The following is a 115,343-nucleotide window of genomic DNA, read 5'->3' as shown; positions in this document are numbered from 1 at the left end:
GGTCATTCCTTCACCTACTTTCAAGTTCACAGGAAGCGAGGCGTCACCCCATGCCGTTCGAGCGTCTTGACGAGCGGATGGATCGGTAATCCGACGACATTATAAAAATCCCCTTCGATTCCTTCTACGAAGAGACCACCCGACCCTTGGATGCCATACGCGCCAGCCTTATCGTAGGGCTCTGTCGAATCCAAATAATCTTCTAGCCATATTTCAGGAATCTCGGCGAACGTCACATGCGTCGTCGTGACGAATAAATCTTGAGTCGCACCGATGATACTCACACCCGTCAGCACTTCATGGGTCGAACCGGATAATCGTTCAAGCATCCGTTTCGCATCCTCCCGGTCTGTCGGTTTCTCCAAAATGACGCCGTTCAAAACGACGACCGTATCCGCACCGATGACGATGGCATCCCGGTGATGCCTTGCCACATCCATCGCTTTCTCTCGAGCGAGACGAGCTACATAATCATTCGGTGTCTCCCGACCGTCCGTCCCTTCCGTCACGGTTGATGGGATGACCTCATGTTCGATTCCTGCTTTCGTCAATAGCTCGGTGCGTCGTGGTGACATCGACGCGAGAATGACACGCTTCTGTGTTGAATTCATTGTATCGACTCCTTCTCTTATTCTAAAACGGGGTTCCTTTCCGTTTCATTCTTCTCTGTTGATTGTAGGCAACGTGCCTCTTGAACACAATCATCCGTGGCGAAAAAAACGTCCCCTCAATTGAGAAGGGACGTGTCGACTCATGGTGTCGTATAGTCGTATACCGGGATATCCTTTTGTTCGAAAGCTGGTTCCGGAATGTAGCGATCTGGAACGAGCTGATCGAGGTCCGGGCGATAGAAGGCATCGAGCTCGACTGTAAACTCGAGCGACTGCACTTCTTCAATCGTATTCGGTCCCGTCTCAGCGGGTCCGGTGAATTGGACCGTCCGCAACACGTGAATCCGATTCATCGACTCGATTGACTCGAGGAACGAGACGAGCGTTTCATACGTCTCTGCTTGCAGGTTGACCGTCGAACGGACTGTGGAAGCGTTGACCGGGGCAACATCCGTCGGTTCAGCCGGTTCGTTCGTCGCACTCACATCAGCCGGATTGAACGGCTCGACCGTTTCTGGTACTTCTGACTCGGCTACCACGCCATCCGCGAATGCGATGCTCGTCACGTTGACACCCGCAAGAAGACTTGCCTGTGACAACGCTTCGACGACCGTATCGAGGGCAGGCATCGTCGGAACGCGTGTCTGAAGCGTCTGAGAGTCCGCTACGTCAACAGCCTTCCCTTCTTGACGCAACAACTCCAGTTTTGTCTGCTCGAGCGAGAGGTCGCGTTCAAGCGCTTCGACCTCACCTTGTTTGACGTAATACGTATATCCGAAGTAAGCCGGTGCGATGATTGCGACGAGGAGGCAAATCGCAAATAACGCATAGATTGTCGAACGTTTCATTGACTCACCACCTCCTCATTCGTGTCCTCTTCTTCCGTCAATTCTTCCTCTACGTCCTCGAACATGAACGTGAACTCGCCGATGTAGCGTGGGAGCGGATCCTCTTCGAGCGAGTTCGGTTCTTCTACATCTACATCCGCTTTCAACTCCGTCGTCACACCGAGGAGTTTGACGTCGAGGAAGCGCTCGTCGGTCATGAGCGAGCGTTGGAATTCATTTAAATCCTCTAACGTCTCGAACTGAGTCCGTACGCTCATGATGGAACCGTCTGCGTAGTTATACGTCAAGACGTAACCCGTCGGCGGCAATTGTTCGGTCAACGCGCGCAGTGCCGGCACCGCGTCCTTCTCCATGTCGGTCAACGCCGTCACGGTTTGGTCGAGCGAGACCACTTGCTGCGCTTTCGAATTCACCTGTTCGGTTTGATAAATTTGAACGAGCTGTAACTCTTCTTCGATTCGCATCTGTTCTGCTTCCAATTGGTCGACCTCATAGTACAAGTATCCGGCCGCCCCACCTCCGATAAGAAGCGCGACGAGACCCGTCACGATCGGCCAGCGAAGCGTCACATCGGTCGAGTTGATGAAGTTCGTATCCCGATCCCGCTGAAGCGTCGCCATACCAAGGAGTGGAAGCATTTGATGCGATAACGGTGTCGCATGCGCGATGGCGAGCGGTTGCTCGATACGCGTCACTGAGACGAGTGACTCTGACTGAATCATACGGACGAGGTCATCGACTTCCGGGACAGTTCCCGAAACGTATAACTCATCGATGGCCCGTCCATCTGTCCGTAGCGAATAACGATAGAAGTCGAGGAAACGGGCGAGTTCGTTCAGCCAGTCATCCAGTTGATTCGCCTTCATCTCGCCTGTACCATCATATGTATACGTCACGACCCCGTCTTTCGTCCCTACCTGATACGGAAGATCCAATTCAATGGAACGAATGAAACGAATTTGTCCTTCTTCGAGCACAAGCAACTGATGCGAAAATGGCGTGATATGCCAAAGAAGCGTCGACTGGAACGGGTCGATCTCCGACAAGCGCATGACCCCGTTGGCGACCGCGACGGAACGTGGTGTGATCTTCTTCAAGGCGAGACCACGTTTTTTCATATAAGAACGGAGCGACTTCGTCAATTCAATAGAAACGGCATGTAACATGACGTCCGTCTTGACTCCATCTTCTCCTAATACTTCATAGTCGAACGACACGTCATCGAACGGCAAGATGATCGAGCTCCCGATTTCCATGAAGAGATAACCGCGAATCTCGTCCTTCGGAATCGAGGAAGGAATCTCGACTTTCCGTGACAACACCTCGGTCTCGTCTAACGCGACCGCACACGTCATCCCACGACGGACTTTCAACTTACGACAGAGTTCATCGAAAGCGAGCGTAAACGCTGTCTCATCAAGAATCTTACCTTCTCCGTATGCATCTTTTGCTAACTGAACCGAGGCGCTTCGTTTGAACACCCCTTGTTTGATGACGGCCCCGTGGATGCTGAGTGCATCAAACGAAAAATACGCGACCGTCCCTTTCTCTATCCCACGACTCATGATCGTTTCCCCCTACATCAACTCAAAATACCAATCAAAAAAGCTTTCACTAAACCAAAACGTCAACATCGTCCCGAGCGCGATGGATGGCACGAACGGAATCGGCTGTTTTCGTCCAATTTTCTTTGTCATCATCAACCCAATGCCGACGACCGCACCAATCAAGCTCGATAGAAATAAGGCGACGAGCACGTCACGCGGACCGAGCACAAGACCGATCATAGTAAACAATTTGACGTCCCCTGCCCCAAGTCCCCCTTTTGACAAGAAAAACACGGTCGCCAGGAGCGAAAATCCGAGGAGTGCTCCCGCAAGTGGTGTCCACCAGGATGCTCCAGTAATGTATGTCAGGACGAGTAGCACCGGTGCCGTAATGCGCAAGATGACGTTCGGCACGAGCATTGTCGATAAATCAGACATCGCCAGCGCCAGAAGCGTCGACAAGAAGGCGAACGCGAGAAGCGTCGTCACACTGAATCCGTAGAGTGAAAAGCTATAGCCATATCCGATGGCTCCGAGCAGTTCAAAGATTGGATACGTCGGCGCGATCCGTTTGCCACACCCGTGACATCTGCCTCGAAGGGCAACATAGCCGAAAATCGGGATGAGTTCCCACGGTGACAATTCGTGACCGCAAGACGGACAATGTGACCGCGGCGTCACGATCGATTGCTGGCGTGGCACGCGGAGCCCGACGACGTTCGTGAACGACGTGATGACCGCCCCAAGGACGATGCTATATAGGAATCCAATGAATTCAATCAAAAAAGGACCCTCCTTTTGTCAGTATATGCCAAAAATAGAAAACCGGCTAGGCTGAGCGAGTGCCCAGCGCCAGCCGGAAAAGTAGATTTAAGGAGTTGTTACAGCATTTAGATTTGCTTTTTTAACAGCTGATTCATCAGCAGCATCAAGTTTAAACTTAGTGCCAATAACATTTACAGAATAAGTATATTTTCCACTAGCAGGTTTAATTGTTACGTAAGCTGTTGTGTATCCAGCACTATCAGTAAATGGGTCCTTTAAATTATCTACGTACTGAGTTCCATCAACAGATCCTGTAGTTCCTGCAAATTTCATAGTTGTATCTGTACTAACAGGATTCGAAGCAGTATACAACTTCGCCGCACTCACCATTTGCCTCGCATCAGCAACCATCGCATCCTTTTTCGAGTTCTCAATGATTCCACCAATCGCAACGACTGCGATGGCTGCGATAATCCCTAAAATAACGACGACGACGAGTAACTCGACGAGTGTGAGTCCGCGCTCATCTTTTAACTGTTTAGCATCTTGCCAAATCATTTTCAACTTTTCTACCATGATTCATTCTCCCCTTTTGTGTAAAGTACTGTGATTAAACTAGATGAATTACTAAAGACCTAATATAGAAGTAGAACAATTTTACTATACCTTCAAAATATAGTATTGAAAAGGTATATTTTCAAAAGCCTGCATATTCTTTCTACTGATTCTGAATATCCCCATAAATTTGGAACATCGGGACGACAATCGAGATGACGATGACTCCGACGACACTTGCCAATACGACGATGAGAAGAGGCTCGATGATCGACTTCAATCGGTCGGTCGTCGTCTCGACCTCGGTCTCATAAAACTCCGCCACTTCGTTCAACATCGAATCTAAATCCCCACTCTCTTCCCCGACCGCAATCATCTGGGTCATAAGTGCCGGAAAGTTCGAGTTACGCATAAGTGGTTCATGGAGCGGCACTCCTTGCGCCATCATGTCACGAGCCTCCATCAGTCCTTTTCGGATGACGCGGTTTGATACGATGCGCTCGGTGATTTCAATCGCCGTCAAAATCGGCACGGCCGCCTGTAAGAGAACAGCTAAACTTCGTGTCAATAACGCAATCTGAGACTTCATCACGATCGTCCCGAAAATTGGCATCTTTAGTAGCAACCCATCGATAACGAACCGCTCCCGGTCCCGCTTCAACATCCAAGTGAAGGTGAGGACTCCGAGAATCGCGAGTCCGAGCAACAGCCACCAGTAGGCAGCGATGAAGTCAGAGACCGCGACGACGATTTTTGTAATAAGCGGTAGCTCACCACCGAGTTGACCGAAGATACTCGCGAACGTCGGGACGACGTTCACCATTAAAAAGGCGACCACACCGATGGCGACAATCGAGACGACCAACGGATAGGTGAGAGCGGAGATGACTTTCCGCTTTATATCATATTGCTTTTGGAGTTGAAGCCCGATTTGGTCGAGCGCTTCCTCTAAGTTACCGCTCGTCTCCCCGGCGAGTGCCATCGAACTAAAGAAGTTTGAGAAGACGCGCGGATGTTTTTGAATCGCGACGGAATAGGCAATCCCTTCTTTTAAATCATCCTCGATTTGACTAAGTGCTTTCTTCAACACTTTCGATTCAGTCTGTACCCGTAAAATCGAGGTCGCGCGAACGATCGGGACACCTGCCCGGATGAGCGTCGCGAACTGTCGAACGTACATGATCAGGTGTTCAATCTTCACACGTTCCGGAAGTAAATTCACTTCCATATTCAGTCCGGTCGACTCGAGCTCGGATAGATCTGTCACGAGAATCGATTCTTGACGCAATTTATCTTTCGCCTCCCGAAGTGAGACGGCCGTGATGCGCCCTTTCTTGCGTTTCCCGTTCAATAGTTTCCCTTCATACTGGAATATCGCCATCACTCATCACCTCATCTCTTCTGTCGGGACGGCGTTTGGATTGATGATTCCTTGCCGTACCAATTGCTCGATGGCAGCATCCATCGATTGCATCCCGTTTTGGCGACTCGTCTGGATGACGGTCGGCAATTGGAATTCTTTTTCATTTCGAATCAAATTGGCGACAGCCGGATTCCCTAACATGATTTCCATGGCGGCGATACGGCCTTTAGGCACATCGATCCGAGGAAATAACCGCTGACTGACGACCCCGAGAAGGACGTTAGCGAGTTGCGTCCGGATTTGGTCTTGTTGCTCAGCTGGGAACGCATCGATGATTCGGCTCACGGTCGACATCGCACTCGATGTATGGAGCGTCGCCATGACGAGGTGACCCGTCTCTGCCGCCGTCATCGCCGTCGAGATCGTCTCTAAGTCACGCATCTCCCCGAGCAAAATGACGTCCGGATCTTGACGTAAAGCAGCCCGCAACCCGCTCACGAACTTCATGACATCGGAGCCGATCTCCCGTTGGTCGACGATGCTTTGGTCATGGGAATGCAAATATTCGATCGGATCTTCTAACGTGATGATCCGTTTTCGCTGCGTCCGGTTGATCTCATGAATCATCGCTGCAAGCGTCGTTGATTTTCCTGAACCGGTCGGACCCGTCACAAGGATGAGACCGTGCGGCTTTTCAATCAAGCGCTTCAACACCGTCGGAAGGTTCAGCTCATTCAATGTCGGGATTTCCCCGGAAATGGAACGGAATGCGATGGCAATCGTACCCCGTTGATAGTAAGCATTGACTCGAAAACGCGAAACGCGTGGAACACCGAACGAGAAGTCAAGATCCCGGTCACGCTCTAAACGTTCCCGCATGTCCTCCGTCATAATTTCTTTTAGATATCCTTCGAGATGATGAGGCAATACCTTTTCCTCGCCCATCGTGATGAGACTCCCATCTACTCGAATGATCGGAGGTGAGCCCGCCGTCAGATGAATGTCTGAGGCACGTTTCTCGACCGCATTCGTCAAGATGACTTCAATCGATTGATTAATCATAAGCATTCTCCGTAATGACTGTTCGTAATATTTCTTCTGTCGTCGTCAAACCGGCGGCGACTTTTTCTAGCCCATCGGCAAGCAGGAACGTTGCGCCTTGCGACTTGGCGTAATCGACCATCTCGGACTCGGTCGCTTGGTTCATAATCATCCGACGCAAACCCTCATCAATCGGAATGACTTCATGAATGGCAAGGCGACCCCGATAACCCGTGAAGTTACATGAGGTACATCCTTTTCCACGAACGACCTGTTCGATGTGAACCCTTTCCGCTTCAAACAGACTCTGTTCACTTTTCGAGACTGGTTCGGCATGCCCACAGTCACGACAGACGCGCCGAACGAGACGTTGCGCGACGAGTCCGGTCGTCGAAGCGGCGACAAGAAATGGCTCGACGCCCATATCGACGAGACGCGTGATGGAACTGATTGCTGAATTCGTATGTAACGTTGATAAGACGAGGTGACCGGTGAGCGAGGCACGAATGGCAATCTCAGCCGTCTCGGTGTCACGTATCTCCCCGACCATGACGATGTTCGGGTCTTGTCGCAAAATTGAGCGAAGACCTGACGCAAACGTCAACCCGACTTTTGAATTGACCTGGACCTGGTTGATGCCATCAAGTTGGTATTCGACCGGGTCTTCAACCGTGATGATGTTCTTCGTCTCATCATTCAGTTCTTTCAACGATGCGTATAGTGTCGAAGACTTCCCTGAACCGGTCGGACCGGTAATCAGGATAATGCCATTCGGACGTTTCAGCATGTCGCGGTACGACTGTTCGTTTCGTTCGCCGAATCCGAGTTTCGTCAAATCGGTCAGTCCTTGTGATGAATCAAGGACCCGAATCACGATTTTCTCCCCGTACATCGTCGGGAGAGTCGACACCCGGAAGTCATAGGCCCGGTTGCGCAGCGTATACTTGATCCGACCATCTTGCGGCAGACGACTCTCCGTAATGTCAAGGTTACTCATGACTTTGAGACGCGTCAGCATGACGCTTTGGATCTTCTTCGGGTAGACCGTTTCTGTCCGTAAGTCCCCGTCGATCCGAAAACGCACATGAAGTTGTTTCTCGTGCGGATCAAAATGAATATCCGATGCACGTTGGTCAATTGCACTTAAGAACAGTTGGTTCACGAGTCGGATAATCGGGGCATCATCTCGACTGGCCGTGTCTTGACGCTCAATCTCTGGAGCATCCTCTTTCAAAATTTCGATGAGCGAATGGTCCATCTCGTAGTAGCGACTGATCGTCTTACGAATTTGCTCTCTTGTCGCAATCCCAATCTCGATGTTCATGCCGGTCTGTAACCGGACGTCATCGATTGCAATGAGGTCAAGTGGATCAGCTGTCACGACATGAAGCGTATTTCCATTCACCTCAAATGGCATGATGTCATGCTTTTGCGCCAACGCTTTCGGCACGAGTTTCGTGACCGTCACGTTGATATCATAGGAATACAATTCAATAATCGGAACTTGCAACTGTTCATGAACCATTTGAATCAACTGCGTTTCCGTAATATGGTTCAGTCGAATCAGTGCGTCTCCTAGCTTTTCTCCGGGACGCTTTTGTTCGAGTGCCTCGTCGAGCTGACCCGTTGTAATGAGTCCTGCTTCAATTAGCATCTCGCCTAATCTACGTTTCGTTCGTCTCACGTTACTTCACCATCCTTTGAGGAGCCTCCTCTTGCTTGTCTTTGTCTTCACGTTCTTCGATAAAGACACTCACAGCTACCCCTCCAATCAATGCAACAACAAGAATGAGCCATGCCCACCACGTTTGGACGAGCGCTTCTTGTACCATCAAATAGATGCCACCAGACAGGAGGGCCGTCCATAGACTGATGACGAGCTTCGTTTCACGCTTGCGCATCATCGGGACGGACAAGGCGAACAACGTCAGTGTGGCGAGTACCCAAAATCCAAGTAAAATCAAATAGCCAATCATCCGACAGCTTCCTCCTCTGTAGGGACCTCTTCCAATACGGGTGGTTCTGCCTCAAACGGATTTCCGTTCGAATCCTCTGTGAACGGATCTTCTTCATTCTCATCCGGGAATGTCGGAATCACCGGTTCGACCGGGTCAGGTAGCGGGAGTGGAACTGAGCTCTTCGTCACGATTTCCGGTGTCGGGGCATAAAAGTCAAACCCGAGCAATTCCATTTTTTCCCCTTCTTCTGTCACTGTGACACGGTAGAGCTTACCTGATTGTCCATCTTGACCAGACTGCGTGACAGATGAACTGCCAGACGGGAGCGACGATGAGAAACGGACGACTTTTTGATGCGGGACCGTCTTCACTTCCTCCACCCTTGCCTCAAAGGCAGCTTCAAACGGCTGACCTAATAACTGAACTGTCACCGTGCCTCCTTCATTTAAGACTAGGATTGCGTAAGATGAATCCTCACGATTTTGGACTGCAAAGTTCGAACGATCGTCCACTTTCGTGTCATAACCTAGCTCCACACCAGGCGGAAGCGTTTCATGCGGGACCCTTTCAAGAATCGCAAACGGTGTCGCGGCGAACATTCGATAGAGCGAAGAGCCGAGCGTCGTGAGGGCTTCATAGTCTTCCCCGAACGCTTTGAGACTAAAGATATCCCCAGCGGCCATCTCAAATCCGTTCATCCGATCGAGTGCCGACTGCATCGCCGGTGTCGGGCTCACAGTGAATGAGGCGACGACTTCACTTTCAGCCGCGACTTGCTCTAACGTCACAGTTGATTCAAGCATAGATGCAGCTTCCATCAATGTCGGAACAATCATCGTCATCGTGACAGGTTGCCCTTCAAGATAAGGTTCGACCTTTGCTTCGTCAACAGACGTTAAAAGTGGATAAGCGCCCGTGTCCTCGATGGAGTCAAGCGTATTCGATACATCGAACGTCACGATTTCTTTCCCAATCTCCATGATCGTTCCATCCACCAAATTGACCGAAAATGGCAACGTATTAAAATCTTTGATTGCATTGTCGAGACGAACGTTTGCTTCTTCCTTCGTCATCCCTGACACGTCGATGCCTGCGACCGTCGTCTCGATATATGTAGCACTCGACTCAGCAGACGCGTCTAAATAATTGACGAGTCCGATCGTCGGCAATGTCACGAGTACGACGAGTCCAATCAAAATGACTAGATGCATCCCATACCGCTTCATGTAAAATTCCCCCCGTGTCTGATCCGACTTCTATTCTATGTATCCGTTTAGCGTATAACTTTAGTATAATATGTATTGTACAAAAAATAACATTTAATTCAGTATTTCATACGTTATTTACCGAATGTTTTACTTTTTTTGAATAGGAGGTCAATGTCTTGTCGCATTCCGAAAAAGGTTTTACGCTCGTAGAAGTACTCGTCTCCATCGTCGTTCTATCAATTATCTCATTTTCTCTACTTACCATTTTTAGTCAAAGCTTGAAGACGACCCACGATAGTCTCAATCAAACAATTGCGAACCAAGTGGCGCAAAACACACTACATACGTTGAATCGGCGGGCGGCTTCCGTCGATCAACCGCTCGAGCTACGTCAATTATTGAATCGGGACGGCATCAGCCTCACATGCGACTTCTGCGAAGATACGCGGATTCATGGGGATACGTACGTCGCAACGATTCAATCGTTATCCACCGCACCCGGACACACGATCGAGGTCGAAATCTCGGTGACGACCGACCGATTACAAACACCCGTCACCTTGAAAGGAGTCATATCGAATGCGACATTGCGCGAACCGTTCCCTGAAACGGCTGTCCCGACAACTGACTGAGATGAAGAAACGAGAAGACGGCTTCACACTCGTCGAGTTGCTCGTCACCGTCGTCGTCGCTTCGATCTTAAGCGGAGTCATCATTACGGCTTTCATCACGGGCACGCTCGGTTTTCAAATGACGAACGAAACGAGCGAACTCCGCAGTGAGGCGGATTATTTGATCGCCTCGGTCCTCTCCGACGTGAACCGGACCGAATTCGATGCCGTGACGGAAGTGGGCGGCACGTTCCAATTTTATCGGTTATCTGCACCAGGCATCTCAGAGGCCGGAATGATTTACCGGGAGGCGGGATACGTTCCGACCGATTTGGTGCTCTCAGAGGACTCGTTCACCCCATCCAATCCGCAAATCACAGTTGAACGGTTGACGATTCAATTGAAAGATCCGGTATTCGATCCCCGACGCCCCACATATATGACGGGAGGTCTGATTGAAATCGAAATGGATTTGACCCAGACAAACGATTCTGATTCAGTGACCACATTTGAAAGCTCAATCCCATTTTAAGAAAGGAGGCATCCCGATGCAAAAACGTGAAGACGGATACGTCCTCGTGCTCGTCCTCGTGACGATGGCGGCTCTCGCCGTCTTGTCGCTCGCTGCTATGCAAGTGAATTTATCGACGAACAAACTGACAGTCATCCGGACGGAAGATACCCAATTGAATGAAGATGCGAAAAGCGCGCTCCGTCTCATCGCCGACGAGGTCCGGACCCAGTTCCCGCTCCACGGTGAAGCGGAAGTCCCTATCCATATGGAGTCCGAAACTGCATTCAATAACAAGATACAGTCTCTCATTATCAATGACGAACCGTTTACAGCTTTGACGACAGATAGCGAGGTCCGCTACTCGATCGAACTGAAGAAAGATGCGACGGATACCACCATTCAGACGGCGCCGTTCACGACGATTCTTCAAGTGAATGTCACGGCATCGCGTCAAGTGAACCCGGAACAGCCCGTGCTCGCGGTCGAATACACGCAAGATCTGTATTTGACGGCGCTCCCGTCCTTTTTATACTACGTCCTCGGGTCCGACCAACAGTTAAACGTGAATGGTATGCCGACAGTTCAAGGAAATATCTATTCAGGCGGTCCGCTTTCCTTCATGCGTAAGGCTAACTTTCAATTAGATGGCGTGGCCAAGCAAATCGATAATGTGGATACAAGCCGGCTTCATTTAGACGGTCGAATTGATTTGTTGCAGTTGAACGACTGCTTAAGTTGTCAACAAGAAAACTATTTCACGGCAGGTACGGAACAGGCTGGTGAAAAAGCGGACTTTGGGGTGTCCCCAAGTCGCTTCTCCCCGTTCCAATATGACTATTCGATCATTGAATTTTTGAATCGTCGACTCGACACACCCCTCACCTTCACGAACAACGTCAACTCGAAAATCTTTGAAGAAGGGCTGATTGCCTCGACGAATCGAGTATTCGAGCTCGAACGGGTATTGTCGGAAGACGGCTCTTCAATCATCGAACGACCGACTTCATATTTACGGGCGGATGCCTATAACGCTTTAACGGATCCGACCATTTTGACATTGCCTACTACCATTTCTGATCGTGCCATGTATGTCACCGAATCCATTACCGAATCGAACGCCCCGCTCCTATTCGATGGAGATGTCGTGATTGAATCACTTAACAAACTGACGATTGCGCGCCCATTGATCGTGCGGGGAAATTTGACCATTAAAGGCAATGTGTCATTCAGTTCAACTGTCTACACGCTCGGCGACACCTTCATCGACCGTGCCAATATCCTTCCAATCGATGCAGAGAAAGGGAACTCCCTCATCCTCTTGTCAAAAGGAAAGATCTTATTGAACCGAATCAACGAATTCGATGATACACCGACGACGCTTCAGGCGTTCATGTATAGTGATTCGAACGAACCAACTTACGTCTATGCGGTCGGATCAATCCTAGAAGTCAACGGAGGACTTTACAGTAAGGGCCCACTTGAGGTGAACGTCTTCCGCGGAACGTTCGGAGGCGGGAACGGCTTAAGCCCAGCTGAGAACTTCAACCTCCAAGTTCCGGCTCATGCGGCCGATCAGTCCCGCTTAAAACTGACATATAACGATTCCGTGTTTAATCAACTCGAAACATTACCGGTCACGAATCAACTCCAGTTTTTCGTCAGCCATCCTGTTCAATTAAAATAAGCTCAAAAAAATCGGCCTCCTCTCGATATGAGAAGAAGCCGATTTTTTAGTTCTCCATCTTTAAGATGAGGTCTGAGTTGTAGTCTTTGGCCGTCTGTTCCATAGCATTGGTCCACTTCGCACCGTTGTCGAGCAGCAGTCGAGTCAACTCGACCTGGTTATGACGGACCGGCTGCAATAACACCGATTCGTCATCTTGAATCGGATAGCCCTGATCGAGGAGATGTTTGACTGCCTCAAGATTCAACGAGTCGACAGCAATCCCGAGAAGTCGCTCATCCTCGACATAACGTATGGCGAGCTCCCATTGCTCGGGACTGCCGTTTGCGCTGAACAAAGGCGTGATGATCGGCATCCCTTCCACTTCTTCAAACGGGTCGAGCCCTTGCTCGAAATACGCTTCAATCACGTCCATCGGTGCAGTAGTCACCGCCGTCGCAAACTGCTCGGATGTCGGAAGGATTTTTTTATCCTTCAGAATGAGTCGGACGGCCTCCCATTCCTCCCGTGTTTGTAAATCAGTCAACTCTTCTTTTGAAACTGAAGAACGTTGGTTTACTTCTTTTATTAAAGCATCACCAGACAATTGTGAGAGTTCCGGTTGGGATTGGCTCCAATAAAGAAGTCCTCCCAATCCACAAACGAGAAGCAATCCGGTGATTCCAATCATCATTCGCTTGCGATTCATCATTCGCCAACTTTCTGCCATTCACTTAATAACGGTCATCATCCTGTCCTGAGGCATTCGTTTGGATGATGCGTACATAAAAGGTATCTTTCACCGCTTCAAACGGTTTTCCTGCCGGGAGAGTTGTATATACTTCCACTTTGGCCACACCCGGTTTCACTGGAATCAACTCTTTTCCTGACGCACTGACTTGAACAAATTCTTCACCAGACACAATCTCCATCCGATAATCACGCCAAGTCGAGGTCGTCGGCCAGTACTCGAGGAGCGGTGGCCGTGGTGCCATCCCTTCACCGATATTAATCGTCATGTCTTTTGACATCAATTGGTTCGGATATTCGTTGACACGGACGATTGAAATGTTTGAACGAATGTTCCGTAAGGCATTGTCATTAAATGTTGTCTGAATCGGAATGTCCGTAACGATCCCGTTATTTCCATATCCATGTTTGGCACGTAATTGGTATCCGGTCGCACTTTCGGTGACCGTCAAAGCCGACGGGGTGGTCCCGATTCGTTCAAGCGGGATGGTTACACTTGGTGATGAGGTCACTTGAATCGTCGCGACTTCATTCACTCGTTTTTCTTCGTCCACACTATCCCATACCCACAAGTCGAGTTGGCTCGGTGTTTGGCTCAAGGATGGTGCCGTGACATTGATTGTAAAGACAGTACTAGGTGCAGCGATATTTAACCCACTGAAAAAGTCACCGACGTCAACAGACGCCTTGAATTGAGTCATCCCTGGTTTTAACCCAACGATTTTCAAGTTGTTCCCGTCCTGTTCGAAGCGGACACTGTCACCGGATTCAACGACATAACGAACCGACTTGTACTGTGCCGTTTCCGGCATGACTTTTGGTGTCACGGTAGTCGCTTGACCGACGTACAGCTCTTTTGACTGAACGGTAAGCTGTTCAGGCGGGCTGATGACCTTTACGTTCGACTCCGCTACGACACGTGGTTTCCCATCACCTGGATCAATCGTCAAACGTAACGTGGCAGTTCCTGTCTTCAGTCCGGTCACAATCGCATTGTTTCCTTGTGAAACAAGTTTGGCGACACCGTTCGCATCGATGATTTCCCATTTCAAGCTTTTCCATTTCGGGTTTGAATAAGGATCCCCTTTTGCATCGGTGATGGTCGGACTGACAATCTGTTGTGCACCAATTTGCAGTGTGACGTTCGGGATCTTCGCACCGTACGCATACGGTGCCCCAATATTGATCAATAAATCAGGGAACGAAGAGTGAACGATCTGCTCCTTATCCCAGTCGTTGTGCTTATCTAAATTATGACCTTGCTTCTTCGCATACTCAATCAATGTCGTCAACTGGTTATCCGCTTTTTTCAGTTGAATGAGCGAGGAAGAAGACTCGATGGCACGGACAACTACTTCAAACGTCACAGTCCGGTCACCACTCTCGTTCGGGAGAAATACGTTCGAGTTCCCGTGTCGCTCGTAATACAGATTCGGTTTTAACTCTAGATTGATTTCATTTAGATTCGTGACCGGATAGTCTTTTCCATTTCCATCACGAATCGCAACGATTTCAAGTTGTTTTGGCAACTTCTCTGTGAAGGTCGTCGAATCAATCCGCAGGAACTTGTCACCCTTTTGGTCTTTCGATCGATCAAATTGTTCTGGATATTGAACTTGGTATCGAATCGTTCCCGTCTCAAACAAGTTGATGGTCGAAGGATCAATCGAACGGGACACTTGAATCAAGTCCGATACATTCTCTGCACGTTTTACGTTAATCGTGAACGTATCAATCACTTTGGCATTCCGTTGATCGGACGTCTCGATTTTCACTTCAATCGGTCGGTTTGCGACAACGTCCGCTGCAGGAATCGTGAACTCTTTGACTTCATAGTTTCGCAATTCTTCAAATGCTACCGACTTTCCGTTGTATGTGATTGTTGAATTCAAAAATAAGTCTTGGAAGTCATAGTCACTCGGACGCCACATCAACTTGACATCTTTTCCAGCAGTCACTTCAACTACCCCAGCTTCTATGTCGGAAGAAGTGTATGAGTTCGTAGAATCGCTGACTGATTCGATCACATTATAAGGTTTGTGGTTCGCCCCGATAAAAGCGCGATACATCGTGTTGATAAAGATTTTTTTCTCGTCTTGAACTGAAAACTGATTCGTGTGACCCGCGCCCGAATAGGTGAAGTTATTTTTCGTGTATGTGTAGTAATGGTTACTCGCATCTCCATATGACCGTTCCTTACTAGAATTATCCGAAGACAAGTTGTACCAAGGTGTAACTTCAGGGTCATTCAAATCAAGCGTGAAATATTGGTTGTGCGTTTTTGAGATCTTTTTAGGCTCATCATTCAAAGCATATGGATATGAAGTGAAAATTCCATCCTGTACTTTTTCAATCACCTGAGTAACTTGCGGTGCACCATAACCCATATTCGTATAGATTTTTTGTCCTGAAATATTCTTTGTGGAGTCTGAATTGACAAACTGACGTTCCCACTCTGAAGTGGCAGAGTTCCCACCACCGGAACGGAAAATTGTATCATGGGTCAACATGACTCCTTGTCCCGTTTCTGAGAACGTCTTTACTTTGGAAGTAGCCGCAACGTTCATGCTACCTTGTGTGTTATAAGAATCCTGAAAACCAAAAATCAACATATCATACGTATTATTATTCAAACCTTGATCGAACTTACCTAGTTGAAAATCACTGGTTGTTCCATTATTTAACGTGAATTGATATTGACCGTTACTGTCTGTCAGCATATTTGACAAGTAGTCAGAAATTTTTCCTTTACTCGCTGTTCCTGCAGTTAGTTGCAAGATGTTTGCTTCTACTTTTTGATCGATATAGAGGAACGTCCCCTTTTTATAATCTTTACGCCCGGTCACTGTATCTTTAGCAACAATCATCCAATTCTTCGGACCGGTATACGTAGGTCGAGATAATAGAAACTCGAGTTGATTCGTTGAATTTGCGACTACTTCTCTCACCTTATCTTCAGCATCAAAGCGATCGTTGTGATTAAAATCAATGTATAATTCTACAATCGTGCTTGAAGTTGGCGGGTTTACAAATTGATAGTTGAACTGAAACGGCTTTCGATCATTGTTTTTGATTTGTACCGTTTGATTCACAAGCGGTTGTTGATTATACGTCACGTCAACATTCGACAACAAGGGACGAATGCTCGATTGATTGACTAATTGATTGATCAGCGCCCCGTCCGTATCAAACTGTTTGACGTTGGCATATTCTTTGAATGCGGCTATTTTTTTTACATTTTCTCCACCGAGCAACAAATCTTTATGAAGGTATACCGGTAACCCTGTTTTTACGTAAAATTCTGTAATCTCATCGAACTTTAAATCTGTTAAATCATTTAAAATCGTCGTCGTATTATGTTCAGTATTACGATTCGATGTACTTTTTATTTTATTCACTTTATTAAGTGCTTCTTGATACTTTTCATTTTCACCAAGTGGGCTACTTGCCAATACAATCGCATCGTAAGCTCCATCCATCGGGAAACGAGTCGCATTGAATTGTTTAACCGTTAAAAAATCGATCTCTAACTTATTCAATGTATTCAAATCGTTTACTAATGTCTTTTTATACGAGTCAATCGCCGTTTCTAAAGCATCTTGAGTCAATACATTGCTTGCTGTATACGCATCTCTTAAATATAGTACTTTATATTTCGGTAATTCCTGCGCCTCTACAAACTTGCTTTGAGGGACGAACGAAAGTAGTAAAATGAAGATTATGGCAACATGCATGAGTTTACGCAATGTATAGTCCTCCCTATTTTTAGTCTTCACTACTAATTATCCCACCCACTTGAAAAAATATACATCTATTTCTTTGACATCAGGTAAATGTTTTCGCTTAAGAAGCGTCTCACTTCGCTGATGAAATAAAGGGACCCGGTCACAATCAGCGTCTCGCTTGTCGGCGTCTCGATCCAATCGTGAAGCCATTGTTGCCATTCGATAAAGTACGCCCCATCTTTCTCTAGTTGCGCTTTCGTTCTAGCACGCGGAAAGTCGAACGTCGTCTCATACACATCCCCGATTTGCTGGAGGGAACGAACCATCGTGTCGCGGTCTTTATCCTCTAAAATGGCGGTCAGCACGGTCACGTCTGTCTCTTGATTAGCTTGTAAAACTAATGCCTCGATGCCTTCCTGATTATGTGCCCCATCTAAAATAATACGCGGTCGTTTTGATACGAGCTCATATCGTCCCGGGTGTTGCGTTCGCTCGAGACCCGATTGAATGGCTTCTTCCTTCCAACCGAGGTGACGTGCCACCGCCACGGCGCATGCCCCGTTATAGGCCTGATGATGCCCTGTCAATCCGAGCACGACAGGTGGCATGGCTTGATATGTCACGACTGTCTCTGCCCCGTCTTCAATCTTAGTCACGAGCGCACGTGCGTCATGAATTTGTGCATCCAAGGCCTCACCTTTTTTTTGCAACAACTCAATCAACTGGTCCTTCTCGACACTATGGAACATCGGCACACCGCGTTTCATGATGCCATACTTCTCCATCGCAATCTCTTCAAGCGTATCGCCGAGAATGCCTTGATGATCATGTCCGATCGACGTCACGACGGTCGCAAGTGGATGTGTCAACACATTGGTCGAATCGAGTCGTCCCCCAAGACCGACTTCCCAAATGATCAGGGCAGGACGTGTGTCATCAAAATAGCACCATGCCATCATCGTCAATAGCTCGAATTCCGTCAACGTCTCCGGCGCCTCGTCCGCACAAACTTTGACACGGTTCGCCACATCGACGAGCGCATCTTCAGGAATCGGTTCCCCGTTTAACATGATCCGCTCCTCGAACTGAATGATATAAGGTGAGGTGAACGTGCCGACGGATAAGCCGTTCTCCATCGCCATCGCCCGTAAAAACGCGACGGTCGACCCTTTTCCGTTCGTCCCAGCGACATGAACGGCCGGCCGTTCTTCCAATCCTAATCGCTCAATCATCCAGTTCATCCGTTCAAGACCTGGTTTGATCCCGAAGCGAAGCTGTCCACTCAACCAATCGAATACGTCTTGTCTCGTCTCCATCTTTCACACTCCTACTATTTACACTTCTGTTTCATCTTATCAAAATTCACGACAGCCGTTATGGAAAACAGTCTGTGCTATACTCGAAGCGAAGAAGGAGGCATGCGCCATGACAACTGACTGGAACTTCGAGGCGACGTACCTCGAACTACGTGACATCTTTTACGACCGTGGTCCCATCCATCCGGTCGACAACCCAACACTCGTCTTGTTTAACGATCCATTAGCCGCTTCACTCGGGCTTGATGCGCATACAGTCAAACAAGACATCGACTTACTTGCCGGCAACCGTCAAACCGAGACGTCGTTCTCTCAAGCATACGCCGGACACCAGTTCGGGAACTTGACGATGCTCGGGGACGGAAGGGCCCTCATGCTCGGCGAACACGTGACTCCGAACGGGAAGCGTGTCGATGTGCAATTGAAGGGCTCAGGACCGACGGAGTACTCTAGAGGTGGCGACGGACGGGCCGCACTCGGTCCAATGGTACGAGAGTTCATCATCAGCGAGGCGATGCATGCGCTTGGCATCCCGACGAACCGGGCGCTCGCCGTCGTTCAGACAGGAGAAGCCCTCATGCGACAAGGTCCAAAACACGGAGCCATCCTGACCCGGGTCGCTTCAAGCCATCTTCGTGTCGGGACGTTCCAATTCGCGGCAGGCGCCGGTTCAATCGATGATGTCACCGCGCTCGCGGATGTTGCGATTCAGCGTCACGACCCTGATTTGATCGACCTACCGGATCGTTACGAACAGTTCCTCGGTCGCGTCGTCGAAAGACAGGCGAGACTGATCGCCAACTGGCAACTCGTCGGGTTCATTCATGGGGTGATGAATACGGACAATATGTTCATCAGTGGTGAAGGTCTCGATTACGGACCTTGCGCGTTCATGGACACATATCATCCGGAGACCGTCTTCAGCTCGATTGACCGCGAGGGACGATACGCCTATGCGAACCAACCGTATATCGGGTCTTGGAACCTCGCCCGACTCGCAGAGACATTGCTGCCGCTCCTTGGAGAGACGAAAGAAGATGCGGTCGATGTGGCGAACAAACAGCTCACCCGCTATACCGAGCTATATAAAGAAGCGTATTTCACTGGACTCGCGCATAAAATTGGCCTATTCGTCCGAAAAGACGGTGACGATGCGCTCACCGATGAACTACTTCGGTTGATGGTAGAGACAGAGGCGGACTATACAAATACGTTCCGCGCGTTGACGCTCGGTGAGATTGAATCTCTCTCATTCGCAACTCGGGAAGACGGGAAGGCGTGGCTTGGCGCTTGGCGAAAACGTCTGAGTGAGCAAGGTCTCCCGGACGAGGACGTCAGTCGAATCATGCGCCAATATAATCCGGCCATCATTCCCCGAAATCATCATGTTGAAAAAGCGATTCAAGCAGCAGAACGAGGCGACTTCGGACCGACCGAGGCGCTACTCAACATTTTGCGTGACCCCTATAACTACGATCAATCGTCTGAATACGTATCGGCAGGTCCACCGCGAACGTATCCGTATCAAACGTTTTGTGGCACGTGAACCATTTCGCATTCGCGAGATGGTTTTTTTGAAACCTATCTCATCGATTTATCGTAATAGAAAGTAGTTCATAAAATATTCGAGTGAATTGGAATGGAGTGTCACAAAATGAAAAAACTGATTCCGTTGATGATCCTCATCACCGCTTCCGCCTCTTATGTAGTGTATAGTCTGTATCTAACATTAGTCGACCAACCGATTCAGGCACATTTGACCGGTGTGGCAATCGGTACACTCTTCACGTCTTCCTATTATATTTCAATAGGTCGTTTGCCGTTTTGGAGTGAGGAAGAAGAGGTATGAAACTCTCCTATATCGCACTTTTATCAGTGGTTGGAGTTCTATATTCCATATATGTCGTTCATTTGTTTCGAATCGGTTTTACAATTCCACTCTACACTCAAATCCCAATGCTATTAACGATTGGAGTCATCGTCTGGTGGCTTTTCAACAAACAACCCGAACGTCGCTCTTGACGCTCGGGTCTTAATATTATTCTGAATCCCGAAAAGGAAACGACACAGATGAAGGCTCCGGTAGCGAGTCAGCGAGTGCCAGTAAATCTTCTTCCGAGACATTTCCTGTTACGAGAATTAGTTTGTCTTGACTGATGTAGTAGATTCCATTCCCACTCGACTGATTCAATCGATAGCGTTCCATTTTATCCGCATGACGATTAATTCGCTCACCGTCGCCCACGCTGAATGCATTGGTCATCAAAATGGTGACTAGTTGCGACTCATCATATAACGTCCACAGTTTTACCGGTCGTTCTACGTCATCGATTTCACTATCGATCGCATACATCGAATCTTCTGGGAGTGCCAAGCCGTGGCTTCTTTTTTCGGAAGTGTCAGTGATTCCAAAGTGCTTCATCCCATGCATGACCCATTCCCCGTCCCGTGAATAGTGATAGACGCCGAAGGAAGGCATTTGGTTTGGGTGAGCCATCGCAATCAATCCAATGTCGCCAACTGTCGTCTCATAGATGACATCCTTTGTGGAAAGGTGGCCTTCCGATCCATCTTGATATTGAAGCGTGATTTGATGAACTACCGCATCTGTCAACGATTCGGTCCCTTTTGGTACGTCTTCAATGAGCGTGCCCACCCATTCACTCGTGGGTGCTTGGGATCCTTCACTCGTTTCAATTTTCTCTATATCTGTTTCAACCGACTTCGCCTTTTCCGGGGTCGAACACCCTGTCAAACATAATAATAGAACACCTATTATCCCGATTCGTCTCATCTCATATCCCCTTTTCTACGTCCATCTCTCCAAATTCTACCAAAACATAAAAAAACCTTCTATGGAGAATCAATCTCCAGAGAAGGTTCATGTCTTACTTACGCAACTCTTCCAAACGGGCGCGGACCGCGTCACGCTTGTCGAGGTAGTCTTTTTCTTTTGCTTTCTCTTCGTCGATGACGTGAGCCGGTGCCTTGGCGATGAAGCCTTGGTTTCCGAGTTTCTTCTGCACGCGCTCGACTTCTTTCTCATACTTCGCCACTTCTTTTTCAAGACGGGCGATTTCTTCTTCGAAGTTGATCAAGTCTGCGAGCGGGATGAAGAGTTCCGCACCTGTCATAATCGCGGACATCGACTTGTCCGGAGCCGTGAGGCCACGTCCGATTTCAAGCTCTGTCGCGTTCGTGAACTTGCCGATCGTCATTTCGTTCGCGCTCAAGTAACCTTGTGTCGTATCGTCGCTCGTCGAGATGAAGAGCTGGATCGTTTTCGACATCGGTGCGTTCACTTCGGCACGGATGTTACGAACCGAGCGGATGACGTTCATCACCGCTTCAAATGCTGGAACCGAATCTGCGAAGTGAAGGTCGTCACGACGCGTCGGGTAGCTCGCACGAACGATTGAATCGCCTTCGTGCGGCAAGTGCTGCCAAATTTCCTCTGTGAGGAATGGCATGAACGGATGCATGAGACGCATGATCGAATCGAGCGTATGCGCGAGGACCGAACGGGTCGTGTGCTTCGCTGCTTCGTCCTCACCGTAAAGCGTCAGTTTCGCCATCTCGATGTACCAGTTACAGAACTCTTCCCAGATGAAGTTGTACAAGTAACGACCGGCTTCACCGAACTCGTACTTGTCGACGAGGCGTGTCACTTGGTCGATCGTGTCGTTCAAACGAGTCAAAATCCACTTGTCGGCAAGCGTCTTCTCACCCGTGAGGTCAATCTCTTCGACTTTGAGTCCGTCCATGTTCATGAGGGCGAAACGGCTCGCGTTCCAAATCTTGTTCGAGAAGTTCCACGTCGACTCGATCTTCTCCCAATAGAAACGAAGGTCGTTCCCTGGTGTCGATCCTGTGAGGAGGAACCAGCGAAGTGAATCCGCTCCGTATTGGTCGATGACTTCCATCGGGTCAACGCCGTTACCGAGTGATTTCGACATCTTGCGACCTTCCGAGTCACGGATGAGACCGTGGATGAGCACATCGTTGAACGGTTGCTTCCCTGTGAACTCGAGTGATTGGAAGATCATGCGTGATACCCAGAAGAAGATGATGTCGTATCCTGTGACGAGTGCGCTCGTCGGGAAGTAACGGTTGAAGTCCGGTGCGTCCGTATCCGGCCAACCCATCGTTGAGAATGGCCAGAGTGCTGACGAGAACCATGTGTCGAGGACGTCCTCGTCTTGTGTCCAGTTCTCACTGTCCGCTGGCGCTTCTTTCCCTACATACACTTCTCCTGTCTCGTTATGGTACCAAGCCGGGATGCGGTGGCCCCACCAAAGTTGACGGCTGATACACCAGTCGCGGATGTTCTCCATCCAACGAAGGTATGTGCCTTCGAAGCGTTCTGGGACGAAGTTGACTTTCGTATCGTCGTTTCCTTGTGCTTCGAGTGCTGCTTTTGAGAGTGGCTCCATATCAACGAACCATTGTTTCGAAAGGTATGGCTCGATGACTGCGCCAGAACGCTCTGAGTGACCGACCGAGTGCGTGTGTGGCTCAATCTTCACGAGTGTGCCGTCTGCCTCTAGGTCTTTGACGAGTTGCTTACGGCATTCGAAGCGGTCGAGCCCTTCGTAAATGCCTGCGTTCTCGTTCATCTTCCCGCCTTCGTCCATGACGAGGATGCGTGGAAGTTCATGTCGATTCCCGATTTCAAAGTCGTTCGGGTCGTGGGCTGGTGTGATTTTCACGCAACCTGTACCGAACTCCATGTCGACGTAGTCGTCCGCAACGATTGGAATCTCACGGTTCATGACGGGAAGCATGATCGTCTTGCCGATGAGGTGTGTGTAACGCTCATCTTTCGGGTTGACGGCAACCGCTGTATCACCGAGCATCGTCTCAGGACGTGTCGTCGCGATTTCGATGTGACCTGAACCGTCAGCGAGCGGATACTTCATGTGATAGAACGCACCCTCGACTTCTTGGTAGATAACCTCGATATCTGAAACGGCCGTCTTTTGAGCCGGGTCCCAGTTGACGATATATTCGCCACGGTAGATCAAACCTTTTTCGTACAAGCGAACGAATACTTCTTGAACGGCCTTTGAGAGCCCTTCGTCGAGTGTGAAACGTTCACGTGAGTAGTCGAGGCCGAGTCCAAGTTTTGACCATTGGTCGCGAATCGTCTTCGCGTACTCGTCTTTCCACTCCCACGTCTTCTCGAGGAATTTTTCACGTCCGAGGTCGTAACGCATGACGCCTTCTTCACGGAGCTTTTGCTCGACTTTCGCTTGTGTGGCGATCCCGGCATGATCCATCCCTGGGAGCCAGAGCACGTCATAACCTTGCATACGCTTGAGGCGTGTCAACAAGTCTTGAAGCGTCGTGTCCCAAGCGTGACCGAGGTGAAGTTTCCCCGTAACGTTCGGTGGCGGGATGACGATCGTGTACGGTTGTTTCGAATCGTCCTCGTCTGCTTTAAATACATCGTTCTCTAACCAGTAGTCGTACCATTTCGATTCCGTCGCACTTGGGTCGTACTTCGTCGGCATGGTGATTTCATTTGTCTCATGGGCCATGTGTAGCGCCTCCTCTATCTTATTAGTGAACACAAAAAACGGCTTCTCTCGTCCTATACGCTAAGGACGAAAGAAGCCGAATCTTCCGCGGTACCACCTTAGTTCGCCAACAAAGTGGCGCACTCAAAATCGAATAACGGTCGATGGACCGAACTTTCCTACTCCATTCAGAAAGTCAGCTCCGAGGCGACTTCCGCGTCCATCCCTCGCAACCTTTCACCAAGCGGTCACGTCTCTAAAAGGAATGAATGATGCGTACTACTCCTCATCAAAGCAATTCATCGTATCTGTTAAATAATTGTAGCGACAGAAACGTCAGCAGTCAAGATTAGAGTGAAAACTCTTCTTGAAGCTCCTTGAATGTCGCTTCGACCGCTGCGATCGTCTTCTCGATATCCTCATCCGTATGAGCAGTCGAGAGGAATAAGCCCTCGAACTGTGACGGTGGCAAGAATACGCCGCGTGCTGCCATCTTCTGATAGTACGAGCGGAACATCTCAAGGTTCGCCGATTTCGCTTTTTCGAAGTTCGTCACTTTCTCGTTCGTGAAGAAGAAACCAAACATCGAGCCGGCACGGTTCGTATCGTGCGGGATGTTGTATGTTTCACCAGCCTGCGTGAATCCTTCGGCGAGACGGTCTGCCTTACGCTCGAACTCGGCGTAATGCTCAGGTTTCAGTTGCGAGAGTGTCGTATAACCGGCAATCATCGCGAGTGGGTTACCCGAGAGCGTACCCGCTTGATAGATCGGACCTTGCGGTGCAATCTGTTCCATGATTTCACGTTTTCCACCGTATGCACCGACCGGAAGTCCGCCGCCGATGACCTTACCGAGACATGTGAGGTCCGGTGTGACGCCAAAGTAGCCTTGGGCACAATTATATCCGACTCGGAAGCCTGTCATGACCTCGTCAAAGATGAGGAGCGCGCCGTTTTGTTCCGTGATTTCACGGAGTCCTTCGAGGAACCCTGGTTGTGGTGGCACGAAGCCCATGTTCCCTGCTGCGGGTTCAACGATGACACCGGCGAGATCGTCACCGTACTTCTCAAAGACGACGCGGACTGCGTCCAAATCATTGTAAGGAACGGTGAGCGTATGGCTTGCGAGTTCTTTCGGTACACCCGGTGAGTCCGGGAGACCAAGTGTCGCGACACCAGACCCTGCTTTAATGAGAAGTGAATCACCGTGTCCGTGGTAGCATCCTTCGAACTTCAAAATCTTTGTCTTTCCTGTATAGCCGCGTGCGAGACGAAGCGCCGCCATCGTCGCTTCCGTACCCGAGTTGACCATGCGGACCATCTCGATTGATGGGACGCGGTCGATGACGAGTTCTGCCATCTTCGTCTCAAGCTCGGTCGGCGTCCCGAACGTCCAGCCTTTTTCAGCTTGTTCTTGAATCGCTTTCGTGACGACAGGGTCACGGTGACCGAGGATGAGTGGTCCCCATGAGAGGACGTAATCGATATACTCGTTGCCGTCGATGTCATAGACGCGTGAACCTTCACCGCGTTCAGCGAAAATCGGCGTCATGCCGACCGATTTGTAGGCACGGACCGGACTGTTGACACCGCCTGGCATGAGTGGGCGTGCTTGTTCGAACGCTTCTTGTGAGCGCGTTTGGTTATATGTCATGCGTAGTCTCCTTCCAAATAGCGACAGACGTCTTTTGCGAAATACGTGACGATGAGGTCGGCACCGGCACGTTTGAATCCGACCATCGTCTCCATGACGATGCGTTCTTCGTCGACCCAGTCGTTGAGTGATGCGGCTTTAATCATCGCATACTCTCCGCTCACGTTATACGCCACGATTGGCATATCGAGTGAGTCGCGCATGTCACGGATGATATCCATGAACGCGAGAGCCGGTTTGACGATCATGAAATCGGCACCTTGCTCCACGTCCGATTGCGACTCGCGGAACGCCTCGCGACGGTTCGCCGGGTCCATCTGATATCCTTTACGATCGCCTTCACCTGGAGCCGATTGGGCTGCGTCACGGAACGGTCCGTAATAAGCAGACGCATATTTGACGCCATAGCTCATGATCGGGATATGGCTGAATCCGTTTTGATCGAGACCTTCTCGGATGGCTGCAACGAATCCGTCCATCATCGAACTCGGCGCAATGATATCTGCACCCGCCTGCGCTTGTGTGATTGCTGTCTGGACGTGAAGTGGAAGTGACGCGTCGTTATCGACGTCCCCGTCCTTCACGAGGCCACAGTGACCTGTCGACGTGTACTCACAGAGGCACGTATCGGCGATGACCGTGAGCTGTGGCGCCCACTCTTTCACTTTACGGATTGCTTCTTGGACGATGCCGTGGTCGTGATACGCTTCACTGCCTTCCGGGTCTTTATGTTCTGGTACACCGAACAAGAGCACGGATTGAAGACCGAGGTCGACGATTTCTTTAATTTCTTCTTCGAGTCGGTCAAGTGAATAATTGAAGACGCCAGGCATCGAGCTGACTTCACGTTTAATGTTAGTCCCTTCAATGATGAAGAGCGGGTAAATCAAATCTTCTTTTCGAACATGATTTTCACGTACGAGGGCACGCATCGACTTCGATGAGCGAAGACGACGGTGACGGTCAAACTGGTTCATGAAAAATCCTCCCCTACACACTGTATTAATGCATCCATAGTATAACATTCTGGCACTCGGACCGGTAATGTCGACACTTGTCGTACGGCACGCTCGGTCACTTCGCCAATGGCGTACCATGTCCCGTTAAAGTGGGACAGATGGGGTACGAGTGCATCGACGGCCGACGGGCTCAAAACGAGCAGCGCCTTCACCGTCTCGAGTTGATGTTGTTGCACCGGTTTCAGTTGGACAGGGATTGTCTCGTAGACGACCCAGTCATATACATGATGCAACATTGCCATATGGGACGTATTCGCCAAATTGCCGCGCGCGAACAAAACGATGTCATCCTTTGAGGCGACGTCACGCAACTGCTGAAAGAGTGCCTCACCGGTAAATGTTTCCGGCATGAGCGTGACAGTATAGCCTTCTGCTTCAAGTGCTCGTTTCGTCTTCTCTCCTACAGCGGCGACTTTCACGTCCCGCGTCAAATCTCGAAGTGCGGGTACCGCGTTTTGACTCGTGACGACGAGCCAGTCGAATCGTTCTAAGGGTGGCGGTACATGCGTTTCTCTCGTTTGAATAAGCGGGACATGATGAACGGAAAGACCGCTCGCCTCGAGCAGCGCCCGTTGCGAAGCGGTCATTCGTTTCGTTCCCGTGTACCAGAGGTCACTCATTGACCGAGGCGAGGATTTCGCGTCCGCCACGTTCAAGCAATTCTTCTGCGACGTCCAGTCCGAGTGCAATCCCGTCCGTTGATGTTTTTGTCGTACGAAGCACTTCTTTTCCGTCCACTGACGCGATGAGGCCTGTGAGTGTTACGTCGTCACCGTCGACGGTCGCGTAACCACCGACCGGTACGTGACAACTTCCTTCAATCGCTTTCAAGAAAGTACGTTCCGCTGTCGCAGCTTTCGCCGTCACATCATCATGCAAGAGTTGAAGCACTGCCGTCACTTCTGCATCGTCCTTACGGCTCTCGATGGCAAGCACACCTTGTCCTACTGCAGGTACCATCAAATCTGGGTCGAGCGCTTCAAAGTCGACACGATCCATCCATCCCATCCGTTCAAGCCCTGCTTTCGCGAGCAGGATGGCGTTATAGTTCTCCGAATCCAATTTTTTCAGACGAGTATCGATGTTTCCGCGAATCCATTGAATCTCAAGGTCGGGACGTGCCGCCAAAATCTGTGCCCCACGACGGAGAGAGCTCGTTCCGACGATCGCTCCTTTCGGAAGTGTGTCGAACGTATAGCCATTCTCACAGATGAGAACGTCACGAGCGTCAACACGTTTCGGCATACAGCTGATATAGAGTTCTTCCGGAAGCTCAGCCGGAACATCTTTCATACTGTGTACGGCGAAATCGATGTCCCCATCAATCATCTGTTGTTGAATCTCTTTGACGAACAGACCTTTCCCACCGACTTTCGAAAGTTGGACGTCGACGATTTGGTCTCCTTTCGTCACAATTTCTTTAATTTCAAATTCGTTTTTTGCTCCAGCTTGCTTCAATTGATCGATGACCCATTTCGTTTGGGTCATGGCGAGTTGGGAACGGCGTGAGCCGACAATAATTTTCCGCATGTTGAGTCTCTCCTTCATAGAAAAAGGCGACACATGTCGCCTTTTTGTCTTGTTAGCGCATCAATGCGCGAAGTGGTGCTTTGGCAGAAGTAGCATCTGTTTCTTCCACTTCTTCTATTGATTGCTTTGGTAACTCGACATCGAGGTCGAATGTTTCGACAAACTGTGCGATCCGAACGTTTGCATCCGGCTGTGCCGCAGCGTCTTTAATATAGTCAATCGGGTCACGAAGCATTTGGTTAATGATTGACTTCATATGCTTCCCGATGACTTTTTTGTCTCGCGCAGACAAGTGGTCGAGCTTTCGCTCTAGACTTGTCATCGTGTCTTCTTGAATATCAAGGGCACGAGCACGCAACTCGTTCATGATCGGCACGACTCCAAGTGTGACGAGCCATGTTTGGAACTCTTGAATCGCTTCATCAATTTTCATCTCAATTTTCTCAGCTTCGATGAGACGTGCCTCAAGATTTTTGTTGACGATTCCATTCAAATCATCGACATCAAACAAATGAACACCCGGAAGTGTCGCGACCGCTGGATCGATATCTCGCGGCACAGCGATGTCAATGAGAAGAAGTGGACGTTCACGGCGTAACAGTTGTGCCGCCGCCACATCGTCATATCCAATGACGGCATCTTTCGCTCCGGTCGAACTGATTAAAATATCGGCATCAAGTAATCCACACGCGATTTCACGAATGGAATGAGCACGACCTTTAAATTTGTCTGCGACGGCTTTCGCCTTACTCTCTGTTCGGTTGAAGACGGCGATTTGTTTGGCACCCGCTTCGAACAAGTTGAGTGTCGTGAGTTCACCCGTTTCTCCGGCTCCGACAACGACAACTTGCTTGTCCTCGAGCTGTTGGTACATCTCTTGTGCGAGCGTCACGGCAGCTGAGCTGACCGATACAGACATTTCCCCAATTTGTGTGTCCGTATGGGCGCGCTTGGCGAGTGTGACCGCTTCTTTAAACAATTTGTTGAAGACGGTTCCCGTCGTTCCATACTCTTGGGCACGGAAGAAACTTGTCTTCACCTGACCTAAAATTTGTGTTTCCCCGATGATCATCGAGTCAAGGCCCGATGTGACACGGAACAGGTGACGAATCGCCTCTTCCCCTTCTCGAATCGACAAGTATGGTGTGAACTGCTCCATCTCTAGATTGAACCAGTTCGCCAAGAAACGTTTCGTGTAATAACGTCCCGTATGGAGTTGATCTGTCACGACGTACAACTCCGTCCGGTTACACGTAGACAAAATAACTGACTCGAAAATGCTCTTCTCTTCGCGAAGTGCAATCATCGCATCCACGATTTCTTGCTCCCCAAACGAGAACTGCTCTCGAATCGCGACAGGGGCTGTCTTGTTATTTAGTCCAACGACGACAATATGCATGTATCTCTTCCCCTCATCTAAAATCCACCGACGGTTGTCTCTTCTTTTTCAATCTCTACGGTACATTATAGCAATTTTTATCTAGGAACTATAATCTTCTGTTTGATTTTCCTGAAATAAAATAAGAACTTTTTGTGACAAAAAGAAGTAGAAATGGAGAAACTCCATTTCTACACTCTTTCTTATGAATTTGGCGCGTTTGGCTCCGTAATTATCGTACTTTCCGTCTCTTCACTTTCTAAATATTGTTCGCGTTCCCTTAATTTATAGATGCGAACGATATTCTGAACAACTGTTTTAGCAACCGCATAGAACGGTACAGCAATGAGCATCCCGATAATACCTGCCAAATTCCCGGCCACAAGCAAGACGATGATAATCGTGAGTGGGTGCACTTTCAAGGACTTCCCTTGAATGAGTGGCGAGATGACGTTTGACTCAATTTGCTGAACGATGATAATGACGACGATGACCCAAAGAACTTTAATCGGATCTTGAATGAACGCGACGACGACCGCCGGTGCAGCCCCTAAGAATGGACCGACATACGGGATGATATTCGTCACCATCATGAAAAGCGCAAGCAAGATGGCGTAATCTACGTCGATAATCAAAAGACCGATGAACGAGGTGATCCCGACGAAGAACGCGACGAGTAATTGTGCATTCACATAGTTTCGGACCGTTTCGTGCATATCGTGCAAGATATGGCGTGTTTCTTTTTCATAATTCGACGGGAGCAGTTTGACAATCGCATCGGGCAGACGTTTACCGTCAAGCAACATATAGAGAAGCATGAACGGGATGACGACGATTGTGATGACGGCTGACGTTACAAACCCAATCACTTGACCGAATGACGATGCGATATTTCCGAACAAGTCTCCCAAATATGACGTGATGTTCGTCGTCAAATTGCGGAACACCTCATCGTTTTGCGCCATGAAGCGTGACAGAAACTCATTCTGAAGGAGTGAGTCACGTACGGCGAACGCTTGTTGTTGAAGTTCTTTTGCGATACTCGGCATCGCATTGACGAGCGATGTGATTTGTTCGCCTAAAACCGGTCCGAGAACACTGAAGACAATGGTAAAAATCAGGACGAGACCAATCAGTGTAATCGCAACAGCTAACGTTCTTTTCCCTTTCAAGCGTTTTTCTAAAAAGTCGACGATGCCGACCAAAAAGTAGAAGAAGAGCCCAGAGATAATAAGCGGCACGGTGACGAGTGCCAAAATAACTTGGACCGGCTCAAACACAAATGAAATCTGTGTTCCGACCCAAATAACTAAAAAGATGGTCAGCGTCCAAAAGAGGGCGCGGTACCATTTGCTTTCAAACATGCGTTGCATCTCTCCACCTCATTTGCAATTATGACTATGTACTAACTATGATTATACGATAATTACCCGCTTGGGGGATTAGAAAAACAAAAAGACGAAGGAATCCCTTCGCCCTTTCTCTTATTCACCATCTGTGATGAGTGCATAAATCGCTTTCCACGCCTCGTCTTTTCCTTCCGCCGTTTCAGCTGAAAAGGCGACAAAACGATCTGATGGGTCAAATTGAAGCTTGCGTTTCACTGCCGCTTCGTGTTTTTGACGTTGACCCTTCTTGATTTTATCGAGCTTCGTCGCAACGACGATGACCGGAATCTCATAGTGTTTCAAGAAGTTGTACATCGTCACATCATCACCGGTCGGCTCATGACGGATATCGACGAGTAGGACAACGCCACGAAGCGCCTCTTGGCTCGTCAAATATTGTTCCATCATAACGCCCCACTTCTCTCGCTCCGTCTTTGATACTTTCGCGTATCCGTAACCTGGAACGTCAACGAACATGATTTCATCATTGATGTTGAAGAAGTTGAGTGTTTGTGTCTTTCCTGGTTTTGAAGACGTGCGCGCAAGCGCCTTTCGTTGACAAATCTTATTGATGAACGACGACTTCCCGACGTTCGACCGGCCGGCAAGTGCCACTTCCGGCAGCTCATGGACCGGATAATGGTCTGGCGCGACGGCACTCGTCACAAACTCTGCTTTGTTGATTTTCATTTAATTTCCTCCAAATGCTACATCTAGTACTTCATCGAGTGTCGTCACTGGAACGAACGTCAATTTCTCACGTACCGTCTCTTGAATGTCATCGATGTCTCGCTCATTATCTTTCGGAATGACGATTGTCGTCAATCCGGCCCGATGAGCGGCGAGCGCTTTTTCTTTTAACCCACCAATCGGCAAGACGCGTCCACGGAGCGTGATTTCGCCTGTCATACCGACGTCGCGATGAACTTTTTTACCGGTCAGTGCGGAAATCAGTGCCGTCGCGATTGTAATCCCGGCCGACGGTCCATCTTTCGGCACGGCGCCTTCAGGGACGTGAATGTGGATATCTTGTCGCTCATAGAACGTCGGATCAATCTCGAACCGCTCTGCATTTGCACGGACATAGCTATACGCTGTCTGCGCTGACTCCTGCATGACGTCGCCGAGTTTACCGGTCAACTGGAGCTTACCTTTCCCTGGGGCGAGCGCCACTTCGATGGTGAGCGTGTCTCCACCGAAGGCAGTATACGCAAGACCCGTCACTGCACCGATCGAATCCTCTGTCTCACCTTTTCCGTAACGATACTTTGGTTTTCCGAGATACGTGATGATTGCTTTTTTCGAAATCGTGACGCGTTTTTTCTCACCGATAGCGATTTGTTTCGCCGCTTTTCGGCAGAGTGATCCGATGACGCGTTCCAAGTTACGCACGCCAGCTTCACGTGTGTAGCGGCGCACGGCCTCATAAAGCGCATCTTCTTTAATGGTCAGTTGACTTTTCTTCAACCCATGTTCTTTCAGCTGTTTCGGCACGAGATGGCGTTTCGCAATTTCCACTTTTTCGTGCTCTGTGTAGCCTCCGATTTGGATGAGCTCCATCCGGTCAAGGAGCGGTGCCGGAATTTGTGAAACATCATTCGCCGTCGCGATGAAAAGGACGTTCGATAAGTCAAACGGTTCTTCGATATAATGGTCCGAGAACGAGACGTTCTGTTCCGGGTCGAGCACTTCGAGCATCGCTGACGCCGGGTCGCCTCTAAAGTCAGAAGCCATCTTGTCGATCTCATCAAGCAAGAAGACCGGGTTCTTACTTTCCGCTTGCTTTAACCCACGAATGACCCGCCCTGGCATCGCGCCGATATACGTACGACGATGTCCTCGGATTTCCGCTTCATCGCGTACTCCACCAAGGGAGACGCGAACGAAGTGACGTTCAAGTGCTGATGCAATCGAGCGGGCAAGCGACGTCTTCCCGACTCCCGGAGGCCCCGCGAGACAGAGGATTGGTCCTCGGAGCGAATTCGTCAATTGTCGGACGGCCAAGTACTCGAGGATTCGGTCTTTTACCGACTCCAAGCCATAATGGTCGTCATCGAGAACATCCGCCGCGTGTTTCACGTCAAGCTTATCTTCCGTCTCAATGCCCCACGGTAGTGACACGAACCAGTCGAGATAGTTACGAATGACCGCGTACTCTGGAGATGTTTGCGGTACGACGTTCAATCGTTCCGCTTCACGCATGACATTCTTCCGTGTCGTTTCTGGCAAGTCGAGCGCCTCTAACTTCTCCCGAAGCCGATTCGGCTCAGACTCTTGCGTTTGGTCGCCGAGCTCTTGTTGAATCGTCTTCATTTGTTCTCGTAAGTAATATTCGCGCTGCGCCTGCTCAATCGACTTCTTCGTCCGCTCACGCATCTCTTGCTCAAGTTCGATCACTTCGACTTCATGGGCAATGATTTCAAGTAGTTCGAGTCCGCGCTTGACCGCATCCGCTTCTTCGAGCATCGCCTGGCGAAGTTCGACATCGACATCGAGTTTTGACGTGATATAGTCCGTGAGTGATTCGAGCCGTTCATACATTTCAAAGCGACGACGCTCATCGGGTGACATTCCTTTAATGTTCGCAACTAGTTTTCCGAACTGTTCTTTTAGCAGACGGACAAGTGCCGTTCGTTCGACCTCTTCCCCTTCTGTAAGTTCAACAGGTTCAATGTTGGCAAACCAACCTTCATCCGTCGATTCGATTGAATCGACGCGAACGCGCTCTTTCCCGACGATGCGCACCCGAAGTGTCTCATTCGACAATTCGCTCATCTTCGCGATATGGACACGCGTTCCAATTGCATATAGGTCCTCCGGTTCTGGGGACTCGTTCCCTGTTTCTTTTTGGGTAACGACAATTAAATCTGTCTCATGTTCCTTTGCGGCAAGGAGCGCCCGAAGCGATAACGGGCGTCCAACATCAATGGTCACACCGATGAGCGGATATACGACGACTCCTCGCAAAGGAAGGATTGGTAATTTTTCCATCTACTACGCCTCCTGTGCAAAAAGGCCCAAAACTCGGATATGCCGAGTGTTTGAGCCTTCTTTCTTAAAAGAATTATGCTGTCTCTTTGTTATCCCCTGTCTGTTCGACAGTACCATCACGAAGGACGTATTTCGGACCGGCAAGACCCGTAATTGTTTCATCCGTGATGACGACTTTCTCGATATCGTCACGCGATGGGACGGTAAACATCACATCGAGCATCATTTCTTCGATAATCGAGCGGAGACCGCGAGCACCAGTCTTACGTTTGATCGCAAGTTTGGCAATCTCGATCAACGCCTCGTCTGTGAACGAAAGTTCGACATCGTCAAGTTCTAGCATCTTCACGTACTGACGAACGAGTGCATTTTTCGGTTTCGTCAAGATTTCGACGAGTGCTTCCTCATCGAGTGTCGTGAGCGTAGCCATAACTGGCAGACGACCGATGAACTCTGGAATCAAACCGAATTTTTGAAGGTCTTCAGGGAGTGCGCGGGCGAGCAAGTCTTCTTGCGTTAACTCGCGGTTTTCTTGATCATTCCCAAACCCGATCACTTTTTTCCCGACGCGTCGTTTAACGACCGATTCAATACCGGCGAATGCACCGCCGACGATGAAGAGAATATTCGTTGTATCGATTTGGATGAATTCTTGATGCGGATGCTTACGTCCACCTTGTGGCGGAACGCTTGCTGTCGTACCTTCAAGAATTTTAAGAAGTGCTTGCTGAACCCCTTCTCCGGATACGTCACGCGTAATCGATGGGTTTTCAGACTTACGGGCAATCTTATCAATCTCATCGATATAGATGATTCCTTTTTCGGCTTTCTCGACATCATAGTCAGCTGCTTGAATCAACTTGAGCAAGATGTTCTCGACGTCTTCACCGACGTAACCCGCTTCTGTCAAACTCGTCGCATCCGCGATTGCGAACGGGACGTTCAAGATGCGTGCCATCGTTTGGGCGAGGAGCGTCTTCCCGCTACCTGTTGGTCCAATCATGACGATGTTCGACTTCGCAAGTTCGACGTCATCTGCACGTCCACCTGCATTGATGCGTTTATAGTGGTTATAGACAGCGACGGCGAGTGAACGTTTCGCACGATCTTGTCCAATGACATATTCATCTAGCACATTGCGGATTTCTTGTGGTTTCGGAATGTCTTTGAATTCGACTTCTTCCTCGACACCGAGCTCTTCCTCAACGATTTCATTGCAAAGTTCGATACACTCATCGCAAATGTATACGCCAGGACCGGCGACTAGTTTACGGACTTGTTCTTGCGATTTCCCGCAAAACGAGCACTTGAGTTGCCCCTTTTCCTCGTTAAATTTAAACATTCGATACACCCCTTCTGTGGTGAAAATGGATGTAAGTGCGATAAATCGCGATTTGTATTTTCTGGTGCGATGCACCGCGAAAAAACATTTTACATCTCTGCGTTGAAATAATTGTAGCATGAACATATTCCGACTTCAAAGAATTACACATGCAATGTGTTGTGACAGAAAAAAGGACGACCGCTAGGCAGTCGTCCCTTCGAATATCAACTTACTTTGCTTTACCGTTTTCAACGAGGATGTCAATCGCTTTACGGAATTTGAGGTCACCTTTAAGTGTCTCAAGACCGCCTTGTGGAGCGAGCATCGTACGGAGTTGGTCTGGTGCGATGTTGTAAAGTTTAGACATTTCTTCAAGTTCTTTCTCAGCATCTTCGTCAGATACTTCGATTTCTTCTTTGTCAGCAATTGCTTTCAAGACGAGACGAGCTTTAACACGCTCTTCAGCTTGCTCTTTCATCTCTTCACGCATTGCTTCTTCAGAAGTACCAGTGAGTTCGAAGTACATGTTAAGGTCGATTCCTTGTGAAGATACACGTGAACCGAACTCTTGTACCATGCGGTCTACTTCTTGGTCAACGAGAACTTGTGGTACGTCGATTGTCGCGTTCGCAGTTGCCTGCTCGACGAGTTGATCGCGCATCGTACCTTCAGCTTCTTGTTTCTTGCCAGCTTCTAAACGCTCACGGATGCTTGCTTTCAACTCATCGAGTGTAGAAACAGACTCGTCGATGTCTTTTGCAAACTCGTCGTCGAGTTCAGGAACTTGTTTTGCTTTTACTTCATGAAGTTTGACTTTGAATGTCGCTGGTTTACCCGCTAAGTTTTCAGCGTGGTACTCTTCAGGGAATGTTACTTCAACGTCTTTTTCTTCACCAGCAGTCAAGCCGATCATTTGCTCTTCGAATCCTGGGATGAATTGACCAGAACCGATTTCGAGTGTGTAGTTCTCAGCTGTGCCGCCTTCGAACTGCTCACCGTCAGCGAAACCTGCGAAATCAAAGACAGCTGTATCGCCGTTTTCGATTGCACCTTCTTTAACAGCGAGTTCTGCGCCTTGCTGTTGAAGTGCTTCAAGTTCTGCTGTCACTTCGTCTTCTGTTACTTCTGTAGCAACAGCTTCGTACTCAAGACCTTTGTATTCGCCAAGCTCAGCTTCTGGCTCAACCACGAATGTCACTTTGAACGCGACTGGTTTGCCTTTCTCGAGCGTGCCGTCTACATCGATGTTTTCGAGCGCGATTGGTTCGAAACCAGCTTCTTCAACCGCACCTTGGATTGTATCGCGGTAGAGAATGTCGAGTGCATCTTGATAGAGTGCTTCTTCTCCATACATTTTGTTGAACATTGGGCGTGGCAATTTACCTTTACGGAAGCCAGGCACGTTCAAGTCTTTGACGACTGTTTTAAATGCGGCGTCAACTGCTTTATCAAAAGCTTCTGCAGGAGCTTCGTACGTGAGTACGCCTTGGCTACCTGATGTTTTTTCCCATTTTGCTGTCATGCTAAGTCCCTCCAACAATTCGTTTATACCGTACAAAAATGTACAACAATCCGTATTATAGCATAAATCCTCTATGTGCACACAAGGATTTAGTCTAATAACGCCTGTGTGAAGCGCAGATCCGCCTCTAAAATCGCAGCTGCCAAACCGTCGACCGCCTTGTCATGCAAAATCGCTTGTTTCGCTTGTGCGAGTGACTCTTCGATATCCTCTGTTGGAACCGGCACATACGGATAATGCGTGTACATGTAATTCATCAACAACTGGGTTCCGATCTCATCACCTTCCACTGATTTTTGAAGTGACAATACAATCTTCTCCCACTTCTCAATGTGCGCCGTCGCCTCTACTTGCGACATCTCGTTCATCGATTCTCCATCCGTCCATTTGATGTTCGCAAGCTCGGTAAACGCTTTTTCTAATACAATCAGTTTGATGAGCTTTGGTCGCTCCGACTCGAGCAATTCGTGAAGCACATTGTCGAGCACCGAATCGATATTAAAATGGACATGTTGTAACGCTTCAATTTGCTCCCCTGTACTCCCTCGCGTCAACGTCCGTTTCAACTTGGCAATCGCCGCCGGAAACTCAGTCATCTTTAAAACTTGAAGTACCTGATGCGCCTGTGTGTTGACCGTATCTTTATCTTTTTGCCATTCAAGATACTGGTTAATCCAGTGCGCCGCTTCAAACGGTTGGTCACGCATAATGTAATACTGCGCAATCTGAAGCCCACCAGAGGCCGGTTCCTCTGCTTCCGTCATCTGAATCGCGACAAGTTCCTGTAGTTTTTCGAGTGTTTCCGGATCATCCGGTCGTTCCATCGCACATTGGAAGATTTCCATGAAAATAAATGGGTCACCCGGAATCACCTGATACCAATCCCATAAAATCGGTTCGATCCGCTGTCGTTCCCCAGAAGCATCCGCCTCTTGAATCATCTTATGCAGACGCGACCAATTCCCAGGGAACGGATAGTCTTGGTCCTTTTCCTTCTCCATCTTCCCTCACCCTCTCTTCCATACTCTTTCATCTTCCTTTAGGACGCAATTCCTTGTCAATCGATTTCCCGGAAAATGAAAAAAGAGATGATCTCCGTAGAGACCATCTCTATTTTAAATGGAAGCGTCCCAAGAGGGATTCGAACCCCCGACCGACGGCTTAGCTTACCACCATGACTTTCGTCACCAACATTGCGTTGTTTGTAGTCTGGACTATATCTTCACCATTTCAGGTGCGACACGTGTAGTCTCTACGGAACCTCACGAGCATGATGCCCCTCCATTGATTCTACCTCTACGTTCGTAGCCATTCGAATCAACTCGACCCGATTATACGGGAATGAGTTTCCTCGGTATTACCATCAGCATCATCTGTTAAGGCTTCACCGATATAGTGTCGTCCACTTCATAGGTTTCTGTTTCCCTATAAAGGCTCCTATTTGTCTTGAAGGCCGTTGCTCTATCCTGCTGAGCTATTGGGACATTGACATGAAAACTATAATAGAAAAATGGTTTCCTGTCAATCGATTTCCTATATGAAACTCATAGTTTTCCTACGATGTCCAAATCTTCGACGTGCGAACCGTCCTCCGAGCGATAGAAACGCACTGCAGCTTCCCCTTTTTCTAGGTCAAGTAACGCATACGTTTTGTCCGTTCGTCCCCGCGGCATTCGTATCGAACCCGGGTTGATGTAGACGACACCATCCTCGATCAAAGCACCCGCCACATGCGAGTGACCGAACAAGACGACGTTCGCGCCGACTTCTTCAGCCCGATATCGCAAACGATTCAAATCGAATTTGACGTCGTGATGGTGCCCATGGACGATCAGAATCGTACCTGCATCTGTCGTCTCGATTCGCTCGAGTGGAAGGTCTCCCCCAAAATCACAATTCCCACGGACTGTCCGATACGGTAACAAATGTTCATCGACCAAAGCGAGTTGTGAGTCCCCACAATGAAACGCATCATCGATTTCTGCTTCATGTCGTTCAAAAATCGTTGTCAGTTCTTCGGTCAGACCATGACTATCACTCACTATTAGAAAACGCATAAGCTTCATCCTTTCATGAATGGTGTGATTTCTGCCTCCAACTTCCGTAGTGCTTGTCCACGATGGCTGACGACCGCCTTCTCTTCGCGTTCAAGTTCTGCCGCTGTCTTATGGAGCGATGGGACGATAAAGAGCGGGTCGTATCCGAAACCATTCTCGCCTCGTGGCGAGTAGCCGATTGTCCCTTCAATCGTTCCGCGAACGGTCAACGTTTCTCCAGTCGGTTTCGCCAGACAGAGCGCACAAACAAAACGGGCCGTACGATTCGTTTCCCCGTTCAATTTTTCAAGAAGAAGGGCATTGTTCGCCTCATCCGACTTTTCTGGGCCGGCGAAGCGGCCCGAGTACACACCTGGCGCCCCGTCGAGCGCATCGACTTCAAGACCTGAGTCGTCCGCGAGTACGGCGTGTCCGAAATAAGTAGCCGCCTCTGTCGCTTTTAATGCAGCATTTTCTTCGAATGTCGTACCAGTCTCATCAGTTTCCGGTGCATTCGGATAGTCGAGTAGTGACTCGACCTCGAACCCGAGCGGGGTCAACATCCCTTCGAGTTCCTTCACTTTTCCAGGATTGTGTGTCGCAATAATCAACTTCATAAAGTCTCCTCCGAACGTTCTCCGACGTACCACCACGAAGCACCGAGTGCTTCTTCAGCCGCCTTGAATAATGATTCGATTCCTCGCTCGGCGAGACCGAGCATCTCGTTCATCTCTTGAAGCGTAAACGTCGCCTCTTCTCCAGTACCCTGTACTTCGACGAAACGACCACCCGCCGTCATGACGACGTTCATATCAACTTCTGCCGCGGCGTCTTCCAAATAATTTAAATCGAGCACGAGTTCGTCTGTCCGCCCGACAGAGATCGCGGCTACACCTTCTTTAATTGGTGTGTCCTCGAGTTTCCCTTGACGTATCAACCGATCGACAGCCAAGACGAGCGCACAGAAGCCACCAGTGATGGATGCCGTACGTGTACCGCCATCCGCTTGAATGACATCGCAGTCAATCCAGATTGTTCGTTCTCCAAGCCGTTCTAAATCAACGACCGACCGAAGTGAACGAGCAATCAAACGTTGAATCTCCATCGTTCGTCCCGACTGTTTCCCGCGTACCGATTCCCGGACTGTCCGGTCCCCGGTTGCTCGTGGTAGCATCGCGTACTCGGCATTGATCCAGCCTTGTCGCTTCCCACGTAGGAAGTTTGGGACACGTTCTTCGACAGTCGCTGTACAAATCACTTTCGTATCGCCAATTGAAATAAGGACAGACCCTTCCGCATGTTTATTTACATGAGGCACGATTTCAACCGTGCGCAGTTCGTCGTATCGTCTAGTGTCACGCAATGCCCGTCACCTCCACTTTCTCCGCATGGACCGGACGTCCGAGCCATTCGCTCGCAAGTCGGTCAAACAGTTCAATGTCGCCGGTCGCATAAAAAGCATGCGTCGGGACTGTATCTAATCCATTCTCGAGTTCTTGATAATCAAGGATTGCCGCAACCTCAAGCGCCGTCTCGTCACCAGATGAGATGAGGTGGACGTCCGGTCCGACCACATCTTGAATGACTGGGGCAAGGAGTGGGTAATGCGTGCAACCGAGGATGAGCGTGTCCATCTCGGATGTTTGGAGTGGACGTAGTGTCTCTTCCACTACTTGATAGACACGGTCCCCACACACTTCCCCTGCCTCTACGAGCGGAACAAACGGCGGACAGGCGAGCGAATATACGTCTACCTCACCAGCGACGTGACGGAGCGCCTTCTCATACGAGCCGCTCTCGATTGTCATCTTCGTACCGATGACACCGATATGTTTGTTGCGCGTCCCTTTGACGGCCGCGCGGGCACCCGGGTCGATGACTCCAATGACCGGGATATCAAGACGTTTCCTCGCCTCTTTCAAAACGACGGCCGTCGCCGTGTTACAGGCGATGACAATCATTTTGACATCTCTTTTTAATAAAAACTCAATGAGTTCCCATGTGTATGCTTCAATCTCATCGTGCGGACGCGGCCCGTACGGACAGCGTTCCGTATCCCCGATATAGATGATTTCCTCTTTAGGGAGTTGACGCATCAATTCTTTGACTACTGTCAATCCGCCGACTCCTGAATCGAGGACTCCAATCGCTCGTTTCATTTGTATCACTTCCATTCTCACCTATCTTATCAAAAAACATCGGACGGAAAAAGAAACGTTCCCATGACAAAAAAAGACGAGGTCGCCAATGGCGCCTCGTCCCTTACCCAAATTACTGAGCAAGACCTTCGCTAGTGAGCATGTCAGAAAGCGTTTTGATCGCTTCTCCTGCATCTTCACCTTCAGCAGTGATCTTGATTGTAGAATCTTTTGCGATTCCGAGTGAAAGTACACCCATGATCGATTTCAAGTTAACTGTTTTGCCATTGTACTCGAGGTTGATGTCTGATTGGAACTTAGATGCTGTGTTAACAAGCTGAGTAGCTGGACGAGCGTGAATTCCTGAATCAGCAACGACTGTGAACGTTTTTTCCATGAGATGATGGTCTCCCTTCAAAATTCAATTCTACAGGCGAACCGGCAGAATATTTTTTGTTTGTGAACTCATTATCAAATGATAGCGGATTCGCAAAAATTCTGCAAGCGATTTTTATATTCCGGAGCCCATTCCATAGGACGACCTTCTTTCGACAAATGAACAAGGCTTGTCCGTCCTGCGAATAAAAGTCGGTCTCCGTCATACGCCCCGTAATGAATATCACATGAAGTATTTCCGACCGTCAAGATATTGGCATGCACGGTCAGCTGTTGACGTGGCATGACTTGTCGAACATAGTCACATTGCGCATCGGCGACGACAACAAATCCATCCTTCAAGGAGAAACCTGTCGCCTCTAACAACTCGATTCTCGCATCTTCAAAATAGATGAACGGAATTGTGTTATTCATGTGACCATATGGATCGCATTCAGAAAATCGAACTTTCACATCGAGCGCGATCCCTGCTTTGACACTTGTTTCCCAACCCGGCTCTCGAAAGTACTTGGTCATCGGCTCGCTTACGCCTCGACCGCAGAACCGGTGCGACCTTTGTCACTACCGAAGAACTGTTTGAACGAGTGAAGCGTCGTTTGACGGTTCATCGAAGCAATCGACGTCGTGAGCGGGATGCCTTTTGGACAAACTTCGACACAGTTTTGTGCGTTTCCGCACTGCATGATGCCTCCGTCTTCCATGAGTGCCTCGAGGCGATCTTCCGCGTGGAAGGCACCTGTTGGGTGTGAGTTGAAGAGTCGAACTTGCGAAATAGCCGCTGGACCGATGAAGTCCGATTTGTCGTTCACGTTCGGACATGCTTCAAGACAAACCCCACAAGTCATACATTTCGATAGTTCATACGCCCATTGGCGTTTGTTCTCCGGCATACGCGGTCCTGGACCGAGGTCGTATGTGCCATCGATTGGGACCCATGCCTTCACTTTTTTCAACGCGTCGAACATACGTTGACGGTCGACTTGAAGGTCACGGATGACCGGGAACGTCTTCATCGGTGCAAGACGAATCGGTTGCTCAAGTTTATCGACAAGTGCTGTACACGATTGGCGTGGCTTCCCGTTGATGATCATCGAACAGGCACCACACACTTCCTCGAGACAGTTCATATCCCAGTTGATCGGTGTCGTCTTGTCCCCGTTCGCGTTGACCGGGTTACGGCGGATTTCCATCAATGCCGAGATGACGTTCATGTTCGGACGGTACGGAACCGTGAATTCTTCAGTATACGTCGCTTGGTCCGGTCCATCTTGGCGTTCGATGATGAAACGGATGTCTTTTTGTTCAGATTGCATTGGCGTCGTCATTTCGTCTTCGCCCCTTTCTTCGAGTAATCCCGCTTACGTGGCGGGATTAACGAAACGTCGATTTCTTCATAAGAGATATCGACTTCCCCATCTTTGTAACGTGCCATCGTCGTCTTCATGAACTGCTCATCATTACGTTCCGGGAATTCCGGCTTGTAATGAGCACCACGACTCTCGTCTCGCTTGAGGGCGCCGAGTGTGATGACGCGTGCGAGGTCGAGCATGTGGTCGAGTTGTCGAATGAACGATGCCCCTTGGTTGCTCCAACGTGCCGTATCCGTAGCCGAGATGTTATGGAAACGTTCACGCAATTCTTGGATTTTCTTGTCGGTCGCTTCAAGCTTGTCATTGTAGCGAACGACCGTGACGTTGTCCGTCATGAGTTCACCGAGTTCACGGTGGATTTGATACGCATTCTCTGTACCATCCATCGCGAGGATCTCATTGAAGCGCTCGATTTCTTCACGTTCGTTGAAGTTAAAGAGTGCGTCCGATACGCTTTCTGTCGCTTGATCGAGACCACGCATATAGTTGACCGCCGCAGGACCGGCCTCCATTCCACCATGAACGGCTGAAAGAAGAGAGTTTGCGCCGAGACGGTTCGCTCCGTGCATCGAATAGTCACATTCACCGGCTGCGAAGAGTCCTGGTATATTTGTCATTTGGTCGTAGTCGACCCATAGTCCGCCCATTGAGTAGTGAACGGCAGGGAAAATCTTCATCGGTACTTTACGTGGGTCATCTCCTACGAACTTCTCGTAAATCTCGAGAATCCCACCAAGTTTGATATCGAGTTCCTTTGAATCTTTATGAGACAAGTCTAGATAGACCATGTTCTCGCCGTTGACTCCGAGTTTTTGATTTACACAAACGTCGAAGATTTCACGCGTCGCGATGTCACGCGGTACGAGGTTTCCGTAAGCGGGATATTTTTCTTCGAGGAAGTACCATGGCTTCCCGTCTTTGTATGTCCAGACACGTCCGCCTTCCCCACGAGCCGATTCACTCATGAGACGAAGCTTGTCATCACCAGGAATCGCTGTCGGGTGAATTTGAATAAACTCCCCGTTCGCATAGACCGCGCCTTGGCGGTAAACCGCTGCCGCTGCTTGTCCTGTGTTGATGACCGAATTTGTCGACTTCCCGAAGATGACCCCTGGACCACCTGTCGCCAAGATGACCGCGTCTGATGGGAACGCTTTAATTTCCATCGAACGCAAATCCTGACAGACCGCACCGCGGCAGATTCCTTCTTCATCCACGATTGCACGAAGGAATTCCCAACCTTCATATTTCTCGACAAGACCTTGTGCCTCGTATCGGCGAACCTGCTCATCAAGCGCGTAGAGAAGTTGTTGCCCTGTTGTTGCTCCTGCATAGGCCGTACGGTGGTGAAGTGTTCCTCCGAAACGTCGGAAGTCTAAGAGCCCCTCAGGCGTACGGTTGAACATAACACCCATCCGGTCGAACATGTGAATGATTTTCGGAGCATTGTCCGCCATCTTTTGAACTGGCGGTTGGTTGGCGAGGAAGTCGCCTCCGTAAACCGTGTCGTCAAAATGTTGCCAAGGAGAATCGCCTTCTCCTTTCGTATTGACGGCTCCGTTGATGCCACCTTGGGCACAGACTGAATGTGAACGCTTGACCGGTACAAGCGAGAATAGTTTTACCGGAACACCCATCTCTGCCGACTTGATTGTCGCCATGAGTCCAGCTAGACCGCCTCCGATGACGATCAAACTTTGATTTGCCATGTAAAATTCCCCCTAATTACAAGATGCCTGCAAACGTCAAAATTGAACGGATGCCGACAAAAGATAGCGCCAAGAACACGACACCTGATACGTAGCTCATGAGACGTTGCGAACGAGGTGACTGTGTGATTCCCCATGTGATCGAGAACGACCAAAGACCGTTTGCGAAGTGGAACGTAGCCGAAAGGATTCCGACTATGTAGAAAATGAGCATGAGCGGGTTGTCGACGATGTTTTGCATCATCTCCGCATTGACTTCAACGCCACGTAACTTCGCAAGGCGCGTTTCCCAAACGTGCCATGAGATGAAGATCACGAGGAAGACTCCTGTGAAGCGTTGTAAGATGTACATCCAGTTGCGTGCGTATGAATAGCGGTTCGAGTTGATTGATCCAAGAAACGCATAGTACACGCCGTACACTCCATGGAAAATCATCGGCAATGCGATAATCGTCACTTCAAGGAAGTACAGATACGGTAAGTTCTCCATAAATTTTGCTGCTTTGTTGAATGACTCCACTCCATCGACGATGTAGTAGTTGACCGACAAGTGAACGATCAAAAACAAACCGATTGGAATGACCCCAAGTAGCGAATGGACTTTACGACTAAAATAGTCACGATGCGCTGCCATTCTAGTTCCCCCTTTTCACGAGCATTGGCTCGTTTTGTCAATAAAAGCGTTTTCAAATGCAGATATAGCTTTCTGTCTTTTATTCTACTCTTGTGAAATTTGTATGACAAGACAACCTAGCCGATTTGTGCCACATTCTTTTCAAAAATTCAGGATGACCAAATTCCGATTGGTCGTTATAATAATATAGAGAGATTGGAGTGATGGGATATAATGGAAACGATGAGCCAACCGATTTTCGCGATTGAACTTCTTCGCGACTATGTGTTGACGGACTTGCTAGGTGAAGATTACGCCCAAGTCATCTATTGGTCAGGGAAACGGGTCGCCCGTAAATTCCCGACGATGTCTGACGATGAACTGATTGCTTTCTTCGCAGAGGCAGGTTGGGGCGAGTTAACACTCAAGAAGGAACGAGGGAGTAAATTCACATATGAATTGACCCCACCACCTGCGACTCAAGCTAAAGCGACAGGCTACTATCAACTAGAAGCCGGATTTTTAGCCGAACAGATTGCAGGTCGTTTCCAGTGTGTTGCAGAAGGCTACGCCGATCCCGCTCGAAAAGCCGTCCAAATCACTGTCCAACTAGACCGGAAAGACGATTACAAATAAGAGTCGATGCCCTCCGCATCGACTCTTATTTTTGTTTCTGCTGAAGTTGTCGACGTATATATCGACGAAATTCAGCAAGTTCTTGTGGATGAAACGTCACGACCTCTCCTTCATATCCTTGAGTCGCCTTACGTACGACATCGACGATATTTTCTGGGAAATGTCCGTTCTCTAACAACCAACCGAGCGTTTCACATTTTCAACTCTCTCATTCATCCGTCTCCTCATGTACATATTGAAGCACGGTCTCCGCTAATTTTTCAGGTAGTCCTGCTTCCTTCAATTGTTCAAGCGATGCCAGACGGATTTGCTTCATCGAACCGAAATGTCGGATGAGCTGTTGACGACGTTTCGGACCGACACCCGGAATCTCGTCTAGTATCGATTTCGTCATCTTCTTCGTCCGCAAGCTACGGTGGAAGGTGATGGCGAAACGGTGGACCTCATCTTGCATCCGCTGCAACAGATAAAACGCACTCGACCGTGGATGGAGCTCGACGACAGCACCACTTTCTCCGAACAACAGTTGGCTCGTCCGATGTCGGTCATCCTTTTTGAGCGAGCCGACCGGTAAGTCGAGCCCGAACTCGTTTTGGATGACGTCGAGCGCCGCATTCAATTGCCCGATCCCCCCGTCGATCAACAGAAGATCTGGCAGTCGCTTCTCTTCCGTCAACAAGCGACGGAACCGTCGACGGACGACTTCACGCATCGTCTCGTAGTCATCCGGCCCTTGAACGGTTCGAATCTTATACTTCCGATATTCTTTCTTAAGTGGCTTCCCGTCCTCGAAGACGACGAGCGCTGACACGGCGTCCGCCCCTTGAATGTTCGCGTTATCGATGATATCGACGCGTGACAAGTTGGGGATCCCGATGGCTTCACCGAGTTCTCGCATCGCGAGTAGCGTGCGCTCTTCGTCACGGGCAAGTAACTCGAACTTCTCGTTCAACGCAATCGTCGCATTCTTCGTCGCCAAATCAAGCAACTGTTTCTTCGCCCCACGTTTCGGTTGCATCACTTTCGTACCAAGCGCTTCGTATAGAAGATCGAGCCGAACCGTCTCCGGAACAAGAATCTCTTTCGGGACGACGTTTTGTTCATAAAACTGCACGATGAAACTTTCGAGTTCTTCCGAAGGTTCTCCGTGCATCGGGAAGAGCGAGACGTCTCGCTCAATCATCTTGCCCCCACGCATATAAAACACTTGGACGCACATCCAGCCTCGGTCGAGCGTATAGCCGAAGACGTCACGCGCTGTCGGGTCGGCCGTAATCATATTCTGTTTGTTCATGATCGATTCGACCGCTCGAATCTGGTCGCGCAGTTCAGCTGCCCGTTCGAATTGCATCTCCTCAGCGGCATGTCCCATCTCGACGTTCAGCTTCTTGAGCGTCTCACTCGTCTCGCCGTTCAAGAAGCGCCGGATTTCATTGACGATCTCTTTTTGCGAATCCGTGTCAATCGCTAGTTCACATGGTCCTAGGCATTGGCCGATATGATAATACAGACAGAGTTTCTTTGGCATCGGCTGACACTTCCGGAGCGGATACAGTTTATCGAGGAGACGTTTCGTCTCATTCGCCGCATAGGCGTTCGGATACGGTCCAAAATAATGTCCGCCGTCTTTCTTCAAGTTCCGTGTCGTCAAGAGCCGCGGATACGGTTCATTCGTGATTTTGATATACGGGTACGTTTTATCATCTTTCAAACGGATATTGTACTTCGGGTCGTGCTTTTTGATGAGTGTCATCTCAAGCAGGAGGGCCTCGAGTTCGCTCGCCGTCACGATGTATTCAAAGTCACGAATCTCGGCGACGAGGCGCATCGTCTTGATGTCGTGGGCGCCCGTGAAATAAGAGCGGACCCGATTCTTCAAATTTTTCGCTTTACCGACATAAATGACCTCGCCGTATTCATTTTTATGCAGATAGCATCCCGGTTCATCCGGAAGTAGCGCTAATTTATGTTTTATGTGGTCGCTATGACTCAATTCCATTCACCTCAGTTTAGTTTCCTCCTAGACGGGAAAAAGAGTGTGATATCTCGTCAGAGGAGGATTTTATATTATGAAACGATACGATGTCATTATTATTGGGAGCGGGTCTGCCGCGAGCCAAGCCGCCACGATTTTACGCGATGCCGGTAAAGAGATCGCCATTATTGAAAATTGGACGTTCGGGGGAACGTGTCCTCAACGCGGGTGTGACCCGAAAAAAATGCTTGCCGAAGGAGCCGAACTACTCGCCCGTGCCGAGCGTATGCGCGAACTTGGCGTAGAAGGCAGCCTCTCACTCGATTGGTCATCCTTCAAAAAGCGGATTGATGAATACCGCTTCTCGATTCCTACGTCTAAGACGCAACATTGGAACGAGATGAACATCGATTTATATCAAGGAGAACCTCACTTTATCGATGAAAACTCGATCGTCATCGATGGTCACGAACTTTCTGCCCCTCAATTTTTGATTGCGACAGGTCAAACGCCCCGCCCTCTTGATATCCCAGGGGGTGAACATGCCATCACGAGTGATGATGTGTTCGACCTCGAATCGTTACCAAAATCGATTCACATTGTCGGGGCCGGTTATATCGCCTTTGAATTCGCTCATATTTTCCGACGTTTCGGAAGCGAAGTGACACTCCTCATACGTTCACGTGCATTGAAAGCATTCGACCCGAACGTTGTCCACCGACTCGTCGAGGAATCGAAGCATATCGGCATTACCGTCCGACATGACGTTGAGCCAACTAGAATCGATGGGAACATCTTAACGTTATCAGATGACTCTACCCTTGAAGGAGTGGTCCTTAACGCCACCGGACGAATCCCGAGCATCGAGCGACTCCACCTCGATACGGCCGGAGTCGAAACAGACCACGACGGTGTACATGTGAACGGTTATCTTCAGACGAGCAATCCAAATATTTATGCAGCTGGCGACGTCGCCAGCAGTCCAAACCCGGCGCTCACACCGTTTGCTGGTCAGGAAGGACGAATCGCCGCATTGAACATGCTTCATGGGAATACACGGTCACTCCCGGAACGTCCGGCACCTACAATCGTCTTTACAACGCCACCAATTGCTAAGGTCGGGCTCACCGTGGAGGAAGCGGAAGCCGAGGGCATCGCCTTCGACGTGAAAGAGACGGACATGTCCCACTTTTTGACTTACAAACGAATCAATGACCCGACCGCCTATTCGAAACTATTGATCAGCACAGAAGGTCATGTGATCGGGACACACTTGATCGGTCAGCACGCCCCTGAGCTCATCAACTTATTCTCTTTCATTATACAGAACAAACTGTCGCATCAACACGTGAAGCACTTAGAAGTCGCCTATCCGACGGCTGCCTCAGATATTTCGTATCTCGTTTAATTTAAGTGTCTCCATCGCGTTTTTATCATTTTTTAACAGAACATTTATGGTATGTAATTTAACCATAAAAAACGACTCAGATTGCATTTTTGATCTGAGTCGTCATGTATTGAGAAGAGTTCATATTATAGTTTTGTTATTCTCGTTTACTATTTACGATTGTTAATGATTTCACGTGCTAGCCAAGATGGACCTTTGTGTGCAAAAACAGAGTCATGGATATCAACGTTAGCCATAACATCACGCGAGATGTTCTCAGCTTCTTCTCTAGACATAGGTTTTTGCTGACGATTAGCAAAATATACTAAGAATTCTTCTAAATCTTTTGTAAAACGTTCACGATCTACTGTTACGGTACCCATCAACATCCAACTCCTTCCCGCCATCTACTTCATAGGCTTTTCTTAGACAAAGTTTATCACAAAGTGCTTGAGCATGGATAGAACCGGCTCTTCCGCTCGATGAACGTCGCGACGCACGCCTTCGATTTCCCTCGTCCGGAGACGACGGTGTCGAGCGCCCAATGGCCGAACGTCCGGCGCATCGTGTCGTCGAGCTTCGTCTTGGCGCCGCAGTTGGCCTTCGCTTTCTCGTAGCGCCGCTGGGCACGTCCCGATTCGGAGCCGGGGTTCCGTCTGATCTCCCGCGAGACGGCCGAGGGCTGTCGCCCGAGCCGTCTCGCGATGGACCGGATGGACATCCCGAGCTCCAGATAGGTCTCTATTTTCACGCGTTCCGTTGTGGTAAGATGGCTGTAGCTCATGAGATTTCCTCCGTCTGAATGTGTGTTGTAGTGACTTCATTCTACACGAGGAAAGCATCATGGGCTTTTTTGTGTTCACTTTTGGGTGTTGCACTTAATTTTATAATTCATCAAGTTAAAAAAATTCTGGCGAAAACTAATTCTGAAGTTAAAGCTTATAGATCAGATTTAGTCATTGAGGGAGATAAATTTTCTTTAAAGCAAGAAGAGGAAAATAACGAAGGTTTCCAAACGTATGCTATCGATAAGAGTAAAGATTTTGATATTGATTATACATGGTGGGGAATGAGAATTTATTGGTCTCATGATTTCGTTGAAAAATTAAGAGCTAATTTAGTAGTTTACGGTGGTAGTGTGGCAGCACTAAATGCTACGATTGCATACTTCATGAGCCCTCCAGGTTGGGTTACAAGCTTTGTAGCTGCTGTTGCAGGTATTGGAGTAGGAGCGTTTATTAGTAGGGATAAAGGGTGCGGAGTCTATCTAGACTGCTACGTTTATGTACCAACTGCATGGTATTCTGCTTGCTAAATCATATGAGACAGAGGACTCTTTTTCCAAGTTCCTCTGTCTTATATTAGTTTTTGTATATATAAATAAAGAAAAGTAAGGGAGTGTTTCTATGAAGGGTAAGGCTAATAAACAATTTTATTTTTGGTTAGCGATTGCCATATCGTGCTTTATCGTTTGGTTTATTATTAGATGACCTCTCATTTATAAAGCAGTACACAAGAATAAATCAGTGGTATATAAAAGGATCTCTAAAAATTTATTGAACTGAACCCTGAATGAGCTCTTTTTATCAAGTGTCTATCATTCAGGGTTCAGTTCAGGAAAGCGTCATGGGCTTTTTTGTGTTCACTTTTGGGTGTTGCACTTAATTTTATAATTCATCATCAAGAAATAAGTTAAGGGTCTTTCCAACACAATATGGAAAGACCCTTTTTTTATTCGATTCCCTTCTCTTTATCTTCTTTCAATGCGTCTTGAAGTGACTTTTCCCATAGCGGGACCCCTTTCGCGTGGGCTGCACGCGAAATGAGGTGCCCGCCAACGGGAGCCGTCAAGAGGACGAAGAAGAGACCGAGCAAGAGTCTTGCATCAAACACCCGTTCATCGACATATACATGAAGGACGGCTGCGAAGAGGACGAACATGACACCGAGTGTCGCACTCTTTGAGGCAGCGTGTGTTCTCGAATAAATATCTGGGAGACGGATGAGACCGATCGCGGCGACGACCGTGAAGAAGACGCCGATGATCGTGAAGATACCGGTAATGAGATCAAAGATCATTGTCGCGGTCATGTTGGATTATCTCTCCCCTCTCTAAGAATTTCGAGAACGCCACCGTTCCGATGAAAGCTAGAATACTGAGTAGCAAGATGACTTCAAAATAAAGGGTCGTATCGAGCAGGATCGACAGCAGGGCAACGACCGAGATGAGCGCGATCCCGATTGAGTCGAGCGCGATGACTCGGTCCGCTGTCGTCGGTCCCTTGACGACGCGATACAACATCATCAACATCGCAAGCAAGAGAATGGCGAGCGAGATGTAGATGAGAATGTCTAGTAAATCCATCACTCTGTCGCCTCCTTAATGCTTGATTCAAAGTTATCATAAATGTCTTTTCGTAACGCTTCTTTATCCGGCATATTGAGTGCGTGGATATAGAGCACGGAATTATCTTTTGACACTTGAACGACGAGCGTCCCTGGTGTGAGTGTGATCAGCATCGACAGCAAGCTGATTTTCCATCCCTTGTCGAGTGACGTCTCATAGCGGAAGATTCCTGGTTGAATCTTCAGTTTCGGACTGAGGACGAGACGTAACACCTCGAAGTTCGCAAGGAACAGTTCACGGATGAAAATCAAGAGTAGTTTAAATAACCGCCAAACACGCGCAAAATAGAAACTACCTCCACCCGATTTGAAGAATCGGCGCATCATGAACAAGATGAGTAACCCGAGTATATACCCGATAAAGAATCCGCTCGATGTGAACGATCCCGTGAGGAACATCCAGATGAACGCCAAGAAAAAGTTAATCAATAGTTGATATGCCATCTGTATTTCACTCCTTTATCACGGCATCGATATAGATTTCTGGATTGACGAGCGGCTCGATTGCTTGCGTGATGTACGGATGGATGGCTTCTGCCCCGAATCCGTAACCGACCGCAATGACGAGTAGCAAGAAGGCAGGGACCATTAAACGTTTCGTATATGGGACGAGCGGTCCATCATACTCACGCTTCGCCTCTCCCCAAAATCCGTTCAAGAAGATCTTCATGACCGAATAGAGGACAAAGAGACTCGATAAGAGGACGAGCAACGGACCGAACAACTGCCCTTCATCCATACCACCTGACACAATTAATAGTTTCCCGAAAAATCCACTGAGTGGCGGGATTCCCGCGAGCGAGAGAGCTGCGACGAAGAACGTCCATCCGAACAGCGGGAAACGGGTGATGAGCCCTCCCATATCACGGAGTTGACCAGATTTGGTGATGCCAATCATCATCCCGACGAGCATGAAGAGAACCGCCTTGATGATCATATCGTGAATCAAATAGTAAAGCGACCCTTCAAGAGACGTTTGCGTATTGACCGAGATTCCGTACAAAATGACCCCGACCGCGATCATAATGTTGTAGATGATGATCAACTTCACATCGTTATAGGCGATTGCGCCTGTCATCCCGATGAAGATCGTGAGGACAGCGAGCACCATAAGGAACGTCTGTAAAAACTCACCGTTCCCATCAAAGAGTAACGTATACGTCCGTAAAATCGAGTACACCCCTACTTTCGTCAAGAGTGCCCCGAACATCGCGAGAATCGGGGTCGGTGCGACCACATATGCTCCCGGGAGCCAGTAATGAAGTGGGACGAGTGCCCCTTTCATCCCGAAGACGATGACGAAGAGTACACCGATGACGGTGATGACGTCCGGATTGTCGACGAGCGGGATCTTCATCGCCAAGTCCGCCAAGTTGAGCGTGCCCGTCACGCCATAAAGCAAGGCGACCGACATGACGAAGAGCGCCGAGGCGATGATGTTCACGAGCAAGTACTTGATTGACTCCCGTAACTGGACACCACGTCCACCGAGTACGATCAACACGTATGAAGACATCAAGAAGACTTCAAAGAAGACGAACAAGTTAAAAATATCACCCGTTGTAAAGGCACCGTTCACCCCGACGAGCAAGAACAACATCGCGATGTACAAGTAGTTCCCTTCATACGAATCTGAAAAATAATGGACGGCGAACCATACGACAAATAGTGTGAGTAGTGTCGACGTCGTCACGAGTAGGGCTGACAGCATATCCGATACGAGACTGATCCCGAAAGGTGCTTGCCAGTTCCCGAGGTTGAGGGTTTGAATTCCCTCAACGGAGACCGTGTGTACGAGAAAGAGTGACACGATCGAAGTAATGACTAAAGCTCCAAGAGCCATCCCGCGCTGCAGTTGGACCCGTTTTGGCATGAACATCATAATGATGGCCGCAAGCGCAGGAATGACGATTGGAAAGACCGGTAAGTTAATCATACGATTCTGTTCCTTTCATTTCTTCCATATTGTCCGTGCTGAGCTCCTGGTATGTGCGGTATGCAAGTACGAGGAAGAACGCCGTTACACCGAAACTGATGACAATCGCCGTCAAGACGAGCGCTTGTGGTAACGGATCCGTAAATTCAGTCACGCCGTCCACAAGGACAGGGGCATCCCCTGTCTTCAAACCTGCCGTCGTCAAGACGAGCAAGTGTGCCGCGTGGCTAAATAGTGCCGTGCCGATGATGATGCGCAACAAACTTCTTGAGAGAACAAGATAGACCGCACACATCGTCAGAACACCGATGATGATGCTAACGAAGATTTCCATTATTCACTCTCTCCAATCGTTTGAATGATCGTCATGGTGACACCGATGACAACGAGATAGACCCCTAAATCGAACGCAATCGCCGTATGGAGTGTCTGCTCACCGAGAAGTGGCAAATCAAACTTTCCGTAGGCGTGCGTTAAGAACGGACGATCAAAGAAAATTGAGTGAAGACCTGTCGCGAGCGCAATCAATAACCCCGTCGCTGTCATGAGACGATAGTCGATTGGGAGCACGTTCGCGAGCGTCTTCGAATCAAATGCAAGTAGCAGTAAGACGAGTGCCGCGGATGTCATCAACCCACCGATGAAGCCTCCACCTGGTGAATAGTGACCGGCAAAGAACAAATCGATTGAGAAGATGACGATGATGAAGAAGATGATAATCGCAGCCGTCTGCAAAATGACATCATTGACGGGTTTGCTGTTTTGCTTCATGTGCACCTTCTCCTTTCGTACGTCGTGATGTTCTAAATTTAATCATCGTGTAAATCCCGAGTGCCGCAAGTCCGAGAACGACGATTTCAAACAAGGTATCAAATCCACGGAAGTCGACGAGGACGACGTTAACCATGTTCTTCCCTGCTGCGAGCTCATATACGTTCTCTTTATAAAATTCCGAGATCGACGTGAGCGATTTATTCGTGAGCGCCATGAAACTGAGAAGCGTCACGGTCGTTCCTACAAGAATGGCCACGATGGCATTCCCTACTTTGAAGCGCATGCGTACTTCCTTCTTGCTGATCTCTGGCATGTGATAGAAGACGAGCAAGAACAGTGCCACAGAGACCGTCTCGATGACGAGCTGGGTGAGCGCCAAGTCAGGTGCACCGAAGAAGACGAAGAAAAGGGCTACGCCGTAACCAACGACTCCAAGTAAGATGATGGACGGGAGACGCGACTTCATGAATAGAATCGCGAGCGCACCGAGTATGACAACAACTCCGAGAACATATTCATACGGCGCAATCTCAGCCAAGTTCTCGAATGAGAACTTATACATATCGAACCACCAAATGCTAAAGAGCATCATTCCTGAAAGGAAGACGAAAATATAAATCAAATACGACCGGATGAAACCAGTCATATAGTTGTCTTTAAAGCGATACGCTGCCTTATTCGACCAAACGAGCGTACCATCGTACACTCCGTTAAGCGTCAAACGGTGTGGGATGCGATTGTAAATCCCCATCCATTTGCCCATCTGCCAAAACAGTAAGGAACCGAGGAGGACGACCCCGATAGTCATATATAGTTCAGGCGTGAGTCCGTGCCAGAAGTAGATGTGGACATCGACTTCCTGGCCTTGTGCGACGAGTGTCGGATAAATCGACTCGACGGCTGGCTTAATGAGCGAGTTCGACAACACGTTCGGGAAGAATCCGAGACCGACAACGAGAAGCGCTAAGATGACCGGCGAAATCAACATGCCGATTGGTGCCTCATGCGGTTGTTTCGGTAACTGATCGAACTTCGCTTTGCCCATGAACGTCCGTGCGAACAGCATGATGCTGTAAATGAACGTAAACACACTACCAATGAAGGCAATGACCGGGAGTAAAATCCCGATCGTATCGAGCGCAAAGAAGTCGGCTGAGAAGACTTTCGTCGTCGCCTTCAAGAACATCTCTTTACTCAAGAAACCGTTAAATGGCGGAAGACCTGCCATCGACAACGAACCGATGATGGCAATCGTGAACGTGATCGGCATGACGGTCATCAGACCACCGAGTTTTCGAATATCACGCGTGCCCGTCTCATGGTCGACAATCCCAGCCATCATGAAGAGCGAACCTTTGAACGTCGCGTGGTTAATCAAATGGAAGATAGCGGCGATTGTCGCTACCATAAAGATATTGTCATCCATTCCGTCATAATGAAGGGCAGCTGCCCCGAGACCAAGAAGTGACATGATCAATCCAAGCTGACTGACCGTAGAGAACGCCAAGATCCCCTTCAGGTCGGTCTGCTTCACGGCGTTGAACGAGCCCCAGAACATCGTGAACATCCCGACTCCGGCAATCGTCCATAGCCATACCGATGACTCTTGGAATACCGGGCTCATACGGGCCACGAGGTAGAGACCCGCCTTAACCATCGTTGCCGAGTGGAGATACGCACTGACCGGAGTCGGTGCCTCCATCGCGTCAGGCAACCAGATGTGGAACGGGAACTGCGCAGATTTCGTGAAGGCCCCAAGCAAGATGAGAATCATCGCGACAAGGAAGAACGGACTCTCGGCGATGACACCTGAGTTCGCGACCATGTCACGAATGCTGTACGAGCCGATCATCGACTCGAGTAAGACAATCCCCCCGAGCATCGATAATCCACCGAATACAGTGAGAAGCATTGATTTTTGAGCACCGTAACGAGAACGCTCTTTTTCATACCAGTATCCGATCAACAGAAACGATGAAATCGATGTGAGTTCCCAGAACATATACATGACAATCATGTTGTCCGAAAGAACGACCCCGAGCATGGCGCTCATGAACATCAAGAGATACACATAAAAATGTCCTAACGATTCCTTATCCTTATTCAAATAATAAATTGAATAGAGGACGACGAGCGCCCCGATCCCCGTAATGAGGAGGGCGAATAACAGACTGAGTCCGTCGACGTATGCCGTGAAGTTAATCCCGAGAGACGGCATCCACGAAATCGTCGCTGTCACGACGTCCCCTGCACTCGTAATCGGAATGAATCCGGCGAAGTAGGTGACGAGGACGACCGGAACGATCAGGACGAACCAACCTGTATGAATTTGCTTCATCCCCCGAAACAAAAACGGGATGAACGGTGCCGCGAGGAGCGGCAACAAAATAGCTAAATGTAACACCGACAAGAAAATTCCTCCTTCGAACAGAGTCGTACACTTAATAGAGCCGTAAAGTAAGGTCACTTGACTCCATCATGTCTTCCTCATGAGTATAGCGTAAATTTTCAGTCTGTTTCCATGATAAAAGCTTCCAGTTCAAACGCTTCCTAGTTATTTTTTTCTGTCTGTTAAATATGAAGGAAGCCGACGGAAACCTTATAAAAAAAATTAGAAATCAGACGTTATGTATCGGAAAATGACCCGAGTGATACCCTACGGAATAACTCATTCTATTCCCTACTTGCCTGTTCTTTTCCTTCTTTTACAGTCGACAAAACAAAAAAGCAGCCGATAAACCATCGGCTGCTACGCAATTATTGTGCTGTCGCGATAAACTCTTTCAATGCTTCTTTCGGTTGGAAGCCCATTGTTTTAGAAACAGGCTGACCGTCTTTGAACATCATGAGTGTTGGAATGCTTTGAATTTGGAAAGCACCCGCGACTTCAGGATTTTCGTCTACGTCGAGTTTCACGATTTGGACTTGGTCACTCATTTCTTGATCAAGTTCTTCAAGAACTGGCGCGATCATGCGACATGGTCCACACCAAGTTGCCCAAAAATCAACGAGGACTACGCCCTCTTTAACATCTTGTTCAAACGATTGAGTCGTTGCGTGTTTAATAGCCATTTATAAAAACCTCCCCAATAAGATGAGAGAGTCCTGATTTAGAACTCTCATGCAATTCATGTTCAGAGTATACCACGGAGGGTAACAACCCCAAAACGTTTTGCTTATTAGCTATTGACGAGGTGCTTGCGGAATTCTTCCGTCAACATCGGAACGACATCGAACAAGTCACCGACGATTCCATAATCCGCTACGCTGAAGATGTTCGCTTCTGGGTCTTTGTTGATGGCGACGATCACTTTCGCGTTACTCATCCCTGCCAAGTGTTGAATCGCTCCAGAGATCCCGCATGCGATATAAAGATCCGGTGTGACGACTTTACCCGTCTGTCCGATTTGAAGCGCGTAATCGCAGTAGTCGGCGTCACATGCTCCACGTGAAGCACCGACAGCTCCTCCGAGCAGTTCGGCCAACTCTTCAAGCGGTTTGAATCCATCTTCGCTCTTCACACCACGTCCGCCTGCGACGATGACTTTTGCTTCCGCCAAGTCGACTTTTCCTGTCGCCTTACGAACGACTTCTTTGACGATCATCGCGAGGTCTTTCAATTCAACTGCTGGCGTTTCAACGGAGACGCTTGCGCCTGCTTGACGAGGAAGCGCATCGATGTTGTTTGGGCGGATTGTGAAGAACATGACCGAATCTTTGAACTTCACCTTCTCGAACGCCTTCCCTGAGTAGATTGGGCGAACGAATTCTGCATCGCGGCCTGTTCCTTCAATGGAAACAACGTCACTGATGAGTCCGGCATCGAGACGTGCCGCAAGTTTCGGTGCAATGTCTTTTCCGAGCGCCGTATGGCCGAGGACAATCATTTCCGGTTTTTCTTGCTCGATCAACTGACGGAGCACCTGTCCATAACCGTCTGGCGTATAGTGTTTGAGACGCTCGTCTTCGACGACGAGGACGCGGCTTGCGCCATGTTCTCCGAGTTCTTGGGCGAGTGATTGCACGTGATCCCCAATCACGACTGCCGTCACATCGTCTGTTAATTGTTTCGCCGCAGCGATGGCTTCAAATGATACGTTACGTAACGCGCCTTCACGCGCTTCTGCGAGTACTAAAGCTTTCATCTATGCTCTCCCCCTTAAATGACTTTCGCTTCCGTGCGAAGAAGTTGTACGAGCTCATTCACTTGTGTCGACATATCGCCTTCAAGGATACGCCCGGCTTTCTTCTCCTCTGGTAAGAATCGTTCGATCGTCTCGATTTTCGCCTCAATTTCATCCTCATCGAGTTCGATGTCCATGAGTTCGAGTTCTTCGAGCGACTTTTTCTTCGCCTTCATGATTCCTGGCAAGCTCGGGTAACGTGGCTCGTTCAATCCTTGTTGTGCCGTCACGAGGAGTGGGAGTGCGACTTCGATGACTTCCGTGTCCCCTTCCACATCGCGTGTGACCGTTGCCGTCGTGCCATCGATTTCAAGACCGGTGATCGTCGTCACGTAGTTCATGTCGAGAAGTTCAGCGACACGCGGTGCGACTTGTCCGCTACCACCGTCGATTGCGACATTTCCTGCGAAGATGAGGTCTGCGTCTTGTTCTTTCAAATACGTCGCAATGACTTTTGAAATCGTGACGTGGTCCGCATCCTCGACATCGTCTTCGATTGAGATGCGAACGGCTTTGTCCGCTCCCATCGCGAGCGCTGTACGAAGTTCCTTATCTGCATCTTCTGGTCCTACCGTGATGACCGTGACCTCTCCCCCGAGTGCGTCACGTTTTTGAATCGCTTCTTCGACTGCATATTCGTCATACGGGTTGATGATGAACTCAGCACCGTCTTCTTGAATTTCCCCATTCTCGAGCTGAATCGCTTCCTCTGTATCAAACGTACGTTTCAGCAAAACAAAAATATTCATGGTTGATCCCCCTTTAGTCAATTCTTCCCATCATTCATGAATCAGCATTCATTTTTTGAGCTAGTGATAGGGCTCACTGTTAAGTAAGCCCCTTTTTTAACATATGGTGCACGTTCGGAAGCGTCGACAAAAGATCATACTTGAAACCACTCGCCATCCAGCTCGTCACAACCTCATCGATTGTGCCGAAAATCATTTGACGGGCGAGTCGATAGTCTAAATCGGTGTCGAACTCTCCTGTCTCGATTCCATGTTTGACGACAGAATCAATTAAATTCAAGTACGGTTTGAGCACTTCTCCAATTTTTTGGCGAAGTACCAGGTTCGATTGTCTCAGTTCGATTTGTGTCACGACAGCGAGGTCGTAATCGGCCGACAGTTGCTTTAAATGAGATTCTATCAACTGATATAGCTTATTACTAGCTGTCGCCTCATTCTCGATTTGTTGCTTCGAGTAGTCGATGAACAGCCCCATCTTCGTTTGGAACAACTCGATCAAGAGATGCTCCTTGTTTTTGAAGTACAAGTAGATTGTACCGTCCGCGACACCCGCCTCTTTGGCGATAGCTGTCACCTTTGCACCGTGATAGCCATGATTTGCAATCACTTTGACCGCCGCATCAATGATTCGGTCACTTTTTGAAATGTTATTTGTCATAAACCCCAAGCTCCTTACCGCTGCAGAAAAATGAATGATGGTTCATTCATTTATTATTCTATCATGCATACGCTTGGTGTCAACTGCTTTGTTTCACTTGCTTCGCCTTCTCTTCGTCGACGAGAACGCGACGTAAAATTTTACCGACGAACGTCTTCGGCAACTCATCACGGAACTCATACAACTTCGGTACTTTATAGGCTGCCAGCTTTTCACGACAATGTTTGTCGAACTCTTCTTCCGTCACGTTTGTGTTGTCACGGAGGACGATGAACGCCTTGACGGTCTCACCGCGATACGGGTCAGGGACACCGATACAGACCGCTTCCTTGACGGCTGGGTGTTCATAGAGTACTTCTTCGATTTCACGCGGATAGACGTTGAAACCACCTGCGATAATCATGTCCTTCTTCCGATCGACGATATAGAAGAACCCCTCCTCACCCATATATCCGAGGTCTCCGGTCGCGAGCCAGCCATCCTTCAAAACGGCTGCTGTCTCCTCCGGTTTCTGCCAGTATCCTTTCATGACCTGCGGACCATTCAGCATGATCTCCCCAATCTCACCAATGTCCGCCTCGGTCTCTCCGTCCGCTTTTACTATTTTAGCAGAAGTATCTGATAGCGGGGCACCGATTGAGCCGACGATGCGTTTATCCCATAAGAAGTTCGCATGTGTGACTGGAGACGTCTCAGACAATCCGTATCCTTCAACAATACGACCTCCTGTGATTTTCTCAAACTCTTCTTGCACCTCAATCGGAAGTGGTGCCGAGCCAGAGATACATGCTTCGATCGAAGACAAGTCGTACTTCTTCAATTTCGGGTCGTTCAGGATCCCAACATACATCGTCGGCGCACCTGGGAAGAAGTGTGGTTTCTTTTTCTGAATCGTCTTCAGGACATCCGTTACTTCAAAACGCGGCACGAGCACGAGCTCATAGCCGTTCGTGACACCGAAGTTTAGACAACACGACATCCCGTAGACGTGGAAGAAAGGTACGACACAAAGAACGCGCTTCTCATCCCCACGATTATACTTATAGAATAAGTTCGTGATTTGATCCGCGTTCGCCGTCAAATTGAAGTGGGTCAACATGACGCCTTTCGGAAGACCGGTCGTTCCGCCTGTATATTGAAGAACAGCGACATCTTCTTTCGGATCGATTTCGAGCGGTGTGATTGGGTTAAAGTCCTTATAATCTTTGAACGGCGTCGATCCGGTCGTATCGATGACGATATTGTTCTCACGTTTCACTTTGATCGGATACAGTTTGTTTTTCGGGAAAGGTAGGTAGTCAGCGATACTCGTTGTAATTACGGTTTGAATCTCCGTCTTCTCACTGACACGAAGCGTTTTCGGATATAACAGGTCGAGGGTGATGACGATTTTGACGCCCGCATCTGTGACGAGGTTATCGAGCTCACGTTCCGTGTAGAGCGGATTCGTCTGAACGACCGTCCCACCTGCATAGAGCACGGCATAGAACGAGATCACATATTGAGGACAGTTCGGGAGCATGAGGCTGACACGGTCCCCTTTTTCCAAACCTTTCGCTTGGAGCATCGTGCCAAGTCGACGTGCGGCGTCATCAATCTCAGCGAACGTCCACTCTTTCCCGATAAAGGAAACGGCCGTACGATCCGGATAATCCTTTGCTGCGCGAGACAATGCCTCATAGAGTGGCTTTACCTCGTAATCAATCGACTGGGGCATACCTTCTGGATAATCTTGTAACCACGGTTTGTTCATCGCTGTTCCTCCTTGGAAATGAATACTCATTCAGTCAACTCCATTATAATGCTAAGAAAACGCTTTCATCTACCCTTTACCCGATAATTTTCAGAATATATCAAAAAAGCGATCGGATTTATCATCCAATCGCTGTCATACCCGCCTGAAATAGGAATCTGTCGCATCCAGTTTTTCAAGCTTTTGATTCATCACTTTATTCAACTCTCCTTCATGATGAATGTTCGAAAAATCTGTTCCGAACCAAGCCTCCATCTCTGGTCGGGAAAAGGCATACGTCCGGTTCGGGAAGGCGAAACGGACGATTTCTGCGTTCGGAATGAGCGTGAAATATGCAGCCGCATTCCGAATCGCCAGACGCTCTTGCTCCGCCCGCTCCATTCCAGGATCTTCATAACGGACGGTCAACCCATAAGGACGCTTCTTCGTCTGCAGTTCGACGGATCGATAACACTCATGTAACGGTAAGCTTCCGGCAATACCGACGACGGCGGCATTGTCTCCGACTTTCGAACCTCTAAATTCAAAGGCGTTCGGTTCCGGATTCGCGCAACCTGATAATGAGATGACGAGTACGAGCAACAGATAGAAGCGTTTCATGGATGTCCCTCCTTACGATTTTAGTTTCAAGTTGAATCGGTAGAGCAGGCGCTTGGCGAGTAAGTGCGCTAGGAAGGCACCAATTAGAAAGCCGACGATGTATAACATACTGTTCGCTTGATATGTGAATGTCGTGAACACGATTCCCGTGAACATCGCGATACATAAAACGATGATAATGTGCACAAGCCACAACCAGTTGTTGAACATGAAGAAGCGACCATTATTTTCTTGAGGTGCGCGATTATACATCCAGACCCCTAACCCATATGACAATAAGATGAACAAAATGGACGACGGGATATTAATCATGACAAAATCGATCCAGTCCTTATCCGATCGAATATATTCATATACATTTAAATTCGTTAAGTTTCCAAGTGGTGAAACGACTTGAATAAACACACTGTTGTACATATTATCCATCCATATACTTAATCCATCTAGACTTGTCAACGCATATGCCGAACCTTGAATCAATGCAATGATTCCTAACGGGAAAATCAAGGCGACAAATGACCACGTCGCTTGAGAAATGGATTCTCCTCCGAATGAACCCATCCATAAAGACAACGAAAATAACGAGATTCCAATCAATGCGATGTACAGGACAATCACAACAGATTTAACAACGGTACCTTCTAATAAGAAGGAGTAACGAGAAGTTGCGATCAAAGTAAACATCGCGATACTTCCTATCAGCGTAGACATTAAAATCCCACTTACCCCCAACACCCATTTTGATATGTACAACTGTGTACGGGTGAACGGGAGCGACATCGAAAAGTCTGACATTTGACTGTTTCGTTCAGCACCAATCAAAGATGTCGCCATGAGTGCACTAAATACAACAAACAAGAATACAACAGGACCGAGAGGAATAACACTTCCGATGTCACCAAAATAGAACGCTAAACTCGATTCAGGGTCGAAGAATGATTCAACCGTCAGTTTACCCCGCTCTTCAAACGGGATACCGTAATCTACAGAATTGGCTCTTGCATCCTTTATTTGTTCATCAAATTGTTCAAACTGTGTCCAAACTGGCACCGTGAAGGCAACGACTCCTAAGAAGACGAGCAAAATCCAAAGAAGCGACACTTGTTTCCAATCTTTCTTCAACAACACTTTAGACGGCATGAGCTTCTCCTCCTAACTGGATACGGAAGACGTCCTCGAGAGACATCGGGATCTCTTCGATGAGCATCGGATTGTATGAATCGACGAACGCCTCGAGCTCTTCCGTCCGTTCTTTCGCCATGAACAGCACGACCCGCCCTGTCACGCTGATGATTTCGATATCTTTTCGTTCGAGCAATTCGACCGGGACATGGTCGTTAAAGACGACTTGCCACTTGATACTGAGGGCACGCGCCTCTTCGAGTGACATGATCGCTTTGACACGTCCATTCTCGATCATGATGATACGGTCGGCGATTCGTTCAAGTTCATGTAACTGGTGACTCGAGACGATAATCGAACAGTTCCGTCTCTCGACTTGGGCGATCATCAGTTTCAATACGTCTGACTTGGCGACGACGTCTAAACCGTCCGTCGGTTCGTCCAAAAGATAGTATTTCGCTTGGACGGCGAAGGCGAGCGATAACGTGACGAGCGCCTTCTGTCCTTTTGAAAGTTGGCGAATTTTTTTGTTATCGATGTTGTAACGCGTCAATGTCTCACGGAATGCGGAACGATTGAACGATGGATAGATTGACTCATACAAGTCCGTCGCCTCGTTCACTGTGTAATGTTTAAGCGCATCTGCAGAATCCGGCACGAAAATGACGTCCCGTTTCAATCCCGCGTCTTTGAAGATACTTTTCGTTCCATATAATACGTCTCCCATATCTGGGCGGATGATGCCGACCATCGTCCGGAGAAGCGTCGTCTTACCGGCACCGTTACGCCCGACTAGCGCAATGATCTCCCCTGATTCGACGGTAAAGTCGATGCCGTCAAGTATCGTCTGACGGTCAATTTGTTTACTTAACTGTTCAACTTTCAGCATTGGCTTCCCCTACTTTCTCATATTCGGTCCGCAATACGTCGATGGCTTCGTCTAACGGCACGTTCGCATAATGGCAATCAATCGCAATCTTTTTGATTGATGCGATGACCGGCTCGCGTGCCGCATCATCGTCTACCCAGTCTTCGGAGACGAACGTCCCGCGCCCACGTCGCATCTCGAGTAGTCCGAGTCGCTCTAACTCTTGGTACGCCTTACTGACCGTATTCGGATTGATGACGAGGTCGGTGGCGAGTTCGCGCACGGACATCACCTTGTCTCCCGGTCGTAAAATCCCCCGGATAACGAGTTCTTTCGTTTGATTGACGATTTGTTCGTATAGCGGTTCTGAACTTTTCATATCGATTTTGTATAGCATGGGTCACACCCTCTCCTAGTCAATAGCACTCTTTAAGTGTATTATATGTATTAGTACACGTAATTGCAATAGTATTTCGAGGGCACTTTCAGTTTACAGTGAAATGGAAATGATTTGAATAAGTCTTTAGACCGAGGTCCCACCCCGTCTTATCGGGTATATTGGTGGAGAGGTGACAAAATGATAAAAAAACGAATCGTGGCAGGCATCGTCGGCGGGCTTCTCGCTGGCGGCTTCTTCGTGTATACGACGCTTGAAAAATCCGAGGCACGGGATGCATACAGTGCTTATGTGAAAGAAATGTATCAGGAACAACCCGACATCGAGCTATCTCGCGACTGGCATATGGGAGGGTTTACCGGGGAAATGACTTTGACGAAAGAACCGTTCGCCGGCACCTATTTCCTCGAGACATATAGTGACGGATCCATCCACGACAACGTGCTCGAGACGTATTGGGAACGCGAGGCAGAGCGAACGATTCACGAGAGACTCGTATCGCGCGGGATCTTAAAAGAGGAAGAGACGGTTCGTGCCGAAGTACCGCTCGGTGTGTCCGATGATGCGCAAGCGAACGTCAGCCCGACTCCGACATCCATCTTTGAAACGAATCCGAAGACGTATCTCGACGTATCGATCATGTTTCATGAAGACTGGAACAATACGGACGAACAGAAACAACGGATTCTCGACGTCATGCGAGAAGTGGAATCCGATGTCTATTGGATTCACTTCTCGTTCGACGGGAAGCCTGGAGGAAATGACGATTACACAGAACGGTACATGATGTTCACGCGCAAAGCGTCTGACATCGACCCGTCCTTCCTCGACGTGCGGACGATTGAGGACTTGAATGCCTACGACCGAATGTATGGATTCGACGAGACGACATTCACGACAGAATATCGATTTGATGGCACTCCCATCGAAGAGGAGACGACACGATAAATTTCGGTGTTGTCTTTTTTTGAGCGTTTGACTTTACAGGCAATCCAAAACGTTGTATCGTTTGACAAGTCAACGATTGATAAGTCAATTGAGAAAGGTGGGACGCAATGGACCTACGTGAAATCAGCCGATTACTTTACCAAATCAAGTTGGCGGAACAAAACGTCGCATCGTCGTTCGAACGGGAGACAGGATTCAGCCTGACCCGCTACGAGATGCTGCAAATCGTCAAAGAACGAGGCGTCTGTTCGCAACGCGTGATTAAAGAAGAAATGAAAATCGACAATGCCGCGATCACCCGACATTTAAAGATCCTTGAAGAAAAAGGATATGTCGTCAGAGAGCGGAACGCGGAGAACCATCGCGAGATGTTCGTCCGTGTGACAGAGAAAGCAGAGCAAGACCTCGGGCACTGTGAGCGAGACGAACGGGCCAACCACCTCGTCTTACAAGCCTTGTCCGATGAAGAGATTCACCACTTATCCGGGCTGCTTCAAACATTGAACAGTCACGCCTAAACAGAGAAAGAAGGAATTCACCAATGGCAACTACATTCGAAAACAATACATTCACAGACGTCATGTTCGGTCGTAAATCAATCCGTGTTTATGACGAGAACGTGAAAATCTCACAAGAAGAGATGCTCGAGATGATTCAGGAAGCAACAACGGCTCCATCATCCGTCAACATGCAACCATGGCGCTTCGTCGTCGTTGAGAGCCCAGAAGCGAAAGAGACACTCAAGCCACTCATCCGTTTCAACACACGTCAAAACGACTCGTCTTCTGCAATGCTCCTCATCTTCGGAGACATGGAGTGCTACGAGTACGGTGAACAAATCTACGATCAAGCGGTCGCAGAAGGCAAAATGCCACAAGAAGTGCGTGACCAACAGCTCGGCGCGATCATCCCTTACTACAAAAACCTCTCGAAACAAGAGATGAACGACATCGTGAAAATCGACGCTAGTCTCGCAGCGATGCAATTCATGCTCACAGCTCGTGCACACGGCTATGACACGAACCCAATCGGCGGTTTCGAGAAAGACCAGCTCGCAGAAGCGTTCGGTCTCGACAAAGACCGTTATGTACCTGTCATGATCTTGTCTGTCGGGAAAGCGGCAGAAGAAGGTTACGCATCAGTTCGTCTTGACGCTCAAACAGTCACATCATTCAAATAATTTATTAAACAATCGGAGGAATTAACCATGATCTTAGTAAACGCCACATTCGATATCCAAGCATCACAACGCGAGAACTTCTTGCGTGACATCCAAGTCTTGATCGACTCATCAAAACAAGAAGCGGGTTGTGTCGGATATGACCTATATGAGTCAACGTCTGTCGAGAACCGTTTCGTCATGATCGAGAACTGGGAAGACCAAGCCGCTCTCGAGCAGCACAACCAAAACCCGGTCCTCATCAACTTCGCACAAAACGTCGCGAACTACGTATCAGCGAAACCGGTCGTGCAAGTAGCAGCGATCAACTAATATGTCGACGCTCACCCTTGTGCTCGGAACGCTCGTCGCAATCGAGTTCTTCTATATCTTCTATTTAGAGACGATTGCGACAGCATCTTCCTCGACGTCACGCGTCTTCCGTATGTCGAAAGACGAGCTAACGAGAGACTCGGTGTCGGTTTTGTTCAAAAATCAAGGCGTCTATAACGGATTGATTGGGGTCGGACTCTTGTACGGACTCTACCTCTCCCCCAACCCGGTCGAGGTTGTCACCATGATCCTGACCTATATCATCCTCGTTGCCCTATATGGCAGTATCACGAGTGACAAGAAGATTATCCTGACACAAGGTGGGCTCGCCATCTTGACGTTGATCTCGATGTTTATGTGATGACAGAAAAAGCGTTCGACCTGAGAAAAGGTCGGACGCTTTTTGCTTGTATCCTCTATACTAAATAATGAGGTGATGATGGTGAGATACACATGTCCATGCTGTGGGTATCAGACGTTAGAAGAGGAACCACCAGGCACATACGACATTTGTCGAATCTGCTTTTGGGAGGATGACGGGGTTCAATTCGACAATCCCGATTATGAAGGCGGTGCGAATATAGTGTCGCTTCGACAGGCTCAACAAAATTACATTCAATTTGGTGCGAGTGATCGGCTCTTTTGTGATTCTGTCAGAAAACCAAATGAATGTGATAAAAAAGATTCAGACTGGAGACCACTCCCTAGCAAGTTGACTTAATACAAGGTCACCTTATATACGGGTGACCTTAATCATTCATCTAATTTAATCTAATCCCACAACGCTTCATCGACGACAAAGAACGCTTCATGGGAACATACCGCGAGCACGCACGTATCCCCCGCGTAAAACATCAAGTCTTCTGGAAGTTCTGGATGGATCCAACTGAACAACGAGCCACCATGTTCTTTTAGGAATTGCGTTGTCCTGTAATTGATGTGAAACGAATACTGATACGCCGTATCCCCAGACAGTCGTGTCGTCTCCCATTCACTCACGATGGTCCGTTCCATCAAATCCCAACGAATCTCTTCAGTCAGTACATCCATATACGCCAGACGCTCGTCTTCGATCTCCATTCGTCGCCTGTCTTCCACGAACGCAAAATGAGTACAATGCTTGAACAACACATCAATGAGCGCCTCATAGCGCTTTCCCTTTACATCTTGAGTGATCATCAGCATGCTTCAAGCCTCCTATGGCGAAGATACAAAGATGCCCGTTTCTTCTGTAATCTCGAACGAATCATGATTCCATCTGACTTCAATCGTCCCGATTCGTTCAGGTTCTTTGGCACTTCGATATAATCGCCTTACCTCCATGTCAAAAGTGAAAAAGCCACTGGATTGTTTCATATATCCCTCTTCATTCACATATGTATTCGTCTGATCCCCAATCAACTCGAACGAATCACAGCTGTCATCTTCACATTGTACCGAATACGTTTCCTCGAACCAGCTCACAAAGTCAGTCTCACTGGGTTTAGACGTATATATCGGTGCCACCCAAACTCTAGCTACAATCAACACAATAAAACCGATGAACAACCATTTTTTCATACGCTCTCCCCCACTTTCACTATCCAAAGTCTACCATATCCATTTCATCAAAAAACCGCCCTGACCGAAGTCAGAGCGGAGTCCTGTTACAAAACGAAAATCGCTGCAGATACACCGACGACACCGACGAGCGCCATCGCATATACCGGTACACGTGGCATTTCACCATCGTTGTCGAGTGCTTTCCCGAACATATAGAAGACGATCGGGTGCACGAGGAACGGCATCGAGAAGATGAGCGGGATGAGAAGCGATGCTTCCGTCCCGAACATACCGCCTTGGACCGCCGCGAACAAGCCGAAGTGCGAGATTGCTGACGATTGTGCCATTGTCGTGTAATCAAATGCAATCGTGCTGAACGTCAAGATGACGAGACCACCGAAGACGGCCATCATCTGCCATCCGAACGAGAACTGCATGAGCGCTTTGACTTCTTTAAAGTCTTCCCCGTTCGCCGCACGTAAGTTTTTCAATGCGAGCGCCGTGAGCGCGAGACCAATCAAAACAATGATAGCTGTCGGCCAGATCCAGAGCGCGCCGTTGTCGGCACTGACTGCAAGAATCGAGAAGACGAAGATGTGTCCGAAGAACGGGATGTTGATCATAATTGGCGCACGTTTTGCCGCCACTTGACCGAAGTCCCCGGCTGTACATGCACCTGTGAGACCACTGTGCGAAAGTGACCCCGCCATACCTGGCGCAAGGTTACGGATGTGACCCGTACGAGCGAACCACATGATGAGCGCGATTCCACCGAACATCCAGAACAACTGACCGAAGAAACCGTACACGAGAATCGAGTTCATGCCTTCGATCGCGAACGCGTCACCGATTCGTGACCCACCGACCATGAAGTTGGCAGCCAAGACGACCGGGATCCCTGCGAAGAGAAGCGCGCGGATAGTCGGTCCATACGTCCAGTTTTGGAAGATAGCACCGAGCGCCGACGAGATCAACATCGCAAAGAAGATTTGCGGAAGTGCGATAATCGGCTGAACCGCTGTCGCAATCAAGAACGAGACGAACAAGATGACAAGCAAGAGGACTGTCTCGATGACACCTTTTTGCATGTATACTTTCTTGTCCTGAATCCGTGCTTTATGGTCGATGAGTAAGAACGACACAGCAAGACCGAGGAGTGCGAGGATTGGGTAGTAAAGCGCAATCCCTTCTGCCGTACCTGGCTCGATTGCCATACGGAAGAACCCTTCCAATCCGACGAGCAAGAAGAACGAACGAAGGATGAAGATGAACTGCGTACGTCCTGTCCCAAGGAACATCTCTTCTTTAGAAGGAACGACGATGTCCTCCATGTCGAGCTCTTGTTTGCTTAAGATTTTACGAAGTTCTTGTCCACCGACGAAGAACGAAACGACTAACGCGATGATTGTCGTCCGTGACAAGAAGTCGACGAGCGGGAATTCAGGAAGACCTGGTGTCGCGATACCGAGCTCGACCATACCAAATCCAAGACCGAGACCGAAGATGACGATAACGAGGATCGGCGAGAAGCGCGTCCCAGCCACGACCATACGAGATAAAATGACCATCGGGATGATGAAGGCCATAAGCAACCAGAATTGGTTGATTAGTTGCATTTGAGATAATTGCTGTACAAGTTCCATTGACTAACCCCTAACATAATTTTTAGCACACAATATCGAAGTGTACAGGAATGAACATTGTGTGACAATAGGGTGTGATGTTTTGTAAACATTGAAAGCGGAACCAAGTGAAATTGGTCCCGCTTTCGTTAGTTATTGGATTGTCTGAGACCCCAAATGCCTTTATTTCCTGTGGAATAGAACAAATCCTCTTTCCCGGTGAAGCTCGCCGAGTCACTGGAGTGCGCCCGAATCTGTTTATTGACGTGCCCTTTCCAATCTTTATATCGATCGAGTTCGAGTTGATAGTATGATTTTTCGACATACGCATAAATGTCTTTCAAAGACGCCGTCCCACCATGGTGCTGGAGGGCGAATTGGATTTTGCGTAGTAATAGGCGTTTCACATTACCCCCACCTTTCTACTTTTTCTTTCAATATCACTAAATCAATCAATTTGATGATCGTTGCGCTTTCCGACTGAAGTAGTAATGTAAACGAACTTCTACAATCTGGTTCACCCATTCATAAACAATCGGATTGCGGAGCTCTTCATTGAATTCGATATGTAGGCTTTCACCTTCTACATAAAACGGTCCTTTGGCAATTTTATCGAATGGCATGCGCAATAACAATTTTTCAATTTTTTGTTGATGGAAAGGTTGTTGAAAGTCTTTCGTCTTTCCATCAATCTGTTGACGATAAGGTACGCTCGTCAAGTATTCATAGAACGGATAAGCTGCATCAGATGCTTTCAAAGGATTGTACCACATTTGCGCTCCCCGCTCTAACATGACGGATAATACAACCATCTTATAACTTGTTGTCATTCTTGTATCCTCCACTTCGTACAGAAGAGGATACATATTTTTAAAAATAATTAATTCACTGTCTGTCAATTCACCAATTTTCTTTAAAAAGCCGAAGAAGCCACCAAAGTGCTTCCTTTCGGATTGATAGGCTTCCAACGAATATTCGCCTCTTTGGATCAGTTCCAGATAGGTCGGTCGTCTCCCCAGCTCTTCTTTTACCATAAAATAGTTTCGCTCTAACAATTGGTGTCGTGTCGAAGAACGAGTCATCATTTTCTTCAACAAATCGACAGTCTCTAAATCAAATTCGATTGTACATGAAGTAGGTAAGTTATTTGATGTTGGAACCTTCTTTATTGAATCTGGACCGTCTGTCGTCAATAACGCCAGTTTCTTATCAATATTTTTATAGTTCCCAATCAAATCGATAATCGTACAATGTGTCTTCCCTTTCGATAGACGTAGTCCTCGTCCGATTTGTTGGGTGAATACTGTCAATGATTCAGTCGGACGACAGAACAATAGCGTATCGATTTCAGGAATATCGACACCTTCATTAAATAGATTCACTGCAAAAATGATGTCCAATTGTCCTTGCTTTAATTGGGCAATTACTTCCGTTCGATCATACTCAGCCTGACTATGAAGTGCTACCGCTTGTACTCCTTGCCTCCTGAAATAATCAGCCAAATATTCAGCTTGTATAACAGAAGAACAAAAGCCGAGTGCTCTCGATTGATGATGCTCTGACCAAGCTCTATAAATCTTCTCGGCAACACTTTCTTTTAACTGTTCTGCCAATAACTCTTCTTGATCATAACGACGTCCATTGATCAGACGAATCTGAGAGTAGTCGATTTCATCGTATATTCCTACATAATGAAACGGGGTTAAAAACGATTTTTCAATCGCTTCCGTAAAGTGCATCTGAAAAGCAACGTTATCATCACAAAGTGCATATACGTCTCCTCCGTCTAAACGGTCAGGCGTTGCAGTCAAACCGAGTAAGAACTTCGGTTGAAAATAATCTAGCACCCGACGGTAGGAAGGAGCAGCCGAATGATGGAACTCATCCACGATTATCAAATCGAATTGCTCCGGATTATATCGTTCCATTCTTTGTTTCGAAGCTAACGTTTGAATCGAGGCGAACACGACATCAGCAGTTTCCTGATCTCTTGATTCACCTCCGAGTAATAATCCGGTCTTCCAGTCGGTCGCAACATTGAGGAATGATTTTTCTGCCTGTAACAAAAGTTCTCTTTGATGTGCGACGAAAAGGACACGTTTGAATTGTCGTGCAAAAAATGCACTCAAATACGTCTTGCCTAATCCAGTCGCCAAAACGAGCATCGCCTTTTTTCGACCTTCTCCCATTGTCTCTCGGAGTGCCAACAACGCTTCGTCTTGGACAGATGTCGGTGTAATCGCATCATCTTCTATGTATACGGGAGAGTGTTCAGCGACCTCCAGCTCCTTCATTCGATCCTTTCGAGCTTCATACACTTCCCGATAAGGCTGTAGCGAGACTGGATTCATCATTTGTGCGTATTCACTATAAAACAATTCATGGAACGCAGCGACAGACTCTTCAAACACTTGCTCTGATACACTTGAAGGAATTTCAACATTCCATTCTACACCATGATTTAGCGCGCTATGTGATAAGTTCGACGACCCGACAAAAAATGTACCGCTATTGAACGTGCGGAACAAATATGCCTTTGGATGGAACGACCTCCCATTTGAACGGTATAGCCTGAGTTCGATGTTCGGTATTTTCAAAAGCATGTCCAGCGCATCTGGGTTGGTGAGATATAGATAGTCCCCAACCAAGATTCTAATCTGCGCACCGCGTTCACTCGCTTTTCTTAACGAAGCGGATAATTCTTTCACTCCTGACACTTGAGCAAACGCGACGACCATATAAATTTCAGTCGCCGCGTCTATGTGTTCTTGTAAAGGGATGCCAAGATTGCTCGTATGGAGTCGTAAATCACTCATGATCGAGGACCTCTTCTAAAAATAGACCTTTTTCAAAACCGCCACGTATTTTGCGTTTCTCTTCACGTATGCGGTTCAATTCATCGAAGTCTGCCCCATGCATATTTCCGAGTGTATAGACCAACTCCAAAATGTCAGCTAACTCTTCAAGAGACTCTTCATCAATGTTCGTTTCTTCATACTCTTTGATTTCTTCGTAGAGTTTCAATCGTGATTGCTCGAAGTGTTCGGCTTGAGTAAGTTTCTTCACAATCGGGATTTTTCCTGATTCGTGAATGATTTCAGGGATGCGGTCACGGATGAGTTTGTTGTATTTAGGCATTGTATTTCTCCTTTCACTCTATTTATCAGAAAGCTAACTTCACTAGGAGTGGTGGTCAACAAACTCAGATTACGGTTCATCACCATAGTCTCTTTTCAAAACAAGTTCCATTTTCTTCAAAGTGAAAAAAGCCCATGACGCTCTCCTCGAATAGAATGCAGTCACTACATCATACATTTAGACAGAGGAAATATCATGAGCTATACCCATCTCACCACAATGAAACGTGTTATAATAGATATTTAGCTAGAGCTAGGGCCCACAGCGAGACGAATCGAGACTTACGAAGAGACGCTACAAGAGGGCGAAGTCCAACTACAGCACCAAGACGAAGCTCGACGATACACCTCGCCGGATAATCATCAAAAAGCTGCAGGCTACTTGATTGCTGGAACAGACTCGCGGTCACCTCTACACAAGCAAAATCGCCATCTCCAACATCTATTGTTGGATTTATTAAAGGACAAATTGAAGTGTCCTCGACTGCGCTGCGCTAGAAGGTGAAACGCCCAGAGGCCGTCAAGACGCGATGGGAATCAACGATTGCCTTCTTCGGACAGGGGCAATGAAAGACATACTTAGCGACGTTCACCGAGGGAAAGAACCATTTCTATCTTACCCTGCCGGACCAAACGAAGGCGACGACTGACCGGCTCAAAGAGTTCAATGGTCACAAGCGCGTCCTAGCGACGCTCAGAGTACCGATGTATTTCGCCAATCCGTACTCATCTGGCAACGAAGAAGAAACGAGAACGCCATTAGATTCCTCCACAAGTTCTTTCCAAAAGGAAAGGACTTCGCATAATACATGATGAAATCACGGACGCGCTCGCCAAGATTAACAAGCGACTGAGAAACCGCATACGAGGTCTTCTACGAGAAAGTGCTGCGCTTAATTCGATAAACCTTTATTTATATTAACTTTCATTACGTTTATCAGCTAATTTTCGGACTGCCGGAGTACACATCACCATCTGTATTGTATGTTAGAGTAAATACCATATCTGATAACCATTTCTTAAAAGAGTCGTTATCATTGTACTGCTTAAACACTTCCATGTTGTCAGACATAAGGTTAATGACAGCTCGATTTAGGGCTTTTTGGCTCTCAATTTTTGCATTTTGCTTATCAGAGTTTTTCATCGCATTCTGATAATCTTTATCTTTTGCGACAATTTCAGGGATAGCAGCAATATGTTTCTTAACCTGGTCTTCGTCCCTCCAAGAAATATTTCCAAAGAGGTCATGGAAGGTTTCGAGAATATTGCTCAGTAAGTCTAACTTTACTTCTGATTTCCCACCCGTTGCCGATGTAGGTACTGGTGCAATCTCATATTCTTCCTTATCCTCTAGTACAATGGACATTTTAGCTTGTGCTTCCGCCCTGTAACTATCTAAGTCAATCGCTTCGAGAATACCAATTGATAGGTCTTCTTCTTTTGGTGCAGGTAGCTTTGGTATCAAGAAGTTTAGGAAGATTGAAAGTTTTTCCCACTCAGGATTTCCATAAGGCAAGATGGATGCCAAGAATCCGTATGTTCGCACAAACGCCTTCGCCTTGCTCTTAAAGTCTATTTGGCCATCTTCATCCAAATCATCTTCATAATGCTTAGCACAAACATCGAGAATGGGGTCTAACTTATCACGTTCTGCCCCATTGAGGTAAAACTCTACCAGGTTATCAATATGTGTATCTGTGAAAACATGATAACGTCTAATGTCACTATCTAAGTCATTAAGTTTATCCGGGTCTGTCTCTTCTGAGAGTACCGTTGTTTTATAATACTTAGAAAAAGCATCTTGTATCGTATTCGTTTCATTTGCAAAGTCTAGTACGAATGTATCATGTTTTTGTGGATGCGCTCTATTCAAACGAGATAATGTTTGAACTGCTTTAATGTCTGTCAATATCTTATCAACATACATGGTATGAAGAAGCGGTTCATCATAACCTGTTTGGAATTTATTTGCCACGACTAGGAGACGATACGGGTCCTTTTTGAGTTTTTTCTCAATTTCACTACTAGGAAACCCGTTAATCGAACTCTCTGTTACTTTCTTTCCACCGTACTCGTGCTCACCTGAAAAGGCAACGATTGGTTTGAACTGACTTTTACGTTTTTCCAAGTAAGCAGATATAGAATAATAGTACTGTATGGCTCGTTCAATGCTGCTAGTTACAACCATAGCACGAGCATGACCGCCAATTTTTCCTTTTGCAATCACTTGGTCATGAAAATGGTCTACCATAATTTCAGACTTTAGTTCGATTGCCTTTTCATTGGACTCAACATACTTTCTCAGCTTTTTTTGTGCCTTCTTTTTGTCAAATTTCGGGTCATCTTCTACTATCTTGGCAATCTTGTAGTAACTCTTAATTGGCGTGTAGTCTTTCAATACGTCCAAAATGAAGCCTTCCTGAATGGCTTGTTTCATCGTATAAACATGGAACGGTCGATGTTTAATCTTTCCGTCCTTTGAATAAGGGACACCAAACATTTCAAGCGTTTTATTCTTCGGGGTTGCTGTAAATGCAAAGTAACTCGCATTGTTAAGCATTTTTCTCCCCTCTAGTATCTTTAAAATCTTATCTTCTGTCGTTTCATTTTCCGCATCTTCATATTGGTCAGAAAGTGCCATATTCATTTTGGCCGACATGTTTCCACTCTGACTAGAATGAGCTTCGTCAATGATGATAGCAAACTTGTTTTTTCGGTGTTCATTTCCAATGTCATCAAGAATGTACGGGAATTTATGAACAATGGTAATGATGATTTTCTTACCATCTTGAAGTAGTTTCCTTAAGTCTCCTGAGCTTTCTGCATGCCCCACCGTGTTCGATACCTGCATAAACCCTTTAATGGTATTCTTAATCTGCTTATCGAGATTAATTCGGTCAGTGACAACAATAACTGAATCAAAAAAATTCTTACTGTCTTTTGACAAAGAAACCAATTGATGAGCAAGCCAAGCAATCGAATTCGATTTTCCACTTCCTGCACTATGTTGGATAAGATATTTTTGACCGATACCCTTCTCACTGACATCAGCTAGGATAGATTTCACACCAGCCAACTGGTGATATCGAGGGAAGATTTGGGTACGCTTTACCTTTTTAGTTTCTTGGTCTTTCTCCTCAACAATTTGTGCATAGTTTTCAATGATATTTGCAAGTTCACTCTTCACAAAAATTTGTTTCCAAAGATAGTCCGTCTTGATTCCATCAGGATTAGGAGGATTCCCAGCTCCATTTTTATATCCTTTGTTAAAAGGTAGGAACCAGGATTTCTTACCGTCAAGTTTCGTACACATGCGGACTTCATTGTCATCAACTGCAAAATGAACCATACATCGTCCAAATTGAAAGAGTAATTCACGAGGGTCCCGGTCTATCTTATACTGATAGACCGCATCCTCAACATTCTGCTTCGTCAGTTGATTCTTAAGTTCACATGTAATGATAGGTAGACCATTAAGAAAGATAACAAAATCAAGTGCAAGTTTCATGTTGTCTCTCGAATACATCAACTGTCTTGTTACGCTAAATTTGTTTTTATTGTACAGTGCTTTTGCTGCATCATTGGCTTCAGAAGGCGTAAGGTAAAACAAATCTAGTGTCACTGGATAGATTTTCAGTCCGTTTCTTAAAACTTCAATTACACCATTTTTCGTGATTTCCCCTTGCAAACGATTCAATAACTTTGCTTTGTTGCTATCACTTTTATAAATACCCAACATCTCCAACTTTTCTTTTTGAGTATCCTCTAAGAATTGAAAGAAACGTGTCTCATCAATTGCATAGTCTTTATTATAGTCACTGTTTTGCCCTTGCTCATATCCATTCTGATTTACAAGATGATTAATAATTAATGTCTCAAGTCCTGATTCTTTTGTGTTAGTTGCCATTAGACCACACCCCTCGTCCTCTTAGACTTCCTCCAATTCCAATATTTCTTCATCTATAATATCTTCCTGCTCTTCATACTGGAAATCACCTATTTCAATATTTCTTACATCTACTTTACCAGTGACAACATCTGAAATAAGCCTACCACGATATTCTTCAAAAAGGTTGATTTCCCTTTGAAGTCTTTCTACTGCATCATCGATTCTTTTAAACTCTTTAGGAATAAACTCTAGTATTTCTTTTTGTTCATCTTCAGGTGGAACAAAAAAAGGTATTTCTTTCATTTTAGCGAGCGATAGGTCCCACTGACCAACTCTAATACCATCAGATGCCTGATAAAAAAAGTTTACATATACTTTACTTCTGATTGCATAATGAAAATAGTCTTTATTCTCAAAGTTTAAATCGAAAATATAATATGCTGGACTAACAATTCCATTATAATGAGAAACTCCGTATGAACCTTGCCAAGCTTTCATTTTATTCATTGCAAATTGACCAGTTCTTACTACCTTATAGCCACTCAAATCGTCTGGAATAAAATTATGATTTTCTTCTTTAGACATACTCGACCTTAAAATAACACCTTTTTCTCTTACAACTGAGAGCAAAGGTAAATCCGGTCTATTTTTAATACTCACTGGCCTTAATAATTGTCTTAATGGTTTTATTCCCCAATGCTCAGGAATATCTCCTAACCACTCAATTCCACTTGGCTTCATTTTCACGTTGGAAGTTAATCCTTTTGTAACTGCTTCATTAATTACTGCCTGTTTTTGTTCTTTCAGAACAATTATAAGTTTTTTCTTGGCTGTAATAAATTTATTAATTATAGCAAGCTTGTAGTCAAGATATTTTACAATTTGGTCTTGTTCTTCCCGTGTTGGTATAGGTAAGTATTGATTTGCAAAAACTTCAAACCTAAAATCAGATGACCTTTCACGTATTCCTCTGTATAGAGACTGAATGAAGCCTGTTTTAGCCATTTCTCTAACTATATAAGCATAATAATGATTATTTAAATCTACTTTAGGTACACAGACACTATATACTGGTGTCGATTTACCATCTGAATCAGACACACCTACAGCTCCTGCAAAGGCATCCATTACATGAATCACCAGGTCACCTTTTTTAATCCCTTGATAACCTACTTCTTTTATGGATTCAGTAAAACCTGTTGTTCTTCTATTTTTTCTTAAAGTTACTACTCCGTCTCTGAAACAGGTTATCACTTCATCTGTATCTTTAACAGGACGATTCACCTTTGAATACAATGCTTTTGCACGCTTAACTTCCCAAGTTTCTGGTAATTTGTCTAACCATGGTAAAGGCACATCCTTGTATTTCTCATAGGGTATAAACTTATGATGCATTATATTAACCTCCTATGATTTCCTGAAGCAAGCCTTCGGTTTGTTCTTCTAGCGCTTTTATATCAGCTGCAATTTCTTCAAGAGTACGTAATTGAACAGGTTTATAAAAATATTTTGTAAAACTAATTTCATAACCAATTTGAGTCTTACTCTCATCAATCCATGCATCTGAAGCAAAAGTAAGTACTTCATCCTTAAAGAACCTTTCAATTCCACCTTCATGCATCAATGGAATTTGTTCTGTGTCTCTTAAATTCCCATCTGGCTCATACTCAACTACATAATCTTTTCCATTAATTGTAACACTATATAAACCCTTTAGAGGATTTGCTTCAGACTTTTCAGGTTTGTGAATTTTCTTAATTACCTTCTCGGCATTTTCATCGACCTGTGCTATATAATTTTTAATTAAGTTAATTCGTTTATTAGGTAATTTTTCATCTAAACTTTTTGCAATTTCACTTAGTTCATTTATGAACTCGTTAAAGTCAAGAATAATCGAATAGTTGAATTTTTCTGCTGCTTTTCCGATAATTTCTGCTAGCATTGCGTCTTTTTGATATTCACATACTTCTAATATCTTCTTCAAGCTCTCACTTGTTAAGTCCACACTTAAACGTAATGGTCGTTCTACTGTTATCTTAAAGTAACCAAACTCTTGGTTATCAAATATCTTCGAGTGTTCTGTATCTTCAAAGTTGATAAGCATGTCAGAAATCTGTTTTCTTAATCCTGGTGTCAACTCACAGTTTTTATTGCCTAGATTTCTACGAAGTGGACTCTTCAGACCTGTTGCATCAATTAGCTGTACTTTTCCACTTCGGTGATTTGCTTTTCTATTTGTAACTATCCAAATAAAGGTAGCTATTCCAGTGTTATAAAACATATTTTCTGGTAGTGCTATGATTGCTTCCAACCAATCATTTTCAATAATATATCTTCTAAGATTACTTTCCCCTTGGCCCGCATCACCTGTGAAGAGAGAAGAACCGTTGTGAACTTCAACTATACGGCTACCTAATTCTGTGTCATGCTTCATTTTACTTAACTTGTTAGCAAGGAAAAGCATCTGACCATCACTTGAACGAGGTATCATTTTATAATTAGGGTCTCCGTTATGATTCACAATAAAGCGTGGGTCTGAAATATCTGCTTTCCCACCTAGTCTCTCTAAATCAGTTTTCCAACTCTTCCCATAAGGGGGATTGGATAACATAAAGTCAAAGTTTAACGTTGGATATCCATCATTTGATAAAGTAGAACCAAAAGCTACATTATCATCCTGGAGAGATTCTCCTTTAATTAATAAATCAGCTTTAGTGATAGCATATGTTTCTGGGTTAATTTCTTGTCCGTAGAGATATGTGTTAATCTCCTTACCATGTTCATTGGCCAACTGGTGTAATCGTTCGTCAGCAATTGTCAACATTCCACCCGTTCCACATGCACCGTCATATACAAGATATGGTGCGTTATTGATTTTATCAGCAATCGGTAAAAAGGTGATGTCTGCCATAAGTTCTACTACATCACGTGGAGTAAAGTGTTCACCAGCTTCTTCATTGTTTTCTTCATTAAAACGACGAATAAGTTCTTCAAAGATGACACCCATAGTATGATTATCAAGTCCAGGAATTTTAATATCGTCATTATCATCTAAGACAGGTTTTGGACTTAGGTTAATAGTCGGACTAACAAATTTCTCAATAACAGCACCCAAGATATCAGCTTCAATCATCGTATCTATCTGATTGCGAAACTTAAACTTTTCAAGGATTTCTTGCACGTTCGGTGAAAAACCATCTAGATAGGCAATAAAGTCAGCCTTCAATTGTTGCTGTTTAGCACGTGATTTCAAGTCTTTAAGAGTGAAAGGTGACGTGTTACAAAACGATTGCCCGGCTACACTACATAGAGCATCTGTTTGATTAATAACACCAGCTTCATCTAGACTTTTTTTCATTTGTAAAACCGCATCTTTTGTTGGTTCTAAAACAGCATCCAAACGACGAATAACGGTCATTGGCAAGATGACATCTCGATATTTTCCACGCACATATACATCTCTAAGGCAATCATCAGCAATGCCCCATATAAAACTAACAATTTGATTATAAGTCTGATTGTTCATTTTAACTTCCTCCAAATAAATGATACTTAGCACAATTCTATCATATAAATTGTTTATATTTTTGAGATTCGTAGTGAAAAAAAGAAAAGTATCCGTCCATTTTTTAACAAATGATGAATTATAAAATTAAGTGCAACACCCAAAAGTGAACACAAAAAAGCCCATGACGCTTTCCTCGTGTAGAATGAAGTCACCACAACACACATTCAAACGGAGGAAATCTCATGAGCTACACCCATCTTACCACAACGGAACGCGTGAAAATAGAGACGTATCTGGAGCTCGGGATGTCCATCCGGTCCATCGCGAGACGGCTCGGGCGACAGCCCTCGACCGTCTCGCGGGAGATCAGACGGAACCCCGACTACGTGGCTGAACGTGCCCAGAAACGCTACGAGAAGGCGAAGACCAATTGTGGTGCCAAGACGAAACTCGACGACACGATGCGCCGGACGATCGTCGAGAAGCTGCGTGCGACCTGGTCCCCGGAAAAAATCGTCGGCCGTCTCTACACAGGGAAAATCGCCTTCTCCACCATCTACCGATGGATCTATGCGGGACGGATCGACGTGCCCCTAACCGTGCTCCGCCAGAAGGGGAAACGTCAAAAGCCGACCGAGACGCGCGGGCGCATCAATATCGGACTCCCCATCTCGCAACGGCCGGCGGAGGTCAGGGGGCGCCGGACGTTCGGGCACTGGGAGCTCGACACCGTCGTCTCCGGACGAGGGAAGTCGAAGGCGTGCGTCGCGACGTTCATCGAGCGGAAGAGCCGGTTCTATCTCGCCCTGCCAATCGCGGACCGCACCGCGGCCTCGATGGAGGGGGCGATTCATGCGGTGCACGGCGCCTTCCCAGACGGCACGTTCGAGACGGCGACGACGGACCGTGGCAAGGAGTTCAGTGGTCACGAGCGCATTCAGGCATCGTTCGGCGTGCCGATGTATTTCGCCGACCCGTACTCATCGTGGCAACGGGCTCCTCCGCGAGTTCTTCCCGAAAGGAACGGACTTCGCGCAGGTGGCGCACGACGAACTCGCGGACGAACTCGCCAAGATCAACGGGCTGCCGAGAAAATGCCTGAACTGGAAAACCGCACACGAGGCCTTCACCGAGGAAGTGTTGCGCTTAATTTGACAAACCGTCAAATACTTTTCAATGATATTTTTATCTTTTCCCATTTAATTTAGCTATATAAGAATTTATACTTTCAATTATTGCATTTATATTCAAACCGATTCCGAAAAAATTAGGTTTCAGTTCGAACCATTTAGCTTTTTCAGCTAACTGAGAGGCTAGTATTAGTTTTCCACCATTATCAAGAATTCGTATATCTTCCAATTTCTCAACTGCATTACCAGTAGTAAAGGAGGGTACATAATGTACTTCTGATTCGTCAGTATCAATGAGTGACATTGTTCCTATTACTTCGAAAGAGAAGCTACCTCTATTTGACCTTAGCTCCATTTCTATCATTTGAGTATCATATTCTTCATCCCAAAACACCGAATACCTAAACTCTCTTTTTTCACTCATAATTTCTGAGGCATTATCGAATGGGTCAACTACCTTTAAATCCCTCAAACGCCGTGGTTATGGCTATCGAAACCTTGAACGGTTCTTTTTAAGGTTGGATGGTCTACACTAAGTTGGACATAAATGTGGAGGGGCGTTAAGGAACATATGCGTATGATCTTTATCGCATTCCAAGGCTATAATTTTGATATTCAGTTCTTCGCATATTTCGGACATCAAACCTTTGAAACGTATTTCTACATCGTTACGAAGGAATATCTTTCTTCTGTATCGAGGACAGAAAACGAAGTGATAATTGATTAGAGAAACAGTAGTATGAGTTCTTCTATAGTTGGTTTCCATATTAATATCGTGTCAGATTAACCAACAAACTTTCACTGCATTCGTCATCAAGACTTCAAACACTTCTGACCCGTTCGCCATGACCTACACCCCAACCTTCTTATGTATCTCGTTCCAAAATCTAGTTTCAGTATATACGGTTCCCCACATGAATTGTAAAATACCTTCCTAATTACCTATATATTTTATATTTAAAGTTCACGAAATCAAAAAGGGAGCATCCAAACGGATCCTCCCACTTTCTTCAATAAAAGATATACCACAGTGCCGCTGCCACTAAGAACAACCCGGCCCCGATAAACAAGATTTTTGCCAATCGTTCGTATACCATGTCTTCACCTCACCAATGCCGCGCCGACGACGAGGGAGACCCCGATCGACAGCAAGAATGCCAACAATCCGACGGCGATATTTCCTTTTTGAATCTCATCGTTCACCTTCAGTGTCGGTGTCAAAAATTCAAACAACCAGTAGGTCGCGAGAAGAAGAGCGAATCCGAACCCACCCCCGACGAAGATGTCAATCGTGCTCTCATAATAGCTCTCGACGACACGGAAGATGTTGGCGAGACCGACAATCTTTCCGCCTGTCGCGAGGGCGACGGCGATATTTCCTTTTTGAATCTCGCGCCAGTTGCTGTACGGCGTCGTCACCTCGAAGATTGCCAGACCGACGATAATCATCAGTCCTGCCATCGAATAGAGACCGAACGATTCCAGCATGACGGCAAACATTAACGTGCCCATTCCCGACTCCCCTTACTTCAGTTCGACGACCGTGACACCGAGTCCACCTTCACCCATTCCACCCGGGCGTTGGCTCTTCACGTGACGATGTCCTTTTAAGAATTCTTGTGTCGCCTGACGCATCGCCCCGGTACCAAGTCCGTGGATGATGCGGACGTTGTCATAGCCCGACACGAGTGCTTCATCGATATACTTATCAAGACGCATGAGTCCCTCTTCGACACGGACGCCACGAAGGTCGAGCTCGGACTTCGTCGAGCTCTGTCGTTTGAGCGAGCTCCCTTTCGACTGAAGCGACTTCTCTTTCGATGGACCGATCTTCTGAAGGTCGTCCGCTTTGACGTTCACTTTCATGATGCCGACTTGGACGTTGTACTCATTGTCATTGATTTGTTTCACGATATAGCCTTTTTGATTGAACGTCGTCACTTTCACTTCTTCGCCCTTACTGAACGTACGTTGTTGCTGGGCTTTTTGTTTCACTTTTTGGATCTTTTTCTCTTGAAGTGTCGGTTTTGCCGACTCGAGTTCTTTCTTCGCTGCGATAATCTCGTGCTCTTTGACGATTCCCTGCTCCCTGAGCTTCTTCAAGCGGTCGATGACTTCGTTCGCCTGACGCTTTGCCTGTTCGACGGCTTTCTCGGCTTTCGCCTCAGCCGCACTGTACAAGTTGTCGCGCTCCTGCTCAAACTCGGTCATCGTCGCCTCGAATGCCGCCTGCTCTTCTTCGAAGTCATGGCGTTTGACGATGAGTTCCTGCTCAAGCTGTTCAGCGCGTTGTTTCGCCGATTCGAGCTCGTTGATCATCGATTCGACCGACTCGGCATCACTGCCGACATGGCTTCGTGCCTTGTCGATGACCTGTTCGGACAGTCCGAGACGACGGCTGATTTCGAAGGCGTTCGAGCGCCCCGGTACGCCAATCAGGAGACGGTATGTCGGGCTGAGCGATTCGATATCAAACTCCATCGAGGCGTTCATGACGCCTTCGCGGTTATACGCGTATGCCTTCAGTTCCGAGTAGTGCGTTGTCGCCGCGACACGTGCCCCGCGCCGTTTCACTTCATCTAGAATCGCGATGGCGAGGGCGGCCCCCTCTTGCGGGTCCGTCCCAGCACCGAGCTCATCGAAGAGGACGAGTGACATGAAGTCGATCTTGTCGAGCATGCCGACGATGTTCGTCATATGCGAACTGAACGTCGAGAGACTTTGTTCAATCGATTGCTCATCCCCGATGTCGGCATAGACGGCGTCAAACACGGAAAGCTCTGTCCCAAACTCTGCCGGGACGTAAAGACCTGACTGTACCATCAACTGAAGAAGTCCAATCGTCTTCAACGTGACGGTCTTCCCGCCGGTGTTTGGTCCGGTGATGACGAGTGACGTGTAGTCTTCTCCGAGCTCGACCGTGATCGGCACGACCTCATCTTTCGGGATGAACGGATGGCGTGCCTGTTTCAATTTGACCTCACGGTTGTCGTTCAACTTCGGCTCGGTCGCTCTCATCTCTTGACCGTAGGCGACTTTTGCAAAGATAAAGTCGAGTTCGGCCAATACGTCGAGGTTCGTCATGACCGCATCATGCACCCCACCGACCTCGTTCGAGAGCGCACTCAAAATCCGATCGATCTCGGCGCGTTCTTTCAGACGAACTTCTTGAATCTCGTTGTTGATGGAGACAATCGCTTGCGGTTCGATGAAGAGCGTCTGACCGGAAGCTGACTGGTCATGGACGATTCCGCCGAACGCCTGGCGATACTCTTGTTTGACCGGCACGACATAACGGTCGTTTCGAATCGTGACGATAGCATCTGAGAGCATCTTCGCGTTATTGCGAAGGATATTGTCGATTCGTGAACGGACGCTCCCTTCATAGCTCCGAAGCTGCGTACGGAGCCCACGGAGTTGTGAGCTCGCCGAATCTTGGACCGTCCCCTGGTCGTCGATCGCATGGCGAATCGATTGTTCGACTTCGATAAGTTTCGTCAATTTGTCCGCATACTCATCAAGGCGCGGGATTCGAATCTCCTCATTGTCCTCATGGAGTTTCTCGAAGAAGTTTTTCACCTGGCGACCGCCGTACATGACGGCAGCAACGGCGAGCAATTCGCTCGTCGAGAGGACCGAGCCGATAGCGGCGCGCTTCACTTCCGCACGGACATCCGTGAGCCCACCGAGCGGCAGACGATCACGGAGACGAACGACCTCGGTCGCCTCTTTTGTCACGTTCAAATTTGAGAGCACCCGGTCGTACGAGTAGTCCGGTTGCATCTTCAGCGCCAAGTCTTTCCCGAGCGAGCTCGCCGCGTGACCGGCAAGCTGTTGGCGTAATTTTTCATATTCTAGTACGCGTAACGCGTGGTCCATCTAGCATGTTCCTTTCTATCGCTTCGCCGCAAAGAACGCCTTGGCGTCCTCGAACGTGAAGCAGTTGATAATATCCGATGGTTCGAGATAGGCTTTCCGTGCGTGTAACACACCGAGTGCCATGTCTTCCATCATATCTGGGTGGTGCGTGTCGGTATTGATCATCACTTTGACTCCCGCAGCCTTCGCCTTCTTAAGCGTCGAGGCCGTCAAGTCGAGGCGGTTCGGGTTGGCGTTCAACTCGAGCGCCGTCCCCGTCTCTTTGGCGAGTGCGATCAACTTCTCCTCGTCAATCGGATAGCCGTCGCGTCGACCGATGAGTCGACCTGTCGGATGGGCGATCACGTTGACGTACGGGGAACGGCAGGCGTTCTCGAGACGTGCCATGATCTCGTCGACGGATTGGTCCATCTTCGAATGGATGGAGGCGACGACGTAGTCGAGCGTCTCTAAAAACTCGGGTCCATAGTCGAGCGTCCCGTCAGGACGGATGTCCATCTCGACGCCTCGCAACACGTTCATGTCGTGCGTCTTCGCGGCTTCCCGGATCTCTTCCCCTTGTGCCTCGAGTCGTTCCTCCGTCAACCCATTGACGAACGTCAAATACTTCCCGTGGTCGGTGATGGCCATCCATTCATAGCCACGCCCTTTCATCGCCACAACAATCTCGTCGACGGTCAACTTCCCGTCCGACCAGACCGTGTGCATGTGCGCATCGGCTTTAATGTCTTCGAGCGTGACGAGTTTCGATAAGTCGTGCTCGAACTCAGCATGCCCCTCCCGAAGTTCAGGCGGGATGAATGGGAGACCGTACCGTTCGAACAGTTCTTCTTCCGTTTTCGGTTGCCACAATCCGTCTACCGTCTCGACTCCATATTCGGAAATGGACTCTCCTTTTGCCTTGGCAAGTTGGCGCATACGGACGTTGTGGTCTTTTGAACCAGTGAAATGGTGAAGCGTCGCGGCGAACGCGCCCGGCTCGACCATGCGGAAGTCGACCGACACCATCTCCTCACGTTCGAGGACGAGCGAGACTTTTGTCTCACCTGCCGCAATCACTTCGTTGATGAACGGCAAAGCGAGCAGTTTCTCACGCAGCGCAATCGGCTCCTCGGTCGCAATGATGAAGTCAAGGTCTTTACACGTCTCTTCGGCACGGCGGAAGCTTCCCCCGACCGAATGACGCAAGACGAGCTCTTCTTTCTTCAACACGTCATTGATCTCTTCAACGATCGGTCGCATGACCGCATACGCTAATCGTTCCGGACGCGACTCAAGGTTTTTCGCTGCGGCGAGCAGCTTCTCGACACTCTTCGCACCGAACCCGGGTAGTGATGCCGCTGTCCCGTCTTCGAGTACACGGATGAGCGACTCCAAGTCGACGACGCCGACCTCTCGAAGTTTCGCGAGTTTCTTCCCGCCGAGGCCTTGAATCTTTAAGAGTTTCATTAATCCGAACGGAATCTCTTCCTGCAGCGCTTCGAGCACTTCACTACGTCCTGTGTCTCGATACTCCTCAAGGACGGCGGCCGTTCCTTTTCCGATTCCTGAGACTGAGGTCAAATCCTCGATGTCCTCGAGTTCAAGGTCCATGTTCTCGAGCGCTGTCGCAGCCTTACGGAACGCATTGATTTTAAACGGGTTCTCCCCTTTGATTTCCATATATTGCGCGATCTTCTCGAGCAACATCATCGCTTCTACTTTATTCATACGGTTCCCCCCTATTCACACAGAAAAGACCGAGACACAAGCACTAGCTTGCATTCCGGCCTGTCGTGTCACAACATCTTATTTGAAAACCAATCCGATAGATATGGTGTGTCTTGAATGATCGTTGTCGCGAGTGACGAATTGTCGACAGCATTTTGAACGCCCGCCATCGGCACGAACGCGATTACCCAAAGGATGAAGAACGTGATAACATACGCCTCAAAGAATCCGAGGACAGCTCCGATCACACCTTTTAATTGGCGTAAAATCGGCAAGTCCGTCAAGAAGTCGAGCATCGCCAAGATGAGATGCAAGACGAGTTTCGTGATGAGGAACAAGACGACGAACCAAAAGACGTTATAAAACGTCATCTCAATCCCTGAAAGGGAGTTGAGGTCCAAGACGCCGCCAGGTAGCGTTCCATCAAGCTGAGACGGATACGGGATCCATAGCTTGAACGCTTCAGCTAAATCTTTATAGTACGTGTTAGCGACAAGGAAACTGATGATGAGCGCGACCCAATGGCCGAGCTGTAAAATCGCACCACGACGAAAGCCATTGACGATTCCGATAAATAAGAAAAACAGTATAAGTAGCGTAACCATGGATTGAATTATTCTCCCATATTTCGTTTAGTTTTGACGTGATCGCTCGCGATTTGAATCGCAGCAAGGACCGCTGCCTGACGAGCATCTAGATGAGGGGATTGATCACGAATCTCGCGGATCTTACTATCGACCAAAAAGCCTACTTCCCTCACATGATCAGCGGGTTCTTCGCTTACGATCGTATAGTCTTGACCCGCAATGTGAATCGTTGTTCGTTGTAACTGCACGCGCACCCCTCCTTTACGTCTGTCAGCATTAATCATAACATCGTTTTTATATTAGGAAAAGGAGAAGCCCCTTCCATTGATATGTACAACATTTTCTATTACCCTTCTTTACAGTTGTCAAACGTCTTTCTTTAGAAAAAATAAAAGGAATGGTGGCAACATGTTGTGAAATGTGCGAAAATATCAACTATTCAAACAAACAGAAAGGATGATTGATTTGAAACTACGCATTGGCCTCTTAGGTCGCATCATCATCGCGATCGCTTTCGGGATTTTGCTCGGGAGCATCGTACCAGAAAGTCAGAACTGGATTGTTCGGACGTTTGTGACGTTCAACACAGTCTTCGGGCAGTTCTTAGGCTTCGCCATCCCATTGATCATTCTTGCGTTCATCATCCCAGGAATCGGGGAACTTGGAAAAGGAGCAGGAAAGTTAGTCGGACTCACAGCACTCATCGCTTATGCATCAACCGTTGTCGCAGGAACGCTCGCCTATTTCGCAACAAGCAACTTGTTCCCGCAAATTTTATCACGTTCTACAGTAGGAGCCGAAAATCCAGAGGAAGCCTTATTGAAAGGATTCATGGAATTTGAGATTCCACCTGTATTCGGTGTCATGACCGCTCTCATTTTAGCTTTCGTCATCGGCATCGGGATTGCCGCAATCGAAAGCAAACGGTCACTTGACCTCGCCATGGATTTCCGCGATATCATCGAGCTCTTAATCAGTAAAGTCATTATTCCATTACTACCAATTCACATCGCCGGAATTTTCATGAACATGACGTACGCGGGTCAGGTCGCTGAGATCCTCTCGGTATTCTCACTCGTCTTCGTCACAATCATCGTCCTACATTTAACGATGCTCATGATTCAATATTCAATCGCAGGTGGTCTCAACAAAGAGAATCCGTTCAAGTTGCTCAAGACGATGATGCCGGCTTACTTCACAGCAATCGGGACGCAATCATCGGCTGCGACGATTCCAGTCACACTTCGCCAAGCGAAGTTGAACAACACGGATGAGGGTGTCGCGAACTTCGTCATCCCGCTCTCGGCAACGATTCACTTGTCAGGTTCGACGATCACACTCACGTCGGTCGGTGTCGCGCTCATGTACTTGAACGGCATGCCGATGTCTTACGCGATCGTCCTCCCATTCATCCTCGCACTAGGTGTAACGATGATTGCAGCACCTGGTGTACCGGGTGGAGCCGTCATGGCATCGCTCGGATTGTTCGGTTCAATCCTCGGATTCGACGCGACGATGCAAAGCTTGGTCATCGCACTCTACTTGGCACAGGATAGCTTCGGGACAGCTACAAACGTCACGGGTGATGGCGCCATCGCGAAGATTGTCCATTACTTCAAGCACAACACGAAACTTCTCGACAACACATCGTCGAAACAAGAAGATATCGCATAAAGCAAAAATCATAAACGGGCAAGCCAACAGGTTTGCCCGTTTTTGTCTACATTGAAAAGGAGCGATACATATGGAATGGATTGAATGGAAAGACCCGAATCACTTCTCGGATCGTGTGATGAACGCACTATTGAAAGAAGAGGCCAAGAATAGCCTCATGATCGGCGTCTTGAATAACGTGATTCAAGGCATCTATGAGACGTTTCATCAGTTCACCGTCGAAGAGGACGGTGAACTGCTCGCCATCCTTCAAGTGACACCGCCACATCCACTCCATTACATCGTCGTGGATTCAGAACGCTCGGACGAACTCCCGTCCTTCATCATCCCGCACCTTCTCGAAAACGAGGTCCCCTTCACCGAGGTCGTCTCAGAACGCGAACAAGCCGAACGGTTCGGTCATGCGTGGCAGGAGTTGACGTCTGGGACGAGTGAGATGTTCATGTCTCAAGGGCTCTATCGACTCGATCATGTGAACGACATCGATATGGCAAGCGGTCATATGCGATGGGCCACGGCAACCGATCAGACGCAGCTCGAGGCCTGGTATAGTGCCTTTGAAGCTGAATCAGGCCTCCGCTCATCTCCACCCGAGAAAGTGACAAAGACCGTCCAGACGATGCTCGAAAATGAGGATGCGGTCTTCTGGGAAGTCGACGGGCAAGTTGTTTCATGTGCGAAACGATCTCGTCCGACCGAGAACGGGATCACCGTCTCGTTCGTCTACACGTCACCTGATGCGCGAGGAAAAGGGTATGCACGAAGTCTCGTCGCAGACCTTAGCCGCCAGTTACTCGAGACGAAAGCGTTCTGTGTCCTTTATACGGACTTGACGAATCCGACATCAAACAAAATCTATCAGGAAGTCGGCTACGAGCAGATTATGCACTCCGCTTGGGTCCGACTCGCTAGATGAAACGCATCGCCTCCCCTATACTAATAGGTGGAGGCGATTTTTTATGGTTAGATTCCGTTTTATTTTACGTGCACTCGGTGTGGCGCTCCTTCTCTATATGTTGATCGTCGGGGGACAGAGCGTTCTCGATAACCCGAACATCGATACGCTCTGGCTCAGTGTCATCGGTGCCGCGCTCCTGACGTTCATTGTGTATCAGACATCAAAAAAGTGATCGACGCGTTCGTCGATCACTATATTTGTGTTTAGAAGAATGATGCTGGGTTGACTGTCCCACCCGCGCTTGATGATGACCAGGAGTAACCGCCACGGTGAATCTCGAAGTGAAGGTGTGAACCTGTCGAGTTCCCTGTGCTACCCATGCCTCCGAGGTTTTGGCCTTGTGACACGCGTTGACCCGCTTTGACTGAGACTGAGCTCATGTGTGCGTAAACTGTCGTCCAAACTTGACCATTGATGACGTGAGTAATCATGACATGATTCCCGTATGCGCCACCCCATCCAGCTCGTGTGACCGTTCCAGTAGCCGCTGCGTAGATTGGTGTACCAACTGACGCTGCGATATCAAGACCGTTGTGGAATGTGTAGCCGTTCACGCCGCTTGCAGGACCCCATCCTTGCGTAAGGCGACCGCTTGCAGGACGTTGGAACATACCGCCGCTTGCCGGTGCAGATGCAACAGGTGTTGTTGTTGCTGCACTAGTAGAACCACTGTTCGAGCTCGAACCTTGCTGCTTTTTAGCAGCGGCAGCTGCCGCTGCGGCTGCACGACGTGCTTCTTCTTCAGCACGACGTTGTGCTTCGATTTCTGATTGAATCGCTTTTTCTTGAGCTTTGAGCGTATCTTCCATCTCTTGCAAGCTCATGAGTTTCGATTCGAATTTCACTTTTTCAGCTTCAAGTTTCTTGATTTTCGCAGCGCGCTCTTTCATTTTTTGATCAAGCTCTTTCTGGCGTTTCTCAAGTTCTTCTTTTTGCTTCACGAGTGAATCACGTTCTGCCTTAAGTTCAGCTTGCGCTTTCGCGAGTTTTTCTTTCGTTGCTTCGTACTCTTCAAAGATCTGTTGGTCATTCTCTTGAATCGTACCAGCTGTGATCATGCGTGTAATCAAATCGCTGAAGTTTTTTGATCCGAAGATGAATTCTGCCCAGTTGACTGACGAGCCACCGTTCTTTTGCATCGTCGCCATACGATCTTTCATAAGTTCTTCTTGTGCTTTCATTTTTGCTTCGTATTTTTTAATTTGCTCTTGAAGTTTTTTGATTTTTTCTTCAGTTGCACGAATCTCAGCTTTTTTCTGAGCGACATCATTGATGACGTCCTGGAGTTCAGCATCTAACTTGTTGATTTCTTGTTGTTCTTTGCTGATGGCTTGCTCACGTGATTGGATCGAAGAATTTGCTTTCGATTGTTCACTGCTATTCTTTTGTTGTTGTTCCTGAACTTTCTTCTGCTTCTCTGTAAGTGAGGCCGCATAAGTCGGTGACGTTCCGCCAATCAAAAGTGCGCCTAAAGTGACCGTCGCTGCAAATTTCTTCAAGTTACCCAATGTGCTTCCCTCCGCTGATTTCCGTGTATTTTTTATCTATTATCATTCAAGTATTTTTTATTAAGATGAGTCGCGATATTTCATTCGCTCTGTGACTCATTATAGCAATCTAAACCAAAAGTTATTTTACACTTATATTTCATTCGTATGACATTGACCTGATTTAGGTTTTATCGCTTAAAAAACGTGGGTATAAACAGTTTTTTATTTGATTTGTTGTCACAAAATAGTTTTAAAAAGAAAAAAAGCACTCAAAGAAAGCGCTTTTCACATAGTAACCTATATCATTTTTTATTTACCTCAATGCCACATATCCAGCACGTTTCCCGTTTCTCCGTTTCAAAAGAAGTAACAAGAACCCACCAATCAGGATAACCCCTGCAGCAGCACCGCTACTATCTAAGAGAACATCTTCTAATAACGCAGTTCTCTCAGGAGTCAAGCTTTGATGATATTCATCAAAGATCGCGACCGAATTGGCAAGCGTCCAAGCGAACAATAAGTTCAGTCCGGCATGCAGGTTCGTTCTCGAGATGGCTTTCACAAATAATGCACCGAGTGCAAAAAATGTAACGACATGTACCGTTTTCCGCATAAAGAATTCAATCAGTCCTGCTGTTCCTAACGTTTCAAGTGAGATTTCCTTTCCGGCGTAGTCGAACTGCACGTTCGCTAGCGTAGGTTCGATCCACTCCCAATTGAATCGCTCTAGCGGCGACACAATGGACTGATCCGAGTAAGGAGTCGCACTTGATAAGAACAAGCCGATTAAGATAAGCGCAATCCATATAAATTCATTTTTTAAAAATCGCATAACACCGTTCCTTTCTACAACGTTTTTCATTATACGGATTCTTCTGTGAGAAAGATGTAACAGCGACATCATGATTTCATAACAATTTGATTGCACATAACGTGTTCAAAGTCGTCACCCCGTTACTCCCTTGATATACTAACGAAAAGGGGGAATCAACATGATTTATGATTTTGAAGCAATGAACATGAAAGGACAGCTACAACCGTTAGCTACATATAAAGGCGATGTCCTACTCATCGTCAACACAGCGAGCAAATGTGGCTTCACGCCGCAGCTCGACGGACTCGAGTCGTTATACAATACGTATAAAGGTCAAGGGTTGCAGATCTTAGGCTTCCCGTGCAATCAGTTCGGACATCAGGACCCAGGTTCAAACGAAGAGATTCAAGAATTCTGTCAACTGAATTACGGGGTATCGTTCCCGATGTTCGCAAAAGTCGATGTGAACGGCAAGGACGCTCATCCGCTCTTCACGTATCTCTCGAAAGAAGCTCCCGGACTCCTCGGGTCGAAGACAATCAAATGGAACTTCACGAAGTTTTTAGTCGACCGCGATGGAAACGTCATCGAGCGCTTCTCGCCACAGACGACACCGGATGAGATTGAAGACGCGATTAAGAAATTGATCTGACAAAAAAAGGATGGCTCCGAAGAGTCATCCTTTCATCGTGGTGTAATGAAGTTGATTGTATAGAATGGACTGCTCTCATCATTATAGGCGAGGCCGACGGCTGCATGCGTGAATCGGGGTTGCAAGATGTTCTCACGGTGACCTTTCGAATTCATGAGTCCCCAATGTGCATGAAATACGCTCATCTGTCCCATCGCCAAATTCTCACCAGCTATCGAGTAGGAAAGTCCTGCCTCATCCATCCGGTCGAACGGATCACGTCCTTTTGGGTCGGTGTGACTAAAGAAATCGTTCTGCGCCATGTTCTGACTGTGGGCCCGAACGACTGGATAAAGGGGTTCGTAGTCAGACAAGGCGTTCAAATCAAACTTCTCCCGGTCCCAATTCATGAGGATACGCATCAACTGCTCATTGGCGACAGTTCCTTCTTTCGATAAATCGCCATAGTATCCCTCACTCGCCTCTTCGACACGACGCTCGACCGATAAAATACCTTTCAACAGGTCATCGTCATGCTGATCGAAAAAGAAGGTGACGTACTGTCCATCAATCGCGAAAACTGAAAAAGCTGGATCATCTGGAATCAAGTATCGATTCAACCCTTTATTATAAGATGTCACATCTTCAAAGCCGATGTCCTCGACTTGGTCACGTGTTGTTTCGTTCAAGACGAGACTGCGATACGTACTGCCTGTCTCGAACTGATAAAACCCTTTCTTCGCACCGTCCTCGTCAATCAATTCAAGTCCGCGATTGCCGCCGCGATCGACCAAATACCAGTCATGCCCGGCATACTGACTTGCAAATTTTGGCGCGTCCGACACGCGTTCGTTCGCCACTTCTGACTGAACTTGAACACTCGTCGGAGCTGATACGTTCGGCATCTCATATTGCCAAGCCATATAGAGTCCGATCGCCATCAATAAGATGATCAATTTTCGAAACATGGCTCCTCCTCCCTTACTGCTCCCGCTGACGCTCTCCAAAATCATGTAATCTACCTTTAATATCAGTGAGCATCTCCATATACGCGACATACGTCGCTTCGTCTATATTCAGCATACCACTTACTTGTAAAGGCACGTTGACTGCCTGCTCACGCAACGCGCTACCGGTTGCTGTCAGACGGACAACAATTTTTCGTTCATCGTACATTGCACGACTCTTTTCGACATATCCGATTTGGATTAATCGTTTGACGAGCGGTGACAAGGTACCTGAGTCTAATGTCAGCCTCTCTCCAAGCTGACGCAAATCGATTCCATCTTCTTCCCATAAAACGAGCATCACCAGGTATTGGCTGTATGTCAGGTTTAGCGGTGCTAAAATCGGGCGATATAGACGGGTAAGCTCTTTTGAAGCGGTATACAACTGAAAACAGATTTGATTTTCTAACTTTAATGATTGTTCCATGCCTAATCCTCCGTACTCTTCTTTAGCCAAGCATATCATTTGCGAAACTTTTTGACTGCTCTATAATTTAAATTGTGCACAACTTAATTGTTAAAAATGAAATGGAGGAATTTAATCATGAAATCACTATTCACAGCATCAGCAACCGCAATCGGTGGCCGCGAAGGTCACGTGAAATCAACAGACGGCGTCATCGACATGAACGTCTCGATGCCTGGCGCGAAACACGTCGACGGTGCGACGAACCCGGAACAGCTTTTCGCAGCTGGCTATGCGGCTTGCTTCGGTAGTGCCCTCAACCTCATCATCGGGAAAGAACGTGTGAAGACAGACGGTTCGAGCGTCACAGGTCACGTCACATTGAACCAAAACGATGAAGGCTTCTTCATTTCAGTCGAGCTTGAAGTCGAAATCAAAGGCGTCGACCAAGCGACAGCGGAACGCCTCGTTGAAGAAGCACACCAAGTGTGCCCTTACTCGAAAGCGACTCGTGGCAACGTCGATGTCAAACTGACAGCAAAAGCAGCATAATCGTTCATCCCGCTCTTCAGGAGCGGGATTTTTTTGCTTCATCCTGCGTGTCAGGGGTAAGATAGAAGCAAGAGGTGAAAGGAGAGGATTCTGATGACAAAACGAAAATCGACTCTTCTTTTTGTTGTGCTCGGTATCTTGTTGTTCACGGCGACCTATAACGCGCTGACCGTTCGGACGTACAACGTGACCTCAGAAAAATTGTCAGTGGATGAATCGCTCCGCATCGTACTCCTTTCTGACCTACATAGCGCCTCTTACGGTCATAAACAATCGATTTTAATCGATCAAGTCCGTGCTCAGGAACCGGACCTCATCGCCTTACCGGGTGACCTGCTCGACCGTTATCGTTCCCCGGAACCCGCTTTCGAACTCATCGAGGGACTTGCGGGCATCGCGCCGATGTATTTCGTTACAGGCAATCATGAAATCGATGACTCTGAAGATTACGTACGCCATAATGTCAAAAACGTCTTCCGTTCTCACGGGGTGACCGTCCTTGAAAACGAATGGGAACCGATTACGATCAATGAAATCGAACTCGTCGTCGGTGGATTAGAGGATCCGTTACGAACGTATACCGAAAACATTTATGGAAGTTGGGAAACGGATGCCGCATCATCCATGCAAAACGTCGACTCGAACGACACGTTCAACGTTCTCCTCTCCCATCGCGCTGAGGAAGTGGACACATATGCCGACTTGCCTTTCGATCTCGTCTTATCTGGACACGCCCATGGTGGACAAGTGAGAATTCCTTATCTATTGAACGGTTTATTCGCTCCTGACCAAGGGTTCTTCCCGAAATATGCAGGAGGTCTTTATGAACATGAGACGTTCACCCATGTGATTGGGCGAGGATTCAACTATAGCTTCAACGTGCCAAGGATCTATAACCCACCAGAGATTGTGGTGATTGATGTGCACGGGAAATAACGGACACTCAAGGGAAGTGTCCGTTGTCTTACCAGATGATCCGTTCCTCACAACATTGTCGCTCTCGTTCGACCTGTACCGTTGAGCGCTCGAACTTTCCGTATTTACGAATCCGCTCCGTCACTTGTCGTAACACGGCTTGATCATCTGCCTCTTCTCCGATTAATACGTGGCATGTCGCGGCATGCTCACTCGATGAGATCGACCAGACGTGCAAGTCGTGCACCTCTTTCACCCCATCAACACTAGCAATCTCTTCTTGCATCGCTCGGACATCGATTTGTGCCGGTGATCCTTCCATCAAAATATGAATTGCCTCACGTGTCACGCGGTAACCGCTAATCAAAATCAAGACAGCTACAAACGCACTCGCGACCGGGTCAGCCCAAGTCCATCCGAACACCATGATGAGGATTGCGGCCGTAATCGCTCCAACCGATCCGAGTAAATCGCCGAACACGTGAAGTAAAGCACTCTTCACGTTCAAATTATCTTTCTCCCCGCGCATTAAAATCCAAGCGGCAAGGATATTGACGATCAGTCCGATGATGGCAACAATCAACATACCACCACTCAAAATTTCCGGTGGAGCACTTATCCGTTGGTATGCCTCTATAAGAATATAGATCGAGATAACGAGTAGCGTCAGCCCATTTATGAATGCCGCTAAAATTTCAAAACGTCGATACCCGAATGTCCGGCTAGGCGTCGCCGCTTTCGCCCCGAATCGTACAGCTAGGAAGCTTAGCCCTAACGCCGCTGCATCTCCGAGCATATGTCCTGCATCCGACAAGAGCGCCAAACTGTTCGTCCATAGACCACCGATGACTTCAACGACCATGAACGTCGCAATCAGGATGAAAGCAAAGAATAGCGCACGCTGGTTCGTGGAATGATGATGGTGATGGTCGTGATGATGTCCCATGACTAATTCCTCCTTCTGTCTCTTATATTATTCCATTTCACCGAAACATTCAAACGTTCATTTGAATGAAAAAAATAAAAAAAAACGGGAGAATGAATCTCCCGCCTCCCATCACTTTTGTTCTAGGCGTACACGCATCACGCCACTGTATGGAAACAGCTTCAACTGAACCGCCTCTCCCTCGAACCAGACGCCAGCGGGTTGTTCGCTCGTCGGTTGGATGTCAGGGGTCGCGATTGCTTGTTTGTCCCAATCGACGGCACGTACTTTTTGGTCTCGTACCATGAGGAAGAACCCATCATAGAAATGATACTCGTTCACTTGATCACGTTGAACGGCAGAAGGATTTCCGAGTTCAGCTCGAACGGTCGCTATGTCTTTGCCAATCCAGTTGAGGACGGTCTCCGAGGCGTTCGGCACGACTTGTTGCCATGCGGCGATCACCTCATCGTCAGACAAGACCGGTGCATCCGTCGTGACACTCTCTTCCGTAACCCAACCCGTCATTCGTTCGTTCAACTGAACTTTCACGAACCCACTTACTGTCTCCAAGCGTTCAAAACGATCGCCGAGATCGGCTTCGTAAACGACTGCAACTCGGTCATCCGCATATACTTTCGTATAAGGTTGTTCGATATAAATCATTTCTGCTAATTCGGTTTCGGCATCCTTTGGTTGTTCGGACTCCGAATCGACCATCTCCGTTGCAATCTCATCTGATTCCGGTAAAGCTGACTTCTGCTTTTGGTCAATCAATGCCGCAAACGCAATGATGCCAACTAAGGCGAGCATCAATGCCACCGCCGTCGTGATTCGGAATACGCGTTTACGCTTTCGGGTCGTCGCGCGCGACAATCTTCCTCCATTCATGTTCTTCACTCCTACTCGATTCGATTCATTCCACTCGTTTCGTCAAATGGTAGGAGGTTTCCTGCCTCATCAAAAAATTTCAAGTCATGTTTTGTCAATTCGTCCATCATTCGGACCATTTGTTCAACATCGACCGGTCCATCGCGCTCATCGTTCTCACGTATGACGATGTGTTCTCCTAATTCAATCGTGCGTGAAGTCAGACGATGGAAATAACGGTCGTGGGAAATCAACAACAGTCCGCCCGGATAGACGGACAAGGCCGCCTCGATTTGTTCGCGTGTTGCCACATCCAAATAGTTCGTCGGTTCGTCGAGTGCTAAGAGATGCGCGTCGGAGAAATAGAGAATGAGAAAGGCAATCCGACACTTCTCACCCATACTCGCCTCGACAATCGGAAGGTTCACTTCATCCCGCCGGAACAAGAAGTGGGCGAGCAGCGTCCGCGCTTCCGTCTCCTCGATGTCACTATGGGCGAGCAACGCCTCGAGTAGCGTTCCCGTTTCCGGCAGACGTTCGAGTGTTTGCGAGAAATACCCGATCTTCAGACGGGGATGTCGCTGGATGACACCCGAAAGTGGAGCTCGTTCACCAATCAGTACGTTCAATAATGTCGTCTTGCCGCTTCCGTTCGGTCCGATGATGGAGATGCGGTCTCCTTTTTGAATCAAGAAGGAGAATGGGTTATAAAACGGCTCGCCGTATCCAAACGTCATATGTTCACACGTCAGCCACGTCTTCGCTTCAAGCTCATCCGCAGCAAAACGGACGGAGATGGTCTTCTCTTCTTTCGGCTTCCGCGGACGATTGTCTTCGAGCTGTCTCAGCTTCTGTTCTCTCGCTTTCATTTTGACGGCGAGATTAGCTGCTCCTTTTTGCGCCCCTGGGCTGCGGACACTAGCCGTTGCTTTCGCCTTCAAGTGCCACCCTTTATATTGGGCAATCATCTCCAAAAGTTCTATCTTCCGGCTCTCGTAGCGGGCGTGGACTCGCTCGTCACGCACACGTTCCTCCTCTTTTTGCCGCTTATACGCCGTATAATTTCCCGGGTAACGGGTAACGTGTCCGTCCGACAGTTCAAGGATTACAGTTGCGACATCATCCATCAATTGACGGTCATGTGAGATGACGAGAACTGTCCCGTTGAATCGGTTCAGCCACTGTGTGAGCCAGTCGATCGACTCGATGTCCAAGTGGTTCGTCGGTTCGTCGAGAAGGACGAGGTCGACCCGCTTCATCGTCAATGTCGAAAGCTGTGCCCGCGTCTTCTCACCCCCGCTCAAGTCGTTGATGTTTCGGTCGAGCTGACCATCTAGCCCGAGTCGAGTCAACGCCCTCTTCGCCTCTTGCTCCAAGTTGTATACATCGAGTGCTAGTGCTCGTTCATAGGAGCGCATGACTCGCGCCTCATCGCCTGAAGACACATCTTCATAGAGGGCATATCGTTCGGGATCGCTCCGCATCACCCACTCAAGGAGCGACATGTCCTCGGATTCAATCGTCTGCCGGACGAGTCCGATTTCACCGTGACATTCAATCGTCCCGGCTTGTGGGGTCAATTCCCCTGTCACGAGTCGGAAGAGCGTTGTCTTTCCACTCCCGTTCAATCCGAACAATACAGCTCGTTCTCCGGCTACGATTTCAAAAGAGACCGCTTCAAATAATGGTTTCCGGTCATAATCAAACCGGACTTGTTTCATAACTAACATCTGTTTCACCTCGCTTATTTTTCCGATACGCGATGAAACAAAAAACACCATCCGCTTCAAAGCGGTGGTGTGAAGGAATCCGTTCAAATGAGGAAAACGAGCGTTTCCCGTACTTGAAAAAATGGACACACTTCACCCGTAACTGTTCAAGCGAACAGTGATGATTCGTCTCATCGATGGAGTGAATGTGTTTTTTTCATGGCACGGTGTACCTCCCTTTCCTAAGTTACTGTCACCTTATCAGATTGAAAGCGCATTCGCAACAACCTGCCCCACAATCTCCCATTTTTTCTACTCCTTTAGGCGGATGCGATTCATTCATCCCCGCGTTATGATGACAGTATATTCGAACAGTGAGGTGATGCATGATGCGTCGACGCATCCTTGTTCCGAGTGCCGTCTTAGCGAGCGTCGGAACGTTTCTCTATACACGATTCAAACAACGGCTCCCCCGCCCGCGATTTAAATGGCCGGAACGTCCAGAACTGACAACCATTGATAAGACGCATGTGCAGGCGACATGGATTGGACATTCGACCGTCCTCATTCATTGGTACGGGCTCAAGATTTTGACGGACCCGGTCTTCTCCAAACGAATCGGTGTCCACTTAGGCCCGCTGACGATTGGCATGAAACGTCACACGGCTCCAGCCCTCTCCATCGAGGAGGTCGGACCGGTCGACGTCATCTTGCTCAGTCACGCCCATATGGACCACTTTGACCACAAAAGTCTAAAGCGACTCATCACACGCGATACAATCGTCGTTTCGGCCCCAGGGACGAGTCGACTGCTCCGAAGGTATCCGAGTATGCAAACACTTGAACTGCATCCGCATGACAAAGTCACGCTTGCGAACGGACTCGATGTCCGAGCCATCCCCGTCAAACATTGGGGCAACCGTTTCCCGTGGGACAAGCACATGGGCTACAACGGCTATTTGCTCAAATACAAAGGAATTCGAATGCTGTTTGCGGGAGACACGGCGTACACCGATTCTTTCAAAGGGCTCGCCGACCGTGAACCGATCGACCTTGCCTTCTTCCCGATTGGTGCCTATCAACCGGATTCATTCCAAGAGGCGCACTGCACACCTGAACAGGCTTGGTTGATGTACAAAGAGAGCGGAGCGAAGCGCTTCTTCCCCATGCATTGGGACACGTTCGTTCTGTCGTACGAGCCAATCGATGAGCCGTATCACCGTCTCGTCGCGGCCGCAAAAATCGATCGTGGTCAAATCGCAATCAAGACGCATGGAGAAAGCATCCGCTTATAGCTTATAGTTTATACTTTCCCTTCACCCAAAAGTTCGGTAACGTTAGAGACGAGAGGGAGGGATTTATTATGGAATGGACGACATTGAATAATACTGTCAACATGCCGATGCTCGGACTCGGTGTGTACAAGGTCGAAGATGGTGCGGTGACGGTCGACACGGTCAAAACTGCGCTCGATGCAGATTACCGATTGATCGATACGGCCGCAATTTATCAGAACGAAGAAAGCGTCGGGCAAGCGCTGCGTGAAGCAGGTGTCCCACGTGAAGAAGTTTTTGTGACGACGAAACTTTGGAATGAGTTCCATGGGTTTGACGAGGCACTTCAAGCGTTTCAGGATAGTCTCGACCGACTCGGTCTCGAGTATGTCGACTTATTCCTCATCCACTGGCCAATGCCGCGTTTTGGTAAGTTTGTCGAAACGTACAAGGCACTCGAGCAATTGTATGAGGAAGGACGAGTCCGTGCCATCGGTGTCTCGAACTTTGAGATCGAGCATTTAGAACAAATTATTCAATCCTGCTCGATTGTTCCTGCGGTGAATCAGGTCGAGATTCATCCATATTTGTCTCAAAAAGACTTGATTGCATTCTGTAAGCGATATGACATTCAAATTCAAGCGTGGAGCCCACTCATGAAAGGACGCGAAGCGCTCGAAGATGACACAATTGTCGAAATCGCGAACCGTCACGCCAAGTCTCCAGCCCAAGTTATCTTACGTTGGCACTTACAAAACGGGGTCGCCGTCATTCCAAAATCGGTTACACCGAGTCGAATCAAAGAGAACATACAGGTATTCGACTTCACGTTGACGAATGAAGAGATGGCGGCCATCGATGCGCTCAACCGTGATGAACGCACCGGCTCCGACCCGAAAGAGATGCACAAAATCCATTATTGAGGAGTGAATGACATGTTCAAAAAACTAGCTTCTGATTTGACCGGCTTCAGCGACATCGGTGAGGTGATTGACCCATCTGACTTCGATAAGGCGGATGCAGATGATTACGTCCTTCATGAGGACAATGAGAAGATATATTTCTTGATCAAGTCAAAATCAGATGAGTATTGTTTCACCAACTTGTCGATGATCCACCTCGATGGAACGAGCGCCATCAGTTCGAAGCGCGTCCTCTATCGTTATCCGTATTCGCATTATCCAATCAAGCACGTCATGTTCGAAACAGCGGGCACCGTCGACCTCGATGTCGAGGTAAAATTCACAATCGGGGATAAACCGTACTCGATTGATATCAACAAGAAGCAAATCGAACACGTGAAAGATTTATATAAGGCACTCCTCGCGATTGAAGAGATTCAACGAGAAGGTCGTCGTATGATGGAATATGCGAACACATCACTCACACACTCGGTCTCCATTTTGAGCGGACTTCGCGAAGGTGACATGAACGTGCCGAACACGTTTAAAGAGTTGAACGAGCAATCGTTCGATTGGCTACAACGTCACTATCGTGAGTCGAATCGAAAAGATTTCGGTTCGGTGTATGAGAAGTACATCAATAACTGAAAAAGAACTCCTCACAGGAAGATTTCCTGACGAGGAGTTCTTTTACGTTTCGTCAATCAACTGCTCGGCCAATCGTTGATACAAGTGGCTCATGTGAACGGCAGACGCGATAGCGAGCGACCGCTGCACACCGCCCTCTTTTTCGAGCGATGCATTCAAAAGCGTGTCTGCTTGAACCTCGAACGCTTCTACATTCTTCATTTTTTGTGCCTGATACGCCTCGTAAAAGTCCTCAAGAGAGAACGTCTCGTCCGACTCATTCAACGGTCGGAGCGTTTCCTTAATATCACTAATCGATAAGAGGCCCTTCATCTCATAGATCAAACTGAGTAACATGAGATGTTCATTCGTATACTTCTTATTTTTGACGGGATGGAACAACTTGCCCTTCGCATAGTTGTTGATCATCGTCTTCGTCAAAATCGTCTCATCCTTATTCCGCTTCATTTTGCCATAATGCTGCTCGAACAATTGGATGACCTGGTCCATGTATAAATCGATTGTTGGTAACACTTCCCGAGGAAGCGTCCCTTCTGTTTCGGCAATTTTTTTTGATTTCATCTGTTTCACCTCACCTCCTTAGTATAAAGAACTCTTCCCGTTGTCGAAAGGTATACCTTGCTGTTTAGTCTCATTCAGTATATCATGTAGTTATCGATACTACATGATGTGATAAGGAGTGTTTTACATGAATTCAATTTTTCGGGAACCAATCAACGCGCTGACGCATCTCGCTGGAGCCTTGCTCGCTTTCGTTGCGCTCATCGCTATGGTCGTCAAAGCCTCACTGCTAGGTTCGCCACTCGCGATTATGGCCGCAATTTTATTTGGCATCAGCCTCGTCTTCCTTTATTTATCGTCTGGTCTTTACCATAGCATCATCGCTTCACCGAACGTCATTGCCTTCTTCCGGAGAATCGATCATGCGATGATTTACGCATTGATTGCGGGTACATATGCGCCACTGACGCTACTCGCGCTCGAAGGCCCGACACGATGGGTCCTCTTCGGCACGGTACACGCACTCGCCTTATTCGGAATCGTCTTCAAACTTGTCTGGTTCCATGCCCCGCGCTTCTTGTCGACCGCGCTCTACATCGGGATGGGCTGGTTGTCGGTCTTCTTCATCGGACCGCTCCATGATGTAATCGGGAACGCCGGCATCTTCTGGCTCGTGCTCGGAGGTGTCATGTATACGATTGGCGGACTCATTTATGGGTTCAAGCCAAAGTTCGTCAACTGGCGGGGATGGGGTTTCCATGAAGTATTCCATTTGTTCATCTTGTTCGGAAGCTTCGCCCACTTCGTCTGTGTCTTCTGGTACGTCTTTTAAGTCCTCCGCGTGGAGGGCTTTTTTTGTGAGCCGTTTCCTGTACTTTGAATTCAAGATTTTCTACACTAAGGACAGGAGGGATTCACTATGAAAATTGAAGTATGGTCAGATTATGTCTGTCCGTTTTGTTATATCGGGAAGCGTCGTTTAGAAGAAGCACTCGAACAGTTCCCACAGGCGGACCAAGTGGAAGTCGAATTCAAGAGTTTCGAGCTCGATCCGAACGCTCCGACAAATGATTCACGTACCATCTATGAAGCGCTCGCGACGAAGTATGGCATGCCAATCGAACAAGCGAAAGGCACTACGGCACAAGTTGCTGCTCAAGCTCGCGAAGTCGGTCTCGACTATGATTTCGAGAACATGGTCGTCACAGGTACGCTCGACTCGCACCGTTTGACGCATTATGCGAAGACGGTCGGGAAAGAGAAAGAATTGTCGGAAGCGTTGCTTCAGGCTTACTTTGTCGATGCCAAACACATCGGGAACCACGATGTCCTATTTGACATCGCGACAAGCGTCGGACTCGACGGTGACGCGGTACGTGATGTCTTGACGACCGACGTATATACGGATGACGTTCGTGCCGAAGAGAAGCGCGCAAGCGACCTCGGCATCACAGGTGTACCTTTCTTCGTATTCGACAATAAATACGGGGTATCCGGTGCTCAACCGACGGAAGCGTTCACGCAAGTACTCGAAAAAGTTTGGTCTGAGAACAACCCGACGATTCAAGTCCTCTCGAACGGTGCGACATGCACGGACGACAACTGTGATATTTGATTCATGAAGAAGCCGAACGTCGGCTTCTTTTTTGTGGTATTCTTCACCCCACTACTTGATAATAGTGATTAGCATATAAGAATCGAGGACTACATCTATGTGGAAAAATCGGAACGTCTGGATCATTCTGACGGGCGAATTTGTCGCCGGTCTCGGTCTATGGCTCGGCATCATCGGGAACTTGGAATTTATGCAAGACCGTGTCCCATCTGACTTTGTGAAGGCGGTCATTCTCGCCATCGGCTTACTCGCCGGGGTCGCCATCGGTCCGCTCGCGGGACGCTTGACCGACCAAGGCTCTAAGAAAAAAATCATGCTCATCTCAAGCGTCGTTCGGGCACTCAGTGTGCTCTTCATGTTCGTTGCCATCGAAACGAATTCGGTCGTGTGGATGGTCGTCTTTTTAATTATCTTACAAGGATCGGCCGCCTTTTACTTCCCTGCCCTGCAGGCAGCGATTCCGCTCATCGTGAAAGAACGGGAACTCCTCGCCTTGAACGGTGTGCACATGAACGTGTCGACGTTGTCGCGTGTCATCGGGACGGCGATTGCTGGTGTGTTGTTGACGCTCATCTCACTTCGGAACGTCTATGCACTCTCGCTCGTCGCCTATCTGTTGCTTGCGGTTGCGACGCTGTTCTTACAGCTAGACGAAACGAAGACACCGTCGGCGAAGAAACTGGATGCGAAAGCGTCGAGCGGTTTCAAGGACGTCTTCCCCATCATCAAATCGATCCCAGTCATCTTCATGACCCTCGTCATGACGCTCATCCCGCTCCTCTTTATCGGAGGGTTCAACTTGCTCGTCATCAACATCAGTGAACTGCAAGACTCGACGGCAATTAAGGGGTGGATTTATACGGCTGAGGGACTCGCCTTTATGACAGGTGCCTTCATGATCAAGCGAATCGGAGAAAAATTCTCGGCGTTCTCGATTTTATTCTCGTTCTCGTTTTTGATTGGCGTCGCGCAACTCATGCTTTATTTCGCTGACATCCCGTTCATGTCGATTGCCGCGTTCGTCCTCTTCGGCTTCTCGGTCGGTTGCTTTTTCCCGACGGCTGTCACGATTTTTCAGACACGGATGCCAAAAGAGTATCACGGTCGCTTCTTCTCGTTCCGTAACATGCTCGATCGGATTGTCTTCCAAGTCGTCCTGCTCGTGACAGGGTTCTTCCTCGATTTGATCGGACTTCAGCTCATGGTCGTCTTGTTCGGAATCAGTTCCATCGCCATGACGGCTGCATTTCTTGTGTATACGCGAAAACATAAATTGCATATCGAGGAAGATTCTACAGAAAAAATGTCTTCATAACAAAAACAAGCGATGACCTCGGTCATCGCTTGTTTGCGTCTTGGAGCTCTCGCCACCACGTCGTCGTATCATTCCGACCGTCGAGCGTGATACGCTCCCCAATCTTCGGAGTGAGGACGACTTCTTTAGGTAATAGCGATGCCATTTGTTCTGCCGGGTCGAACCAATCGTGGAACGACAGTGTGAACGCACCCCAATGGATCGGCATCATTTGGTCGGCACGTAAATCATGAAACGCTTGCGCCGTCTCTTCTGGCTGCATATGGACGTCCGGCCAGCGCACGTCATATTGTCCGCATTCGAGAGCGGCGAAATCAAACGGTCCGTACTGTTCACCAATCTGTTTAAAGTGAGGAGCATAGCCGCTGTCTCCGCTGAAGAAGAGACGATCCGCCTCGCCGAGAACGACCCATGATGCCCAGAGCGTACTGTTTCGGTCCGTCAACGAACGACCGGAGAAGTGACGTGCAGGTGTGCAGACAAACGTCCAATTCCCGAACGTGTAAGACTCGTTCCAATCTCGCTCCACGATTCTCTCTGCACCGACACCCCATCGTTTCAAATGACTTCCTACACCGAGCGGCACGATGAACAAGGCGACCTTGTCTTTGAGGGCAAGGATCGTTCCATAGTCTAGATGGTCGTAATGGTCATGCGTCAATAAGACGACGTCGATCTCAGGCAAATCCTCGAGGTCGAACGGCAAGTCTTCGCTGAAGCGTTCATTTTTCGCGAACGGAAGCGGGGATGGGCTTCGTCCAAACATCGGGTCGACAAGCATCGTCTTCCCATCCATTTGCACCATGAGGGCCGAATGACCGAGCCAGTAGATTCTCGTGAAGCTTGAGCCCGTCTTCTCCTCGAAATCGATGGGCACGATCGGTAAACGTTCAGTCGGCTTGCGCAGTGAGGTCACGTCACGATAGTCGCGCGCCATCGATACCATGTCCTCTGCGGAAAAGTTCATCGGCGTCTCGTATTGATTACGGAACGTTCCGTTGACCCGGTTCGGGGATTGAAGTGATTTCGGTTTTCGTCCGAGTGGTTTGTACTGCGTCAGAATCGTACCAGTGACAGCCGCCATTCCGACCAATGAGAGCAACATCGTCTTTTTCATTTAGATCCTCTTTTCTACAAGTTCGTTGAATTGATTATAGCGTGCATTCCTCATTCTCATCTCGATTAGTATGCATATTCACTTATCTTTCAAAAAAATAGAGTGTTCTTGATTTAAGTCAATGTGAACCCTCGTCCACCCTTTTATGATGGAGATAAGATTAATCGAAAGGAGTTTTTCTCATGACACATTCACCTTTACGTTCACAGCGACGTGCCGCATTCTCGTCCGGGATTGCCCTCGTCCTCATGGCACTCGTCGCCTTTTTCGCTCAAGGATATGTCTACCAATCCCTCATAATCGAAAATGATCCGATGACGACGTATCAAAACTTAATGAGTCATCCGACGTTGTTTCGTTTCGGGATCATCGGCTGGGGCATCATTGTCGGGCTAGACCTGATTGTCGCCTACGGACTATACCGTGTCTTCAAACCGCTGCATGTCACATTCGCCCTACTCATCGGAGCACTTCGATTCGTCTATACACTGATTCTCGCGTTTGCCGTTTTGCGACTCGTCGAAGCCGAACGCCTCCTCGATCCATCCGCTTCAGCTAGACAAATGTATGAGACGGTCACTTCCTTTGAAGGCATTTGGTCATTCGGCTTGATTGTGTTCGGGCTTCACCTTATCGCAATCGGATGGATGGCAGTGCGGACCCGGCTCATTCCGAGAATGATTGGGGTCCTGCTTCTCCTTGCCGGCTTCAGCTATACGCTCGTCCATGTCCTTTATCAATTCCCTGCAGTTGAAGGCATGACGGCAATGCTCGAACTGTTTCTCATGCTCCCAATGTTCTTCGGGGAGTTGGCCTTTGCCGTATGGTTAATTGTGAAAGGAAGAACACTAAGAATGAAGAAGGTCACTCGACAATCCGAAGGTGACGCATCGCCCGCTTCTTGATTCGACTAAGTGATTCCGGGGTGATGCCAAGGTAACTTGCGAGTTGATATTGCGGGACGCGATGAACCAAGTCAGGTCTCTTCTCCATCAATGTCTGATATCTCTCTTCAGGTGAAGAAGACATGAACTCAGCGAACTCATCCCGCATCGTCCCCATGTCCTCTTCAATCATGTCACGTGTCATCGCCTCAAAGATGGGATTCATCTCGTATTGTTGTTGCTCCGTCGCAAGATCACCGACGACGAGACAACATTTCTCCAGACACGATAATGAATACGGTGACCGTCCGTCCGATTGATGTTTCGTCAATATGGTGATGCTCTGTTCTTCCGTGATGAAATCGACGGTATGCTCGTTCCCTTCTTCGTCAACCTTATATTGACGAATGCAGCCACTCAGTACGAAATAGCATTTAGTCGGGACGTCTCCTTGATGTAATAAAATCGTACCTTTCGGAAATGTGGTAATCGGTACATCGGCTGTCAACCGTTCACACTCTTCGTCACTCATATCCGTAAATCGCTTCATATATTGAATCAGGACGTCTTTCACTCAACTCACTCCTTTTCAGGAAAATCGATCTATTCCCTCAAGTATAGCAGGTTTCGCCATTCAAAAAGACCTGCCCACCGCTTTGGTGAGACAGGTCTTTTGTTAAGACTTTTGCAAGATTTTAATGTCGTTGATGATGTCTTCCGTCGGGACGTTTTGGAACCCGGGATAAGCCTTCATAATCTTACCTTCCTGATCGACCAAGTAAAAATATGTGCCATGGTCGACTTGTGTGCCTTCTTCAGGCTTACGTACGAGCGCTTTGAAGTTCTCTTGAGCGAACGTCTCGATTTCGTCTTGTGAGTAGCCTGAGAGGAACTGCCAATCCGCGTTCACAAGGTCGTATCCACTCATAAACTCTTTCATCTTCTGTGGAGTGTCCACTGTCGGGTCGACACTGAACGAGACGAATTGCACATCTTCGACGCCCTCCTCCTCGAGTGCTTCATTCAGCTTCGTCATGTTATACGTCATCGGCGGACAGACTGTCTCACAGCTCGTGAAGACAAAATCCACCATCCATACTTTGCCTTTTAAATCTTCGAGACTGACCATCTCTTCTTCTTGGTTCATGTATTCGAACGATTCGACTTGCCAATTGAGCGGGTCCTCAATCTCTTGTCCACATCCTGCTAGGACGATGAGCATCGTCATTAAACTACCGATCCACCATTTCTTCACGCGTTCCAACTCCTTATCTCTTTTTGACATTCCACATCAAGATTGTGATGAACGTGAAAGCTGTCAACGCGAGGAACGGGATCGTGATGAACCCGAGCCAGTTGATATATTGACCGCTACACGGAACCCCTTGTGCACAAGGTTGAATTTCTGCAAAGCCCGGCACTTTTTGTACCAAGTAATGGTAAAGTGAAACGAAACCACCTATGATAGTAAGCGGTAACACATATTTCCGCACCGTCCGATCGTCCGTGAAGACGGCAATCCCTAGGATGATCGTCAGCGGATACATAAAAATACGTTGAATCCAACATAGCTCACATGGCACGAATTCCCGGATCTCACTGAAGTAGAGACTGCCGAGCGTCGCCGTCAAAGAGACGAGCCAAGCGAGATACAAGCCATATTTTTCGTGAAATGACTTCATTTATAGATCCTGCTCGATCAACTGTTGGATTTGTTCATAATCGAACGGGTCTTCGAGCATCACACCATTGATCATGATTGACGGTGTGAATTGCACACCGTTCTCTTTCACAAGACCATCGTCCTTGCTGACTTTTTCGAGTACGGTCGATTCTTCTCCAAGGTCTTGCTCAAGTTTTGCCAAGTCGACCGATGTCGTCTCGCTCGCGATCTCCTTCAACTTCTCGACGGTCACCCATGCGTTGTCGTGTTGCTGAGAAGCCGGTTGCGCGTCGTAGAGCGCTTTATGGAACTTCCAGAACGATTCAGGGTCTTGCTCGTATACTGATTCGGAAGCGAGTGATGCCAAAATTGATTCTTGTCCATGGAACAAGACGTTAATATAGCTGAAGCTGACGTCTTCCTTGTCAAGATAATCCGCTTTCAGTTGCGGGTAAATTGTGTCGCCCCACTGTTTGCATGATGGGCATTTATAGTCTCCGAACTCGACGATTGAGACTTTCGCTTCTGGGTCCCCAAGCGTCGGTTGCCCTTCGATGGACACATGATCGCCTCGATCGACTGTTGCCGACTCATCTTGATTGAGCAAGACGAACACGATTGCAATCAATGCGACCGCGACGATGGTCATGACGACCAACCATTGATTCTTTTTCATTCTCTTCACCTCTATTTATTTTCGACTCGTCTTTCATTATAGCGGAAGCTCTTACACCTATCATGTGTTCGACTCGTTTTTCATAATTCTCTTCATTTCAAGCTTTAGGAGGTTTTTCTCGCATGATCAAGTCTTTTACGATGCGCCTCGGTCTCATTTTGGCGCTTAGCATTGCCACGCTTGTCTTTTTACTGACGATCGCACTCACATCTCTGATCAGTCACCGGGCGTCTGACTCGCTCGAACAAGAAATCGGGGAAAGACTCTCCACGACCTCGCATCAATTGGCGGACAAACTCGACTTTTATATGTGGTCACGTTATCAAGAAGTTCAACTCTTGCAAGGACTTGATTTAGAGGAGCCAGACGAAACACGACGACTTCTCGATCAAGTCCAATCGAACATCCCGGCATTCTCTTGGATCGGTGTCACGGATGCGGACGGGACCGTCGTCGCTTCCACGAACGGGATTCTTGAAGGAGCCTCGATTGCCGAACGTCCGGTATATCTTGAAGCGCAAGATGCCCCCTTTATCGGAGATGTCCACGAGGCGGTCCTCTTAGCTGAATTATTGCCGAATCCGACGGGAGAACCGCTCCAATTCGTCGATATCAGTGTCCCGTTATTTCAAGACGGCTCGTTTCAAGGGGTGCTTGCCACTCATTTGAGCTGGGCCTGGGGAAAAGAAGTGCTCGGACATTTCAATCGGACGCTCCATGAACAAGTCGATGATACGGATTTATTCGTCGTCAGTGAACGAGACAACGTTGTACTCCTCGGCCCAGACGACATGGTCGGAAAACCACTTCTCGTATCGTTTACAGAAGGAGCCACCGTAAAAAAATGGGAAGATGGTCAGGACTATCTGACGGGTATGTCCATCGGAGAAGGGTATGATGAATATCCTGGACTCGGTTGGCGTGTCGTCGTCCGTCAGCCGGCAGCAGTCGCGTTCGCACCGGTCGAGACGCTAGAAACGAGAATCCTGTGGATCGGTTTGTTCGCATCTCTTGTGACGGCTGTCCTCGGTTGGCTGCTCGCTTCTATCGTGACGAGACCGTTGAAGCGAATCACTGAAACGGCTTCGCTCATGGAACAAGGGAAAGCCAATAAATTTCCACATCAGTCCGGAATCGAAGAAATCGAGTCGCTCGCATTCGCCTTGGAATCACTCGTCACTTCCCTCACCGAATCGGAGTCGGAACGGGTACACTTTGAGAAACTTGCGAATCGCGATGCGTTGACCGGGCTCTCGAACCGCGTCGCTTTACGGGAACAGTTGAATCGACTATATGATTCAGAAGAGACACATGTCTTCTTTTATCTCGATCTCGACGGGTTCAAGGCGGTGAACGATACATATGGCCATGCGGTCGGGGATACGTTGTTAGTCGAAATTTCACAACGACTCCGAACACTTACAATCGATGAGTTATACCCGGTCCGATTGAGCGGAGATGAATTTTTCCTCATGTTCCCGAGACGTGAATGTTCGGTTGAAGAAATTCATCAAATCGGTAAATCGGTCATCGACACGCTCTCACAACCGGTGACGATTGACACTACTTTCATCTCTGTTGGGGCAAGTATTGGTGCATCGATTTGGTCGCCACCTGAACCACCACATGTCGCCATCGAACAAGCGGACGACGCTTTGTATCGGTCAAAAGCGAACGGGAAACAACAGCTTTCGTTCCACGAATTGTTCGAATAATTTTGGGCGCCCATATGAAAAGGAGTTCATGCTGAACTCCTTTTCATTTTTACTCTTCAGTTTCCGTTATCATGTCATCCTGCTGCTCATTTTCCTCTTCTGGCATCGGCTCCAAATCCATCGTATACACGTATTCCTCCCCAAAGTTATTCAAGATGAACAACTCTTCTTCTGCACGTGTCGACAGTCCATTCGAAAATCCGATTGCGGCATACATTTCCTCTAACAAAACGTCCTGTTCTTTGTCAATCTCATCAAACATGGCTTTTCCCCACCGTTCAATGATTCCTCCGAGTTGAAGATAGTCATCGCTTTTGATTTTATTTTGATCGTGCAACAACTCCAAATATTCACGAACCTCTTTCAGATTTTTATGCGTCATCGGGATTGCACCCGCTTTTTCTGTCGCCAATATTTTTTGATGGGTCATCAGATGCATTACTTCGACGAGATTCCCTTTGTTCAATTTTTTTGGGGTCGTCAAAGTCGAGTCCCGTCGTTTCTTGCGGGTTGATGCGGCGCGTGACGTTTTGACGCCGTCCGAATGGGTCTTCCTCTTTGATGGTATCAATCAACTCGAGTGCACGAGTGTATTCTTCTTCCGTCAACTGTTCACGGTCGAGTTCAGCTGGATTTGGCCCCATCCAATACTGATAGAATGCATATGTAGCAACGACAATGACAACTAAGACAAGTCCCATCCAAGGAAACCATTTTCTCCATTTCATTTACCATTCACGCCCTTTTATTGATTCGCTCTATCAAGGATAACATATATACCTTGCTAAAAATTCCATAAAAAGGGTTTGATTATAACCTCACATAAAAAAGTACCCACCCCGAGATAGGAGCGAGTACTTTCTCTTCTTACGCTTCGAACAACAACTGTTCTGGATCTTCAATCATGTCTTTGATGTGTTTGAGGAATGTCACAGCCTCGCGACCATCAACAATTCGGTGGTCATACGAGAGCGCGACGTACATCATCGGACGGTTCTCCATCGTGTCCGCATCGATGGCGACTGGGCGGAGTTGAATCGAGTGCATCCCGAGGATGGCGACTTGCGGTCCGTTCAAGATTGGCGTTGAAAGAAGTGAACCGAACACGCCCCCGTTTGTGATGGTGAACGTACCACCTGTCAGATCACTCAACCCGAGCTTGTTGTTACGCGCTTTATCCGCGAGGTGAAGGATGTCTTTTTCGATTTCCCCGAAGTTTTTACGGTCCGCCTCACGGACGACCGGCACGACGAGACCGTCTGGAGCCGACACGGCAATCCCGATATCGTAATATTTCTTCAAGACGATTTCGTTACCTTGGATTTCAGCGTTCAAGTAAGGCATCCGTTTGAGCGCCGCTACCGCTGCTTTTGTGAAGAATGACATGAAGCCGAGTTTGACATCGTTGTCTTTCACGAACTTCTCTTGGCGACGTTTACGAAGTGCCATGACCGCCGACATATCGATTTCGTTGAACGTCGTGAGCATCGCTGCCGTCTGTTGCACTTCGACGAGACGGTTCGCGATCGTCTGACGGCGACGCGTCATCTTGATGCGCTCTTCTTCTTTGCCACTTGCGGCAGGTTGTGGTGCAGGTGTTGCAGCAGCCGTTTTTTGTTCTTTCACAGCTGGTTTGTCTTCATGTTTCGAAACATCGTGTACGTTGATGCGCCCAATTGGATCGTTCGTTTGAACGGCTGAAAGGTCGATGCCTTTCTCACGAGCAAGCTTACGTGCAGCCGGTGTCGCGATCGGTCCTTTACCAGGGCTTGCGACGTGCTCTTCACGCTTCTCGACTTTCTTGCCTTCTTCGACAGACTCTGTCTTTTTCTCAGTCGGCGCTTCTGCTTTCGTTTCTGCCGCGTTTTCTGTCTTCGTCTTCGTCGCGACAGCCGTTCCACCGCCAGAACCTGAACCGAGACGTGCGATGACTTCACCGACTTGAACCGTATCCCCTTCTCCGGCAAGTTGTTCTTCTAACACACCCGCTTCGTCAGCCGGGACTTCGATATTGACTTTATCTGTCTCGAGTTCAACGATGGCTTCCCCTTTTTCAACTTGGTCGCCCGGCTGTTTGAGCCATGTCGCGACCGTTCCTTCCGTAATGGACTCTGCTAATTCCGGTACTTTGATTTCGATCACAATGAGTTCCCCCTTAACTTATTTACGATCTTTTTGATATGTGCTCGTGCCTGCACCGCTCGAGACGACGTCACGAGCGAGTGCTTCACGGATGATGCGTGCTTGTTCTTGTTTATGGGCTGTCGGATTTCCTTCAGCCGGGCTTGAACGACGGCGACGACCGATGTAACGGACGTCGAGGCGATTCGTTGTGACCGCTTCAAGGCGGGGCTCGATGTATGACCAAGCTCCCATATTTTTCGGTTCTTCCTGTACCCAGACGATTTCACGCGCGTTCGGATAGCGACTGATAACGTCACGAATCTCGCGTACCGGGAACGGATAAATTTCTTCGACACGGATGATATGGAGAAAGTCGAGTGATTCCTCTGACTTGCCGACTGCTTCTGCGAGATCGATTGCCATCTTTCCTGTGCAGAAGACGAGACGTTCCACCTGCTCGGTGCACTCACCGAGACCTGGTTGTTCAATGATCGGTTTGAATCCCTCTTCCGTGAACGCCTCGACTGGTGATGTGGCGAGTGGATGACGGAGCAGGCTCTTCGGCGTCATGATAATCATCGGACGAATCTCTTCTTTTCCGAGCATCTCGGCTTGGCGACGTAAAATATGGAAGTACTGTGCCGCTGACGAAAGGTTTGCGACAGTCCAGTTTTTCTCCCCGGCTAGTGTCAAGTAACGCTCCATCCGAGCACTCGAGTGCTCCGGTCCTTGTCCTTCGTATCCGTGTGGTAAGAGCATGACGAGGCCTGATTTTTGACCCCATTTCGCACGTCCCGCTGAGATGAACTGATCAAACATGACTTGAGCCGAATTCGCAAAGTCACCGTATTGTGCTTCCCACAGTACGAGCGTGTCTTGTGCAAATACGTTATAGCCATATTCAAAACCGAGCACCGATCCTTCTGAAAGTGGGCTGTTATAGACCGAGAACGACGCTTTCGCTGTCGACAATTGATGGAGTGGCGAGAACTTCTTCCCTGATTCGA

Annotated in this window: 114 protein-coding genes, 3 pseudogenes and 1 other annotated feature (1 of these 118 running past the window's edge); of the genes and pseudogenes, 30 read left to right on the top strand and 87 right to left on the bottom strand. The window is 48.0% G+C overall.

The genetic code is table 11. The features are described 5' to 3' along the window. Positions 1-26: 26 nt before the first annotated feature. The 10 genes from KNO98_RS09580 to KNO98_RS09535 all read right to left on the bottom strand — a co-directional run bounded on the left by KNO98_RS09580 (position 27) and on the right by KNO98_RS09535 (position 9,914). On the bottom strand, positions 27-611 hold the full coding sequence (locus tag KNO98_RS09580) for a Maf family protein (protein WP_214700665.1): 585 nt from the start codon (positions 609-611) through the stop codon (positions 27-29). A gap of 140 nt (positions 612-751) precedes the next feature. After that, complete coding sequence (locus tag KNO98_RS09575; protein ID WP_214700664.1) at positions 752-1,459, bottom strand: hypothetical protein; 708 nt, start codon at positions 1,457-1,459, stop codon at positions 752-754. Beyond that, positions 1,456-3,024, bottom strand: coding sequence for a pilus assembly protein PilM (gene pilM, locus KNO98_RS09570; RefSeq protein WP_214700663.1), 1,569 nt, complete (start codon positions 3,022-3,024; stop codon positions 1,456-1,458). Before pilM ends, KNO98_RS09575 begins: the two co-directional genes overlap by 4 nt. 12 nt (positions 3,025-3,036) lie before the next feature. Beyond that, complete coding sequence (locus KNO98_RS09565; RefSeq protein ID WP_214700662.1) at positions 3,037-3,789, bottom strand: prepilin peptidase; 753 nt, start codon at positions 3,787-3,789, stop codon at positions 3,037-3,039. A gap of 87 nt (positions 3,790-3,876) precedes the next feature. After that, the gene (locus KNO98_RS09560; protein WP_214700661.1) at positions 3,877-4,347 is read right to left on the bottom strand and encodes a prepilin-type N-terminal cleavage/methylation domain-containing protein; all 471 of its coding nucleotides are present in this window, start codon (positions 4,345-4,347) and stop codon (positions 3,877-3,879) included. A gap of 142 nt (positions 4,348-4,489) precedes the next feature. Continuing rightward, entirely contained in the window at positions 4,490-5,707 is a 1,218-nt protein-coding gene (locus KNO98_RS09555) for a type II secretion system F family protein (RefSeq protein ID WP_026826494.1), read from the bottom strand. 6 nt (positions 5,708-5,713) lie between these two features. After that, positions 5,714-6,751, bottom strand: a complete 1,038-nt coding sequence (locus KNO98_RS09550) for a type IV pilus twitching motility protein PilT (protein ID WP_214700659.1) — start codon at positions 6,749-6,751, stop codon at positions 5,714-5,716. Further along, positions 6,744-8,414, bottom strand: coding sequence for a GspE/PulE family protein (locus KNO98_RS09545; protein ID WP_214700657.1), 1,671 nt, complete (start codon positions 8,412-8,414; stop codon positions 6,744-6,746). Before KNO98_RS09545 ends, KNO98_RS09550 begins: the two co-directional genes overlap by 8 nt. A 1-nt stretch (position 8,415) precedes the next feature. Further along, on the bottom strand, positions 8,416-8,706 hold the full coding sequence (locus KNO98_RS09540) for a hypothetical protein (RefSeq protein WP_214700655.1): 291 nt from the start codon (positions 8,704-8,706) through the stop codon (positions 8,416-8,418). Next, positions 8,703-9,914: a G5 domain-containing protein gene (locus KNO98_RS09535; RefSeq protein ID WP_214700654.1), complete on the bottom strand. Its 1,212-nt coding sequence runs from the start codon at positions 9,912-9,914 to the stop codon at positions 8,703-8,705. Before KNO98_RS09535 ends, KNO98_RS09540 begins: the two co-directional genes overlap by 4 nt. 158 nt (positions 9,915-10,072) lie before the next feature. On the opposite strand from KNO98_RS09535, the gene KNO98_RS09530 reads away from it, so the two are divergent. From KNO98_RS09530 to KNO98_RS09520, 3 genes are read left to right on the top strand one after another with little or no spacing between them, the layout of a single operon-like run. Beyond that, on the top strand, positions 10,073-10,528 hold the full coding sequence (locus KNO98_RS09530) for a type IV pilus modification PilV family protein (RefSeq protein WP_214700652.1): 456 nt from the start codon (positions 10,073-10,075) through the stop codon (positions 10,526-10,528). Then, positions 10,476-11,039, top strand: coding sequence for a prepilin-type N-terminal cleavage/methylation domain-containing protein (locus KNO98_RS09525; protein ID WP_235181857.1), 564 nt, complete (start codon positions 10,476-10,478; stop codon positions 11,037-11,039). The genes KNO98_RS09530 and KNO98_RS09525 overlap by 53 nt, the downstream gene beginning before the upstream one ends. A 16-nt stretch (positions 11,040-11,055) precedes the next feature. Continuing rightward, the gene (locus KNO98_RS09520) at positions 11,056-12,705 is read left to right on the top strand and encodes a hypothetical protein (protein WP_214700651.1); all 1,650 of its coding nucleotides are present in this window, start codon (positions 11,056-11,058) and stop codon (positions 12,703-12,705) included. Positions 12,706-12,751: 46 nt separating this feature from the next. Here KNO98_RS09520 and KNO98_RS09515 read toward each other — a convergent pair whose 3' ends face one another. The 3 genes from KNO98_RS09515 to KNO98_RS09505 all read right to left on the bottom strand — a co-directional run bounded on the left by KNO98_RS09515 (position 12,752) and on the right by KNO98_RS09505 (position 18,475). Further along, positions 12,752-13,396, bottom strand: coding sequence for a hypothetical protein (locus KNO98_RS09515; protein WP_214700650.1), 645 nt, complete (start codon positions 13,394-13,396; stop codon positions 12,752-12,754). A gap of 22 nt (positions 13,397-13,418) precedes the next feature. After that, positions 13,419-17,180: a DUF5057 domain-containing protein gene (locus tag KNO98_RS09510; RefSeq protein ID WP_214700648.1), complete on the bottom strand. Its 3,762-nt coding sequence runs from the start codon at positions 17,178-17,180 to the stop codon at positions 13,419-13,421. A gap of 65 nt (positions 17,181-17,245) precedes the next feature. Next, positions 17,246-18,475: a bifunctional folylpolyglutamate synthase/dihydrofolate synthase gene (locus tag KNO98_RS09505; RefSeq protein WP_214700647.1), complete on the bottom strand. Its 1,230-nt coding sequence runs from the start codon at positions 18,473-18,475 to the stop codon at positions 17,246-17,248. A 109-nt stretch (positions 18,476-18,584) separates the two neighbouring features. Between KNO98_RS09505 and KNO98_RS09500 the strand changes: the two genes are divergently transcribed. The 3 genes from KNO98_RS09500 (at position 18,585) to KNO98_RS09490 (ending at position 20,497) form a co-directional block, all read left to right on the top strand. Further along, positions 18,585-20,021: a protein adenylyltransferase SelO gene (locus tag KNO98_RS09500; RefSeq protein WP_214700645.1), complete on the top strand. Its 1,437-nt coding sequence runs from the start codon at positions 18,585-18,587 to the stop codon at positions 20,019-20,021. Positions 20,022-20,129: 108 nt separating this feature from the next. Continuing rightward, on the top strand, positions 20,130-20,324 hold the full coding sequence (locus KNO98_RS09495) for a hypothetical protein (RefSeq protein WP_214700644.1): 195 nt from the start codon (positions 20,130-20,132) through the stop codon (positions 20,322-20,324). Further along, positions 20,321-20,497 (top strand): hypothetical protein, encoded by a 177-nt coding sequence (locus KNO98_RS09490; RefSeq protein WP_214700642.1) that lies wholly within the window; start codon positions 20,321-20,323, stop codon positions 20,495-20,497. The genes KNO98_RS09495 and KNO98_RS09490 overlap by 4 nt, the downstream gene beginning before the upstream one ends. Before the next feature lie 16 nt (positions 20,498-20,513). On the opposite strand, the gene KNO98_RS09485 is transcribed toward KNO98_RS09490, so the two are convergent. The 22 genes from KNO98_RS09485 to KNO98_RS09380 form a co-directional block, all read right to left on the bottom strand. After that, the gene (locus KNO98_RS09485) at positions 20,514-21,269 is read right to left on the bottom strand and encodes a hypothetical protein (RefSeq protein WP_214700641.1); all 756 of its coding nucleotides are present in this window, start codon (positions 21,267-21,269) and stop codon (positions 20,514-20,516) included. Between the two features lie 94 nt (positions 21,270-21,363). After that, on the bottom strand, positions 21,364-24,015 hold the full coding sequence (locus KNO98_RS09480; protein WP_214700639.1) for a valine--tRNA ligase: 2,652 nt from the start codon (positions 24,013-24,015) through the stop codon (positions 21,364-21,366). 59 nt (positions 24,016-24,074) lie between these two features. Beyond that, positions 24,075-24,296 (bottom strand) — a binding site (T-box leader). A gap of 47 nt (positions 24,297-24,343) precedes the next feature. After that, positions 24,344-25,648: a glutamate-1-semialdehyde 2,1-aminomutase gene (gene hemL / locus KNO98_RS09475; RefSeq protein WP_026826509.1), complete on the bottom strand. Its 1,305-nt coding sequence runs from the start codon at positions 25,646-25,648 to the stop codon at positions 24,344-24,346. Continuing rightward, on the bottom strand, positions 25,645-26,625 hold the full coding sequence (hemB, locus tag KNO98_RS09470) for a porphobilinogen synthase (protein ID WP_015881120.1): 981 nt from the start codon (positions 26,623-26,625) through the stop codon (positions 25,645-25,647). The genes hemL and hemB overlap by 4 nt, the downstream gene beginning before the upstream one ends. Continuing rightward, positions 26,622-27,254, bottom strand: coding sequence for a uroporphyrinogen-III synthase (locus tag KNO98_RS09465; protein WP_214700638.1), 633 nt, complete (start codon positions 27,252-27,254; stop codon positions 26,622-26,624). The genes hemB and KNO98_RS09465 overlap by 4 nt, the downstream gene beginning before the upstream one ends. A 25-nt stretch (positions 27,255-27,279) precedes the next feature. Further along, positions 27,280-28,197: a hydroxymethylbilane synthase gene (gene hemC, locus KNO98_RS09460; RefSeq protein ID WP_026826511.1), complete on the bottom strand. Its 918-nt coding sequence runs from the start codon at positions 28,195-28,197 to the stop codon at positions 27,280-27,282. 52 nt (positions 28,198-28,249) lie between these two features. After that, entirely contained in the window at positions 28,250-29,596 is a 1,347-nt protein-coding gene (gene hemA / locus KNO98_RS09455) for a glutamyl-tRNA reductase (protein WP_026826512.1), read from the bottom strand. 182 nt (positions 29,597-29,778) lie between these two features. Continuing rightward, the gene (locus KNO98_RS09450; protein WP_214700636.1) at positions 29,779-30,948 is read right to left on the bottom strand and encodes an AI-2E family transporter; all 1,170 of its coding nucleotides are present in this window, start codon (positions 30,946-30,948) and stop codon (positions 29,779-29,781) included. Positions 30,949-31,059: 111 nt separating this feature from the next. Then, on the bottom strand, positions 31,060-31,653 hold the full coding sequence (gene yihA, locus KNO98_RS09445) for a ribosome biogenesis GTP-binding protein YihA/YsxC (RefSeq protein ID WP_214700635.1): 594 nt from the start codon (positions 31,651-31,653) through the stop codon (positions 31,060-31,062). After that, complete coding sequence (gene lon / locus KNO98_RS09440; protein WP_214700633.1) at positions 31,654-33,954, bottom strand: endopeptidase La; 2,301 nt, start codon at positions 33,952-33,954, stop codon at positions 31,654-31,656. Positions 33,955-34,027: 73 nt separating this feature from the next. Next, positions 34,028-35,296 carry an ATP-dependent protease ATP-binding subunit ClpX gene (gene clpX / locus KNO98_RS09435; RefSeq protein WP_026826516.1) on the bottom strand — a complete coding sequence of 423 codons (1,269 nt, stop codon included), beginning with the start codon at positions 35,294-35,296 and terminating at the stop codon, positions 34,028-34,030. A gap of 211 nt (positions 35,297-35,507) precedes the next feature. After that, positions 35,508-36,800, bottom strand: coding sequence for a trigger factor (gene tig / locus KNO98_RS09430; RefSeq protein WP_026826517.1), 1,293 nt, complete (start codon positions 36,798-36,800; stop codon positions 35,508-35,510). A gap of 89 nt (positions 36,801-36,889) precedes the next feature. After that, entirely contained in the window at positions 36,890-37,801 is a 912-nt protein-coding gene (locus tag KNO98_RS09425) for a hypothetical protein (RefSeq protein WP_214700631.1), read from the bottom strand. Between the two features lie 543 nt (positions 37,802-38,344). Beyond that, the gene (locus KNO98_RS09420) at positions 38,345-38,857 is read right to left on the bottom strand and encodes a metallophosphoesterase family protein (protein WP_026826519.1); all 513 of its coding nucleotides are present in this window, start codon (positions 38,855-38,857) and stop codon (positions 38,345-38,347) included. 5 nt (positions 38,858-38,862) lie between these two features. After that, on the bottom strand, positions 38,863-39,453 hold the full coding sequence (locus tag KNO98_RS09415) for an XTP/dITP diphosphatase (RefSeq protein WP_214700630.1): 591 nt from the start codon (positions 39,451-39,453) through the stop codon (positions 38,863-38,865). Continuing rightward, positions 39,450-40,199, bottom strand: a complete 750-nt coding sequence (gene rph / locus KNO98_RS09410) for a ribonuclease PH (protein ID WP_214700628.1) — start codon at positions 40,197-40,199, stop codon at positions 39,450-39,452. The genes KNO98_RS09415 and rph overlap by 4 nt, the downstream gene beginning before the upstream one ends. Then, a complete protein-coding gene (racE, locus tag KNO98_RS09405) occupies positions 40,192-40,995 on the bottom strand; it encodes a glutamate racemase (protein WP_251129215.1) in 804 nt (267 codons plus the stop codon). The genes rph and racE overlap by 8 nt, the downstream gene beginning before the upstream one ends. A gap of 112 nt (positions 40,996-41,107) precedes the next feature. Further along, entirely contained in the window at positions 41,108-41,371 is a 264-nt protein-coding gene (locus KNO98_RS09400) for a phosphocarrier protein HPr (RefSeq protein WP_026826523.1), read from the bottom strand. Positions 41,372-41,445: 74 nt separating this feature from the next. Further along, positions 41,446-41,886, bottom strand: coding sequence for an acyl-CoA thioesterase (locus KNO98_RS09395; protein ID WP_214700626.1), 441 nt, complete (start codon positions 41,884-41,886; stop codon positions 41,446-41,448). 8 nt (positions 41,887-41,894) lie between these two features. After that, a complete protein-coding gene (gene sdhB / locus KNO98_RS09390; protein WP_193343274.1) occupies positions 41,895-42,683 on the bottom strand; it encodes a succinate dehydrogenase iron-sulfur subunit in 789 nt (262 codons plus the stop codon). A gap of 8 nt (positions 42,684-42,691) precedes the next feature. After that, positions 42,692-44,449 (bottom strand): succinate dehydrogenase flavoprotein subunit, encoded by a 1,758-nt coding sequence (sdhA, locus tag KNO98_RS09385; protein WP_026826525.1) that lies wholly within the window; start codon positions 44,447-44,449, stop codon positions 42,692-42,694. Positions 44,450-44,465: 16 nt separating this feature from the next. Next, positions 44,466-45,083 carry a succinate dehydrogenase cytochrome b558 subunit gene (locus KNO98_RS09380; protein WP_026826526.1) on the bottom strand — a complete coding sequence of 206 codons (618 nt, stop codon included), beginning with the start codon at positions 45,081-45,083 and terminating at the stop codon, positions 44,466-44,468. A gap of 213 nt (positions 45,084-45,296) precedes the next feature. Here KNO98_RS09380 and KNO98_RS09375 point away from each other — a divergent pair, with 213 nt between their 5' ends. Next, entirely contained in the window at positions 45,297-45,698 is a 402-nt protein-coding gene (locus KNO98_RS09375; protein ID WP_214700624.1) for a YslB family protein, read from the top strand. A 208-nt stretch (positions 45,699-45,906) separates the two neighbouring features. Here KNO98_RS09375 and uvrC read toward each other — a convergent pair whose 3' ends face one another. Then, on the bottom strand, positions 45,907-47,697 hold the full coding sequence (uvrC, locus tag KNO98_RS09370; protein ID WP_214700623.1) for an excinuclease ABC subunit UvrC: 1,791 nt from the start codon (positions 47,695-47,697) through the stop codon (positions 45,907-45,909). Between the two features lie 70 nt (positions 47,698-47,767). Here uvrC and KNO98_RS09365 point away from each other — a divergent pair, with 70 nt between their 5' ends. Further along, a complete protein-coding gene (locus KNO98_RS09365) occupies positions 47,768-49,081 on the top strand; it encodes a dihydrolipoyl dehydrogenase family protein (RefSeq protein WP_214700621.1) in 1,314 nt (437 codons plus the stop codon). A 149-nt stretch (positions 49,082-49,230) separates the two neighbouring features. Here the strand turns inward: KNO98_RS09365 and KNO98_RS09360 are convergent, their stop codons facing one another. Together KNO98_RS09360 and KNO98_RS09355 are read right to left on the bottom strand one after the other, a co-directional pair. Then, positions 49,231-49,443, bottom strand: coding sequence for a hypothetical protein (locus KNO98_RS09360; RefSeq protein WP_214700619.1), 213 nt, complete (start codon positions 49,441-49,443; stop codon positions 49,231-49,233). A 71-nt stretch (positions 49,444-49,514) separates the two neighbouring features. Then, positions 49,515-49,844, bottom strand: a pseudogene (locus KNO98_RS09355) (helix-turn-helix domain-containing protein); the annotation flags it as partial. Positions 49,845-49,925: 81 nt separating this feature from the next. Between KNO98_RS09355 and KNO98_RS09350 the strand changes: the two are divergent. Continuing rightward, on the top strand, positions 49,926-50,375 hold the full coding sequence (locus KNO98_RS09350) for a hypothetical protein (RefSeq protein ID WP_214700617.1): 450 nt from the start codon (positions 49,926-49,928) through the stop codon (positions 50,373-50,375). Between the two features lie 416 nt (positions 50,376-50,791). On the opposite strand, the gene mnhG is transcribed toward KNO98_RS09350, so the two are convergent. The 16 genes from mnhG to KNO98_RS09270 all read right to left on the bottom strand — a co-directional run bounded on the left by mnhG (position 50,792) and on the right by KNO98_RS09270 (position 64,507). Beyond that, a complete protein-coding gene (gene mnhG / locus KNO98_RS09345; protein ID WP_214700616.1) occupies positions 50,792-51,151 on the bottom strand; it encodes a monovalent cation/H(+) antiporter subunit G in 360 nt (119 codons plus the stop codon). After that, the gene (locus tag KNO98_RS09340; protein ID WP_026826530.1) at positions 51,129-51,425 is read right to left on the bottom strand and encodes a Na(+)/H(+) antiporter subunit F1; all 297 of its coding nucleotides are present in this window, start codon (positions 51,423-51,425) and stop codon (positions 51,129-51,131) included. The genes mnhG and KNO98_RS09340 overlap by 23 nt, the downstream gene beginning before the upstream one ends. Beyond that, the gene (locus tag KNO98_RS09335) at positions 51,425-51,910 is read right to left on the bottom strand and encodes a Na+/H+ antiporter subunit E (protein WP_026826531.1); all 486 of its coding nucleotides are present in this window, start codon (positions 51,908-51,910) and stop codon (positions 51,425-51,427) included. The genes KNO98_RS09340 and KNO98_RS09335 overlap by 1 nt, the downstream gene beginning before the upstream one ends. 7 nt (positions 51,911-51,917) lie before the next feature. Continuing rightward, entirely contained in the window at positions 51,918-53,402 is a 1,485-nt protein-coding gene (locus KNO98_RS09330) for a Na+/H+ antiporter subunit D (RefSeq protein ID WP_214700615.1), read from the bottom strand. Continuing rightward, entirely contained in the window at positions 53,395-53,736 is a 342-nt protein-coding gene (locus KNO98_RS09325; protein ID WP_026826533.1) for a Na(+)/H(+) antiporter subunit C, read from the bottom strand. Before KNO98_RS09325 ends, KNO98_RS09330 begins: the two co-directional genes overlap by 8 nt. Beyond that, a complete protein-coding gene (locus KNO98_RS09320; protein WP_026826534.1) occupies positions 53,736-54,173 on the bottom strand; it encodes a Na(+)/H(+) antiporter subunit B in 438 nt (145 codons plus the stop codon). Before KNO98_RS09320 ends, KNO98_RS09325 begins: the two co-directional genes overlap by 1 nt. Further along, positions 54,145-56,586, bottom strand: a complete 2,442-nt coding sequence (locus KNO98_RS09315) for a Na+/H+ antiporter subunit A (protein WP_214700614.1) — start codon at positions 56,584-56,586, stop codon at positions 54,145-54,147. The genes KNO98_RS09320 and KNO98_RS09315 overlap by 29 nt, the downstream gene beginning before the upstream one ends. Before the next feature lie 347 nt (positions 56,587-56,933). Then, positions 56,934-57,248, bottom strand: coding sequence for a thioredoxin (gene trxA, locus KNO98_RS09310; RefSeq protein ID WP_026826536.1), 315 nt, complete (start codon positions 57,246-57,248; stop codon positions 56,934-56,936). A gap of 107 nt (positions 57,249-57,355) precedes the next feature. After that, entirely contained in the window at positions 57,356-58,321 is a 966-nt protein-coding gene (locus tag KNO98_RS09305; RefSeq protein ID WP_026826537.1) for an electron transfer flavoprotein subunit alpha/FixB family protein, read from the bottom strand. 14 nt (positions 58,322-58,335) lie between these two features. Continuing rightward, positions 58,336-59,109, bottom strand: a complete 774-nt coding sequence (locus tag KNO98_RS09300) for an electron transfer flavoprotein subunit beta/FixA family protein (RefSeq protein WP_214700613.1) — start codon at positions 59,107-59,109, stop codon at positions 58,336-58,338. 79 nt (positions 59,110-59,188) lie between these two features. Further along, on the bottom strand, positions 59,189-59,767 hold the full coding sequence (locus KNO98_RS09295; protein WP_026826539.1) for a fatty acid metabolism transcriptional regulator FadR: 579 nt from the start codon (positions 59,765-59,767) through the stop codon (positions 59,189-59,191). A 79-nt stretch (positions 59,768-59,846) separates the two neighbouring features. After that, complete coding sequence (locus tag KNO98_RS09290) at positions 59,847-61,520, bottom strand: AMP-binding protein (RefSeq protein WP_214700612.1); 1,674 nt, start codon at positions 61,518-61,520, stop codon at positions 59,847-59,849. 135 nt (positions 61,521-61,655) lie between these two features. Then, complete coding sequence (locus KNO98_RS09285) at positions 61,656-62,120, bottom strand: DUF4825 domain-containing protein (RefSeq protein ID WP_214700611.1); 465 nt, start codon at positions 62,118-62,120, stop codon at positions 61,656-61,658. Between the two features lie 12 nt (positions 62,121-62,132). Beyond that, positions 62,133-63,260: an ABC transporter permease subunit gene (locus KNO98_RS09280; protein ID WP_214700609.1), complete on the bottom strand. Its 1,128-nt coding sequence runs from the start codon at positions 63,258-63,260 to the stop codon at positions 62,133-62,135. Beyond that, a complete protein-coding gene (locus KNO98_RS09275; RefSeq protein ID WP_214700607.1) occupies positions 63,250-64,131 on the bottom strand; it encodes an ABC transporter ATP-binding protein in 882 nt (293 codons plus the stop codon). Before KNO98_RS09275 ends, KNO98_RS09280 begins: the two co-directional genes overlap by 11 nt. Continuing rightward, positions 64,118-64,507, bottom strand: coding sequence for a GntR family transcriptional regulator (locus KNO98_RS09270; protein ID WP_026826544.1), 390 nt, complete (start codon positions 64,505-64,507; stop codon positions 64,118-64,120). The genes KNO98_RS09275 and KNO98_RS09270 overlap by 14 nt, the downstream gene beginning before the upstream one ends. 180 nt (positions 64,508-64,687) lie before the next feature. Between KNO98_RS09270 and KNO98_RS09265 the strand changes: the two genes are divergently transcribed. The 6 genes from KNO98_RS09265 (at position 64,688) to KNO98_RS09240 (ending at position 67,668) form a co-directional block, all read left to right on the top strand. Then, entirely contained in the window at positions 64,688-65,455 is a 768-nt protein-coding gene (locus KNO98_RS09265) for a hypothetical protein (protein ID WP_214700606.1), read from the top strand. A 107-nt stretch (positions 65,456-65,562) separates the two neighbouring features. Further along, on the top strand, positions 65,563-65,973 hold the full coding sequence (locus tag KNO98_RS09260) for a MarR family winged helix-turn-helix transcriptional regulator (protein WP_214700604.1): 411 nt from the start codon (positions 65,563-65,565) through the stop codon (positions 65,971-65,973). A 23-nt stretch (positions 65,974-65,996) separates the two neighbouring features. Next, positions 65,997-66,635 carry a nitroreductase family protein gene (locus tag KNO98_RS09255; protein ID WP_214700603.1) on the top strand — a complete coding sequence of 213 codons (639 nt, stop codon included), beginning with the start codon at positions 65,997-65,999 and terminating at the stop codon, positions 66,633-66,635. 27 nt (positions 66,636-66,662) lie between these two features. Beyond that, the gene (locus KNO98_RS09250; protein WP_214700602.1) at positions 66,663-66,947 is read left to right on the top strand and encodes a putative quinol monooxygenase; all 285 of its coding nucleotides are present in this window, start codon (positions 66,663-66,665) and stop codon (positions 66,945-66,947) included. Position 66,948: 1 nt separating this feature from the next. Next, on the top strand, positions 66,949-67,308 hold the full coding sequence (locus tag KNO98_RS09245; RefSeq protein ID WP_214700601.1) for a DUF1304 domain-containing protein: 360 nt from the start codon (positions 66,949-66,951) through the stop codon (positions 67,306-67,308). 81 nt (positions 67,309-67,389) lie between these two features. Further along, positions 67,390-67,668 (top strand): CPCC family cysteine-rich protein, encoded by a 279-nt coding sequence (locus KNO98_RS09240; protein ID WP_214700600.1) that lies wholly within the window; start codon positions 67,390-67,392, stop codon positions 67,666-67,668. Positions 67,669-67,718: 50 nt separating this feature from the next. Here KNO98_RS09240 and KNO98_RS09235 read toward each other — a convergent pair whose 3' ends face one another. From KNO98_RS09235 to KNO98_RS09195, 9 genes are all read right to left on the bottom strand, one after another. Further along, positions 67,719-68,132, bottom strand: coding sequence for a stage III sporulation protein AH (locus tag KNO98_RS09235; RefSeq protein ID WP_251130003.1), 414 nt, complete (start codon positions 68,130-68,132; stop codon positions 67,719-67,721). Between the two features lie 12 nt (positions 68,133-68,144). Continuing rightward, a complete protein-coding gene (locus KNO98_RS09230) occupies positions 68,145-68,507 on the bottom strand; it encodes a hypothetical protein (protein ID WP_214700599.1) in 363 nt (120 codons plus the stop codon). 86 nt (positions 68,508-68,593) lie between these two features. Then, positions 68,594-70,132 (bottom strand): hypothetical protein, encoded by a 1,539-nt coding sequence (locus tag KNO98_RS09225; protein WP_214700598.1) that lies wholly within the window; start codon positions 70,130-70,132, stop codon positions 68,594-68,596. 128 nt (positions 70,133-70,260) lie between these two features. Continuing rightward, a complete protein-coding gene (locus KNO98_RS09220) occupies positions 70,261-70,518 on the bottom strand; it encodes a hypothetical protein (protein WP_015881071.1) in 258 nt (85 codons plus the stop codon). A gap of 45 nt (positions 70,519-70,563) precedes the next feature. Further along, positions 70,564-72,927 carry a DEAD/DEAH box helicase family protein gene (locus KNO98_RS09215; protein ID WP_214700597.1) on the bottom strand — a complete coding sequence of 788 codons (2,364 nt, stop codon included), beginning with the start codon at positions 72,925-72,927 and terminating at the stop codon, positions 70,564-70,566. Beyond that, a complete protein-coding gene (locus KNO98_RS09210) occupies positions 72,920-73,249 on the bottom strand; it encodes a nucleoside triphosphate pyrophosphohydrolase (RefSeq protein ID WP_214700595.1) in 330 nt (109 codons plus the stop codon). The genes KNO98_RS09215 and KNO98_RS09210 overlap by 8 nt, the downstream gene beginning before the upstream one ends. A 936-nt stretch (positions 73,250-74,185) precedes the next feature. Then, positions 74,186-77,155, bottom strand: a complete 2,970-nt coding sequence (locus tag KNO98_RS09205; RefSeq protein ID WP_214700593.1) for a type I restriction endonuclease subunit R — start codon at positions 77,153-77,155, stop codon at positions 74,186-74,188. Between the two features lie 21 nt (positions 77,156-77,176). After that, positions 77,177-78,532 (bottom strand): restriction endonuclease subunit S, encoded by a 1,356-nt coding sequence (locus tag KNO98_RS09200; RefSeq protein WP_214700591.1) that lies wholly within the window; start codon positions 78,530-78,532, stop codon positions 77,177-77,179. A 4-nt stretch (positions 78,533-78,536) separates the two neighbouring features. Continuing rightward, positions 78,537-80,663, bottom strand: a complete 2,127-nt coding sequence (locus KNO98_RS09195) for a type I restriction-modification system subunit M (protein ID WP_214700590.1) — start codon at positions 80,661-80,663, stop codon at positions 78,537-78,539. Positions 80,664-80,887: 224 nt separating this feature from the next. Between KNO98_RS09195 and KNO98_RS09190 the strand changes: the two are divergent. Beyond that, a pseudogene (locus KNO98_RS09190) lies at positions 80,888-81,800 on the top strand (IS30 family transposase). Between the two features lie 30 nt (positions 81,801-81,830). Here KNO98_RS09190 and KNO98_RS09185 read toward each other — a convergent pair. The 7 genes and pseudogenes from KNO98_RS09185 to KNO98_RS09155 all read right to left on the bottom strand — a co-directional run bounded on the left by KNO98_RS09185 (position 81,831) and on the right by KNO98_RS09155 (position 88,199). After that, a complete protein-coding gene (locus KNO98_RS09185; protein WP_214700589.1) occupies positions 81,831-82,169 on the bottom strand; it encodes a hypothetical protein in 339 nt (112 codons plus the stop codon). Between the two features lie 144 nt (positions 82,170-82,313). Beyond that, a pseudogene (tnpA, locus tag KNO98_RS09180) lies at positions 82,314-82,541 on the bottom strand (IS200/IS605 family transposase); the annotation flags it as partial. A gap of 335 nt (positions 82,542-82,876) precedes the next feature. Continuing rightward, positions 82,877-83,287, bottom strand: a complete 411-nt coding sequence (locus KNO98_RS09175) for a DUF350 domain-containing protein (protein ID WP_026826566.1) — start codon at positions 83,285-83,287, stop codon at positions 82,877-82,879. A gap of 12 nt (positions 83,288-83,299) precedes the next feature. After that, positions 83,300-85,654 carry an endonuclease MutS2 gene (locus tag KNO98_RS09170; protein WP_214700587.1) on the bottom strand — a complete coding sequence of 785 codons (2,355 nt, stop codon included), beginning with the start codon at positions 85,652-85,654 and terminating at the stop codon, positions 83,300-83,302. A 15-nt stretch (positions 85,655-85,669) separates the two neighbouring features. Beyond that, positions 85,670-87,364 (bottom strand): DNA polymerase/3'-5' exonuclease PolX, encoded by a 1,695-nt coding sequence (gene polX / locus KNO98_RS09165; protein WP_214700585.1) that lies wholly within the window; start codon positions 87,362-87,364, stop codon positions 85,670-85,672. A gap of 68 nt (positions 87,365-87,432) precedes the next feature. After that, positions 87,433-87,969, bottom strand: a complete 537-nt coding sequence (locus KNO98_RS09160; RefSeq protein ID WP_026826569.1) for a CvpA family protein — start codon at positions 87,967-87,969, stop codon at positions 87,433-87,435. 8 nt (positions 87,970-87,977) lie between these two features. Continuing rightward, entirely contained in the window at positions 87,978-88,199 is a 222-nt protein-coding gene (locus KNO98_RS09155) for a cell division protein ZapA (protein ID WP_026826570.1), read from the bottom strand. Positions 88,200-88,407: 208 nt separating this feature from the next. Between KNO98_RS09155 and KNO98_RS09150 the strand changes: the two genes are divergently transcribed. The 3 genes from KNO98_RS09150 (at position 88,408) to KNO98_RS09140 (ending at position 90,755) form a co-directional block, all read left to right on the top strand. Next, positions 88,408-89,625 (top strand): dicarboxylate/amino acid:cation symporter, encoded by a 1,218-nt coding sequence (locus KNO98_RS09150; RefSeq protein WP_214700759.1) that lies wholly within the window; start codon positions 88,408-88,410, stop codon positions 89,623-89,625. 70 nt (positions 89,626-89,695) lie between these two features. Beyond that, complete coding sequence (locus KNO98_RS09145) at positions 89,696-90,541, top strand: GNAT family N-acetyltransferase (protein ID WP_214700583.1); 846 nt, start codon at positions 89,696-89,698, stop codon at positions 90,539-90,541. A 43-nt stretch (positions 90,542-90,584) separates the two neighbouring features. Then, positions 90,585-90,755, top strand: a complete 171-nt coding sequence (locus tag KNO98_RS09140) for a hypothetical protein (protein ID WP_167330582.1) — start codon at positions 90,585-90,587, stop codon at positions 90,753-90,755. Between the two features lie 31 nt (positions 90,756-90,786). On the opposite strand, the gene KNO98_RS09135 is transcribed toward KNO98_RS09140, so the two are convergent. Further along, positions 90,787-92,091 (bottom strand): murein hydrolase activator EnvC family protein, encoded by a 1,305-nt coding sequence (locus KNO98_RS09135; RefSeq protein WP_026826573.1) that lies wholly within the window; start codon positions 92,089-92,091, stop codon positions 90,787-90,789. A gap of 295 nt (positions 92,092-92,386) precedes the next feature. Continuing rightward, positions 92,387-92,905: a VanZ family protein gene (locus KNO98_RS09130; RefSeq protein ID WP_026826574.1), complete on the bottom strand. Its 519-nt coding sequence runs from the start codon at positions 92,903-92,905 to the stop codon at positions 92,387-92,389. Between the two features lie 160 nt (positions 92,906-93,065). On the opposite strand from KNO98_RS09130, the gene KNO98_RS09125 reads away from it, so the two are divergent. After that, complete coding sequence (locus KNO98_RS09125) at positions 93,066-93,539, top strand: glutathione peroxidase (protein ID WP_026826575.1); 474 nt, start codon at positions 93,066-93,068, stop codon at positions 93,537-93,539. Positions 93,540-93,571: 32 nt separating this feature from the next. Here KNO98_RS09125 and KNO98_RS09120 read toward each other — a convergent pair whose 3' ends face one another. Then, positions 93,572-94,486 carry a CAP domain-containing protein gene (locus tag KNO98_RS09120; RefSeq protein WP_214700582.1) on the bottom strand — a complete coding sequence of 305 codons (915 nt, stop codon included), beginning with the start codon at positions 94,484-94,486 and terminating at the stop codon, positions 93,572-93,574. Between the two features lie 13 nt (positions 94,487-94,499). After that, positions 94,500-94,952 (bottom strand): MarR family winged helix-turn-helix transcriptional regulator, encoded by a 453-nt coding sequence (locus tag KNO98_RS09115; protein WP_214700581.1) that lies wholly within the window; start codon positions 94,950-94,952, stop codon positions 94,500-94,502. A 117-nt stretch (positions 94,953-95,069) separates the two neighbouring features. Here KNO98_RS09115 and KNO98_RS09110 point away from each other — a divergent pair, with 117 nt between their 5' ends. Both KNO98_RS09110 and KNO98_RS09105 read left to right on the top strand, forming a co-directional pair. Then, complete coding sequence (locus KNO98_RS09110; RefSeq protein WP_015881037.1) at positions 95,070-95,483, top strand: organic hydroperoxide resistance protein; 414 nt, start codon at positions 95,070-95,072, stop codon at positions 95,481-95,483. A 93-nt stretch (positions 95,484-95,576) separates the two neighbouring features. Next, positions 95,577-96,419: a metallophosphoesterase gene (locus KNO98_RS09105; RefSeq protein ID WP_214700580.1), complete on the top strand. Its 843-nt coding sequence runs from the start codon at positions 95,577-95,579 to the stop codon at positions 96,417-96,419. Positions 96,420-96,447: 28 nt separating this feature from the next. On the opposite strand, the gene KNO98_RS09100 is transcribed toward KNO98_RS09105, so the two are convergent. From KNO98_RS09100 to abc-f, 3 genes are all read right to left on the bottom strand, one after another. Further along, positions 96,448-97,344, bottom strand: coding sequence for a cation diffusion facilitator family transporter (locus KNO98_RS09100; RefSeq protein ID WP_214700579.1), 897 nt, complete (start codon positions 97,342-97,344; stop codon positions 96,448-96,450). A 111-nt stretch (positions 97,345-97,455) separates the two neighbouring features. Continuing rightward, positions 97,456-98,214 (bottom strand): hypothetical protein, encoded by a 759-nt coding sequence (locus KNO98_RS09095; protein ID WP_214700578.1) that lies wholly within the window; start codon positions 98,212-98,214, stop codon positions 97,456-97,458. 11 nt (positions 98,215-98,225) lie between these two features. Then, positions 98,226-99,923 (bottom strand): ribosomal protection-like ABC-F family protein, encoded by a 1,698-nt coding sequence (abc-f, locus tag KNO98_RS09090; protein ID WP_214700576.1) that lies wholly within the window; start codon positions 99,921-99,923, stop codon positions 98,226-98,228. A 368-nt stretch (positions 99,924-100,291) separates the two neighbouring features. On the opposite strand from abc-f, the gene KNO98_RS09085 reads away from it, so the two are divergent. The 3 genes from KNO98_RS09085 (at position 100,292) to KNO98_RS09075 (ending at position 102,726) form a co-directional block, all read left to right on the top strand. After that, positions 100,292-101,197 (top strand): MBL fold metallo-hydrolase, encoded by a 906-nt coding sequence (locus tag KNO98_RS09085; protein WP_251124995.1) that lies wholly within the window; start codon positions 100,292-100,294, stop codon positions 101,195-101,197. Between the two features lie 68 nt (positions 101,198-101,265). Next, a complete protein-coding gene (locus KNO98_RS09080) occupies positions 101,266-102,099 on the top strand; it encodes an aldo/keto reductase (protein WP_026826583.1) in 834 nt (277 codons plus the stop codon). A gap of 12 nt (positions 102,100-102,111) precedes the next feature. Beyond that, entirely contained in the window at positions 102,112-102,726 is a 615-nt protein-coding gene (locus KNO98_RS09075; RefSeq protein ID WP_026826584.1) for a PH domain-containing protein, read from the top strand. A gap of 42 nt (positions 102,727-102,768) precedes the next feature. On the opposite strand, the gene KNO98_RS09070 is transcribed toward KNO98_RS09075, so the two are convergent. Continuing rightward, the gene (locus tag KNO98_RS09070; RefSeq protein ID WP_214700574.1) at positions 102,769-103,287 is read right to left on the bottom strand and encodes a DUF1836 domain-containing protein; all 519 of its coding nucleotides are present in this window, start codon (positions 103,285-103,287) and stop codon (positions 102,769-102,771) included. Positions 103,288-103,414: 127 nt separating this feature from the next. On the opposite strand from KNO98_RS09070, the gene trhA reads away from it, so the two are divergent. The 3 genes from trhA (at position 103,415) to KNO98_RS09055 (ending at position 106,157) form a co-directional block, all read left to right on the top strand. Beyond that, a complete protein-coding gene (trhA, locus tag KNO98_RS09065; RefSeq protein ID WP_026826586.1) occupies positions 103,415-104,059 on the top strand; it encodes a PAQR family membrane homeostasis protein TrhA in 645 nt (214 codons plus the stop codon). Between the two features lie 87 nt (positions 104,060-104,146). Further along, positions 104,147-104,842 carry a DsbA family oxidoreductase gene (locus KNO98_RS09060; RefSeq protein WP_214700573.1) on the top strand — a complete coding sequence of 232 codons (696 nt, stop codon included), beginning with the start codon at positions 104,147-104,149 and terminating at the stop codon, positions 104,840-104,842. A 97-nt stretch (positions 104,843-104,939) separates the two neighbouring features. Next, complete coding sequence (locus KNO98_RS09055; RefSeq protein ID WP_026826588.1) at positions 104,940-106,157, top strand: MFS transporter; 1,218 nt, start codon at positions 104,940-104,942, stop codon at positions 106,155-106,157. Positions 106,158-106,179: 22 nt separating this feature from the next. Here the strand turns inward: KNO98_RS09055 and KNO98_RS09050 are convergent, their stop codons facing one another. Next, complete coding sequence (locus KNO98_RS09050) at positions 106,180-107,274, bottom strand: MBL fold metallo-hydrolase (RefSeq protein ID WP_214700572.1); 1,095 nt, start codon at positions 107,272-107,274, stop codon at positions 106,180-106,182. A 182-nt stretch (positions 107,275-107,456) separates the two neighbouring features. Here KNO98_RS09050 and KNO98_RS09045 point away from each other — a divergent pair, with 182 nt between their 5' ends. Continuing rightward, entirely contained in the window at positions 107,457-108,179 is a 723-nt protein-coding gene (locus KNO98_RS09045; protein ID WP_214700571.1) for a DUF4386 domain-containing protein, read from the top strand. Here KNO98_RS09045 and KNO98_RS09040 read toward each other — a convergent pair. The 4 genes from KNO98_RS09040 to KNO98_RS09025 all read right to left on the bottom strand — a co-directional run bounded on the left by KNO98_RS09040 (position 108,139) and on the right by KNO98_RS09025 (position 110,497). Next, a complete protein-coding gene (locus KNO98_RS09040; protein WP_214700570.1) occupies positions 108,139-108,732 on the bottom strand; it encodes a Crp/Fnr family transcriptional regulator in 594 nt (197 codons plus the stop codon). The two genes, KNO98_RS09045 and KNO98_RS09040, sit on opposite strands and share 41 nt — an antisense overlap. 102 nt (positions 108,733-108,834) lie before the next feature. Next, positions 108,835-109,422, bottom strand: a complete 588-nt coding sequence (locus KNO98_RS09035) for an SCO family protein (protein ID WP_274357262.1) — start codon at positions 109,420-109,422, stop codon at positions 108,835-108,837. Positions 109,423-109,426: 4 nt separating this feature from the next. Then, positions 109,427-109,840: a disulfide oxidoreductase gene (locus KNO98_RS09030; RefSeq protein ID WP_026826592.1), complete on the bottom strand. Its 414-nt coding sequence runs from the start codon at positions 109,838-109,840 to the stop codon at positions 109,427-109,429. Continuing rightward, positions 109,841-110,497 (bottom strand): DsbA family protein, encoded by a 657-nt coding sequence (locus KNO98_RS09025; RefSeq protein WP_214700569.1) that lies wholly within the window; start codon positions 110,495-110,497, stop codon positions 109,841-109,843. Positions 110,498-110,619: 122 nt separating this feature from the next. On the opposite strand from KNO98_RS09025, the gene KNO98_RS14805 reads away from it, so the two are divergent. Then, positions 110,620-112,212, top strand: a complete 1,593-nt coding sequence (locus tag KNO98_RS14805) for a diguanylate cyclase domain-containing protein (protein WP_214700568.1) — start codon at positions 110,620-110,622, stop codon at positions 112,210-112,212. A gap of 49 nt (positions 112,213-112,261) precedes the next feature. On the opposite strand, the gene KNO98_RS09015 is transcribed toward KNO98_RS14805, so the two are convergent. The 4 genes from KNO98_RS09015 to KNO98_RS09000 form a co-directional block, all read right to left on the bottom strand. Further along, positions 112,262-112,594, bottom strand: coding sequence for a hypothetical protein (locus KNO98_RS09015; RefSeq protein ID WP_214700567.1), 333 nt, complete (start codon positions 112,592-112,594; stop codon positions 112,262-112,264). Further along, on the bottom strand, positions 112,584-112,940 hold the full coding sequence (locus KNO98_RS09010) for a hypothetical protein (protein WP_214700566.1): 357 nt from the start codon (positions 112,938-112,940) through the stop codon (positions 112,584-112,586). The genes KNO98_RS09015 and KNO98_RS09010 overlap by 11 nt, the downstream gene beginning before the upstream one ends. A gap of 139 nt (positions 112,941-113,079) precedes the next feature. Continuing rightward, positions 113,080-114,354: a 2-oxoglutarate dehydrogenase complex dihydrolipoyllysine-residue succinyltransferase gene (odhB, locus tag KNO98_RS09005; RefSeq protein ID WP_214700565.1), complete on the bottom strand. Its 1,275-nt coding sequence runs from the start codon at positions 114,352-114,354 to the stop codon at positions 113,080-113,082. An 18-nt stretch (positions 114,355-114,372) separates the two neighbouring features. Then, positions 114,373-115,343 carry the 3' portion of a 2-oxoglutarate dehydrogenase E1 component gene (locus KNO98_RS09000; protein WP_214700563.1) on the bottom strand. Its footprint extends 1,882 nt past the window's final position, so only the last 971 of its 2,853 coding nucleotides appear in the window; its start codon lies off the right edge, out of view; it ends in the stop codon at positions 114,373-114,375.

It is taken from the genome of Exiguobacterium sp. s57, assembly GCF_018617685.1.
GTDB classification, from domain to species: domain Bacteria; phylum Bacillota; class Bacilli; order Exiguobacteriales; family Exiguobacteriaceae; genus Exiguobacterium; species Exiguobacterium marinum.
Note: the sequence above shows the minus strand (reverse complement) of the source record. Positions and strands in the feature narration are given on the sequence as shown.

Excerpts from the sequence above, each read along its gene's own strand:
- KNO98_RS09580 (WP_214700665.1), bottom strand. The coding sequence starts at position 611 with ATGAATTCAACACAGAAGCGTGTCATTCTCGCGTCGATGTCACCACGA.
- KNO98_RS09575 (WP_214700664.1), bottom strand. The coding sequence starts at position 1,459 with ATGAAACGTTCGACAATCTATGCGTTATTTGCGATTTGCCTCCTCGTC.
- pilM (WP_214700663.1), bottom strand. The coding sequence starts at position 3,024 with ATGAGTCGTGGGATAGAGAAAGGGACGGTCGCGTATTTTTCGTTTGAT.
- KNO98_RS09560 (WP_214700661.1), bottom strand. The coding sequence starts at position 4,347 with ATGGTAGAAAAGTTGAAAATGATTTGGCAAGATGCTAAACAGTTAAAA.
- KNO98_RS09555 (WP_026826494.1), bottom strand. The coding sequence starts at position 5,707 with ATGGCGATATTCCAGTATGAAGGGAAACTATTGAACGGGAAACGCAAG.
- KNO98_RS09550 (WP_214700659.1), bottom strand. The coding sequence starts at position 6,751 with ATGATTAATCAATCGATTGAAGTCATCTTGACGAATGCGGTCGAGAAA.
- KNO98_RS09540 (WP_214700655.1), bottom strand. The coding sequence starts at position 8,706 with ATGATTGGCTATTTGATTTTACTTGGATTTTGGGTACTCGCCACACTG.
- KNO98_RS09535 (WP_214700654.1), bottom strand. The coding sequence starts at position 9,914 with ATGAAGCGGTATGGGATGCATCTAGTCATTTTGATTGGACTCGTCGTA.
- KNO98_RS09525 (WP_235181857.1), top strand. The coding sequence starts at position 10,476 with ATGCGACATTGCGCGAACCGTTCCCTGAAACGGCTGTCCCGACAACTG.
- KNO98_RS09520 (WP_214700651.1), top strand. The coding sequence starts at position 11,056 with ATGCAAAAACGTGAAGACGGATACGTCCTCGTGCTCGTCCTCGTGACG.
- KNO98_RS09515 (WP_214700650.1), bottom strand. The coding sequence starts at position 13,396 with ATGATGAATCGCAAGCGAATGATGATTGGAATCACCGGATTGCTTCTC.
- KNO98_RS09505 (WP_214700647.1), bottom strand. The coding sequence starts at position 18,475 with ATGGAGACGAGACAAGACGTATTCGATTGGTTGAGTGGACAGCTTCGC.
- KNO98_RS09500 (WP_214700645.1), top strand. The coding sequence starts at position 18,585 with ATGACAACTGACTGGAACTTCGAGGCGACGTACCTCGAACTACGTGAC.
- KNO98_RS09495 (WP_214700644.1), top strand. The coding sequence starts at position 20,130 with ATGAAAAAACTGATTCCGTTGATGATCCTCATCACCGCTTCCGCCTCT.
- KNO98_RS09490 (WP_214700642.1), top strand. The coding sequence starts at position 20,321 with ATGAAACTCTCCTATATCGCACTTTTATCAGTGGTTGGAGTTCTATAT.
- KNO98_RS09485 (WP_214700641.1), bottom strand. The coding sequence starts at position 21,269 with ATGAGACGAATCGGGATAATAGGTGTTCTATTATTATGTTTGACAGGG.
- KNO98_RS09480 (WP_214700639.1), bottom strand. The coding sequence starts at position 24,015 with ATGGCCCATGAGACAAATGAAATCACCATGCCGACGAAGTACGACCCA.
- hemL (WP_026826509.1), bottom strand. The coding sequence starts at position 25,648 with ATGACATATAACCAAACGCGCTCACAAGAAGCGTTCGAACAAGCACGC.
- hemB (WP_015881120.1), bottom strand. The coding sequence starts at position 26,625 with ATGAACCAGTTTGACCGTCACCGTCGTCTTCGCTCATCGAAGTCGATG.
- KNO98_RS09465 (WP_214700638.1), bottom strand. The coding sequence starts at position 27,254 with ATGACCGCTTCGCAACGGGCGCTGCTCGAGGCGAGCGGTCTTTCCGTT.
- hemC (WP_026826511.1), bottom strand. The coding sequence starts at position 28,197 with ATGCGGAAAATTATTGTCGGCTCACGCCGTTCCCAACTCGCCATGACC.
- hemA (WP_026826512.1), bottom strand. The coding sequence starts at position 29,596 with ATGCATATTGTCGTCGTTGGACTAAATAACAAGACAGCCCCTGTCGCG.
- KNO98_RS09450 (WP_214700636.1), bottom strand. The coding sequence starts at position 30,948 with ATGCAACGCATGTTTGAAAGCAAATGGTACCGCGCCCTCTTTTGGACG.
- yihA (WP_214700635.1), bottom strand. The coding sequence starts at position 31,653 with ATGAAAATCAACAAAGCAGAGTTTGTGACGAGTGCCGTCGCGCCAGAC.
- lon (WP_214700633.1), bottom strand. The coding sequence starts at position 33,954 with ATGGAAAAATTACCAATCCTTCCTTTGCGAGGAGTCGTCGTATATCCG.
- clpX (WP_026826516.1), bottom strand. The coding sequence starts at position 35,296 with ATGTTTAAATTTAACGAGGAAAAGGGGCAACTCAAGTGCTCGTTTTGC.
- tig (WP_026826517.1), bottom strand. The coding sequence starts at position 36,800 with ATGACAGCAAAATGGGAAAAAACATCAGGTAGCCAAGGCGTACTCACG.
- KNO98_RS09425 (WP_214700631.1), bottom strand. The coding sequence starts at position 37,801 with ATGGAGAAGGAAAAGGACCAAGACTATCCGTTCCCTGGGAATTGGTCG.
- KNO98_RS09420 (WP_026826519.1), bottom strand. The coding sequence starts at position 38,857 with ATGCGTTTTCTAATAGTGAGTGATAGTCATGGTCTGACCGAAGAACTG.
- KNO98_RS09415 (WP_214700630.1), bottom strand. The coding sequence starts at position 39,453 with ATGAAGTTGATTATTGCGACACACAATCCTGGAAAAGTGAAGGAACTC.
- racE (WP_251129215.1), bottom strand. The coding sequence starts at position 40,995 with ATGAAACGAGCGATTGGAGTCCTCGATTCAGGAGTCGGCGGATTGACA.
- KNO98_RS09400 (WP_026826523.1), bottom strand. The coding sequence starts at position 41,371 with ATGGAAAAAACGTTCACAGTCGTTGCTGATTCAGGAATTCACGCTCGT.
- KNO98_RS09395 (WP_214700626.1), bottom strand. The coding sequence starts at position 41,886 with ATGACCAAGTACTTTCGAGAGCCGGGTTGGGAAACAAGTGTCAAAGCA.
- sdhB (WP_193343274.1), bottom strand. The coding sequence starts at position 42,683 with ATGCAATCTGAACAAAAAGACATCCGTTTCATCATCGAACGCCAAGAT.
- sdhA (WP_026826525.1), bottom strand. The coding sequence starts at position 44,449 with ATGGCAAATCAAAGTTTGATCGTCATCGGAGGCGGTCTAGCTGGACTC.
- KNO98_RS09380 (WP_026826526.1), bottom strand. The coding sequence starts at position 45,083 with ATGGCAGCGCATCGTGACTATTTTAGTCGTAAAGTCCATTCGCTACTT.
- KNO98_RS09375 (WP_214700624.1), top strand. The coding sequence starts at position 45,297 with ATGGAAACGATGAGCCAACCGATTTTCGCGATTGAACTTCTTCGCGAC.
- uvrC (WP_214700623.1), bottom strand. The coding sequence starts at position 47,697 with ATGGAATTGAGTCATAGCGACCACATAAAACATAAATTAGCGCTACTT.
- KNO98_RS09365 (WP_214700621.1), top strand. The coding sequence starts at position 47,768 with ATGAAACGATACGATGTCATTATTATTGGGAGCGGGTCTGCCGCGAGC.
- KNO98_RS09360 (WP_214700619.1), bottom strand. The coding sequence starts at position 49,443 with ATGGGTACCGTAACAGTAGATCGTGAACGTTTTACAAAAGATTTAGAA.
- mnhG (WP_214700616.1), bottom strand. The coding sequence starts at position 51,151 with ATGACCGCGACAATGATCTTTGATCTCATTACCGGTATCTTCACGATC.
- KNO98_RS09340 (WP_026826530.1), bottom strand. The coding sequence starts at position 51,425 with ATGGATTTACTAGACATTCTCATCTACATCTCGCTCGCCATTCTCTTG.
- KNO98_RS09335 (WP_026826531.1), bottom strand. The coding sequence starts at position 51,910 with ATGGCATATCAACTATTGATTAACTTTTTCTTGGCGTTCATCTGGATG.
- KNO98_RS09330 (WP_214700615.1), bottom strand. The coding sequence starts at position 53,402 with ATGATTAACTTACCGGTCTTTCCAATCGTCATTCCTGCGCTTGCGGCC.
- KNO98_RS09325 (WP_026826533.1), bottom strand. The coding sequence starts at position 53,736 with ATGGAAATCTTCGTTAGCATCATCATCGGTGTTCTGACGATGTGTGCG.
- KNO98_RS09320 (WP_026826534.1), bottom strand. The coding sequence starts at position 54,173 with ATGAAGCAAAACAGCAAACCCGTCAATGATGTCATTTTGCAGACGGCT.
- trxA (WP_026826536.1), bottom strand. The coding sequence starts at position 57,248 with ATGGCTATTAAACACGCAACGACTCAATCGTTTGAACAAGATGTTAAA.
- KNO98_RS09305 (WP_026826537.1), bottom strand. The coding sequence starts at position 58,321 with ATGAAAGCTTTAGTACTCGCAGAAGCGCGTGAAGGCGCGTTACGTAAC.
- KNO98_RS09300 (WP_214700613.1), bottom strand. The coding sequence starts at position 59,109 with ATGAATATTTTTGTTTTGCTGAAACGTACGTTTGATACAGAGGAAGCG.
- KNO98_RS09295 (WP_026826539.1), bottom strand. The coding sequence starts at position 59,767 with ATGACAAATAACATTTCAAAAAGTGACCGAATCATTGATGCGGCGGTC.
- KNO98_RS09290 (WP_214700612.1), bottom strand. The coding sequence starts at position 61,520 with ATGAACAAACCGTGGTTACAAGATTATCCAGAAGGTATGCCCCAGTCG.
- KNO98_RS09285 (WP_214700611.1), bottom strand. The coding sequence starts at position 62,120 with ATGAAACGCTTCTATCTGTTGCTCGTACTCGTCATCTCATTATCAGGT.
- KNO98_RS09280 (WP_214700609.1), bottom strand. The coding sequence starts at position 63,260 with ATGCCGTCTAAAGTGTTGTTGAAGAAAGATTGGAAACAAGTGTCGCTT.
- KNO98_RS09275 (WP_214700607.1), bottom strand. The coding sequence starts at position 64,131 with ATGCTGAAAGTTGAACAGTTAAGTAAACAAATTGACCGTCAGACGATA.
- KNO98_RS09270 (WP_026826544.1), bottom strand. The coding sequence starts at position 64,507 with ATGCTATACAAAATCGATATGAAAAGTTCAGAACCGCTATACGAACAA.
- KNO98_RS09265 (WP_214700606.1), top strand. The coding sequence starts at position 64,688 with ATGATAAAAAAACGAATCGTGGCAGGCATCGTCGGCGGGCTTCTCGCT.
- KNO98_RS09260 (WP_214700604.1), top strand. The coding sequence starts at position 65,563 with ATGGACCTACGTGAAATCAGCCGATTACTTTACCAAATCAAGTTGGCG.
- KNO98_RS09255 (WP_214700603.1), top strand. The coding sequence starts at position 65,997 with ATGGCAACTACATTCGAAAACAATACATTCACAGACGTCATGTTCGGT.
- KNO98_RS09250 (WP_214700602.1), top strand. The coding sequence starts at position 66,663 with ATGATCTTAGTAAACGCCACATTCGATATCCAAGCATCACAACGCGAG.
- KNO98_RS09245 (WP_214700601.1), top strand. The coding sequence starts at position 66,949 with ATGTCGACGCTCACCCTTGTGCTCGGAACGCTCGTCGCAATCGAGTTC.
- KNO98_RS09235 (WP_251130003.1), bottom strand. The coding sequence starts at position 68,132 with ATGCTGATGATCACTCAAGATGTAAAGGGAAAGCGCTATGAGGCGCTC.
- KNO98_RS09230 (WP_214700599.1), bottom strand. The coding sequence starts at position 68,507 with ATGAAAAAATGGTTGTTCATCGGTTTTATTGTGTTGATTGTAGCTAGA.
- KNO98_RS09225 (WP_214700598.1), bottom strand. The coding sequence starts at position 70,132 with ATGGAACTTGTACAGCAATTATCTCAAATGCAACTAATCAACCAATTC.
- KNO98_RS09215 (WP_214700597.1), bottom strand. The coding sequence starts at position 72,927 with ATGAGTGATTTACGACTCCATACGAGCAATCTTGGCATCCCTTTACAA.
- KNO98_RS09210 (WP_214700595.1), bottom strand. The coding sequence starts at position 73,249 with ATGCCTAAATACAACAAACTCATCCGTGACCGCATCCCTGAAATCATT.
- KNO98_RS09205 (WP_214700593.1), bottom strand. The coding sequence starts at position 77,155 with ATGGCAACTAACACAAAAGAATCAGGACTTGAGACATTAATTATTAAT.
- KNO98_RS09200 (WP_214700591.1), bottom strand. The coding sequence starts at position 78,532 with ATGCATCATAAGTTTATACCCTATGAGAAATACAAGGATGTGCCTTTA.
- KNO98_RS09195 (WP_214700590.1), bottom strand. The coding sequence starts at position 80,663 with ATGAACAATCAGACTTATAATCAAATTGTTAGTTTTATATGGGGCATT.
- KNO98_RS09175 (WP_026826566.1), bottom strand. The coding sequence starts at position 83,287 with ATGGGCACGTTAATGTTTGCCGTCATGCTGGAATCGTTCGGTCTCTAT.
- KNO98_RS09170 (WP_214700587.1), bottom strand. The coding sequence starts at position 85,654 with ATGGACCACGCGTTACGCGTACTAGAATATGAAAAATTACGCCAACAG.
- polX (WP_214700585.1), bottom strand. The coding sequence starts at position 87,364 with ATGAATAAAGTAGAAGCGATGATGTTGCTCGAGAAGATCGCGCAATAT.
- KNO98_RS09160 (WP_026826569.1), bottom strand. The coding sequence starts at position 87,969 with ATGGTTACGCTACTTATACTGTTTTTCTTATTTATCGGAATCGTCAAT.
- KNO98_RS09150 (WP_214700759.1), top strand. The coding sequence starts at position 88,408 with ATGATTGATTTGAAACTACGCATTGGCCTCTTAGGTCGCATCATCATC.
- KNO98_RS09145 (WP_214700583.1), top strand. The coding sequence starts at position 89,696 with ATGGAATGGATTGAATGGAAAGACCCGAATCACTTCTCGGATCGTGTG.
- KNO98_RS09140 (WP_167330582.1), top strand. The coding sequence starts at position 90,585 with ATGGTTAGATTCCGTTTTATTTTACGTGCACTCGGTGTGGCGCTCCTT.
- KNO98_RS09130 (WP_026826574.1), bottom strand. The coding sequence starts at position 92,905 with ATGCGATTTTTAAAAAATGAATTTATATGGATTGCGCTTATCTTAATC.
- KNO98_RS09125 (WP_026826575.1), top strand. The coding sequence starts at position 93,066 with ATGATTTATGATTTTGAAGCAATGAACATGAAAGGACAGCTACAACCG.
- KNO98_RS09120 (WP_214700582.1), bottom strand. The coding sequence starts at position 94,486 with ATGTTTCGAAAATTGATCATCTTATTGATGGCGATCGGACTCTATATG.
- KNO98_RS09115 (WP_214700581.1), bottom strand. The coding sequence starts at position 94,952 with ATGGAACAATCATTAAAGTTAGAAAATCAAATCTGTTTTCAGTTGTAT.
- KNO98_RS09110 (WP_015881037.1), top strand. The coding sequence starts at position 95,070 with ATGAAATCACTATTCACAGCATCAGCAACCGCAATCGGTGGCCGCGAA.
- KNO98_RS09105 (WP_214700580.1), top strand. The coding sequence starts at position 95,577 with ATGACAAAACGAAAATCGACTCTTCTTTTTGTTGTGCTCGGTATCTTG.
- KNO98_RS09100 (WP_214700579.1), bottom strand. The coding sequence starts at position 97,344 with ATGGGACATCATCACGACCATCACCATCATCATTCCACGAACCAGCGT.
- KNO98_RS09095 (WP_214700578.1), bottom strand. The coding sequence starts at position 98,214 with ATGAATGGAGGAAGATTGTCGCGCGCGACGACCCGAAAGCGTAAACGC.
- abc-f (WP_214700576.1), bottom strand. The coding sequence starts at position 99,923 with ATGTTAGTTATGAAACAAGTCCGGTTTGATTATGACCGGAAACCATTA.
- KNO98_RS09085 (WP_251124995.1), top strand. The coding sequence starts at position 100,292 with ATGCGTCGACGCATCCTTGTTCCGAGTGCCGTCTTAGCGAGCGTCGGA.
- KNO98_RS09080 (WP_026826583.1), top strand. The coding sequence starts at position 101,266 with ATGGAATGGACGACATTGAATAATACTGTCAACATGCCGATGCTCGGA.
- KNO98_RS09075 (WP_026826584.1), top strand. The coding sequence starts at position 102,112 with ATGTTCAAAAAACTAGCTTCTGATTTGACCGGCTTCAGCGACATCGGT.
- KNO98_RS09070 (WP_214700574.1), bottom strand. The coding sequence starts at position 103,287 with ATGAAATCAAAAAAAATTGCCGAAACAGAAGGGACGCTTCCTCGGGAA.
- trhA (WP_026826586.1), top strand. The coding sequence starts at position 103,415 with ATGAATTCAATTTTTCGGGAACCAATCAACGCGCTGACGCATCTCGCT.
- KNO98_RS09060 (WP_214700573.1), top strand. The coding sequence starts at position 104,147 with ATGAAAATTGAAGTATGGTCAGATTATGTCTGTCCGTTTTGTTATATC.
- KNO98_RS09055 (WP_026826588.1), top strand. The coding sequence starts at position 104,940 with ATGTGGAAAAATCGGAACGTCTGGATCATTCTGACGGGCGAATTTGTC.
- KNO98_RS09050 (WP_214700572.1), bottom strand. The coding sequence starts at position 107,274 with ATGAAAAAGACGATGTTGCTCTCATTGGTCGGAATGGCGGCTGTCACT.
- KNO98_RS09045 (WP_214700571.1), top strand. The coding sequence starts at position 107,457 with ATGACACATTCACCTTTACGTTCACAGCGACGTGCCGCATTCTCGTCC.
- KNO98_RS09030 (WP_026826592.1), bottom strand. The coding sequence starts at position 109,840 with ATGAAGTCATTTCACGAAAAATATGGCTTGTATCTCGCTTGGCTCGTC.
- KNO98_RS09025 (WP_214700569.1), bottom strand. The coding sequence starts at position 110,497 with ATGAAAAAGAATCAATGGTTGGTCGTCATGACCATCGTCGCGGTCGCA.
- KNO98_RS14805 (WP_214700568.1), top strand. The coding sequence starts at position 110,620 with ATGATCAAGTCTTTTACGATGCGCCTCGGTCTCATTTTGGCGCTTAGC.
- KNO98_RS09015 (WP_214700567.1), bottom strand. The coding sequence starts at position 112,594 with ATGACGCATAAAAATCTGAAAGAGGTTCGTGAATATTTGGAGTTGTTG.
- KNO98_RS09010 (WP_214700566.1), bottom strand. The coding sequence starts at position 112,940 with ATGAAATGGAGAAAATGGTTTCCTTGGATGGGACTTGTCTTAGTTGTC.